The sequence below is a fragment of the Amycolatopsis speibonae genome (assembly GCF_042647925.1).
Taxonomy (GTDB): domain Bacteria; phylum Actinomycetota; class Actinomycetes; order Mycobacteriales; family Pseudonocardiaceae; genus Amycolatopsis; species Amycolatopsis speibonae.
Map to the genome: position 1 here is coordinate 56,826 of NZ_JBHRWK010000007.1, position 100,384 is coordinate 157,209.

Here is a 100,384-nt window from a genome sequence, read left to right on the forward strand (position 1 = left end):
CCGCACGGCATCGGTTACCTGGGCGTCGAAGGCTTCACCTCGCCGGACGGCCACGTGCGCGCGTTCGACGCCGACGCCAACGGCACGGTCTGGAGCAGCGGCGCCGGGGTCGTGCTGGTGAAGCGGCTGTCGCAGGCGATCGAGGACGGCGACCACATCCGGGGCGTGGTGCTGGGCAACGCGATCAACAACGACGGCGCCACCAAGGTCGGTTTCTCCGCGCCCAGCGTGTCCGGGCAGACGGAGGCTGTCGCGCAGGCCGTCGGCATGGCCGGTGTCGAGCCGCGCACCATCGGCTACGTCGAGGCGCACGGCACCGGCACCGCGCTCGGCGACCCGATGGAGATCACCGCACTGTCCACTGTGTACGGGAACGGGGTCGCGGACACCGGCTGGTGCGCGATCGGCTCGGTGAAGTCCAACATCGGCCACCTGTCGCAGGCGGCGGGCGTGGTCTCGTTGATCAAGGCCGTGCTCGTCATGGAGCACGGGCTGATCCCGCCGACCATCAACTACGAAGAACCCAACCCGGGTATCGACTTCCCGGCGAGCCCGTTCTACCCGGCGCGCGGGGTGACGAAATGGGAGGCGGGCCCGGTGCCGCGGCGGGCGGGCGTCAGCTCGTTCGGCGTCGGAGGCACCAACGCGCACGTCGTGCTGGAAGAGGCACCGACCCCGCAGCGGTTCCGGGCGCCGCACCCGGCGCACCTGCTGCGGGTGTCGGCCAACACCGCGGAAGCGCTCTCTACCGCGGTCGACAAGCTGGCCGAGCGGCTGGCGGAGGACGTCGACCTCGATCTCGCGGACGTGGCCCACACCCTGGCCGCCGGGCGCACCGAGTACCCGCACCGCGCGGTCGTCGTCGCCCGTGACCCGGAGGACGCTGTCGACGGGCTGCGGGACCCCCGGCGCCTCGTGTCCGCGCAGGCCGGGGAGACGAACGTGGCGTTCCTCTTCCCAGGGCAGGGTTCCCAATACGCCGGGATGGGCGCCGAGCTGTACGAGGCCGAGCCGGTGTTCGCCGCGACCGTCGATGAGTGCCTGCGGCTGCTCGAAGCCGAGCTGCCGGAGCTGCGCGACCTGATCTTCTCCTCCAATGGCGAGAAGGCGCTGCGGGAAACCCGCGTGACCCAGCCCGCGCTGTTCGTCGTCGAGTACGCACTGGCGAAGCTGTGGCAGAGCTGGGGCGTGCGGCCCGCGGCGATGATCGGTCACTCGGTCGGCGAGTACGTCGCCGCCACCGTCGCCGGGGTCTTCACCCTGCCGGACGCGCTGAAGCTGGTCGCCACACGCGGCCGCCTGATGCAGTCGATGCCCGCCGGGGCGATGCTGGCCGTTCAGCTCGACGAGGGGAGCGTCGCCACGCGGCTGCCGGGCACCCTCGCTGTCGCCGGGGTGAACGGGCCCGGCACGTGCGTCGTGGCCGGGCCGCCGGACGCGGTCGCGGACTTCGCGGCGACGCTCAAGGCCAGCGGCGTGCAGTGCCGCGAACTGGTGACCTCGCACGCGTTCCACTCGCCGATGATGGACCCGGTCCTCGCCGAGTTCACCGAGGCCGTCGCCGCCGTCGAGGCCGTCGCGCCCGAGTTGCCGTTCCTGTCGAACGTCACCGGCGACTGGATCACCGACGCTCAAGCGATCGACCCCGCCTACTGGGCTTCCCACCTGCGCCAGGCCGTCCGGTTCGGCGACTGCGTCAAGACCCTGTTCGAGCGCGGCGGCCGCTGGGCACTCGTCGAATGCGGCCCGGGTCATCAGCTGTCCGGGCTGGCCCGAGGCCAGGTCCCCAAGGGAATGCCCGCGCCGCAGCCGAGCCTGCCGGGCCGTACCGAGCGCATCGGTGACGTCGAAACACTGTATGGCGCCGCCGGTCTCTTGTGGACGAATGGGGTTTCCCTCCGGACAAGGATGTTCGGCGCGCCCGGCCACCGGGTACCGCTGCCCGGCTATCCGTACGCGCGCAAGCGGTACTGGGTCGATCCGGACCCGGTCACGGCCACCCAGCCCGCGCGGTCGAGCGGTCCGCTGCCGCTGGCCGAGTGGTTCGCGGTCCCGGCGTGGCGACAGGCGGAACCGGACCTGAGACGCGAGCCCTTCGCGAACGCGCTCGTCTTCGCCGCCGACGCCGTCCTGCCCGGACTGCTGCGGGACGCGGGTGTGACCGTCACCGAGGTGCGTCCCGGCGACGGGTTTACCGCGTCGGAGACCGGATTCACCGTCCGGCCCGGCGTGCGCGAGGACTATGACGCGCTCGTGTCCGCGCTGCCCACCCGGCCCGAACGAGTCGTGCACGCCTGGACGCTGGCCGGGGACGAACGCGGCATGGCCGCCCAAGACCGCGGGTTCTTCAGCGTGCTCAACCTCGTCCAGGCCTGGGGCGAGCCGGTGCGGATCGACGTGGTGAGCACCGGCACAGCCGACGTCACCGGCACCGACCTGACCCGCCCCGAGCACGCGACCCTCGCCGGCATCGCCCGGGTGGTGCCGCTGGAGGTCGCCGGAACGGTGGTGCGCCGGATCGATGTCGATCGCTTGCAAGACACCATCGCCGAGCTGTTCCGCCCGGCCGACGCGGCGGCCGAGGTCGCGCTGCGGGCCGGGCGTCGCTGGGTGCTGGACTACACCCAGCTCGAACTGCCCGCGACCGCCGAGCCGGTGCTGCGAGAGGGTGGCCGGTACCTGATCACGGGCGGGACCGGCGGGATCGGCATCACGCTCGCCGAGGACCTCGCCCGCCGGGTGCGGGCGAAGCTCGTGCTGCTCGCCCGCGCCGGGCTGCCGCCGCGGGCGGAGTGGGACGCGCACCTCGCCGCGCACGGCGGGACCGACCGCGCCGGGCGCACGATGCTCGCCGTGCGGCGGATGGAGGCCGCGGGCGCGGTGGTGCACGTCGTCGCCGCCGACGTCACCGACGCGGCGCGCCTGCGCGAGGTGCGTGAGCTGGCCGAGCGCGAGTTCGGCGGCCTCGACGGGATCGTGCACGCCGCCGGGATGCCCGGCGGCGGGGTCGCCGAGGTGAAGGAGCGGGCCGCGGCCGAGGCCGTGCTGGCCCCGAAGATCGCCGGGACGCTGGCTCTGGCCGAGGCGTTCGCCGACCTGCCGATGGACTTCGTCGCACTGTGCTCGTCGATCACCGCGGTGGTCGGCGGCATCGGGCAGGTCGACTACTGCGCCGCCAACAACTTCCTCGACGCTTACGCGCGGGGCGGTCACGGCTGGCAGGCGCGGCTGGTCTCGCATGCCTGGGGTGGCTGGGACGAAGTCGGTATGGCCGCGGAGGTGGCCGCGCCTGCCACGATCCGCACCGCCCGATCGCGGGCGCTCGGCCCGGTCGAGCACCCCGTGCTCACCACGCGCATCGAGGACGGCGCGCACGGGCTCGTCTCGGCGGCCACACACTGGCTGCTCGACGAGCACCGGATCGCCGGGGTGCCGGTGGTGCCGGGCACGGGACATCTGGAGACCGTCCGCGCGGCGGTGGCCGCGGCGCTGCCGAAGCCCGGTGACGGACACGTCGTCGAGCTGCGGGACGTCGCGTTCCTGGAGCCGTTCGGCGTCCCGGACGGCGCCACCGCGGAGTACCGCGTGGAGTTCGACGGCGACGACTTCACCGTGACCAGCCACGTCGCCGGCGCGAGCCGGACCCACGTGCGCGGATCCGCCGGGTGGGTCGCGGCGCGTCCGACGTCCACTGTGGACATCGAGGCGGTGGCAGGACGGACCGAGCCGATCGACGACGGGCACGGCTTCGGCACCGGCCGCACCAGCATGGTCACCTTCGGCCCGCGCTGGGCGGCGCTGCGCGAACACCGCATCGGCGCACAGGAGGAACTGGCCACGATCACGGCTCCCGAGGCGGCGGCGGGTGACGTCGGCGCGTGGGGACTGCACCCGGCACTGCTGGACGTCGCGACCGCGTTCGGCCGCGGCCGGGGGAGCGGCACCTACCTGCCGATGAGCTACGGCCGGATCGTCGTGCACGACGCGCTCCCGGCGAGTTTCCGCAGTCATCTGCGCTACCGCGATTCCGGTGGCGACCAGGTGGTGGCGGCCGACCTCTCGCTGTGCGACGAGACCGGCCGCGTGCTCGTCACGATCGAGGACTTCGTGCTGCGCCAGGTCGATCAGGACGCCGTGGGCGGCAGCCTTTCGGCACCCGCAGTGTCGACGGTGTCCACTGTGGACAAGGCGTCGACCGGGATCCGGCCGGTGGACGGCGCAGAGGCGTTCGTCCGGGCACTGGCCCCCGGCCTCGGCGGACAAGTGGTGATCAGCACCCTGCCGGTGCGGGAGCTGATCGAGCACCGGGTCAGCGCCGAAGAACTGGACGAACCCGGCGATGCGCCAGTCGCGGTGTCGGAGGACGACTACGTCGCCCCGCGCACCGAGCTGGAGACCGAGATCGCCCGGCAGTGGACCGAGCTGCTCGGCGTGGAGAAGATCGGCGTGCACGACGACTTCTTCGCCCTCGGCGGCAACTCGCTGGTCGCCATCCAGCTCATCGCCCAGGTGCGCAAGGCCACGGGCACGCGGCTGGCGATGAAGACGCTGTTCGAAGCGTCCACAGTGGCCACTCTGGTCGAGCGGATCGAGGAGCTGCGCGCCGGCAAGACCGAGGCGCCCGCCGAACCCGCCCGGACCACCATCCCGAAGCTCGAGCGCTGAGTCGTGCGGTGGGTCGTGACTCCACAGGCAGGATCTTCTGACACGAGCCGAGGGCCGGCCCGTTGGTCCGGCGTGCCCGCGACTGTCCACAAGGGACTCAAATCTTGCCATTGTGAACTTTTTGGGCGCTTTGCTCGGGGTCGTGAGTGGCAATGGTCGTTCTAACCCTCTTTGCCACTCACGACCCCTTGTGGAGCCGGGCAAAGTTCTTGAACCGGGCACTCCGGCGCCGCGAAGCGTCCCTTGTGGACACTCCCGCTGGCTCATCGACCGGTTCAGAACGCGCCAGAGGTTCGATCACGCCACCTTTGACCGGGTTCACCACCAGACACTGAACAGGAAATCATGAGCGACACGAAGGAATGGACGTTCCCGGCCTCGTTCGGGCAGGAGCGGATCTGGCTGTCCGGCCAGCTCGACCCGGCGTCCCCGGTGTACAACCTGCACTGCCAGGCCCGCCAGGACCGCCCGCTGACCGCGGCGCAGTGGCGCACCGCGCTCGGCGTCATCGTCGGGCGGCACGAGGCTCTGCGCACGTCGTTCCGCATGGACGGCGGGGCGCTCGTACAGGTGGTGCACGCCGAGGTGCCGATCGAGCCCGAGGTGCACGACCTGCGGGATCTGCCCGCCGACATCCGCGGTGACCGGCTCGCCGAACTCGTCGGCGCCGTCTCCCACGGGGCCATTCCGCTCGACTCGCCGCCGCCGTGGCGGGCCCAGGTGTGCCGCATGGCCGACGACGAGTGGGTGCTCACGTTCGTCGTGCACCACACCGTGTTCGACGCCGCCTCGGTGCTGGTGCTGGGGGCCGAGCTGGGCGAGGCGTGCGACGCCGTGTTCGAGGGCCGCGAGCCGAAGCTGCCCGAGCTGACCATCCAGTACCCGGACTACTCGGCCTGGCAACGCGGGCAGCTCGAAACGTCCGGCGGACAGCTGGACTACTGGCGGACGCAGCTCGCCGGGCTGCCGCCGGTGCACGGCCTGCCCACCGACCGGCCGCGCCCGGCGGAGCTGACGTTCACCGGTGACCAGGTGGACTTCGCCCTCCCCGACGGACTGATCGACCGGGTCGGCGAGCTGAGCCGGGAGCTCTCGGCGTCGCCGTTCATGGTGCTGCTGGCCGGCTACGCGGCACTGCTGTCTCGACTGTCCCGTGTGGACGACATCGTCGTCGGCGTCCCGGTCGCCGGTCGAGACCTGCCCGAACTGGCCGACCTGATCGGCATGTTCGTCAACCAGATGGCCGTGCGGGTCGACTGCTCGGGCGCACCCGCGTTCACCGAGCTGGTCGGCCGGGTCCGGACCACGCTGCTGGAGGCGATCGACCACAGCCAGGTGCCGTTCCAGGCGGTCGCCGAGGCGGCCGTCGCCGAGCGCGACCCCGGCGTGCAGGCGCTGTATCAGCTGGGGTTCAACTTCCTGCCCGACTCGGGGCTGGAGCCGGTCCGCTCGGCCACCGCGAAGGACGACATCGCGATCGACCTGACCGCCGTGGACGGCAGGCTCGTCTACCGCACCGACCTGTTCGACCGCGAGACCGCCGAAGCCGTGGCCGAGCGGTACCTGCGGCTGCTGACCGCGGCGCTGGCGGATCCGGCGCGGTCGGTCGCGGACCTCCCGCTGCTGTCGGACGCCGAGCGCGAGCTGGTCCTGACCGGGTGGAACCCGGCAGAAGTGTCCACCTCGGACGCGACGACCGTGCACGCCCGGTTCGAGGACCAGGTCCGGCGGACCCCGGACTCTCCCGCCGTCGACTTCGGCGGAGTTCGCCTGACGTACGCCGAACTGAACGCGCGTGCCAACCGTGTCGCACACCGGCTGCGTGAGCTGGGCGCCGGTCCCGGCACCGTCGTCGGCGTGTGCGTGCCGAATTCGGCGGACCTGCTGACCGGCGTGCTCGGGGTGCTGAAGAGCGGCGCGGCCTACGTCCCGCTCGACCCGGCCAACCCGGCTTCCCGGCAGGCGCTGATCCTCGCCGACGCGGGCGCCCCGTTCGTGCTGGTCACCGGAGAGTCCACAGTGGACACCAAAACGCTGGCCCTGGACGACCCGGCCGAGTGGTCCACCGCGGCCACCGAAGACCCGGAACCGGCGGCAGGGCCGGGCGACGTCGCCTACGTGATCTACACGTCGGGCTCGACAGGGCGGCCCAAGGGCGTCGAGGTCGAGCATCGGGCCGTCGACACGTACCTGGCGTGGGCGCGTGAGGCCTACCCCGGTCTGGCCGGGCGGGCGTTGCTGCACACGTCGCCGTCGTTCGACCTCACCGTGACGACGCTGCTCGGCACCCTCACCGCCGGGGGCGCGGTGGTCGACGGCGGCCGCCCGACGTTCGTCAAGGCGACCCCGACGCACCTCGCCGTCCTCGCCGAGGAGTTGTTCCCGACGGGGGAGCTGGTGCTCGGTGGCGAAGCGCTGACGGCCGAAGCCGTTCAGTCGTGGCGGAAGCGGCACCCCGGCACACTCGTCGTCAACGAGTACGGCCCGACCGAGGCCACGGTGGGCTGCGTCGTGCACCGGATCGAACCCGGGGACGCACTGCCGTCCGGCCCCGTTCTGATCGGCCATCCGGTGCCCGGCACCCGTGTGTACGTCCTCGACGAGCGGCGGCAGCCGGTGCCGCCGGGCGTCCCGGGCGAGCTGTACGTCGCCGGGCCGCAGCTCGCCCGCGGCTACCTCGGGCTGCCGGACCTGACCGCCGAGAAATTCGTCGAGGGTCCGTCCGGCCGGATGTACGCGACCGGTGACCTCGCCCGCTGGCGCCGCGACGGCACGCTCGACTACCTCGGCCGCGTCGACGAGCAGGTGAAGCTGCGCGGCTACCGCATCGAGCCCGGCGAAGTCGAAGCGGCGCTGCGCGAGCTGCCGGAAGTGCGGGACGCGGCTGTGGCGGTCCGCGGCGACGCGCTCGTCGGCTATGTCGTCGGCAGCACCGAGGGCGCGGCCGAGGCCCTGCGGAAGACGTTGCCGGAGTACCTGGTGCCGACCCGGTTCGTGACGCTCGACGCGCTGCCGATGGCGGCCAGCGGCAAGCTCGACCGGGCCGCGCTTCCGGATCCCGAACCCGATAAGGCGACGGCGTACGTCGCACCCCGGACCGCGGCCGAAGAACTCGTCGCCGAGGTGCTCGGCGAGCTGCTCGGCGTCGACGATCTCGGTGCGCACGACGATTTCTTCGCCCGTGGCGGCAACTCGCTGCTGGCGATCCGCGCGATGGCCCGGCTCCGCAAACAGATCGAGGTCGACATCCCGGTGCGGGGGCTTTTCACCCTCACCACCGTCGCCGGGCTCGCCGCCGAGATCGAGCGGCGGCTCGCCGAGGACCTCGACCAGCTCAGTGACGAAGAGGTCCAGCGCCAGCTGGCCGAAGGCGAGCTCTCATGACCACGATCGACGAAACCAGCGCGGCCGCGCGCCGCGCTTTGCTCGAACGGCGGCTGCGACGGCGCGCGGAGCCGGCCGCGACCATCACGCCGCGTCCCGGCGACGCCGTCGTCCCGCTGTCGTATCAGCAGGAACGCGTCTGGTTCATGGAGCAGTTCGCGCCGGGCACCGGGTCGTACCACGTCCCGGTGCCGATCCGGCTGACCGGACGGCTCGACGTCGCCGCGCTTCAGTCCGCTTTGGACACCCTGCCGGTGCGGCACGAGGCGCTGCGGATGCGTTTCCCGGCCGGGGAAGACGGGCAGCCGAACGTCCACATCGAATCCTCGGCCACAGTCCATATGTCCATTGTGGAAGCCGGAAGCGAGGAAGCGGCTCGCGCGGCCGTCGACGCCGCGGCGGCCGAGACGTTCGACCTGGCCACGGGCCCGCTGCTGCGCGCGACCCTGGCCCGGGTGTCCGACGAGGAGCACCTGCTGGTCCTGTGCACGCACCACATCGTGGGCGACGGCTGGTCGGTCGACCTGCTGCTGCGTGACCTCGCCGCGCAGTACCACGCCCTGAGCACCGGCGGCACGGCCGAGCTGCCCGCGCTGAGCATCGGGTATGGCGACTTCGCGCACTGGCAGCGCCGGACGCTCACCGGTGGCGAGCTCGACCGGCAGCTGGAGCACTGGCGGGCGCAGCTCACCGGGGTCGAGCCCCTGGAGCTGCCCACCGACCGGCCCCGGCCCGCCAAGCAGAGCTTCGACGGCGCGATCCACGAGTTCTTCGTCGAGCGCGATCTCGCCCGTGCCCTCGGCGAGCTGAGCCGCGGGCACGGCGTCACGCTCTTCATGACCCTGCTGGCCGCCTACCAGGTGCTGCTGGCGCGGTACTCGGGCCAGGAGGACTTCGCGATCGGCTCGTCGTCGGCCGGGCGCGGCCTGCCCGAGCTGGAGGGCGTGGCGGGCATGTTCATCAACATGCTGCCCCTGCGTGCCCAGCTCGCGGGCGATCCGACGTTCGCCGAGCTGCTCGAACGCACCCGGCGGCACGTGCTGGACGCTTTCGAGCACGCCGACGTCCCGTTCGAGCGGCTGGTGAACGCGCTCGGCGTGCCCCGCGACGTCAGCCGCTCGCCGGTGTTCCAGGCGATGTTCGTGCTGCAGAACTACGAGATGGGCCGGATGGGCGCGGCCGGGGAGTCCGATGTGGACTTCCGCTGGCTGCCGATGGACCTGCCCGCGACCCGATTCGACTTCGAGTTCCACGCGATCGAGGTCGAAAGCGGGCTGATCGCCAAGTTCGTGCACAACACCGCGCTGTTCACCGCGGACACGGTCGCCGGGATGGCCGGACGGCTGGTCACGCTGCTGAGCTCGATCGTCGCCGACCCGGAGAGGCGACTGTCCGAATTGGACATCCTCGACGCCGGGCAGCGCGAACTCGTCCTGGAGGGCTGGAACGCCACGACGGCCGAGTTCCCGCAGACCACCCTGCACGCGCTCGTCGAGGAGCAGGCCGCCCGGACGCCGGACGCGCCCGCGGTGACCTTCCGAGGCGAGTCTCTGACCTACCGCGAGCTGGACGAGCGAGCGAACCGGCTCGCGCACCGGTTGCGTGGCCTCGACGTCGGACCGGGCGTGCTCACCGGGGTGTTCGCGGAGCGGTCGTTCGAGCTGGTCGTCGCGCTCCTCGGCGTGCTGAAAGCCGGTGGCGCCTACGTCCCGCTCGACCCGGAGTACCCGGCCGATCGGCTGGCGTTCATGCTGCGGGACGCGGCCGCGCCCGTCGTGCTGACGCAGGCGGCGTTGCGCGAAACGCTGGGTTTCCAGTGCGACGCGACCGTCATGGTTCTAGACGACCCTGCCGAGACGGCCGGGCAGCCAGGTACACCGCCCGAGCCGCTCGCCGGACCGGACGACCCGGCGTACGTCATCTACACCTCGGGTTCGACCGGCCAGCCGAAAGGCGTGCCCAACGGTCACCGCGGCATCGTCAACCGGCTCGACTGGATGCAGCGCGCGTACCGCCTCGACGGCACCGATTCGGTGCTGCAGAAGACCCCGGCCGGCTTCGACGTGTCGGTCTGGGAGTTCTTCTGGCCCTTGATGACCGGCGCGCGGCTCGTGCTCGCCGAACCCGGCGGCCACAAGGACGCCGCGTACCTGCGCGAGCTGCTCGCGTCCGAAGGCATCACCACCGCGCACTTCGTGCCGTCGATGCTCACACTGTTCCTCGCGGAACAAGGCGTCGAGACCTGCACAGCGCTGCGGCGGGTCGTGTGCAGCGGCGAGGAACTGCCGCTCGACGCCGCCCGCGAGTTCACCCGGCGGCTGCCGGACTGCGAGCTGCACAACCTCTACGGCCCGACCGAAGCCGCCATCGACGTCACCGCCTGGCATTGCACACCGGCCGCGCTCGCGGAGGTCGCGTCGGTGCCGATCGGGGCGCCGATCCAGAACATCCGGATCTACGTTCTCGACCGGGCCGGGCGGCCGTGCCCGGTCGGCGTTCCCGGCGAACTGCACATCGCCGGAGTCGGCCTCGCCCTGGGCTACCACAACCGCCCGGAACTGACGGCCGAGCGGTTCGTGCCCGATCCGTTCCACAGTGGACGGATGTACCGGACCGGCGACCTCGCGCACTGGCGCCCGGACGGGACGATCGCGTTCCTCGGCCGGATCGACCACCAGGTCAAGCTGCGCGGCCTCCGCATCGAGCTGGGGGAGATCGAGACGACTTTGCGCGCCCAGCCGGGGGTGCGCGACGCCGCCGTGATCGTCCGCGAGGACACGCCGGGGGACAAGCGGCTGGTCGGGTACGTCGTCGGCGACGCCGAGCCCGGCGCGCTGCGGACGGCGCTCAAGCAGAGCCTTCCGGACTACATGGTCCCGCCGTCGATCGTCGGGCTCGACGAGCTGCCGCTCACCCCGAACGGCAAGCTCGACCGCAAGGCGCTGCCCGCACCGGTCGCGTCCCGGGACGCGACCAAGGAGCTGGTCGCGCCGTCGACCCCGGTCGAGATCCTGCTGGCCGGAATCTGGCGGGACGTGCTCAAAGTGGACGAACTGGGTGTCGACGACGACTTCTTCGACCTCGGCGGCCACTCGATGCTGGCCACCCAGGTGGTGGCGCGGATCGGCAAGGCGGGTGCCGGGCAGGTCGGCGTCATGGATCTGTTCCAGCACCGCACGATCCGCGAGCTGGCGTCCTTCATGGACGGTGACCCCACCGACCGGCCGCGCCATCTGCTGTACGAGCTGACCAAGCCGACGACACAGCGGACGCTGACCTACGTCTGCTTCCCGTACGGCGGCGGCAGCGCGATCGTCTACCAGCCGCTGGCCGACGCGCTCCCGGAGGGCTACTCGCTCTACTCGGTCGCCATCCCCGGCCACGACGTCGGACTGTCCGAAGAGGCCCTGCCCTTCGACGACCTGGTCGAGCGGCTGGCCGACGAGATCCTCGACCGCGTCGACGGCCCGCTGGCCATCTACGGTCACTGCGGTGTCGGCAACGCACTCGCCGTCGCCGTCTCCCGGCTGCTCGAAGAGCGCGGCCGCGAGCTGGAGGTCGTCTACATCGGCGCGATCTTCCCGTTCGCCCGCATGAAGGGTGCGATGGGCACGCTGCGCACCCGGCTGGAGAAGCTGCGCAGCAACCGGTACTACTCGAACTGGCTCAAGGGCATGGGCGTCGACACCGACGACCTCGACCCGGCGCAGGCCGATCGGATCATCACGAACATGCGCGCCGACAGCCGCGCCGCCGAGGAGTACTTCAGCGGCCTGCTCGACGCCCGCGTGGCCAAACTGCGCGCGCCGATCGTGTCGGTGGTCGGCTCCGAGGACCCGGTCACCGACTACTACGCCGAGCGGTACCGGGAATGGGAGTTCCTCACCGACACCACCGCGCTCGTGGTGCTCGACCGGGCCGGGCACTTCTTCCTTCGCTACCGGGCCGAAGAACTCGCGGAGATCGTCACGCAAGTGCACCCGGCGCTGGACGATCCCGGCGAGCTCGACGTCCGCGCCCGCGGCGGCGACGCGGCCTGGGCGGTGCACGAGACCCATCGGGCGGAGGTGGACGACAAACCCTCGGTGAAGCCGAGCATGGCCCGGTTCCTCACGATCACGGCAGGGCAACTGGTGTCCTCGACCGGCTCGGCGCTGACGTCGTTCGCGGTGCCGATCTGGCTCTACACCCGCACGGGCTCGGTCGCCGACCTCGGCCTGCTGTGGGCGCTCGCGCTGCTGTTCGGCGTGCTCGTCCTGCCGGTGGCCGGTGCCCTGGTCGACCGTGGCGACCGGCGGCGGATCATGATCGCGGCCAGTGGCGTCGCGGGCGGGATCCAGCTGGTCCTGGCGTTGCTGCTGATCACCGGGCACGTCCAGCTGTGGCTGTTCTACGTGCTGATCCCGCTCGGGTCGGTGGCCGCGTCGTTCCAGCGCATCGCCTACCAGTCGTCGGTGGCGCAGCTGGTGCCGAAGCAGTACCTCGGTCACGCGATGGGCCTCGCGCAGCTGTCCACCGGTTTCGCCCAGCTGCTGATGCCGGTGCTCGCGGCCGGACTGCTGGCGGCGATCCAGCTGTCCGGCATCCTGATCCTGGACATGGTGAGCTACGCGTTCGCGATCGTGGGCCTGCTGTTGGTGCGGTTCCCGGACATGATGGGCTGGCGCCCGCGCGAGCCGCTGCTGACGGCGATCGCGGGCGGGCTGCGGTACTCGTGGAACCACCGCGGCTTCCGCACGATGCTGCTGTATTTCGCGCTGGCGAACGTTTTCCTCGCACCCGCGCTGGTACTGGTCTCGCCGCTCGTGCTGTCGTTCGGCTCGGTCACCGACGTCGCACAGGTGGCGCTGGCCGAGGCCCTCGGCGCGGTGGCGGGCGGGATCGGGATGGCGCTGTGGGGCGGCCCGCGGCACCGGCGGATGGTCGGCGTGCTCGCCGGCAACGTCGGGATCGCGCTCGGCAGCCTGGTGATGGGCCTGCGGCCGTCGCTGATCGTCGTCGCGGCCGGGGTGTTCCTCCTGGCCGCCGCGATGTCCGTGTCGCAGGGCATCTACGCGACGCTGGTGCAGGTCAAGGTGCCGCAGCGATTCCACGGCCGGGTGTTCGCGATCAACCAGACGATCACGTGGTCGACACTGCCGATCGGGTTCGCCGTGCTGGCGCCGCTGGCCGTCGGCTGGTTCTCGCCGCTGCTGGCGCCGGGCGGCGCACTGACCGGATCGGTCGGCGCCGTGCTCGGCACCGGCGAGACCCGGGCCATCGGCCTCGCCTACGTCGTCTTCGCGCTGATCCTGCTGCTGATCAACGTGGGCGGGTTCTCGCTGCGGCTGCTGCGCCGGTTCGACACCGAGGTGCCCGATTCACTGCCCGACGACCTGGTCGGGGCGCAGGAACGGGAGCGCAAGCTCGCCGGGAAGGAGGCCGCGTGAGTACGGCGGTGCTGGTCAGGGAGGCCCGCGGGCATTGGGTCGGCGAGGTCGCGCCGTCGATGCGGGCGGCCGGGCACCGGGTAGTGCTGCTCGCCCCGCCGATGGACGCGGCCGAGCGGGCCGCGCTGGCAGATGTGGTCGACGACGTCGTCGCGCTCGACGACGTCCACGACCCGGAAGCCGTCGAGGCGAAGGTCCGGGAGATCGACGGCGGCGCGCTGGCCGGCATCTTCACCGGCTCGGACGGCGCCATCGCGAGCACCGCCCGCGCCGCGGAGCTGCTCGGGGTGGCGCGCTGCCCGGCGTCGGTGTTCGCCTTGTGCGCGAACAAGTTCGCCGTCCGGGAGGCCCTCGCCGCAGCTGGGCTGCCCGGGCCCGCGTACGCCCTGATCTCGTCGGCCGCCGAGGCGGCGTCGGTGGCTTCGGCGGTCGGGCTTCCTGCGATCGTCAAGCCGGTCAACGGCGCGGGCAGCAACCTCGTCCGCGCCGTGTCCACTGTGGACGAACTGGCATCCGCGTACGAGCTGCTGGCCGCGCGGCTGCCCGAGTCCGCGGATCCGCGTTACCACCGTCCACTGGGGACACTGGATCCTTCGACGACCTTCCTCGTCGAAGGATTCCTGCGCGGCCCGGAGTACGCGGTGGACGTGCTGATCCGCGACGGCGTGGCCGAGCCTGTCGAGATCCTCGACAAGCCGCTGATCGACGAGCGGAAGTTCGAGCTGGCGCTGTCGTGCCCGCCCGCCGGGCTCACCGGCGACCGGGCCGAGCTGGTCACCACGGCGGCGGTCGCCGCGGTCCGCGCGCTGGGTCTCGACAACACCTGCGCCCACGTCGAGCTGATCGACGACGTCGACCGCGGTCCGACGATCGTCGAGGTCAACGCGGGCAGGCCCGCCGGGTCGATCATGCCGCTGCTGGCGAAGCTGCGCACCGGCATCGACGTGTTCGCCGAGCTGGCGGCGCTCGCGGTGGGCGCACCGCCACCAGTGCGGGAACCTGCGAAACTGCCGATCCCGCTGGGCATGCTGATCCTCTACGCGGCCGGTTCGGGCCGGTTGACGAAGATCGGCGGGCTCGACGAGATCGCCGAACTGCCCGAGGTGATCGACGTCGTCACCACCGTCTCGCCGGGGCAGGTGCTCACCGACGAACAGGAGACTTACGCGGTCAACCTCGTCGTGGCGGGGTTCGCCGATCACGACGACCTCGCCGCCCTGCACGCGGAGGCGAGCAAGCTCGTCCGGCTCGACCTGGAGGAAGTGTGAACACCGCGTTCGTGGTCCGGGAGACCGCAGGGCAGTGGATCGCCGACGTCGTGGCCGCCGTGCGCGCGACAGGCCTGCGGGCCGAGCTGGTCACCCAACCCCTGGAACCGGCCGAGCAGGCACAGCTGACGGAACTGGTGGACGGCTTCGTCGTCGTCGACGACGTCCGTGACGCCGAAGCCGTCGCCGAGGCGATCCGGGCGCGGACCGGCAGCCCGGCCGGGGTGGTGACAGCCGCCGAGGGGATCATCGCGAGCGTCGCCCGTGCGGCCGAGCTGCTCGACGTCGCGCGCTGCCCGGCGTCGGTGTTCACCTTGACGCACAACAAGTTCGCGGTCCGGGAGGCGCTGGCCGCGGCCGGGTTGCCAAGCCCGCGTTGCGCGCTGATCGCCGCCGAGTCCGATGCGGCGTCGGTGGCTTCGGCGGTCGGGCTCCCGGCGATCGTCAAGCCGGTGAACGGCGCGGCGAGCAACCTCGTGCGCACGGTGTCCACTGTGGATGAACTGGCGGCGGCGTACCGGCTGCTGGCCGGGCGGTTGCCGCTGTCGGAGGACGCCCGGTACCACCGGCTCATCGGTGGAGGACCGTCGCCGATCGACCCGGCGAAGGTGTTCCTCGTGGAAGGCCTGCTGCGCGGTCCCGAATACGCGATCGATGTCTTGGTGCGCGACGGCGTCGCGGAGCCGGTGGCCGTGGTGGAGAAGCCGCTGATCGACGAGCGCAAGTTCGAGCTCGGCATGGTCTGCCCGCCGCTCGAACTGTCCGAAAAGGACACCGAACGGCTGTTCGCGGCGGTGACGGCCGCCGCGCTCGCGCTGGGCCTGGACAACACCTGCGCGCACGTGGAGCTGATCGACGACGCCGAACTGGGCCCCACGATCGTCGAGGTGAACGCTGGCCGCCCGGCCGGCGGCGCCCAGCCGGTGCTGCTGAAGCTCGCGACCGGCATCGACGTCGTCGCCGAAGCCGTGTCGCTGGCACTGGGAACGCCGCCGCCCGCGCGAGGTGCGGGCTTACCGGTGCCGGTGGGCTACCTGATCTTCTACGCCGAGGGCACCGGACGGCTGGTCCGCGTCGACGGCACCGACGAGGTCGCCGACCTGCCGGAGGTCCTGGAGGTCGTCACGATCGTGCGCCCCGGGCAACTGCTCACCGACGACCAGGAGATCTACGCGGTGAACGTCCTCGCCGCCGGGTTCGCCGACACCGAAGACCTCGCCGCGCTGCACGCCGAGGCCGCCAAACTGATCCGATTCGAACTGGAGGAGTCATGACCGCCGAACTCACGGCGAACCTCGGCCACAGCGCCCACTACGTCGAGGGCAACGAACACACGAAAATCACCGTGTACGCGGCCACGGGCCTGGACTGGGTGCGCGCACACCGCGAAGCACTGCAGGACCGGCTGCGCGAGCACGGCGCGATCCTGCTGCGCGGGATGCCCGCCGACCTGACGGTGTTCAACCAGGTCACCGAGGAGATCGGTGGCTCGCTGCTGACGTACACGGAACGGTCGACGCCGCGGTCGGTGGTCGCGGGCAACATCTACACCTCGACGGAATACCCGCCTGCCGAGTCGATCCCGATGCACAACGAGAACTCGTACTCGGCGCACTGGCCGGCCCGTCTGTTCTTCCTGTGCGACACGGCGGCCGAAACCGGCGGCGCGACGCCGATCGCCGACAGCCGCGCGATGTACCGCCTGCTGCCGGCGGACCTGCGCGAGCGGTTCGCGGGCGGCGTCACCTACACCCGGGCGTTCCGCGAAGGCCTCGGACTGACCTGGCAGGAGGCGTTCCAGACCGACGACCGCCAGGCGGTGGCGGACTACTGCGCCGATAACGGGCAGACGTACGAGTGGACCGACGAAGGCCTGCGCACGCGGCACGTACGCCCGTCCTTCGTGGTGGAACCGCACACGGGCGCGACGGTGTGGTTCAACCAGGCCAACCTGTTCCACGTCTCGAGCCTGGGGGAGGAGGTCAGCGAGGCGCTGCTGGAGCTGTACCCCGAGGAGGACCTGCCCCGCAACGCGGCCTTCGCCGACGGCTCGCCGATCCCGCAGGCGGACCTGGCCACGATCAAGGCGACGTACGACGAGGTCAGCTACGCGTTCCCGTGGCAGCCGGGCGACGTCATGGTGATCAACAACATGCTGATGGCCCACGGACGCGAGCCGTTCACGGGCAAGCGGCGGACCCTGGTCGCGATGACGTGATCAGGCTCAGGGCTTCGAGGGCGGCGGCCGAGGACGAGCTCTTCGAGGCGCAGATGATCTGGACGAGGAGCCCGACACGCAGTTGAGCTCTCGGTCGGTACCTCGCGGCCGGCCGACGCCTCGCACTGAGCACCGACGCGACCCGGCCGGATCGGACGAGGTGGCGGATCCACTCTGGGAAGCCGAGGTTTCTTGCCTTTGCCGCGTACGAAGACGATGCCGACGAGTAGCCGTGTTTCCCCCATCTGGCTGGCTTCCGGCAAGAAGAAGCCGAGGACACCCAGAACGAGGTGTACCAGCGCGATTCGCCTCTCATCCGCCGCGCGAAACCCCTCCTCGCGGAGACGAGAGGAGGGGCCTGCGCGTCGTTCGTCAGTCCTTGGACTTGCGGGTGGCCTTGTGTTTCGCCGCCTTGGCCTTACCCTTGACCGTTCCCACGGCGTCCTGGATCGGTGCGTAGGTGCCGAAGAGCGCCGGATCCGGTTTGGGAGCCGTGCCCGGCCCGCCAAGGGGCTCGGGATCTTGCAGGTACTCGATCCCCTCGTCGCCGAAGCTCCAGCCTCCCTTGGCTCCGTCCGTGCCGTCGGAAAGGCGCCAGATGGTGTTGTTGTGTTCCTGGTCCTCTTCGTCGAACAAGGCCGTCGGGGCGATATCGCTCTCCAGCCCGTCGGCCTTCAACTCCTCGATCGCGGCCAGCCACTGCTTCTGGTGCACGGTGTCGCGGGCGAGGTTGAACTGGAGCATCGCCTTCACACCGGGATCGTCGGTCATGTTGTAGAGGCGCGCGGTCTGCAACCGTCCCTGCGCCTCCGCGGCCACGTTCGCCCGGAAGTCAGCCAGCAGGTTGCCCGACGCCACGATGTACCGGCCGTTCCACGGCACGCCGTTGGAATCCGACGGCAGTGCTCCACCGCCACCGACGATCGCCTGCTGGATGTCCATCCCGCCCAGCACCGCCGCCATCGCCGGATCCTTCACCGCCTCCGCCGTGGCAGTGGCGGGAGCGCCTTCCAGCAGCCTGGCGACCATGGTGGCGAGCATCTCGACATGCCCGATCTCCTCGGTGGCCGTGTCCATGATCAGATCCTTGTACTTGCCTTCCATCCGGCAATTCCAGCCCTGGAACAGGTACTGCATCGTCACCGACATCTCCCCGAACGCGCCGCCGATGAGCTCCTGCAACTTGCGCGCGTAGACGGCATCGGGTTTCTCCGGCTTGGCTTCGAACTGGAGCAGTTTGGTATGACGGAACACGGCTGACCTCCCAAGGACTCCCTGCACCAGGGAAAGCCCTCGACCGGAGTGATGGATCCCGGACGGTCTTTTCCAGCCAGGACCCGTAGACACCTGCCTGGTTACCCGCCGATTCCTTTTCCACACCTCGTCCTCGAACAGGTGTGAAGCGGGCGGATACGGGAACCCGACGGCAACCGGGCTCTGAGCAGGAGAATCCATGCCCGACAGGAAAAGCGAAGACGTCATCGCACTGCTGCACCGTCAGCGGTAGGGCGACCGGTCCGCAAACGTGGTGTGAGAGGGAAGCGGAGGGGGTAGTCCGCAGCAGTTACCCCGAGTGTGAAGGAGGCCCCCTGATGCCCAGTCGATTGACGGTGCGGCGATGTGCGTGCCCGCTGTGGACAGGCGGACGAATCGAATGTCGGTGAGAGGAGCAGATCGTGGTGGATGGCCTTGAGCCCAATCCGGAGAAGGCCCCGGAGGAATGGGTTACCGGTGACGAGCCGATGACCGGGCCGCAGCGTTCGTATCTGGGGACGTTGGCACAGGAGGCGGGTGAGGACGTGCCGGGGAATCTGACCAAGGCCGAGGCGTCGGAGAAGATCGACGATCTCCAGCGGAAGACCGGCCGCGGTACGGAGTGATCCTCGCCGGGCGTTCGGCGGATCCTGGCGCGCTTGTCGGAGACAGGACGGTCGAGATGCTCCCCTCCTGAGCTAGGCTCGGCCGGTGAACCCGGCGGAACTGGTGGGCCTCTGGTCGAGTGAGCCGTACGAGTACGGCTCGATGGAGCTGACCGAGCTGGCGTTGCTCGCCGACGGCCGCGGCTGGTCGCTGTTCGAGAACTCGGGTGGCGCGTACGAGATCGAACGGTTGACCTGGAACGCTCCCGAGCCGGGCCGCTTGGAACTGCACACGCACCTTTACGTTTCAGCCGAGTTCGGCGAGAAGCAGGTGGAGGTCGAACAGCAGTCGCCGCTGGACGGGCGGCAGAACGTCGCTTACACCCTGACCGAAGACACCACCGTGCTGGAGCCTGTCGGCTTCGTCGCGCTTCACCTGAGCGAGCGCGTGGTGGTCCGGTCCCGCTTCGGTCTGACACGGCGTGAGGTCACGGTTGCGGACGACCGGACCCACGCCGTCCTTCCGTACGACTGGAAGTGCGTCATCAGCGGGCCTCTTGCGGAGCCAGCAGATCGTTGAGCCAGGGCAGGACCGCGGAGCGCGGATCGACCGAGCGGGGCAGAAGTCCGTGGGCTGCCGCAGGTCCGCCGCGGTGGTTTTCGGCGAAGTCGCGGCGGGTGAAGCACAGTTGCTGTCTTCACCGGTTCCCGATCAAGAAATACTTTTGTTCGTGGTCGTTGGGCAACTGGCCGAAGCCCGCGCTGTCAGGCGTCGCGAACCGAACGGCGCGGATCTTGTCCGGTGGCTGCCGGACGAGGCCGGCAGCCACCGGACAAGGGGTACTCAGGCGCGCGGGATCCGGGGCAGGAGCAGGTACGGCCGCTGCTCCTCGTTGCTGTGCAGGTGTCGGCGAACGGCGTCGGCAGGAAGATCCCGGCCGCGTGCACGAGCACGTCGATGCCTCCGAAGTGCGCGAGCGTGCGGTCGACGACTTTTCCGGGACCGGTGCCGGTCGTGAGGTCGGCGGCGATCGGCTCGGCCTCCGCGCCCGCCGCCCTCAGCTCCGCGGCGACCGTCCCGAGGCGCTGCGCGTCCCGTCCGACCGGGGCGACCCGTGCAGCGGGAGTATGTGTCAGCGGAACAGCTAATGCAAGGTTTCCTGCGATAGGGATCAGGTCGTGCGCAGCGCCTGGTCCACCAGGGCGTCCAGGTCCTGGTCAGGGGACTCGTAGCCGAAGACCGCGCGCAGGTAGATAGGTGCGAGCACGACATCGAAGATGTGGGCGGCGGTCGGCGGCTTGCCACCCGCCGCCTCGACCCGGTCCAGCGCCCGCTGCATCTGGGTGGTCCGCTGTCGCAGATACCGGGCGGCGTCGGCACCGGTCGGAGCGGGCTTGCCACCGGCGAGCGGGGAGGTGGCCGCGGCGAGCGCGTGGAACAGCGCGAACCCCTCACGCGTCTTCACCTGTCCGGCGACCGAATGCGCCCAGTCGAGCAGATCACGGCGCAGGTCACCGCTGTCGGGGAACGGCGACTCGTCGTTGAGCTGCGTGACCGCGACGTCGAGCACCAGTGACTCGATCCGCCCCCAACGCCGGTAGATCGTCACCTCGTGTACACCCGACCGTTCGGACACTTCCCGCACCGACGGCTGGTCATGCCCCTCGGCGAACAACTCGCGCACCGCGGTGCGCGTACGGGCCGTACGGCCTCCAGGGCGAGTGCCTGCCATAGAGTCAGGCTAACGTCCGGATCGAGTGCAACGGTCGACAGCAGGCTCCCGGACGTGCGTCTCACCCTGCCGTGCCCTCGAGGTGTGCCTTGATCAGTTCCAGGCCGGGCTGGATGCGGGCCGGGTCCTCGACCGGGTGCGGGCCGGGCGGCTCGGTGTCCGGGACCAGTCGTTCGAACAGGCGGCAGAACAGGGTCGTTCCAACACCGAGGTCGAACGTGGTGAAGGTGGCGATCGCGTGCATCGCCGGGGCCAGGGAGCCGTCGTCGAGCACGTCCCGGCCGACCACCGTCCACAGCTTCCCGGGGACCCGCGCCACCACGGTGTAGAGCTTCGGCTTCTCGTTCAGCTCCGGCCGGATGGTCTCGAGCAGTACGTCGCCCATCTCGGCGGGGACCCCTTCGGTGCCGCGCCGCACCTCGGTGCCGAGGGCCATCGGCAGCCATTTCGGCAGGTTCGACCAGGTGGTCACCCAGTCGTACACGGCCTGTACCGGGCGGTCGATGACGATGCGGTTCTCGACGAACCGGATGTTCAGGTCGTCCGGGATCTGGGGGACATACAGTTCCACTGGCATGACTTTCTCCTTTGCTGATCAGGGTGCGTGTTGTCCGGTCATGAGCGCGGCGAGGTCGTCCGGTTCCAGGAACGACGGTGGCGGGGGCGGGCCCCAGCTGAACAGGCCTTGGGCGCCGTCGAAGACTTCCGGGGTCCAGATCTCGTCCTCGGGGATGCAGTCCATGTCGGCGTAGTACTCGCTGAAGTTCCCCGCCGGATCCTTGAGGTACCAGAAGAAGTTGGATCCCGCGTAGTGCCTGCCGAGGCCCCAGACATGGCGCTCGGGGTCGCCTGCCAGCATCGCCGCCGCGCCCCGCCCTACGTCGTCGATGTCGTCGACCTGCCAGGACGTGTGATGCAGGAAATTCACCGGTGCCGCGAGCGCCAGCACGTTGTGGTGATCGACCGAGCAGCGCATGAAGGCGCCCTTGTTCCCGATGTAGTCACTGACCTTGAAACCGAGTCCCTCGGTGAAGAACCCCATGGTGGCTTCGAGATCGGTCGTGCCCACCACGCAGTGGCCGAGCTTCTTGGGCCGGATCGGGTCCTCACGCAGCACTCCGGGCGCGCGGCCGAACCGCTCGATGCGACCGGGCCCGTTGTAGGGGGTGGCAGGGACGGGCCGCTGCACGATTCTCGGCGCGATTTCGACGCGGACGGTGAAGCCGGAAACCGGCTCGATCGCGGTGACCGCGGTACCGTCCGTGCCGCCCGCCACGCCGAGGTGATCAAGCCGTGACGCGGCCCGCGCGACGTCGTCGACATCGTCGACCCCCACCCCGAGTTCGAGCACCCGCCGGGATACGGCGTGCCGGACCCGCAGCTGCTCGCCGCCTTCGCGCGTGCTGAAGGCCCCGTCGCCGAGGTGGGTGAGCCCGAACTCGGAGTAGTAGGCGATGGTTTCCGCGACGTTCGGGACACCCATGGTGACCCGGGTGAGGCGGTGCATGCCCATGTCAGTCCTCCTGTGCGGTAACGAATGTCTGGCGCATCTCACCGATGCCTTCGATCCAGCTCACGAGGTGTTCGCCTGCCCGCAGGAACCGCTTCGGCGTGCGGCCCATGCCCACGCCCGCCGGGGTCCCGGTGAAGACGAGATCGCCCGGAAACAGGGTGATGGTCCGCGGCAGTGCGGATACCAGCCTGGCGACCGGGTAGATCAGTTCGCGGGTGCGGCCGTCCTGCACGGTCTCGCCGTCGACCGCGCAGCCGAGCGCCAGGTCGTCCCGGTTCGCCAGCTCGTCCGGCGTGACAAGCCACGGCCCGACCGGCGCGAAGTTCGGAAAGGATTTGCCCAGGCTGAACTGCGGCGCGGGGCCGGCCAGTTGCGCGACGCGCTCGGAGAGGTCCTGTCCGATCGTCACCCCGGCGACGTGGTCCCACGCGTCGGATTCCGCGACGCGGGTGGCGGTCCGGCCGATGACGGCGACGAGTTCCACCTCCCAGTCCACGTCACCACCGGCCGGCAGCACGACCTCCGCGTCGGGTCCGGTCAGTGAGGAGACGAACTTGGTGAATGTCGGAGGAAGTCCTTCCGGTGCTTCGAAACCGGACTCGGCGGCGTGGGCGTCGTAGTTCAAGCCGATCGCGATGATCTGCCGCGGGGCCGGTGAGGGAGAGCCCAGCTGCGCGCGGGTGAAGACGACACCGGGTTCGGTGGGCGGGTGTTGCGCCCAGGCCCGGAACTCGTCCCAGTTCCGGTAAACGGACCCGAGACCGGGGCCGAACTTGCCGCCCGACGCGGTTTCGACGTCGATTCCGGTGTCGTCGGCGGTCAGCAGCACCGCACGTCCGTCCACATTGGCCAGTTTCATGACTTCACCTCTCCGGGATTCGGCCTGGATCGGCCGGCTCGTCGGTGCCCGCGGGAACGACGCTGAATTAAATTCGAAACTAGACACAAACTTTCGAAAGTTCAACCCAGATTCGTAAAGTGCTAGGCTGGAGGCATGACCAAGAGCGGCGGAGCGACCCGCACCGACGGCATCCACCAGGCGTTGCGCGCCGACATCCTCGCCGGTCGGCTGGTACCGGGCGACCGGCTCAAGTTCCCGGACCTGGCCGATCGCTACCAAGTGAGCGTCGGTGCCACTCGCGAGGCGCTGACGAGACTGGTCGCCGAAGGATTGGTGGTGGCCAGGCCGCGTCAGGGGTATCTGGTCCGCCCGCTGTCCCATCAGGATCTGGCCGAACTGACACAGGCGCGGGCGGAGATCGAGTCCCTGGTACTGGGGCTGTCAGTACGGGAAGGAGACACTCGCTGGGAAGCTGATGCCGTTGCCGCGCACCACTTTCTGGAACGCGCGCCGTATCGCGACCCGGCAGATCCGGACCACCTGTCCGACGAATGGGTGCAGGCACACGCGGCCTTCCACCACGCGCTGCTGGCCGGCTGCCGCAACCAGCGGCTGCTCGACGCGGCACGGTCGTTGCGACAGGAGGCCGAACTGTATCGGCAGTGGTCGGTATCCCTCGGCAACGAACCCGGCCGCGACGTCGCCGCCGAGCATCGAGCACTACTCGACGCCGTTCTCGCGCGCGACGCCGATCACGCGCAGGAACTGCTGCGTGACCACATCGCGCACACCGCCCGGCTGTTGATCAGCTGCGCATCCGATCAGCCCAACCAGACCGGGGAAGAAGCGGCCTCGCGGTCCTCAGTGACGAACACGTCGTGAAGCACCTCTGGCTCGGCCGCTTTCCCTGGCACCTGACCGTATTTCCCCGGCGACGCCCCCGCCGGGCAGTCTGGGCGGACGGCCGATGTGACCATCCGCCCACCCGTGAAGCTCATGCGTGGTTCCGTGCTTCTCGTCAGTTCACGCTTGCTGTTGGGCGCGAACGGTTTCACCGTCCGGGATGGCCGTCGTGGCCACCGCCGGTGCGGTGCGGGGCCAGGTCCAGGCGTACCGCAGGATGAGGACGAGAAGGATCACTTCCAGGGCGACGCCAAGTCCGTAGAAGTACGGCCAGGACCCGCCCGCCATGTTGAAGGCCGCGTAGGGGATCTGTACCGAGGCCACGATGAGGTTCGTGACGCGGTTCGCCCTGGCGGGCAGCGTCATCGACAGCACGACCATGAAGATCGGGATCGCCATGAGCGTGAGGAAGAGGACGTACAACGGCTGGCTGATTTCGAACTTGAAGACGACGCCTGCCAGGATGTCCGTGACGACGCCAGGCTTGAAGAAGGCGAGAATGTCCACGTAGGCGTACAGGAACATGACGCCTGTCCACGCCGCGGCGAGCTTGGCCTTCACCGGGATCCGCGGGTCTTCTAGTGTGGTGGTGGGTTGACGTGTTCTCAACGTGGGCTCCGTAATGTGGTGAGGATCGGTAGGCCCACGATCGCTGAGCCCGGTGGCGGGTACATCGGCATCGAGGCCGGACCCGCGCCACCCGTCAGGAGGACCGGCGTCTCGTTCTTTCGGTCGGTCCCAGACGCCTCGGCGGTCCCTAGGCTGGGCGGGTGACCACCAACGCCCTGAGCTCGCTGTGGACCGAGCCCCGCGCCACGGACGCGCCCGAACGGGTGCCGCGAGACTGGGTGCTGGTCGGGGTGGTGATGGTGGCGGCGCTGCTCGAGGGCGTCCTCCGGGACGACGTCGCCTGGCGGTCGTTCGCGACGATCGTGGCGGTCGGACTCGCGCCGGTGCTGCTGTGGCGGCGTACGCACCCGTTGGCCTGTGTCGTGATGGCCTTCGGCACCGCGATGGCGTTGGGACTGGCGAGCCTGCTGGGCGGGATTCCGAGCGTGGGCCTCGACACGATGATCTACGTCCTGGTGCTCGTCTACGCGCTGGTTCGCTGGGGCTCAGGGCGCGAGATCGTGGCCGGGCTGACGGTGGTCGCGGTCGCCGCGGGTATCGGCATGGTCCCCGACCACATCGGGACGGCCGAGGTCGTCGGCGGGTTCGGCATCCTGGCCGCGGCGGCGGCGGGCGGAGCGGCGTTCCGCTACCGCGCCGAGAGCCGGCGCCGGGCGCTGGACCAGAGCCGCAGCCAGGAGCGGGTCGGCCTCGCGCGTGAGCTGCACGACATCGTCGCCCACCACGTCTCGGCGATCGCGGTGCAGGCGCAGGCGGGCCGGGCGATGGCCGGGCAGCGACCTGAAGCGGCGCTCGAGGCACTGGTGGTCATCGAAGGGGAAGCGTCGCGGACGCTCGCGGAGATGCGGGCGATGGTCCGGGTGCTGCGCGACGGAGCGCCTGCGGAGTACGCACCCAAGCCCGGCGTCGCCGACCTGGTGTCCCTCGCCCGACGCACCCCGGTCCCGGTCGTCGACGTAGAGTTGCCTGCTGACCTGGACGAACTTCCGCCCCAGGTCGACGCGGCGGTCTACCGGCTGGCGCAAGAGGCGCTGACCAACGCCCTGCGGCACGCCCGCAACGCCTCGCGGGTGGAGATCCGGGTCGTGGCGGGCGCGGGAAGGCTGCGACTACGGGTGACCGACGACGGACAGGTCGACCCGGCACGCTCGGCGAACCACGGCTTCGGGCTGCTGGGGATGACCGAGCGCGTGCAGCTGCTCGGCGGCACGCTGGGTGCCGGGCCGGAGCCCGAGGGCGGGTGGACGGTCGACGCCGAACTGCCGACGAAGGTACGCCGATGACGGTGCGGGTGCTGGTGGCCGACGACCAAGATCTGGTGCGCACCGGTCTGTCGATGATCCTTGACGCGCAGCCCGACATCGAGGTCGTCGGCCAGGCCGCCGACGGCCACGCCGCCGTCGAGCTGGCGCACCGGCTCCGCCCCGACGTGTGCCTGGTCGACATCCAGATGCCCGGACTCGACGGCATCGAGGTGACCAAGCTCCTCGCGGGGCGGGGCGTCCCGGACCCGATCGCGGTAGTGGTGATCACGACCTTCGACCTCGACGAGTACATCCAGGGTGCGCTCCGGTCCGGCGCCCGAGGCTTCCTGCTCAAGGACGCCGGGCAGGCGCTGCTCGTCCAGGCCGTCCATGCCGCCGCCGTCGGCGATGCCCTGATCGCGCCGAACATCACCCGGCGACTGCTGGCCACCCTCGCGGCCAGGGAACCGTCGAGCCGGCGGATCCAACCGATCGAGCCGCTCACCGAACGCGAGGAGGAGGTGCTGATGCTGGTCGCCCGCGGCCGCACGAACGCCGAGATCGCCGGCGAGCTGTTCATCGGCTTGACGACCGCCAAGACCCACGTCGCCAGCCTGCTGACCAAGATCGGCGTCCGAAACAGGGTCGAGATCGCGATGTGGGCGTACGACACCGGCCGGGTGGGGGGCTGAACCGAACCTGACGTGCGTGCACGGTCAGTGCTCCGAGCGGGACAGGTCCGCCAGAATCTGTTCCGCGGCCCGTTCGCCCGATGAGGCGGCGTCGGCGAGTGAGGGCATGTCGAGCTGGTAGTCGCCGGCCAGGTGGAGGGGACCGAGGTGGTGGCGCAGCGTCGGCAGCGAGGCGCGTCCGCCGGGTGCCCAGAACGGCACGACCCGGCGATGACGTCGGACGATCCCGGCGTCGAGCTTTCCTTCGAGTTCGGGGTAGAGCGAGAGGAGGTCCGCGGTGAATCGGTTGACGATCTCCTCGTCGGTGAGCTCGAAGAGCTTGTCGGCCACTGCACCGCCCGCGAAGCAGGCCAGCGCGCCGCCTGACTTCCGTGGGCCAGGACCGCGCAGGGCCGCGGCGTGGTTGAACATCGCTTGGAACGACAGCTGGGGGGTCGACACGGCGATGTGGTCGTCCCACCGTTGCGGGCCCTCCTCGTGGGTGAAGTAGCCCACCACCACGTACCGGCCGTAGTGGATGTCGTCGAACGCCTTCCGGTACGCGGACGGGAGATCGGGCATGATCTTCACGGCCACGTCACCGGGAACGGCGACGATCGCGCGGCGGGCGCGTATCCGCGCGGGTCCGTTCTCGTCTTCGTAGCCGACGACGACGCCGTCGTCAGTGCGTTCCACCGACTTCACCGGCGAATTCAGCCGCAGCCGGTCGCCGAGGTCGGCGGCCAGGATGTCGGTGAGGGTCTGGTTTCCTCCTTCCGGCAGGGAGAAGTTGGGCACCTTCGCCGGGTCGGTCAGGAGAATGCCCATCGAGAAGACGAATTGGGTCGCGGCGGTCTCTTCGGGCTCACAGCCCATCCATTGGCCGGACCAGGACCGGACCATGTCCCGCGCGACCTCGGAGCCGATCCCGCGGAGCACGTATGACGCCGAGAGGGTGTCGAGCTTCGCCCGGACCCGCTTGGCGAGGGGATTGTCCGGGTTCATCTGCAGGAACGGTGCCGCCGCCAGGATGCGGGCGCCGACGATCGCCAGCCCGACCCGGTCCTTGATGGTCATCCGGGAGCGGAACATCAGGCCGAACGGATTCGAGGTGTCGACCTGTTTTCCGTGGAGTGCGAGGGCGACTTTCTTGCCCGCCAGCGTTCCCATCGGGACCCGGTGGCGTTCGAGGGCTTCGATCAGTGTCCCGGTGCCTTCGGTGAACTGGGTTCCGAGGTTGATCCAGTAGTCGCCGCGGCGAACGGACTCGACACGTCCTCCGGCGCGGCCGGTGGCCTCGAGCACGACGACGTCCCGGTCGGACAGGGTGGTCGCCGCCATCAACCCGGCGATACCGGCACCGATCACGACGACGTCCGCCGTGTGCTCGTGGGTGGGTTCGGTCATGACGCGCTCCGTTCCGGTGTCGACGCCAGTGCCTCGGAAACGGCCCGCACCAGCCGTCGCGTGGCTGTCCTGCTGCTCGGGCTGATCGCGGTGAAGGCGATGTATCCGTGCACGAGCCCGCGTTCGTGGATCACGTCGGCGGGAACGCCCTGTGCGGCCAGCGCGGCCGCGTAAGCGAGGCCGTCGTCGCGGAGCGGGTCGAATCCGGCGACTGTCACGATGGCGCGGGGGAGACCTGTCAGGTCATCGGCCCGCAACGGGGAAACCCGGAGGTCGCGATGGTCTGTTCCGTCGGGGAGGTAGTGCCCCATGAACCAGGCGATCTGCTTGGCCGACAACGCGGGCGACCCGGTGAACTCGTTCTGGGAAGGACGCCGCCGCGAGATGTCGGTGACCGGCTGGACGAGCACCTGCATCATCGGCTGTACGCGATGCCCACGAAGTCGCTGGCAGAGCACAGCGGCGATGTTGCCTCCGGCGCTTTCCCCGGCGACGACGATCCGGTGTGGGGCGAGGCCCCAACCGGGCGCATGCTCGACGGCGTACTGCCATGCGGCGTGCGCGTCGTCGTGCGCCGCCGGGAACGAGTGCTCAGGTGCGAGCCGGTACTCGACGGACAGGACGTCCGCGCCCGTTCCTTGGGCGAGCATCCGCGCCGGCGCGGCGTAACTGGCGCGGCTCCCCAGGACGAAACCGCCGCCGTGGAAGAAAAGGATCAACCCTCGCGACGGCGTGCCGGAGCTGTAGCGGGTCGCCCGCAACCCATCGCCGAGATCCAGTTCCTGTTCGATCGCGCACGGGGCGATCCGGTCGGCGAACAACGCCGCGTCGCGCTCGGTCACCTCGCGGGCGGTGGTCACCGGCAGGTCGCTGTAGTCGCCACCGGCTTCGGTGAGCTTCAGCAGGAGGGCGATGTCGGCGGCCATCCGATCGCCGGCGCTGTTGACCGGCGGGCGCAGCAGCGACCTGAGGAGCGGGGCCGGGGTGCGGCTCAAGGCGATGACAAGGGCCCGCTGGAGACGCTGGCTCAGCGTGAGAGATGCCGCGGTCATGAGTCCACCGCCGCGCCCGTGAGATCGGTGGACGCGGGCGCCCGAACGGAGAAACGGATGTTCTGGTCGACCAGCCGTCCCTTGAAGAGCCGGTTGTCCTTGACGAACGTCGTGTGCATCCGCCACGGCAACTCGGTGCCCTGGCGGGGGAGTTCGGGTTTCGCCCGCTGCATGTAGCCCGCGGTGAGATCGAGGAGATCCGTGGTGGCGAGCCCGTCCGGTACGACCGGGACTGCGATGTCGTACCCGTTCGCGTCCATGCGGCGGAGCACGTCGCCGACCAGGCGGCATACGTTGCTCAAGCGGAGGGTCCACGACGCTTTCGTGTAGCCGAGCATCATGGCCCAGTTCGGGATCCCGGAGATGAGGGCGCCGCGGTAGAGGAGGGTGTCGGACATCTTCACCGGGCGACCGTCCACTGTGGGCTGGATGCCGCCGAGCAGTTGCATGACGAGGCCGGTCGCGGTGACGACGAGGTCGGCTTCCAGTGTCTTGCCCGACTTCAACAGGATGCCGTTCTCGCTGAAGCGGTCGATCTGGTCGGTGACCACGTCGGCGTTGCCGTCGCGGAGTGCTGTGAAGAACTCCCCGTCCGGGGTGACGCAGAGACGTTCGTCCCACGGGGCGTAGGGCGGGTTGAAATGCGTGTCCACGTCGACGTTCGCCGGAAGCTCCTTGAGCGTCCACTTGCGCAGCGCTTTCCGTCCGAAATCGGGGAACTTGCGCAGGGTGCTGACGAGCAGGAAGTCGATCCAGATGTTCTTCAGGCGCGTGGCCGCGTAGCCGCGCTTGGCCCCGAGCAGCTTGGTGAGCTTGACGGCGATGGTGTCGATCCGCGGCTGGGAGGCGATGTAGCTGGGGGTGCGCTGGAGCATGGTCACGTGTGCCGCGGCGCCGTCACCCGTCAGCATGGCCGGGAGCATCGTCACCGCCGTCGCGCCACTCCCGATGATCACGACACGCTTGCCGCGGTGGTCGTAGTTTTCGGGCCAGTGCTGGGGATGCAGGATGTCGCCTCGGAAGTCGTCACGCCCTTCGAAGTGGGGCGTGTGCCCCTTGTCGTAGCGGTAGTAGCCGGTCGCGCTGAAGACGAAGCGGGTCTTGATGATCTTCGTGCGTTCGTTGCCGGTGTCGTCGGTCGTGCTCACCCGAAGCGTCCACTGTGCTTCGTCGCTCGACCAGTCGGCGGAGGTCACCTTGTGCCCGAGCCGGAGGACGTCGTCCAAACCGAACTCGCTCACCGTCTCGTCGAGGTATTCACGGATCAACGGCGCTTCCGCGATCGCGCTGCGATGCCGCCACGGCTTGAATTCGTAGGCGTAGGTGTGCAGGTCGGAGTCGGACCGGACACCCGGGTAGCGGAACAGGTCCCAGGTGCCGCCGATCGAGTCGCGCGACTCCAGCAGGATGACCTTCTTGTCGGGGAAGTCGGCCATCAGGTGCCGGGCCGCGCCGATACCGGAGATCCCGGCGCCGATGACGACGATGTCGGCGGCCTCCGTCGCGTCTGCGTCCTTCATGCTGCACTTCCTTCTTCGTTCCGGTTCTGGGGGATGACACCGGTCCCGCGGGCGCGAGTGGCGACGAGGGGTTCGGCGAGGACTTCCGCTCCGCCCGTGCGATCGACAGCGCGAGCGATGACGCGTAGCTCGAAGTCGATCGTCCGGCTCCGTGTGCCTTTCGCCGCGAGCCGCGCTTCGACCTCGATGACGTCGCCGCCGCGCACCGGCGACAGGAATTCCACGGACGAGTAGCCCGCGAAGAGACCCTCATGACCGTCCGTGACGATCGCGAGATGAGTGCCGGCGTCGCCGAACAGCGCCAGGCCGAACGCTCCGTCGACGAGGTTGCCGGCGTAGTGAGCCTCGGCGTGGGCGACATAGCGCTGATGGATGACGTGCATGGGAGCTCCTGTTCGGAGACTTACTAGGTCATCTGATTAAGTCAGATGGCCGAGTGTGTGGCATCTTCCCTCGCCCGTCAAGTGGCGGTGTGGGCGCTCGCTCGAACGGGTCTGTTGACAAGGCGCTGAACGGCGCTCATCATCTTCGTCAATTGATCGAGTCATTTGACTAACTACGGCGTGAATCCTCGCCAAGATCGAAAGGGCCGACGGATGGCCGAGATCATGACGTTCCCCGAAGCGCCCGTGAAAGAGGGTTCGGCTTCCCTGATCGCGATCGAGGACGACGCGAGTCCGGTCGTCCGGCTGATCGGCCGCACCTTGCGTGACTCCTCGCGGATCGGTCACGCACCGGATGTCTTGGGCCGGTCCACCGGCACCGTGGCGGTCCGCTCCCACGACACACCGCAGGCCGCGACGATCTCCTTCGGTGGCAAGACGATCGCGGTGACCAGCGGAGTCGTGATCGAACCCGACGCGACGGTCGTCGTCGACCTGCAGGCGCGCTTCGTGTCCACACTGGAGTCCGCCGGTGACGTCGTCCTGGCCTCCGGAATCTTGCGCGCGTTGGCGCCGCCGCTACCGCACTGGCGCGCCGCTGCCCGGCATTTCTGGGCGGTGACAAGGGAAATCCCGGGTGTTCCGGAGGTTCTGGTCGTGGACGCCGATGGACCCGACGGGCCGGAGCGGGCCCGGTTCGGCGACGGGGTGACCGAGTATCTGATGGCGGCTCCGCCCGACCTTCTCGCCGGTGTTTTCAGCGGGGCGGACGACTTCGCTGCCTCCCTGGCAGCCGGTTTGCGGGTCAGAGGCACGTTGTCACAGCTGTCGGTCATGACGGCCGCTTCCTGGAGGGTTCGGTTCGATGTCTGACCTCACGAAGTCCGCCGTGCGCCTCGAAGCGACGAACCACGACGGAAGCCTTCTGGGCAAGAACGTGTCGATCACGAAGTTCGCCTCGGGCAAGAAAACCGGCTTCGCCTTCGCCGACATCCTGTTCGCCATCGACCTCGGCAACGAGATCGTCCTCGGCGACGCTTTTCCAGACTGGCGTGGCAATCTCTACGACATCCAGATGATCCCCGACCTGTCGACGCTCGTCGAGTGGAAGCCGGGCCTGGATTCGGTCATCGGGGACTACTGGCTCAAGGACGGCACACCGGTGCCGATCTGTCCGCGGAATCTCGTACGGAAGCTGATCGCCAGGCTGGCGGTTCTCGGATACACCGCGACGATCGCCGTGGAGATCGAGGCGACGCTGTTCGAAGAATCCGTTCAGGAGGCGCGAAAACGCGGGTACCGGGACCTGACCCCGTTGGGCGGTGGCACCGGGGCCACGTACCACTTGGCCAGGTCCAAGGACTGGGTCGACTACATGGAGGCGGTCGTCGACCGCCTTGATCGTGTCGGCATCGCGTGGGAGGCATGGACCGACGAAGCCGCCGCCGGGCAGACGGAGCTGAACCTGGCGCCGACGGATCCGATCACCCTGGCCGATTCTTGGGCGCGGACCCGGCAGGTCATGCGAGAAGTCGCGTTCGAGCAAGACCACACCGTCACCTTCATGGCCAAGCCGACAGCGGGCTATGGACAAGGCGCCCACATCAACCTGTCGCTCCAGAGCGACGGAGTGAACAGGTTCTTCGCCGAAGACGGCCCGTCCCCGCTGATGCGGCACGCGGTCGGGGGACTGCTGGCCACGATGGCGGGCAACACCTCGCTCGCGTTGCCGCAGATCACGTCCTACCGGCGGCTGGTGGACTTCACCGGACCACCCACCGTCGTGAGCTGGGGCGTCAACAACAAGACGGCCGCGGTCCGGGCCATCACCGGTCACCCCAAGTACTCGCGGCTCGAGTACCGGCTTCCCGGTGCCGACGTCAATCCCTACCTCGCGCTGGCAGGCGTACTGGCCGGGGTGCTGGCGGGCATCGAGAGGGCGATCGAGCCACCGGAGCAGATCACGGACATGGCGTGGTGTCTTCCCGAAGGCTCCGGAGTGACCCGGATTCCCGACACGATGTCGAAGGCGGGTGCGGCCCTGGACGCCGATCCTCTGCTGCGCGAGTACCTCGGTGACGAATTCGTGGACTTCTGGGTCGCGTCACGGCGATGGGAGTGGATGGAGTTCCACACCAAAGGCGGCGACCCGTTCGCCGAGCTCTCCCAGTGGGAGTCCACCCGCTACTTCGAGTTCCCGTGAACGCGCGTCCGCTGATCGGCATCACCGGCAGGCGGTTCCGGCTGGAGCTGATCAAGGGAGCCGACGAGCGGTACGGCGACCGTTGTCTCGACAGCTACATGTCGGACTTCGCGGGCCGGATCGCGCAGGCAAGTGGTCTTCCGGTGCATCTCTCCTACGACACCGACGCGACCGCGATCTGTCACCAGCTCTCCGGCGTGGTGATCACCGGCGGGCAAGACGTCCACCCGGCGTTCTGGGGTGGCGACCCGGGAGTGGTCCGTGGCATCGATCCGCGAACCGACCCGATGGTCCACGACGCGGCCCGGGACGAGTACGAGATCGCGCTCGTCCGTGCCGCTCTGGAGCAAGGGATTCCGGTGCTCGGTGTGTGCCGGGGGATGCAGGTGCTCAACGTCGCGCTCGGCGGCACCCTCGTCGCCGACCTACCTGCCGGGCCGGTGAGCCATCTGTCGGCGGAGGCCGCGCCGACAGACGGCACCGCCGATCATCTTGTCTCCTTCGTAAAAGGCTCGATCGCCGCTGGACTGTTCGGCGAGCACGCGATGACCAACTCCTGGCACCACCAGGCCGTCGACCGCTGCGGTGCCGGTCTGGTCGTGACCGGGAGGGCGAGTGACGGCGTGATCGAGTCGGTCGAGCTGCCGGGTGCCCCGGTGCTCGGAGTCCAGTGGCATCCGGAGTGGATGAAGAGCGAGGACCCGGCGATGGCATGGATCGTGCAGGCCGCGGCGACGAGACGAAGGAGCCTGCCATGACCGCGAAAGTGACAGCCGGACAGGCGGCCGACGACCCCGCCGTCCCGACGCTGACCGGGTTGCTGGTGCAACGGGTGCGGGACACCCCGGAACGAGAGTTCCTGCGTTTCGGGGAGCGGTCCTGGAGCTTCGCCGAGATCGACGACTGGACTTCCCGGCTGGCGCACCGGCTGATCGAGGCTGACGGAGTCCGGCCGGGCGACCGGGTCGCGATCATGCTCCCGAACGTCGTGCACTGGCCCGTGGCGTGGCTCGCCGCGCTGAAGGCGGGCGCGGTCGCCGTCCCGATCAATAGCTCCTATCAGCGGGCCGACCTCGCCTTCGTCCTGCGGGACTCGGGGGCACGCGTCGTGTTCACCGACGCCCTTCGCCGGGACATGATCGTCGAGGTCGTCGCCGGTGAGGACGAGGTCGCCGACGTCCGCGTCGTCGATGTCGCCGACGACGGGGCGGAGCCGTTCCCGGCGACGCCGCCGGCGGTGCCGGTGGACGGCGGTGTGCTGGCGAACCTGCAATACACGTCGGGCACGACCGGCTTCCCCAAGGCGTGCATGCTCACCCACGACTACTGGGTCCGGCTGGGCTGGATCTGCGCGTCGGCGACCGGGCTCGGACCTGAAGACGTTCTCCTTACAGCGCAGCCGTTTTCCTACATGGATCCACAGTGGAACACCGCGCTGGCCCTCACGGTCGGCGCCCCGCTGGTCGTACTGCCCCGCTTCTCCGCGTCGACCTTCATGACGGACGTCCGCAGACACCGCGCGACCTTCTTCTACGTCCTCGGGTCCATGCCCACGCTGCTGTTCAAACAGCCGCCTTCCCCCGAAGACCGCGACAACGATCTCCGGCTCGTGTTCTGCTCGGGAATCCCGGCCGGTCTGCACGTCCGTCTGGAGGAGCGCTGGGGCGCACCGTGGCGCGAGGTCTACGGGATGACCGAGTCCGGGATCGACCTGTTCAGCCCCTTCGGCGACATCGACGGGGTGGGGAGCGGGAGCCTGGGACAGCCGGTACCGACGAAACAGGTCCGCGTCGTCGATCTCGACGGGAACGAGGTGCCCGACGGTGAAGCCGGTGAACTGACCATCGCGGGCACACCGATGATGACCGGCTACTGGAACCGCCCGGAGGACACCGCGCGGGTGTTGCGGGACGGCTGGCTCCACACCGGCGATGTCGTTGTCCGCCACCCGGACACCGGCATCCGGCTGGTCGGGCGGATCAAGGACATGGTGCGGCGCGGTGGCGAGAACGTCGCGAGCGTCGAAGTCGAAGCCGCCCTGGAGCGGGACGATCTCGTGGTCTCGGCCGCCGTCGTCGCCGAACCCGACGAGACCCTCGGCGAAGAGGTCAAGGCGTTCGTCCAGCTGGCGGTAGGCGTGCCCGCCGGCCGTGCGACGGCCGAGCGGATCGTCGAGCGGGCGAGCAAGGAACTCGCGCGCTTCAAGGTGCCGCGCTACGTCGAGTTCGTGACCGATTTCCCCCGCACCCCGTCCGAACGCGTTTCCAAACCGGCGCTGAAGACCCGCGCCGCGGACGATCCCGGCGTGACCTACGACCTCGGCCCACGGCGTGCGCGTGGGGGATTCCTCGACATCGGCATCGTCCGGGGCGTGGCGGTGCTGACGCTCCGTCGGCCGGAGAAGCTCAACGCCCTGGACGTCGCCACCCGGCTGCGGCTGGCGGCCGCCATCCGCAAATTCGGCACCGGGGAGCGCGTGCGCGGCATCGTGCTCACCGGCGAGGGACGAGCCTTCTCCGCGGGCGAGGACCTCCGAAGCGCGCCGGCCACGGACGACGAGATGCGTGAGGCGTTCGCGAGTTTCCACGACATCACCAGGGCGATTCTGGAGACGCGGGTGCCCGTGCTCGCGGCCGTGAACGGACTCGCGGTCGGGGGAGCGTCTGAGATAACCCTGTGCTGCGACGCGCGCATCGGAACCCCGGCGGCGGAGTACTTCCAACCGGAGAACTGCCGGGGCATCACGATCTCGAACGCGTCCAGTGTGCTGTTGCGGCGCCTCATCGGAAACCACGCGACGCGCCTGGTTCTCGGCTCCCCGCGTATCCGGGCCGACGAAGCGCTGCGGATCGGTCTTCTCGACGAGATCGTCGAGCCCGGCGTCCTGATCGATCGCGCCATCGACACCGTCATCGAGTGGACCCCCGAAGGCAACATGACGGCTCTGCACCTCGCGCTCCTGCGCCCCCTGACAGAGGACGTCGAAGCGGCGTTCGCCCGGGAAGACCTCGCCGCCGTTCAGGCGTGGGAAAGCGGGCTCCTGACCGCGGGTATCGAGGGTTTTTTGTCCACTGACAGAGGATCCAAAGAGGAGACTTCGACATGATCGACACCCAAGCCGCGGTGCTGACCGCGGTCGGCGCGCCGCTCGAACTGACCGTCATCCGGGTGGACGACCCGGAGCCGCACGAGGTGCGGGTCGCGGTCACGAACGTCGGCCTGTGCCACAGCGATCTGCACTACATGACCGGAACGGTGCCGACCGCACTACCGGTCGTGGTCGGCCACGAGGTGGCCGGTGTGGTCGAGGCGGTCGGCTCGCAGGTGTCCGGGCTGCGCCCCGGGGACCGCGTGGTCGGCGCGCTGACACCGTCCTGCGGTCGCTGTACGAACTGCGAAGCCGGGCGGTCGACTCAATGCCGCCGCCTGGCGGAGATCCGACGGCGTCCTCGGCCCGCGTTCCAGACCACGGACGGCGAGCCGATCGAGCGGCTCGGTGACGTCGGGGCCTTTTCCCGGCATGTCCTCATGCGCGAGAACTCGCTGGTAAAGCTCCCCGATGGCGTTCCCTTGCACGTCGGATGCCTCCTGGCCTGCTGCGTGATCACCGGTGTCGGCGCCGTCTTCCGCGGCGCCCGAGTGCGACCGGGCAGCACGGTGGCGGTCATCGGCTGCGGCGGCGTCGGATCGGCCATCATCCAGGGCGCCCGGCTCGCGGGAGCCTCGGCCATCGTCGCGATCGACCTGGACGACGCACGCCTCAAGGCCGCGCGCGGCTACGGCGCCACCCACGTCATCAACGGTGGCGACGGAGACCCGGTCGCGGACCTCCACCGCCAGTTGGGTGGCGGCGTGGACTACGCCTTCGAAGCGGTCGGTTCGGCTCGCACCGCGGCGACGGCCTTGGCCCTCGTGCGGCCGACGGGTACGGCCTGCCTGGTCGGGATCGCGCCAGGAGGCACCGAACTCAGTGTCCCGGCGTCGGATTTCTTCTTCGAAGAGAAGCGGCTCATCGGCTCGTATATGGGCTCGGGTCACGCGCGGGAGGACATCCTGCAGTTCGCGCGCCTGTATCAGCAGGGACGCCTGCTGCTCGACGAGATGGTGACGCGCGTCATCCCCTTCGGCGAGATCAACGAGGGCTTCGAGGAGATGAAGTCCGGTGATGTGACCCGCGTCGTCGTCGATCTCCAGTCCTGACGGGTGAAGGAAACGTGAAGATGAGCAACGAGATTCCGCTGCCGGTGAACTACATCGCCGACGCCTGGAGCGAATGCGAGACGGTCCACGACGCGTGGAACGTCGACCCCAATACACGCGAACCCGTCCACCGCTCGGTCACGACGGCACCCGACGACGTCGAACGCGCACTGCGGCACGCGGAGCGCGTGTACGACGTCGGACGCTGGGACGAGGACGCGCGCCGGGAGCGCGCCGGCCTGCTTGAGCGCGTCGCCGACATCATCGAGACCCGCGTCGAGGACATCGCGCGCACGGATTCGCTGACCAGCGGCACGCCGATCAGCGTCACGCGCAAGGTCGCGGCCTTCCTGCCCCTGAGGATCCGGGCGTCGGCGGCGGACCTGGTGACCATCCCGCGGGTCACCGCGCTGGAGGCCGGCGGCCGGGAAGTCCGCCTCTACAAGGTGCCGTGGGGGCCCGCCGCGATCCTCACGCCGTGGAACGGCCCGAGTTTCATCCCGGCGGCCAAGGTCGCCAGTGCGGTCGCCGCGGGTTGCCCGGTCATCCTCAAACCTTCGGAACACGCGCCCGGCAGTGCGCGGATCATCGCCGAGTGCTTCGTCGAGGCCGGCCTGCCGAGCGGCGCGCTGCAACTGGTACACGGTGGCGGCGACGTCGGCGCCAGGCTGACCGCGGACCCCCGCGTCAAGATCGTCTCGTTCACCGGTGGACCCGGCGCCGGGCGGGCCATCGCGCGGGCGGCCACGGAAGACTTCAAGGTCCTGCAGTTGGAGCTCGGCGGGAACAACCCGGTGCTCGTGCTGGACGACGCCGATCTCGACGTCACCGCGGACGGCATCCTCGACGGCATGACCAAGCTCAACGGTCAATGGTGCGAGGGTCCGGGCAAGATCCTCGCTCACCGAAGCCTGATCGCCCCTCTCCTCGAAGCGTTGACCGAGCGGATCTCCAAGCTCGTCGTCGGCCACTCGCTCGACGAGAACGTCCAGGTCGGCCCGATCTCCAACGCCCCGCACTTCGAGACCCTGCGGAGCAGGATCGAAGGGCTGCACGACCTCGGGGCGAACCTGCACAGGCCTGCTCGGCTACCCGAACTCGACGGCTACTTCCTGTCTCCGACCATCGCCGTCGGCGCCGATCCCTCCCAGGCCACCGCCGAGCTGTTCGGGCCGGTCGTCTCGCTGCACGCCGTGGACTCCGAGGAACAGGCGCTGCGCGTCGCCAACGCCCATCCCTCGGGGCTCGACGCGTACGTGTTCGGCGCCGACACCGACCGCGCGATCGACGTCGGCTCCCGCATCCTGGCAGGCGAAATCCGCGTCAACGGCGCCAAAGTCGCCGACCTCGCCGACGACTCGGCGCAGAGCTTCTGGGGCCCGGCTGGTATCGGCGGACACGGGCCCGCGGAGTCGGTGCGCGTCTTCTGCGGCGACCGGGTGGTCGGCGTCGATTCACCCGGGCTGCCCTTGTGACGCCATCATCCGTTCAGGACGCCACGGGCGTGGACCCGAGCCGGGCCGCGAGCCAGCTGTCGAGTACCGACATCGCGATCTCGATCTGTCCCAACGCCGCGGCCCGGTCCCCGTAGGTCAGCCAGCTCGCGGCGAAACCATCGGCCAAGGCGGCGATGACGAACGCGATCTCATCGACGACCTCCGGTCCGATCGGCTGATCCGAGTCGGCGTCGCGCAGTGCGGCACGCACCCTCTCGAGGGCCTTGTCGTACACCGCGATACCGCGGTCCTCGTGCTGACGTCGTGCCCAGCTGATGAGTTCCACCGTCGCCGCGGTGAAACTGGTCGATTCCAGATAGCACTCCATGACTCCGCGCAGCAGCGCTCGCGCCGTCTCCGTCAAGTCACCCTGGGAGTCGTTGGCCTTGATCACATCGAGGTACCGGCCCGCCACGAACTCGTAGACGTCGGCGAAGAGATCTTCTTTGGAGTCATAGCAGTAGTGCAGCATCGCCAGGTTCGCCTGAGCCTGCTCGGCGATCCGCCGGGTCGTTGCGCCTTCGATGCCGTAGGTCGCGATGACCTCGACGGCGGCCTTGATGAAGTGGCTACGCCGTTGGGCTGCGGGGATCCGCGGCACGAAATCCTCCCGGTGCACGTAGTTGGACGTTTGATTAAGTCAACGCAAGCCTAGCAGCGGAGAGCGGACAGACGGCCAGGTCGCCTGGTCATCCCCTGTCTTGGTCAAGCGACTTGATCGGATGGCCAACTTCGACGTAGCCTATGAGCCGGATCACGAGCCGGCTCGCTCTCCGCCCGCTCCGCCTTCAGCGCAGAGGTGAAGGCACGACTCAAAGGAATCAAGGACATGCAGGACCTGCTCTTCATGCTGGCCGATCTCTGGATGATCTTCGCCGGCTTTTGCTTCGGGGTGAAGTTCATCCGGCACTACAAAAACTATCTACTCGGGCTCGAATGGATGATCGTCGCCACATCGGGCTCGAACTTTCTCCTGTGGGCCTTGCTGGGCGGAGATCAAAGCAGCCCGCTGTACAGCATCGCGTATTTCTTCGACGCTTTCTCGCGCTCTGTCGGCATCACCCTCATTCTCGTCCTGGGCCTGATGCGGGTAACGCACCGGTACAAGCCCTCTGTCGCGGTCGATATCGGCGTGTTCGTGCTCGCCGCCGCAGCCGGGCTGTACCTCCAGCAGTTCCGCGCCGACAAGCTGCACATCGGTCCGGCGACGTTCTTCATCGTGGTCAACGTGCTCACGACGGTCTTCCTCGCCTACTTCGTCTGGCGGCTCTGGCGCATCGGCGCCACGAAGCAGGCCGTCGGCGCGGCACTGGTCACCATCGCGGGATCCGTCATCGCGATCACGTACGACTTCTTCCCGATCCCGGGCGACGACGCGCACCGGACGCTTTTCTACAGCGCTGCGCTGGCCACCTGGGGGTTCCAGATGTTCGCGTACTACTTCGCCTATCGCGCCCTGCACAACCGCAACGTGACGACAGGCGCCGAACCGGCCTCGGACCGGGGGCCTTCCGCGGTCGGCGCTCAGCCGTGACGAATTCCGTCCCGAAGGACTTGAGGAGAGGAATGACCATGCGTTCGACGGTTTCCGACGGCGTGACCTATTCGACGTTCACCGGATGGAGTGATCGGCCCACGGATTTCACGCCGGCGCTTGAAGGCCGGATTCACTGCGATGTCGCTGTTGTCGGAGGTGGCCTCGTCGGTATGGCTTCGGCGCTCCGGCTGGCCGAGCGTGGAGCCGACGTCGTCGTGCTCGAAGCCGGGTACTGCGGCTGGGGCGGCGCCTCGCGCAACGCTGGGTACCTGTCGAACGAGCTGGCCGGCGACCCGCAGATGCTGCGCTTCCTCTACCGGCGCCGGTTGCGGAACCTCATCCGCTACGCGGAGTCCTCGGCGCAGTTCGCCGAGAACCTGATCGATCAGCTCGGCATCGACTGTGAATACGACCGCACCGGCAGCGTCAACGCCGCGGTCTCCGCCGGACAGCTCCGGCGTTTGAAGAAAGGCGTGCGGATCCTCCGCGACGCAGGCGCCGACGTCGAATTCGTCGAGGGCCCCGAATTCGGCTTGCCCGACACTTTCCTGGGCGGAACCCATTTGCGCGGCGGGGGACTGCTGAACCCGGGAAAACTCGCGTCCGGATTGCGTGACGCGGTGCTGGCGTCGGGCGCGAGGGTGTTCGAACGCACGACTGTGCGAGCTGTCGAGCCAGATGGCGCGAAGGTCGTGCTCACCGTTCCCGGCGGCCGCGTCCACGCGGACCGCGTCGTGCTCGCCACCAACGCCCACACCCGCGACCTGGCGATCGCCCCGCGCGGTGTTGTGCCCGTGTGGACCAGCGTCGTCGAGACCGAACCTGTCGACCCCGGCCGGCTGGAAGCGATCGGCTGGACGTCCCGGGCCGGCATTGTCACCCCGCACACGATTCTCGAGAACTACCGGCGCACCGCACGCGGCACCCTCCTGTTCGGCACCCGCCGGCTCGAAGCAGCGCCGAGAGCGCTAGGCGCCCGAGAGCCCGGCCGCGCAGTGGTAGCGGACCTCGTCCGCGGCTTCCACGAACGGTTCCCGTCCCTGCGCTACGTCGCCCCGCGACGGACATGGGGCGGGTGGGTCGCGATCACGTCGTTCCTCCCGGTCGCCGGAGAAGTGGTCAAGAACGTCTTCTATGCCGTCAGCTGCAACGGCCACGGTCTCGCTCAGTCGCCCTATCTCGGCACGCTGCTGGCCGACCGCCTGGCCGGTGACGATCCGCACGACGATTTGCGCGCTGTGTGGCAGCCGCGGCCGCCGCGGCTGCCCTCGATCGCACTCAGCGCGCCATCCTTGCGGGCCGCGTGGGCTCTCGACCGGATCTCGGACCGCTTCAGCCACCGGCGCTGAATCCTCAAACCGGTTCCCGTGCGTTCGCCGTCGGTGTCATGCTGGGAGACGATGACGGCGTGACCCGGAAGCTGATGTTGCTGCTCGAACTGGTCCTCGCCGTCCTCGGTGTGGCCTGGCTGGTCTTGTTCCTGCGGGACCGGGAGTCGCTCGTCCCGTTGCCGGCGTGTGGCGTCTGTGCCAGTGGGACCAGGCCCGGTTTCGGCCAAGGTCCAGCCGTTCTTCCCCGCCAACGGCGCCAACAGGCCACGTACGTACGCACGAGCCCGGCGTCGCGGCTCGACCGGGGTGAAACGACCCGCGACCCGCGCGAACAGGTCATCCAGCCCGGCGATCCAGACAGCAAGATCCTCATCAGTCAACACAAGCTTGACAGACCACCCGCCCATAATCACAAAGTGCTGCTGGAGTATTTGCTCTAAGCGGTTCAGTGAGTCGAAAACTGAAGGCGCACCCTGGTGGGCGCAGCGCCCGGCGCCAGGAATCGGTGCACGAAGCCGTACGCGACCTGATGGCGGAAGCCGGTCGGGATGCCCTGACCGTGCTTTCGGTCGCGGCCAGGGCCGGAGTTGCACCGTCGACGAACTACCGGCGACAGGAACTACTGTCGGACGTGGCCGTCGAACGGTTGCGACCCGAGGCATTCCCGGAAGGCCACGGCTGCCTGACCGCTGACCTGACAGCCTGGGTACGTGACCAGGCGCGAACTCCGGTCGTCTTCGCTCTCGACGGCGACGAGGTCGCGGGAGTCGCGTAAGGTCACTTCGCCAAGGGCGGCTTCAGCCCCGGTCTGGCCGGTAAGCGATCAGGAGGATTCGAGCCGGGTTCGAGCGAGATCGTTCGCGGCCTGGTTCGTCGTGACTTTGTTGGTTTCCGCGTGCGCGAGCAGTGCGGAGATCGTCGTGCCGACTCCCTGAACCTGGTCTCGTGCCGTTTCCTCACTATGGCCCCGAAGCTGGGCCTGAAGGAAGATCACGCCGCCCGAGTTCACACAGAAATCCGGTGCGTAGATGATGTGCCGTTTCCGCAGTTCGTCCGCGAGTTCCGGGACGGCCAGGACGTTGTTGGCGCCGCCGGCGATGATCCGGCAACGAAGCGCGGGCACCACGTCCGGTGTGACCACTCCGCCCAGTGCGCAAGGCGCGAAAACGTCCAGCTCGCTCGTGGGCAAGGTGTCGGGGTCGACCACCGTCGCACCGGTCTCGGCGGCGAGCGAGACGGCGCGTTCCTCCTCCACGTCGCTCACTGTGACATCCGCGCCTTCCCGGACGAGCAGTCGTACCAGCGCGCTGCCCACATGCCCGGCACCTTGCACTCCGATTCGTGCGCCTTTCAGGTCGGTGCGGCCGGAAAACTCGGCGCAGGCCTTGATGCCGGCCGCGACGCCCAGCGCGGTCCAGGGTGACGGATCGTCCTGCGCGCATACCGGCGAAGTCACCTTGCCGATCTCTCGCAGGTCGGCTTGGTCGGTGCCCACGTCGTTCACCGGGATGAACCGGCCGTCGAACGTGGCGATCGCCCGTCCGTGGGCCAGCAGCCGTTCCGGTGTCTTGTCGGAAGTGTCCGCGGGAATGATGCTCCAGCCGCCACCGAGGTCCAGTCCGGCCGCGGCGGCTTTCACCGTCATCGCCTGTGCGAGCGCGAGGCATTCCGAGACGGCATCGCTCTCGTTCGGGTACGGGCGCATCCGTACGCCGCCGAGTGCAGGACCGAGGCGGGTGTCGTGCACCGCGATGATCGAGCGTGCTTCGCCGGCTGGGTCCCGGTCGATGACGACCCGTTCGAAGCCGTCGACAGAAACCTCTTCCACGGTCACTTTTCTCCCACCTTTTCTCGGGGTGTGCGCCGGGACACCGCCACGCCGATCAGGCACAGCGCGCCACCGGCGAACGACAAAGCCGCGGGGATCTCGTCGAGCACGACCCAGCTCATGAGGACTACCAGTACCGGGACCAGGTAGGTCGTGGCGCCCAGTTTCCCGGCCGTTGTCCGGGAGAGCGCGTAGGCCCAGGTGGAGAAGGCCAGGGCGGTCGGGAACACGCCCAGATAAACGATCTCCAGAAGAGCGCTCGGGGGAGCCGCCGCCACTTCCTGGATCAGCGATCCGGCGAAAGGCAGGCACACCAGTGCGCCGATCGCGTTGCCGAAGAGCGTCACCTGCAAGGCCGTCGCGGACCGCAGTGCCGGTTTCTGAGCGATCACGCCGACGGCGCTGCCCACCGCGGCGAGACCGCACAGCAGTACACCGATCAGACTCGCGCTTCCGCCGCCGGAGGAGGCGAAGCCGACCAGGACCGCGCCGGCGAAACCCAAGGCCAGGCCGACCATCAGCTGTGGCGGGAAACCCTCCTTGAGCAGCCAGCCTCCCAGCGCCGCCATCAGGATGGGGCCCAGGTTGATCACGAGTGAGGCGGTACCCGCGTCGATGCGTTGTTCACCGGCGTTCAGCGCGACCATGTACACGCCGAACCACGCCACCCCCGAGACCAGGATTCCCGGCCATGCCGCTCTGGGCGGGATGCCTTGCTTGCGTACCACCAGGAACGCGCCCAGCACCAGCGCTCCGGTCGCGAGCCTGCCCAAGGCGAGCGCTCCCGCGGAGATGTGTTCTCCGGCGTCTCGGATCACCACGAACGCCGACGCCCACAGAACGATCGTGATGCCTGCCGCGGCGAGCGCTCGGTAGTCGGTTTCCTGGCGTGTGATGGCCATGTCCGGCTTCGGTCCCCTCGCGCCCTTCCGGGGCCGTCGTTTCTCGTCGCGCTCCGACATCCTGGCTCCGGCCGCGCTCGCGGCCCGGTTTTCGATCATAACGGCGAGACGGGGAGTCGGCAGCCCAGCGCGGCCAGCCGCGAGGCGGCTTCGTCCCGCCGATCCGGGAGCAGGCCGAGGGTGCAGGCCAGTTCGAAACGGGCACCGATCGCCTGCCAGCCGTTGATGGCCTCCTCCAGCGCCGCGCGGTCGTCGTGCATTCTGCCGCGGGCGCGGGCGAGGCACGCCGCCGCCCAGAGGTTCTCCGCCGCGGCGGGTTCCGCGGCTGCCAGCAAATCCCCGGCCCGGGGATCGCCCGCGACGACCGCGCTTTCCGCGGCGACGGCCCAGGCATAGGCGTCGTAGAACTGGTGGGCGCTGTCGTACCAGCCGCTCTTCGGTGTCAGCGATGTGGACACCGCGATTTCGGCGTCGCCCTGATGCAAAGCGACCCGGGGGAGGACGAAGGCCTCGAAACTTTCCCTGAGTCCGCTGTGCACACCGGGTTCCGACAACATCAGCGCCCGCGCGGCCCAAGCGTCGTACTCGGGGACGTTTCCGCGAAGGGCGTGCGCCATACCCGCCGCCAGGGCGGCGGGGGCCATCCAGCGCGCGGGTGGCCTGTCGAGGCGCTGCCAGGAGTCCCAGGAGATCTCCGCGTATTCCAGAGCTTTGTCGAGGTGACCGGTGAGGAGCAGCGGGACGACGAACTTGCCTGCCCGCATGTAGAGACCTCGAAAGGGATCCTTCCAGGACGCCTCGGCCGCGAGTACCGCCTCCGGAAGTCTCCCGGCCGCGAGCGCGACCAGCGGTACCACGTGCAGCGTGTCGACGATCTCGACACCGATGTTCGGCTCGTGCCTGGGAAGCTTTTCCAGAAGTGACAGCCGTTCCCCGCATGAACGGTGCGCGCGCGCGAAGCGGCCGGCGGCGCCGTCGGCACTGGCCACCGCGTCCAGCGCGGCCGAGATCAGCACCGGCTGATCGGTGACACGTGCGGCGTCCAGCGCGATCGAGGTCAGGTCCAGGTCGGGTGTGGTCTTCTCGCCGGTGGCGTTCCAGGCACGCGCGGCCGCGAGATAGGCCTCGGCGACAGGGTCATGCTCCGGCGCGAATCGTTCGGCCTCGATCATCAGCTCGACGAGTCGTTCATGCGGGACCAGGTCGGTGAACGTGGCGGGAAACCGGTTCCCGACGCAGACCGCGTACGCGAGAGCGATCGCCGCCCCCGCCTCGTCCCCGCCCCGCCCCGCGCGTTCCGCGGCCTGCTGGAGCAGCGCGAACGCCGGCTCGCCCCGGTGCTCGGCCATGGCGACGTCGGCGGCCGAGCGCAGGTCACGGGCCGCGGCGCGGTCGTCGGGTGCCAGCGTCGCCGCCAGTTCGAAGGTGATGCGCGCTTCGGCGAGCAGTTGCCGCGCGTAGAGAAGTCCGGCCAGTGTGCGGGCGATGTCGTGCTGACGGACGTCCGAGTCCGGTCCGGTCCGGTCGCGCACCGTGGCCCGGAGATCGTCGGCGACGAAGTCGAAGCGATCACGCCAGGCGCCGCCGGTTTCGACGAGGGTGCGGAGCTCGGCGACTTCCCGGGAAGCCCAGCGGATGCGCCGCTCCAGGGCGTCGCTCTCCGGTCGGGGGAGGAGTTCCACGACATCCGGCGGGAGACGCCAGCCGTCCTCGTCCCGCTGGATCAGGCCTTCCCTCGCGAGCCTGGTCAGGATGGTTTCGGCGCCTTCCGGGGTGATCCCGGCCAGCGCCGCGGCCATCCGGGTGTCGAAAGTACGGCGGTGGAGTGAGAACCTCGCCACCCGCGCGACTTTCTCCGCGTCGAAAGGAGCGGGTGCCGAGGGCAGGGCGACGACCTGTTCGCCGGGCACACCGAGCGGCGCCGGCGCCTCGGCGAGCACGGTCAAGGCAGGGCAATGACGGAGCAGGTCGGCGATCGTCCCGGCGATGTCCGTGTTCCCGTGCCGGCCCCCTCGGACGACGAGCAAGGGGTTGCCCTGCCGCAGCCGCGCGCGCAGCGCGTCGGACAGGGGGTCGGCGGGTCGTTCCACGACGTTCAGCGCCGCGGCGGCAGCCTGCGGAAACGTGTCCGGGAGATGGCCTGCCGTGACCACCGTGATGTCGGAGATGACGCTTTCCGCGGCTCGGATCGCTTGGCCGAGCGCGTCCGCCCGGTCGGACGGTGATAGTCCCGTGATTGTCGTCATCCGGTTTTCTGTCAGGCTATCGATGATCTCCTCCGCTTTCCTCACCGGTCCAGCTTGTCAGGTTGTGAGGAACTGACAACCCGGGAAAGTATCTTCACACGTTCGGCGCAAGACGAATGCCGGGGGGCGTTTTGCTTTTTCGTCCATAAAGGACGGACTGTGGTCGGAATGGGCGCGGCAATCGTCGGCCATGTGGCGGCGTGGCGGGCGGCGGACGGTGCAGTAAGCGGGCGTTTCCGCAGGTTTTCCGTTGCGCAATAACGGAAAATCACCGCTTGGCGTGCGGTGTCGGTGAATCGCGTGCTAGCGTCATTGGGGACACCGGAGAAGGCGTCGAAATGGATGTGCGCGCCTGGTGCCGATGGTGTTCGGTCCTGGTTCTCGATGGATTAATCGCGGTGGTGGGGCCTGGGGAACGTCGCTCAAATGAGCGCATTCAGCTGGATTTCGGGGAAAGGGCGAATTCGGCGTGTCCTCGAGTTGAAGTCCTGATTAATCGCACCGGCGGGCATCGATCGTCCGTCGGGTGATTCGTCCTGGGGCGAGCATGGCCGTGACAGGTGGCGGAGGTACGGGAAGGGATCCCGATGTGCGAGAAGAACGAGCCGACCGCAAGGCGGCAGCCGGCTTTGGCCTACGAGGGGAGAGGCGAGTGGTGACCGCTCCGTTGCCGCGTCAGCGACGGCACGAGACCGCCCACTACGGGTGTCTCGGAGTCGGTGTAGGGCCCGCCAATCTCAGCTTGGCGTCCCTGCTGCACGACCGGAACGAGGTCGCGAACCTCTTCCTTGACAGGGAGGAACGGTTCGGCTGGCACGACGGGCAGCAGATTCCGGGGGCGACACTGCAGGTGTCGTTGTTGAAAGACCTGGTCACGATGTCCGAGCCGACCAACCGGTTCTCGTTCCTGTCCTATCTGCACGATCAGGGCAGGATCTACCACTTCATCAACGCCCAGTTCGACGCTGTGCCACGACAGGAGTTCCGCAACTACCTCGAATGGGCGAGTCAGGGCAACACGAATGTCCGCTTCGGTGAAGAAGTCCGTGAGGTCGATTTCGACGGGACGTCTTTCGTCGTGCGCACCAGTAGGCGGACGGCCACAGCGGACAACGTCGTGGTGGGGATCGGCACCCGGCCATGGGTGCCCGAACCGGCTCGCGGAAAACTGGGCGGAACGCAGTTCCACGTGAGCGATTTCGTCTCGCGTGATCGGGACTTCGCGGGCAAACGGGTCGCGGTGGTCGGTGGCGGGCAGTCCGGCGCCGAAGTCTTCCTCGACCTGATTTCCCGCCCGATCGAACGACTTCCCCGCCGCGTCATCTGGATTTCGCGGCGGCACAACTATTTCCCGATCGACGACACGCCTTTCACGAACGAGTACTTCGTCCCCAGCTATTCCGACTACTTCTTCGACCTCGACCGGCCTGCCCGGGTGGCGCTCAACGCGCAGAACGTGCTGACCAGCGACGGGATTTCCGAATCCACCCTGCGGGAGATCTACCAGCGTTGCTACGCGCGCCGATTCGTCGACGGCGCCGACGACCTCTTCGCCCTCTTGCCCAACCGGACCGTCACCGGCGTGACTGCCGATCACGACGCGTGGGACCTGACGGTCGAGGGAAACGACGACCCCGGCCTGATCGAGCACGTCGAGTCCGACTTCGTCGTCTGGGCCACCGGCTATCGCCCGGCGACGGCGGACTTCCTGTCGCCGTTGGAGGACAAGCTCGCCCGCGAAGGCGAGGAATACAACGTGGACAAGGACTTCGCGATCCGCTGGGACGGCCCCCGCGACCGCTCCGTGTTCCTGCAGAACGGGGTCCGCGACCAACGCGGCCTGGCCGATCCGAACCTGAGCCTGGTCGCCTGGCGAAGTCAGCGGATCAGGGACCGGCTGCTCGGGGTGCACTCCAACGAACAACGGGAACCGTTCATCGACTGGGCGGGCAAACACACCACCGACCTGCTGGACCAGGCGTGAGCGCGGTGGCAGCGCCAGGGATCTCCGGCGTCTCGCCGCGGAGTGCCCCGGCCAGGACGGACATCGCCGTGCTCGGCGGGGGCATCATCGGCTGCCTCACCGCTCGCGAGATCGCGCGCCGGGCACCGGACGCCTCGGTCGTGCTGATCGACCGCGATCTGGTCGGCGGCGGCGCCTCGCTGCGGTCGGCGGGGTTGCACACCCCCCGTGGCGCCACCCCGGCGGTGCGCGAGATGGCTCGCTTCAGCCAGCGGTACTACACCGAGTTGCTCCGGAGCCACCCCGGACTGCCGATCCACCCCGTGGCCATGCGCGTGGTGGGCACCGCCGCCGACGAGCCGCGTCTGCGCTCGGACTACCTGCCCGAAGCCGCCCTCACCGCCGCCGATGACCTGCCGGACGGGGTACGCCCTCCGGCGGGGTCGGCCACCTGGTCCGTCCAGGGCGCCCAGTACGCCGACGTGGGCGCCGTGACCCGCGCCGTGACCGCCGTTCTGCGCACCGAGATCGAGGTCCGCGAGGCAGTCCGGGTCGAGGCGGTGTCCGAGGACGTGGACGGAGTAGGGCTGCGGCTGGGCACCGGTGAGGAACTGACCGCGGGCCGGGTCGTGCTCGCGCCCGGCCCGTGGCTGGGAGCTCCCGCGTGGCGATCCCTGGTCGCTCCCTTGGCTGCCAGGGTGAAGAAGATCGTCGCGCTGCACGTCGGCGGGCGGCCGGGCCCGGCCGACGCGGCGGTGATCTTCGAACGAGAGGACGCCTTCCTGTTGCCGTTGCCCGGCCGCGGGCACTGGCTGTTCAGCTACACCTGTCCGGAATGGGACGTCGACCCGGACACGCCGTCGGCCGGGCTGACCGGGCGGCACCTGGACGACGCGCGGCAGATCCTGCGGCGTCACATCCCGGGGATGGCGGTGGACCGCCTCTCCGGCCGGGTCTTCTGCGACGCCTACAGCGGCACCGGGGAACCCTTGGTACGCGCACTCGGCAACGGGCGGATCGTGTTCGCCGGCGCGGCGAACGGCTCCGGCTACCGGCTCGCGCCCGCCATCGCCGCACGTGTCGCCGACCTGCTCGAATCGGGAGGAAGTTGATCGTGGACATCAGTACGTTCACCGGCGAAGGGCTGAGCCGCGCGTTCGGCATCGACGTCGCCGCACTGGATCCGGGCGCCACCGGTGACCTGGGCGTGGGCGCGTCCTGGGGCCGGGTGGCCCCGGGCGTGCGGTCGCTGACCCATCAACACGACGAGACCGAGGTATGGGTGCTGGTCGCCGGCGGAGGTGACCTCGTCGTCGATGGTGCCGAACACCGGATCGAGGCCGGAGCCGTCGTGCGCTTCGACCCGTTCGAAACCCACTACGTCACCAACACCGGCGAAACCGATCTCGTGCTGGCGTCGTTCTTCTGGCGCGACACCGTCCGTGCGAGCGCCGCCGCCGGGCGTTCGGTGCGCCGCCGTTTCGGGGAGCGCCCGGTCTTCGTGTTCTCGTCCGCGCCCACCCCCAACGGCGACCTGCATCTGGGGCATCTGGCCGGGCCGTTCTTCGCCGCCGACGCCTACACCCGGTTCCAGCGGATGAACGGGGTGCGGGCCTGGCACCTCTGCGGCAGCGACGATTACCAGAACTACGTCGAGGCGGCCGGGGCCAAGGAAGGCCGCTCCGCTCTGGACACCGCGGCGCACTACAGCGGGCGGATCCGCGAAACCCTCGCGGCCATGGACATCGAGGTCCACCAGTTCACCGCGACCAGCGCCGAAGACACCTACCCGGGTGGCCTGCGCGGCTTCTTCGGCAAGCTGATCACGTCCGATCCCGTCCGGCTGGCCGAGGCCGACGCGCTGTTCGACCCGGAATCCGGCAGGTATCTCTTCGAATCCGGAGTCAGCGGCAGCTGCCCGTCTTGCGGGGAGACCACCGGCGGCAACATCTGCGAGGGCTGCAAGGAACCCAACTCGGTCGCCGACCTGGGAGACCCGGTCTCGGCGGAGTCCGGTACCGCACCCCGGCGCGGCACCGTGCGCCGTTATCAGCTGTCCCTGCACGAACTCGCCGATCACATCCGCGACCACCACCGCACGGGACGGGTGCCGTCGTCGGTGAAGGAACTGGCCGCACGGGTCCTGTCGCGCGGCCCGGTCGAAGTCCCGCTGACCCATCCCGCCGACTGGGGCCTGACCCCCGCCGAGTCCGAAGTGGATGGACAGGTGATCTGGTCGTGGATCGACTACGCCTACAGCATCTTGCACGGTGTCGGCGCGCTCGGAGCGCGCACCGGCGAGGAATGGCGCGCCGACGAGCCGGACGCCGACTGGAAGATCGTGCACTTCCTCGGCGCCGACGGGAGCTTCTTCCACCCGATCGTCGTGCCGGCGCTCTATCGGGCGGCGCATCCGGACTGGGCGCCCGACATCGACTACCACATCAACGAGTTCTATCTGCTTCAGGAAAGCAAGTTCTCCACCAGCCGCCGCCACGCGGTCTGGGGTCGTGACGTGCTCGGCCCGGAGACCGCTGACGCGTACCGGCTCTACCTGGCGCTGACCCGCCCGGAGGGCAGGCGCACCAACTTCGACCCCGACACGTTCGACGCGTTCGTCCGTGACACGCTCGAAGCCCGATGGCAGGGCTGGCTCGCGGACCTGGGAGAGCGACTCGCCCGCGTTCACGGCGGCGAGGTTCCCGACGCCGGTGTCTGGACCCCGGAGCACACCGCGTTCCTGGCCCGGCTCACCGAGCGGCTGGCCGCGCTGACCCGGTCGCTGGGCGCCGACGGGTTCTCCCTGAACTCCGCCGCCGCCGAACTGCTGGGCCTGGTCGAGGACACCCGCGCGTTCGCGGCCACGGAGTCGGCCGCCGCGCACGTCGAGGACTGGGCCGACGAGGCACGCACCGCCCTCGCGCTGGAGCTGGCCGCAGCCCGGTTACTGGCCACGTGCGGCACGCCGGTCATGCCGCGGTTCGCGAGCATCCTGGCGGACGCACTGGGGCTGCCCGCGGAACGCACCTGGCCGCACACCGTGGAACTGGTGCCGGCGGGAACCGCCGTCACCCTCGCCGGGCGTGTCTTCTTCGGCGCGAAACGGGAAAGCGCCGCCGGATCACCGCTGCTTCCCTGGCTGTCCGGCGTGGTCCGCGAGGTGCTCAGGCTGCCCGCCGACGAGCCGGTGGCGCATCTTTCCCTGACCGAGCTGGGCATGCAGTCCATGCAGGCCGTCGCGCTGCAGTACCAGTTGACCGACCGGCTGGACGCCGACGTCCCCTTGGAGACGCTGCTCAACGGCGGCGACGTCGCCGGGCTCGCCGACACACTGGCGAAAGACCTGCCCGAAGACGTGGTGCGCGAGCACGCGGAGGTGGGCCGATGACGACGACCGAACAGGAAACCCCAGCCCAGGTGGTGCGGGAACTGCGCTCGCGGGGGCTCACCGTGAGCCTCTCGGGGACCGACCTGAAACTGCAGGGCCCGCGTGAGCGGATGGACGCCGATCTGATCGCGAAGATCAAGGCGCACAAGGCCGGACTCGTCGGGTATCTGGACACCCCGCCCGGCGCGCCGCTGACGGCGTTGCAACGCGGCTACCTGATCGGCCGCGACCAGCAGGTGGAAATCGGCTCCGCCAGTCACGTCTACCACGAGATCTGCGGCTGCTGGGACATCGACGGGCTGGAACGCGCGTTGAACACGGTGGTGGCGCGACACGGCATCCTGCGCACCCGGTTCACCGAAGACGGGACCCAGATCGAGCAGCGTTCCGTGCCCGTCCGGATCCTCCGGTACGACCTGCGCGGCAAACCCGCCGAGGAGCAGGACGAGCATCGGGAAGCGGTGCGTGCCGAGCGGGCTCACCGCAGCCTGCCCGCCGACGAGGCGCCGTTGCTGGCCGTCGCGGTCACCCGGCTCTCCGACGAGGAGATGCTGCTGCATGTCGACCACGACGGCCTGATCCTCGACGCGATCAGCATCTTCCTGTTCTTCCGGCAGTGGCACGCCGAGTACCTGGGCGAGCCCGCGGAGGCGGGGGAGGAAGCGGCGTTCGCCGACTTCGTCTCCGCCCAGGAACGAGCCCGCCACCGCGCACCGGCGAAGCGGTCACGTGAGTACTGGCTGGCGCGCCTGGACGACCTCGCACCACATCCGGATCTGCCGCTGCGCACCAGTCCGTCTTCGATCACCGAACCCCGGTTCACCACGCGATTCGCCCGCCTTGATCGTCCACAATGGACTTCGCTGAAGGAGCTGGCCGCCGGATACGGGCTGACACCGTCCGGCTTGCTGGTGGCCGTCTACAGTGAAGTGCTGGCCTGCTGGGGCGCGGGGGATCGGTTCACGCTGAACACCACCGTGGCCAACCGGCCACCGATCCACCCGCGGATCCACACCGCGCTGGGGAACTTCGGCGAGACCATGCTGGTGCTGGTGGAACCGGACGCCGGCGCGGCGTTCGCCGACCGGGCCCGCGCGATTCAGGCGTCGCTGCGCGAATCGCTGGACAACCGGCACTTCTCCGGCATCGACGTCCTGCGCGAACTGGCCAGGAGGGGCGGCACGGACGCCCGGATGCCCTACACCTTCAACAGCGCCATCGGCTACGACGGCGCCGACGGTTCGGCGATGGAGTTGTTCGGCCCGGAGGTGTACACCGAGAGCCAGACCCCGCAGGTGTGGCTGGACGTGTCACCCTACGAGCAGCACGGCGGGCTCGTGGTGCAGTTCGACAGTGTCGACGAACTGTTCCCCGAAGGACTGGTCGACTCCGTCGTCGACGGGTGCCGGCGGCTGCTCGGTGAACTGCTCGGACCTGACGCCTGGTCACGGCGGATCTTCGACCTGCGCCCGGACGACCAGCGCGCCCGCCGCGCGGAAGCCAACGAGACCGTGACCGAGATCCCCGATCCTGTTCTACCGCAACGCTTCCTGGCGCAGGCCGAGTCCACTCCGGACGCCCCCGCGGTGATCACCGGAACGGCCGGGATCAGCTATCGCGAGCTGCTCGCCCATGTCCAGCGGGCGGCGCGCTGGCTGCGGGACCGGGGGGTACGTCGGGACGAGCCGGTCGGACTGGTGATGACCCGCGGGCCCGAGCATGTCGCCGGGATCCTCGCCGTCGTGCTCGCCGGCGGTGCGTACCTGCCGGTCGACGCCGGGCTGCCCCGGGAACGACGTGCGCTCATGCTCGCCGACGGCGGCACCAGGTTCGTCCTCACCAACGCCGGCCACACCGATGACGAGCGCGCCGTGCTGGAGCTGGACCTCACCCGTCCCGCCGAATCCGTGCGGCCCGTGGAGCCGCTGGCCGACGCCCATCCGGACGACCTGGCCTACGTGCTCTACACCTCCGGCACCACCGGCGGGCCCAAGGGCGTCATGGCCACCCACGGCGCGGTCGCCAACGTCGTCGCCGACTGCAACGGCCGGTTCGACGTCGGACCCGGTGACCGGTTCTTCGGCATCAGCATGTTCTCGTTCGATTTGTCGGTCTACGACGTGTTCGGCGCGCTGTCGGCAGGGGCGGCCATCGTGCTGCCGGACGCCGATCAGGCGGCCGATCCGGGGCACTGGCTGCGGTTGTGCGGCCGGACGGGCGTGACCGTGTGGAATTCGGTCCCCGCCATCGTGGGGCTGCTGCTCGAACAAGCCGAGGCCGACGGCGCCGAGGCGCTGAAGACGCTGCGGCTGGTCATGATGAGCGGCGACCGGCTGCCCCCGGCACTCCCGGCCGCGCTGCGGGCAGCGCTTCCCGGACTGGACGTGATCTCGCTCGGCGGGCCGACCGAGACGACCATCTGGAACATCTCGCATCCGGTCGGCACCGACGAGGACGGCTCGGAGTCGATCCCCTACGGCAGGCCCAACGCCAACAACCGGGCCTACGTGCTCGACGCGGCGGGCCGTGACCTGCCGGACTGGGTCACCGGCGAGATCTGCGCGGCGGGTACCGGCCTGGCGCGCGGCTACTGGAACGACGAGGAGCGGACCGCCGAGCGGTTCGCCGACGACCCCGTCCGCGGCGAACGGATCTACCGCACCGGTGACCTGGGCCGCTGGCTGCCCACCGGTGAGATCGAGATCCTCGGCCGTACGGACTTCCAGATCAAGGTCAACGGCTACCGCATCGAGGCGGGCGAGGTCGAGACCCGGCTGGTCGCACTGGACGAGGTCCGCCGGGCAGTGGTGGCCCGCGAGTCCACCGGGCGGGGAGACCGCCTCGTCGCGCATCTCGTGCCCACCGGGGACGAGCGGCCCACCGCCCACGACCTCGGTGCGCGGCTGCGCGAGGTGCTGCCGCGGTACATGGTGCCCTCCGGGGTCTATTGGCATGACGCGTTTCCCCTGACCCGCAACGGAAAGGTCGACCGCGCGAAGCTACAGGAACACAAGCCCGGCCAGGCGGCCGCCGCTGAGGCGCCACCGGACACCGAACTGGAGCACGAGGTCGCGCTCCTGTGGGCGGAAGTGCTCAAGGCCGGCGTACCCGCCGCCACCACGACCCTGTTCGATCTCGGCGGCGACTCGCTGGTCGCGGCCCGGATCCTCGCCGGTGTCCGGAAACGGTTCGGCGTCGGCTTCACCTTGGACCGGTTGCCCGAACTGGACACCGTGCGCCGCATGGCCGCGATGATCGCCGCCGCGCCGAGGAGGAAGGGAGTCCGCTGATGACCACCCTCGAAACCAGGATCCCGGACGGGCTGCTCAACGCCATCATCGCGGCCCCGCCCGAACCCGGTCACCGATTGCGGGTCGCGAGGCTCGACAAGACCGAGGAGTTCGAGCTGCGCGAGGTGTACGAGATGGCGGGCCGGGTCGCCCGCGCCCTCACCGACCTCGGTGTCCGGCGCGGCGACCGCGTCGGCGTGCTCGCGCCCAACTGCCTGGAGTGGGTACTGCTGGACCTCGCCGCCCTGCGCGTCGGAGCGGTGACCGTGGGGTTCGACCCGGCGAAGTTCGACGCCGATCCGGCGCTGGCCGTCCGGTACGGCCTGGCGGTGCTCTTCGCCGACGGGGACGGCGACCGGGTCCATCCGCTGACGGACGTCCGGGCCCTGGCCGCGGACCGGGACGCCGTCGCGCCCAAGCCGGTGCGCTATGAGCCGAAGGACGTCACGACCCTGAAGCTCACGTCCGGCAGCACCGGCGAGCCCAAGGGCATGACCGCGTCGGTCGGCAGCATCGACGCCGGGATCGCCGCCGTGCAGGAGATCTTCCGGCACGGCACCGACGACGACCTGTTCGTCTTCCTGCCGCTTGCGGTCCTGCAACAGCGGTACTGGGTCTACTCGGCGTTCCGCCACGGACACGACGTCACTCTGAGTACCTATGAGGCCGCCTTCCCCACGCTGCGGCGGGTCGCGCCCACCGTGGTGATGGGAGTGCCGGGGTTCTTCGCCACCGCCAAGGCCTTCATCGAGCGCCAGGTCGCCAGGACGGGCCCGGAGACCCCGCCGTCGGAGGCGCTGGCCCAAGGCGCCCGCCGGGTGTTCGGTGACCGCGTCCGCTACCTGTGGACCGGCTCCGCGCCGGCGGCCGAAGACGTCCTGCGGTTCTTCACCGACGCGGGACTGCCCATCTACGAAGGCTATGGGCTCAACGAGACCTGCGTCGTGACCAAGAACCACCCCGGCGCGCATCGCCAGGGGAGTGTCGGAAAGGTGCTCCCGCACAAAGAAGTCCTGATCGGCGACGACGGCGTCGTGAGCGTCCGCAGCCGGTTCCCGGTGTGCGACCGCTACGAGTTCGCGCCGCCCGGCGCGTCCGAACGGGTGTTTCCCGAGCCTGACCTGGTTCGCACCGGCGATCTGGGGGAAGTGGACGACGACGGCTTCCTCTACATCAAGGGGCGGGCCGACGACGTGATCGTGCTCGAAAACGGCCGGAAGGTGGTGGTGCGCCCGGTCGAAGACCATATGCGCACCAGTCCCGCCATCGCCGAATGCGTGCTGTTCTGCCCTGCCCAGAGCTATCTGGTGGCGGTGGTGTCCCCGGCTTCGCGGCCCGCCGACGAAGCGGCCATCACCGAACAGCTCACCCGCACCAACGCGGCGTTCGGCGCCGACGAGCAGATCCGCAAGGTGGTCGTCGCCGACGAACCGTTCAGCTCCGCCAACGGACTGCTCACCTCGCAGTTCAAACCCCTGCGGTCGCGTATCGCCGATCGCTATCACGACGAGATCCACGACGACCAAGGGAGCGTGCATGTCTGCTGACCTGTCCACCATCGACGACGCGGTGCGGGACAACCTGTCCCGCGTGCTGAGCAAACCGGTCGACCCCGCCGACTTCGACCCGGACCGTGATCTCGCCGACGGCTACGGGCTGACCTCGATGCAGAAGGTGATGTTCCTGATGTCCGCCTGTGACGACACCGGGGTCGCGCTGGAGACGTTCACCGAGCCGGACGTGGCCGCCATGAAGACCCTCCGCGACGTCACCGACGCGCTCGCCGGGGCGGTGGCCGGATGACCGGGCCGCGCTGGGCGGACGCCGCCCGCGTCGAACTGTCCGACGAGCACGTGCTGCTGCGGCCGATCGCCGAGACCGATCGCGAACCGCTGCGCACGCAGGCACTGGATCCGGCGATCTGGCGCTATTTCGTCCAGCTCATCGAGACCGACGACCAGTTCGACGCCTTCTTCGACGCCGCCGTCGCCGACCAGGCCAACGGCGAGCGGGTCGTGTACGTGATCACCGAGCGGACGTCCGGGTTGATCGCGGGCAGCATGAGCTTCTGCAGCATCAACCAGGACGCGGGGCGGCTCGAGATCGGCTGGTCCTGGCTGGGGACGAAGTTCCACGGCAAGGGTGTCAACCACTGGGCCAAATACCTCATGCTGCGCGAAGCCTTCGAACGGCTGGGCGCCGAGCGGGTCGAGTTCAAGACCGACGCGCTGAACGAACAGGCCCGCCAGGGACTGCGCAACATCGGCGCTGTCGAGGAGGGCATTCTGCGCAGCTTCAACCCCATGCCGGGCAATCGGCGCCGCGACGCGGTCTACTACAGCGTTCTGCGCGGCGAATGGCCCGAGGTGGCGGCCACCCTGCTGGCGGGCAAGAAGGGCAAGGAGCGTGGCTCGTGACCGTCCCTTTGGTCCGTGCCCACGGTGACCCTCACACCCGCGGCCGCGCCCACGGCGAGGCACTGAGGAAGGAACTACAGGCCTTCCTCGGCGACCGGTTCGCCCGGCTCAACGCGCTCTCACCCGACCCTCTGAACCTCGATGCTTTACGCCCGGACCTCATCGAGTACGCCCGCGCGATCGACGCTCAGCTCCCGGACCTGGGAGAGGAGATCCGCGGCCTGGCGGAAGGCGCCGGCATCTCCCACGACGAAGCGGTGCTGCTGCAGATGCGCCGTGAGGTGCTCGGCTACCGGAAGCTGCCGACGATGGGCGACTGCACGACGTACGCCCGGACAGGAGCCGAACCGGTGCTCGCGCAGACGGTCGACCTCAACGGCGATCTCGACGACCACATCGCGGTGCTCGACGTCCGGGCGGGACCGCGGCGATCGCTGGTGCTCAGTTTCGGCGGTCTGCTCGGCTATCTCGGGGTCAACAGCGCCGGGCTCGCTGTCGGGCTGAATCTGGTGCTGGCGGGGAAATGGCGGCACGGGCCGTCGCCCTACCTCGCGATCCGGCATCTACTGGACACCTGCGACAGTGTCACGGAGGCCCTTGACGCCGTGCGTGACCTGCGGCTCGCCAGTTCACGGTCGCTGACCCTGTGCGACAAGGAAACAGCCGCGTGGGTGGAGATCGCCGACGACGACGTTCGGGTGGGCGCGGGAGCGGAAGTGGCGCACACCAACCATTTCCTGCATCCGGACCTCGCCCCGCGGGACGAGCTGACCGTCTTCGCGCGCAACTTCTCCGTCCGACGGCTCGACGCCTGCGTCGAGCGGCTGGCCGCACTGCCGACGCGAGCGTCCACAGAGGACCATTTCGCGTTGCTGTCCCGCGATCCTGTGCGCGTCGCGGGCGACGGCGACATCCGTCGTGACCGGACTGTCGCCGCGGTGGTGCTCCGCCCGGATCGCGGGGAACTGCACGTGCGCCCCGGCGACCCGGCCGCCTCGTCCACCGAATCCTTCGCGCTGTGACTCGAGAGGAGACACCCGGTGCCCGACTGGTTCCTCACCCGCGGCGGTGATCGCCCCGCCAGGGTCTTCTGTTTCCCCTACGCCGGGGGAGACCCGCGTACCTACCTCGACTGGCAGCCGCTGCTCGACGGCCACGCCGACGTCGTCGCGGTCTGTCCTCCGGGCAAGGCGCACCGTGCGCACGAACCGCTCCTCGTGTTCGACGAACTCGCCGATCGGATCGCCGAGGCGATCGCCCGTGAAATCGAGCGGGATCCGCGACCGGCGCAGCTGTTCGGCCACAGTTTCGGCGGGTTGCTGGCCTTCGAAGTCGCCCGCAGGCTGCGGGAAGTTCCCGCCGTCGGTCATCTGACCGCGTCCGGCATCTCCGCCCCCTCGCTGCTGCCTTCGGAGCGGGTGTGCGGCATCGCCGGGCTGGACGGCGCCGAATTCGCCGAGGCGCTGGTGTTCTTCGGCCAGTTCCCACCCGACGCCGTCGCGGACGAGGACGTCCTGGCTCTGCTGCTTCCCGGCCTCAAAGCCGATTTCGACCTGGCCGTGGGCTATCGCTACCGGACGGCGCCACCGCTGGAGATCGGTGTCTCGATCATCGTCGGCACCGAGGATCCGCATGTCGGCTCCGCGCAGATCGTGCCGTGGGGCATCGAATGCGCCGATCCGCCGGAGCACGTCCGCGTCCCCGGTGGTCATTTCTACTTCGATCCCGACCCGGGCCCGGTCGTGTCGGTGCTGAGCGCGCACGCCGAATCCGTGACACACGTGGAGGTGATCTGATGCCGGTCTTCCTCGGCGAACCTCGCTACGTACTCGGCGAGCAGGAGATCGACCACGCGGATCTGCCCGGCCTGGAGACCAAAGCGGAGCAGTACGGGCTTGCCCTCGAACCCGCTTTGTGGGGTTGGGGGAGCGTGTTCCGCACCGAACGCGGACTCGACGATCTCGCCGTCGACGCGGGCACGGAAGCACTGCGCGCCGGTGGAACCGACCCGGGAACGGTCGAGGCCCTGGTGCTCTGCTCGACCTACCTGCCGGGACCGCCGGAAGGACACGGCACCTTCATCCGGGGCGTGCTGACCCGGCTCGGCCTCGGTGACATCCCCGTCTACGGCACGAGCATGGGCCGGTGCGTCAACCTGCTGTCCGGTCTGGACGTCGCCACCGCTCTGGTCGCCGCCGGGCGGTTCCGGCGCGTCCTCGTCGTCACGGCGGACCGGGTGTTCGACGAAGACACGCGGATCACGGGTTACGCGCTGTTCAGCGACGGCGGCGCCGCCTGCCTCGTCGACGCCGACAGCGGCGCCTACGAAGTCCTCGGATGCTCGTCCGCCCAGGAGACGGCGTCGCTGGACTGGTCGTCCGAGATCAGCTCCGACCTCGCCAAACGGGTCAACCAGCGACTGCTCGGTGCGCGGGGGATCGACGTCGGGGAGCTGGACGCCCTGCTGCACAGCAACATCTACCTGCCGCTGCTGGTGATGAAGGAGCGTCAAGCCGGGTTCCGTCCCGGCCAGCTCGACACGACGAACATCAGCCGCGTCGGACACTGCTTCGCCGCCGACCCGCTGATCAATCTCGCCGACCGCGTAGCGGCGGGCCGCGTCCGCCCCGGCGGGCACTACCTGCTGGCCTCCAGCGTGCCCGGCTCCCGGATCGGGGTCCTGGTGCGCACACCGGAAGGAGAGATCGATGGCCGTTGAGCCGACTCTCGTCCCCGACGACACCACGACTTCCCTGCCGTACCGGCCGTTCCGCTTCACGCCCGGGACCGACAGCGCCGTCGACGCGATCATCGCCGCCGGCCCGCGCGAGATGTTCCGCACGCTTCTGCAGGAACGCGAATCCGAAGCGACTCTGCTCCTCGCCCGCCGTCTCCTGCATGCTTTTCTCGACCACGCTCGCGAACCGGTCGACGACCTGCCCGGCACGGTCCGCGGGCTGATCGACCAAGCCCGCGCCGAGCTGGCCCCCGCGCTGGAATCCCTCTCCTTCGCCGAACCGGGGATCCGTGCCGGCCTCCTCCGCCAGCGCGGGGTGATCGCTCTGCTCGACGGCTGCTGGCTCGACGCCGTCTCCCAGCCCGCCACGCAGCCCGCCGTCGTGGTGAACCGTTTGTTCGCCCATCACTTCGCTCTGGCAGGGGGCGGCGAACCGCTCGAATCCGCGCAGCATCGCCGGGCGCGGGCGCTGGAAGACGCGGGGGCGGCGCTACCGGACGTCGCCGCCGCCGACTTTCTCGGCCGTGCGGATGCCCGCCCCGCGACGATCCTGCTCGCCTGTCTCCCGCTGTCGCTCGCGGTGCTGCCAGGCAACTTCCTGCCCGAGGTCGTCGGCCTGCACCACGCCTTCCATCGCCTCGGTGTCGACGACCTGCTGCTGGGCATCCGGCCGCCGATCCCGGCGGCTGATCTCGACGACCTGCTCGCCGAGTACGCCGCCCAGGCGAGCCCGGACGACCGCGAGCGGGTGCTGGCCGCCGTCGCGCTGACACTGTCGTGTGAACGCGAGCACGTGCGGTTGCTCACCGAACTCGCCGAGTTCCGTCGTACTCAGACGCTGGAGTCACGGGTCGCCGAGGTGATCTGCCGGCACGCGCCGCTGGCCGGACGGCAGCACGGCCGGGTCTCGCTGGGCGATCGGCACCTGGTGGACGTGTTCGCCGGATTCGGCCGCGCCGCCGGCGGCGCGGACCCCGACCTGCTCGCCGCGTTCCTCACCGAGTTCCGGGAGTCGCCGTATCTGGCGGAGCGCGAGGACGGCGACTGCTGGTTCCTCGCCGCGATCCGGTTCGGCGGGCCGATGTTCGGCATCTTCGACGAAGCCGAAGCCGCGGTGCTGGCCGAATGGGCCGCCACCGTGCACAAGGGTGACCGGCCGCCGATCACCGTGCGCCTCAACACGGTCGGCGACGAACTCGCCGCCCGCTGGTCGGGCGCGTTCGCCGCGGCCGCTCCCGGCGACGTGGTGTTCGACGACTCGCCGCCCGCCGACGAACGCGACCTTTTCCATCGGCTGGTCACTATCGAGAACCACGCCAACACGCTGCCGGTGGCCATCGAGCGCGCGGAGCGCTGTTTCGCCGAGTCGCAGGTGCTGTTCGAACACGGCGCGGGCGGCCGCTACACCGACGCGAGCTTCTTCGAGTACGACGCCGACGCGCTCTACGCGCGGGCGGAGAAGATCTACTGGGAGAAGCTGGTGGACCCGTACGAGCCGCTGCGCGAGGTCCCGGACGTGGACGAAGTGCTGTTCCGGCAGAGCACCTACCAGCTGACCTACCTGATCGACGGCGCCTGGCTGCACCGCGTCGGCAGGCTGGGCCGCCGGGAACGCGAAAGCGACGGCATGTTGTTCCGCATCCACGCCGACGAGATGGGCAACGGGGACCTGCGCAAGAACCACCTCACCCTGACCCGCCGCGCGATGGTCAGCCAGGGCCGGAACCTGCCGCACATCCGCACCGAGGAGTTCACGGACCAGGACGAGCTGCCCGACGACATGTACGGCTTCGCGTTGCAGCAGCTGTCGATGTGCCTGTTCCCCGACCGGTTCTACAACGAGATCCTCGGCTACAACCTGGCGATCGAGATGTTCGGCTCCGGCGAGATGCGGCTGCACGAGATCCAGAAGCTGCGTCACCACGGTTTCGACGACTGCTACGAGCAGGCGCACCTGACCATCGACAACTTCTCCGCGGGGCATGCCAAACAGGCCGCCGATATCATCGTCGCCTACCTGGACCGGGTGCGGCGCACCAGCGGCGAAGCGGCCGTGGCGGGGGAGTGGCACCGGATCTGGCGTGGATACGCCTCCTTCGCCTACTTCCTCGAACAGCCGTTGCTTCGTGACGTCGCGGTGGCCGCGTCCACCGAAGACGACAGTGCGGAGCTGGTGCTATGACCGAGTTGACGTTGCTGATGCGCGACGAGTCCCGCCCGACCGAACGGCGCGCGCCGCTGTCCCCGGAAACGGCGGGGAAGCTGATCAGCGAGGGCGTCACCATCAGCGTGGAGCGCTCATCGCGGCGGGTGTTCGGCGACGAGGAGTACGCGGCCGCGGGCTGCGCGCTGGTCCCGCCGGGCAGCTGGCCGGACGCCCCGGAAGACGTGCACGTGGTGGGCCTGAAGGAATTGCCCGACCGGCCCGACCTTTTGCGGCACCGGCACATCTTCTTCGGGCACGCCTACAAGAACCAGCCGGGAGCGGCGAATCAGCTGCGCAGATTCGCCGAGGGCGGCGGAACGCTGCTGGATCTGGAAAGCCTCGTCGACGAGCGAGGTCGCCGGGTCGCCGCTTTCGGATACTGGGCAGGCTACGTCGGCGCCGCGCTCGCCGTCCTGCGTCACCGCGGTGGCCTCGTCGAACCCTTGACGCCGACCACCCGCGGAGACCTCGACAAGACTCTGGCCGCGGAGGGGGAACCCTTGCGGGCCTTGGTCATCGGAGCCCTCGGCCGATGCGGGAGCGGGGCCGGGGACGCGCTCGTCGCGGCGGGCGCGGAAGTGACCCGATGGGATCTCGCGGAGACCGGAAACCTCGACGTCGCGGCCTTGCTCGACCACGACATCCTCGTCAACGCGGTCCTCGCCACGGAGCCCATCTCCCCGTTCTTGACCGCCGAGACACTCCGGCGCCCCCGGCGGCTGTCCGTGGTCGCCGACGTCACCTGCGACGTCGGATCGCCGTGCCACGCCCTGCCGATCTACGACCGGACCACCACCTGGCAGGACCCGGTGCTCCGGCTGGACGGACTCGACGTGATCGCGATCGACAACCTGCCGTCGCTGCTTCCCCGTGAAGCGACCGTGGACTTCGCCGCGGACCTGGCGCCGCATCTGGCCGCCCTCGGCGACTCCGGCGTCTGGCGCCGCGCCGAAGCCGCGTTCACCGCGGCCTGCACTTCCCATGACCTCCATCGGAAGGAAGACCATGCCTGACACCCCGACCGTGCACTGGGTCGGCACCGGCCTGTCCACCGGGCCCGGTCTCACCGCCCTCGCCGAGCGAACCCGCGTTTTGCTCTGGGGCCGCACTGAAGTCAAAGCGGCCGCCTGCCTCGCTCGTCTCGGAGCGGCAGGCGAACCCCGGCGCCTCACCCCGGAAGCACTGGCCGCGGCGGTCACCGAAGGAGACGTCGTCGTCTCGATGCTGCCGGGCACCGAACATCCGCGGCTGCTGCGTCTCTGCTTGGACAACGGGGCGCACTTCGCCTGCAGCAGCTACGCCTCCGACGAGATCCGGAACGGTGCCGGGGAGGCGGCCGCGGCCGGGCTCACGGTGCTCACCGAAATCGGGCTGGATCCGGGAATCGACCACCTCTTCGCCGACGTCCTGGTCGAGCGGGCGGCACGGGCACTGGGACCGGGCACGAGAGCCACCGCCGCGTTCACCTCCTACTGCGGCGGCGTGCCCGCCGAGCCCAACGACTTCCGGTACCGGTTCAGCTGGGCACCCCGCGGTGTGCTGACCGCCCTGCTCACACCGGCGCACTACGTCGAGGCGGGCGACAAGCATGTCGCGGACCATCCGTGGGAGGTAGCGCGGCCGCTCGATCTCGACGGGGAACGATTCGAGGTGTACCCGAATCGGGACAGCCTGCCTTACATCCGCCAGTACGGGGTGCCGGAGAGCTGGCAGCTGGACACGTTCGTGCGTGGAACCCTCCGCCTGAACGGCTGGCTCGACGCCTGGGAGAAGGTGTTCACCGAGCTGCGTGAGGGCGACCCCGACCGGATAACCGAGCTCGCGGGGGAACTCGCCACCCGCTACCCGACAGGTGCCCAAGACCGGGACCGGGTGGTGCTCGCGGTCGAACTGTCCGTCCGCGGCGAGGACGGCCGAACCTGGTCGGGCCGGTATTCGCTGGACCTCATCGGTGAGCCCGGTGCCAGTGCCATGGCCCGGTGCGTTTCCGTTCCGCTCGCCCTCGGCATCGGCGAACTGCTCGACGGTGCTCTGCCGGCGGGGCTCGTCCAGGGCGCCCCCGACCCGGCCACCGCCGGGCGGTGGATCGAGAAACTCGCCTCCTGGGGCCTTCCGATCCGCATCGCCGGCACCGACAGCTGAGACCGACCAGAGGAGGCAGCATGACCCAGCGGACCGGTAAGCCCGGCGCCGTCATCCTCACCGGCTCGTTCCCGGTGATCCGGCGCAACCCGCTCTATCTCGACGAGGTGACCCGGCGCGACCTGCGGGTCCTGGTGATCACCGCCGAGTCCTACCGCGACCAGGCGACCGCCGCGATCGGCGACCCGGGCAACCCTGCCTCGAAGATCACCGAGATCGGCTACGTTTCGGGTGATTTCACCGTGCAGGGTGCCTTTCTCGCCGGTGCGATCGCACAGGCCACCGCGTGGCGGGCCACGTACGACATCGTGGGCGCCTACGCCGTCGGGGACTACCTGGCCGAGCCGACCGGACTGCTCTGTGACGCGCTCGGCGTCCCGTCACCCGGCCTGCGCGCCAGCCGCGCCTGCCGGAGCAAGTTCCTGCAACGCTGGTACGCCCCCGAGCTCAGCCCGCCGTCACTGACCATCCCCGCAGGAGACCGGGAAACCGTGGATCTGTCCGGGGTCACCTACCCGGCGGTGGTCAAACCAGCGGGTCGCGCGTCGAGTTCCGGAGTCGAGACCGTGCACGGGGAAGAAGAGCTGCGCCGCCGCCTGGTCGAGTACCCCGGCCATGAAGTCGTTTTGGTCGAAGACAAGGTCGACGGCCCCGAGTACTCGGTGGAAAGCCTCGTACAGGGTGGAGAAGTGATCTTCGCGTCGGTCACCGGCAAGGAAACCACCGACTCGCACGCCCGGACGTTCGTCGAACTCGCGCACAGCGTTCCCGCCGCCGACGACGGTGTCCGCGATACCGTCCTCGACGCGAACCGGGCACTGCTCGGCACCCTGGCGTTCGCCGACGGCATAGCGCACTCCGAATGGCGCGTCGGGCAGGACGGGGTGCCCCGGCTGATGGAAATCGCCGGCCGCACTCCCGGTGACGGTCTTCTGGTGCTTTATCACCTGGCCACCGGCGCCCCGCTGGAACCGGAGATCATCCGCATCGCCCTCGGCGAGCGTGCCTCGTACCCGCGGCCGACCCGCTACGCCCGGCAGGTCTACCTCGAACATGTGCCCGGGAAGCTGGCCGACGTCACCGTCGAGTGGCCGGACGTCGAACCTGTGTGGATCGGCGCCAGCGGCGTGTGGCCGGACATCCTGCCCGGCGACCCGGACGACACCCCGACCCTGCGCGCGGTCCTGGTACACCAGCCACGGGGAACGAAACTGGTGCCACTGGCCAGTTCCGATGATCGGTCCGTCAGCTTCTTCATCGACGCGCCTGCGCCTGGCGACCTGGACGAACTGGAGAAGCGAGCGCGCGCCGCGATCTCGATCGACGTCATACCCGATTGACGCCCCGTCGATACCGGGCCCCGCTGCTGCGGGATCGGAGGGGGCAGGCCCCACGGCCGCGGTAGTTCGCGCGGAAGCCGTTGCCCTCCCTCGAAGGGGGAACCCACTGTTCCGCCCTCCAGGTAACGAGATGGAGGACAGTGGGCTTCGGTGTACCCACGGCTGCGATCGAAACTGCGAGGCGACCGGACGGCGGTCGCGACCAGCTGACTTTCGTCCGGACCCCGCACATTCCCGACAGCGGCTTCATCATCGTCAGATCCGGCCGAGGTGCCGGCCGCCACGAGGTATCCGCGGCGGTCGTAGGGGGATTGCCACGGCATCGCGTTCTGGCGGAGCTGGACGTGATCGAGCTCCGCCAGGCCGGGCGCGGGCCGGTTTCACCGGGGGGCCGGCCCGCGCCGCCGGAGGAACGCGCAGCAACCTCGGCACTCTGACCGCGCGATCCGCTTCCCGATGGCGAGCGCGTGCGGCGGTGATCGGCCACAGTGGACTGTCCGCGGTCCGGCGAGTCGCGAGCAAGGTCGAAGAAGTCGGGCCGCTGAACGCGGTCCTACGGTGACCGGAGTGATCGCACCGGCTGGGGAAGGGGCGCCATGACGACCAGCCAACCGGATCTGCCGGCCATGATCGCGGGATTGCCCGCGCTGCCCGAGTTCGACCTCACCGCGGCGGCCGAGCGCTTCGCGCCCCTGGCAGGTGCTGCGTACCCGATGGTCCAGGATCGCTGGGAACGACTGGTGAGCCAGGTGAGCATTCCCGAGCCCGCGCCCCGGGTGTGGGAGGCGCTGACCGATCCCGGGCGGGTGCGCGAGTGGCTCGCCGTCTGCCACGGAGACTGGGCGGTGCGCGGTCGCGAGTCGACGCTCGACTTCGAGGACGGCGAGTTCTTCTACTGCTCGACCAGCCGTTCGGTGCCGCCGACCGCGCACCGGTCCGGCGTGCTGGAGTACCTCTGGCGATGGGTGGGGCTCGGCCCGGCCAGCCGGGTGACCTGGACGGTCGCGGGCGGGCCGGACGGAACGACGGTCACCGTCACCGAGGAGGCGACCAACCCGCCATCGGACTGGCGCTCGTGGAACGGTATGGGCTGGCCCGGCATCCTCGACCAGTTCGCCCGCCATCTGCGCACCGGGACCAACACCCGCTGGCCGTGGCGGCGGATGGGGCCCTATCTGCAGATTCCGTTGCCCACCATGCCTTTCCAGGCGTGGGAGGCGCTGACCAGCCCGGGGGCGGTGAAGCACTGGTTGCAGCGCAAGTCCGGCTCCCTCGCGGTCGACGACCCGATGACCGTGGTCATGGGCGACGCGAGTGGCACCATCCGGCTGCGGGTCACCAAGTCGATCGACACCGGCCAGGAATTCCCCTCCTACCTGCCCCGCATCGAGTTCGAGCTGAGCCGCCCTTATTGGACGGAGGCGCTCGGCGGGGTACTGTGGATCGAGCCCGCCGGGCTCGGCGCGAGTCTGCTGCAGGTCTTCCACTACGACTGGGAACGGCTGGGCATCCCGGATCCGGTGACCGAGCGGAAGCTGCTCTGCGAGTTCTGGATCAACGCCGCGGCGCGAGGCCAACAGCTGTTCGCCCCGCAAGGCCCGCCCGCCGGGCCGCACGGCTGGTCGATGAGTGCCACCGCCAACGGGAGCCAGGCGCAGGCCGCGCCCGAAATCGACTTCCCTGCCGCGGTGAAGTTCGCCGACAAGGTGATGACCGACCTGAGCGGCGCCATGGCGGGCGCACTCGGCGCGCTCGGCGTCCGGCTCGGCTTGTTCCGGGCTCTTGCCCCGGCGCCCGCCCGCGACGACGAGCTGGCCAAGCGCACCGGACTGGCCGAACGGTATGTGCGGGAATGGTTGTGGGGCATGACGAGCGCCCGTTACCTGCGGTACGACCGCGCGACGCGGCGATTCACGCTGCCGCCCGAGCACGCGGCCGCGCTGGTTTCCGAGGAGTCGCCGATGAACCTGGCCCCGGCATTCGGCCTGGTGCCGCCGCTGGTCGGGATGCTCGACGAGGTGGCGGACGCCTTCCGCGACGGGCAGGGGCTGCCTCCCGAGAAGTACCCGGAATCGCTGTACACCGCGATGGAGCGGATGAGTGCGAGCTGGCTGGACGCCCTGCTGCTCGGGCACTGGCTGCCTTCGGTCGACGGCCTGGTGGACCGGCTCGAACGGGGCGGGAAGGTGGCCGAGGTCGGTTCCGGTGGTGGCAGGGCGTTGCTCGCCATCGCCGGACGTTTTCCCGCGAGCGAATGCATCGGCTACGACATGTACGAGCCGAACGTCCTGCGGGCCAGGGAGGCCGCCGCGGAAGCGGAAGTGGCGGGGCGCGTCGATTTCCAGTGTACGGACGCCACCGAAAAGCTTTCCGCGCCGCTGGACCTGGTTCTGTTCTTCGACGTGTTGCACGACGCTCCCGATCCGGAAGCGCTGCTGACCGCGGCACGTCGCTCGCTTTCCGAAGACGGCGCCGTGCTGGTCCTGGAAAGCAACTGCGCGGACGATCCGGAGGAGAACGCCGGGCCGCAGGGGACGATCCTTTACGCGACCAGCGTCCTGTATTGCGTGCCGTCCGCGCTGGCCGAAGGCGGCCCGGCGCTCGGTACGCTGGGGCTCCCGGCGGGTGCGCTCGCCGCGCTGGCAGGCAAAGCCGGGTTCGGTGCCGTCCAGCCGATCCCCACCGGCAGCCCGCTCAATGCCCTGTACCTGCTTCGCCCTTAGGAGCTGTCCGGTAAGTCGTGCTCGGACTCCCGTCGGGCGTGTTGTCCGTTCCCACCCGGCCTAGTGACGGGTAAGGCAGACATGGCGCGGCGGGTTCGGCAGGGAGTCCCGGCGCTCCTTGAGTATCCACAAAAGGACACTTTCCGACGCGAATGCCCGACTTGGTTTATTTGCGTGATTTCTTGAGAGGGTCGCGAGTGGCGATTCGGGTTATTGAGGGGTAAGGAAACTGTCTCGTATTCGGGAGTGATGGTCGATCTCGCGTGATCACCTGAGTTCCGCCTCCAAGCACATGATTGCGGTGCCTGAGACAGCCCAAAGGGCGAGTGTTCGAAGAGGACACTCGCCCTTTGGGTGCGGCAATCAGAAGGTGGCGATCTCCTCTTCGGTGATGTAGCCGCCCATGTTGAACCGAAGGCTGGTCACGTACGCCACCGGCTGCTCTTCGAAGTGCTCGATGTCGTGCAGTGGCAGCATCCGGTAGATCTGCCCCTTGCCCGGTGCGCCGGCGGGCGGGATCTGGCGGACGTCGTCGATGGTCAGAATGATCGGCTCCTTGTTCGCCAGCTTGAGCCCGAGCTTCGGCATGTCGAACATGGCGCCGACGGCCATCCGGCACGCCTTGGCCGATGGGCCTTCGCCCGCGTACGGGTCGAACGGGGTCCTGATCTGCCCCGTCGACAGGCACTGCGGGTTCAGCGTCACCGTGATCCGGCCGAGTTCCTCGCATTCCCCGACCATCTTCATCTCGATGAGGTTGGTGTAGACCTCCGCCTGGTGCCAGTCACGTGACGTCGGCTCGGAGCGGACGACCCGAACGTAGCCGTCGAACGGCACGGTGTACTCGCCGACGCCGGGCACGGCGAAGGTGTCGACCGAATTGATGCCCAGGTTGTCGATGCCGGGGTCCGGCGCGGTCCAGGGCACCACCGTGGCACCCCGGTAGATGTTGGGCACGCCGTCAGTCGAGACCGGGCGACCGTAGACGACCGACGGCTTGATCGGTGTAGCCATTGTTGCCTCTCATATTCTCGAATCGGTCAGGGGAGGAGGGTCGTGTGGTCGCAGCAGGTCCGGCCGGGCTCGTCGGCGACCCCATCCTGGTTCGAGTCGATCTCGCCATCCACAGTGGAGTAAACGTCGCGGGAGTTGAGGTCGATGACGCCGTCGCCGTCCCAGTCATTGAGCTTGCCCTTGAACGTGCCGAGGATGAAGGCGTTCGTCATCGGCCCGACCTCGTCATCGTGCAAAGTGGACAGCACGCCGTTGCCGGGGGTGAGGATCTCCTCGAGCGGCCTGCCCGCGATGCGGGCGAGGTTCACGTAACCCCAGCCCTGGAACCGGCCGCGGACGTAGCGGATCGCGGCCTCCTGCCGCACCTGGAACTTCGGCTCCAGATGCCAGGTGCCGTAGCGGGCGAAGCCGATGCGGGCCTGGCGGGTGCCCTGGCTCGGGTCGTCCGCGCGGCCGGACTTGAAGAACGTCCTCGGCACCAGCGACTCGAAGAAGAAGTTGCCGCGATCCCGGCGTGCGCGGTCGGTGAAGCCGCGGAACAGGTAGTTGTCGCAGTGCGGCGAGCGATCGGTGTGCAGGCCGGAAATCGTCTTCGCGATCACGAGCTGCTTTTCGCGGGTCGCCACGTTCGGGCAGGCGTGCGCCTGGCCATAGATGCGCGCGAGTCCTTGCGGGGAAAGGGAGATCTTGCCCCAGTGGGTGTTGGACTCGTCCAGCCGGACGTACAGGTCACAGTGGATCAGCAGGTAGATCGTCTCGTCGAAGGTGCGGCCAGGCGTGTAGAGCCCTGCCCTGCCGTCGAAGGCGGGGTCACCGGTCTGCAGTTCGCTGATGAACAGCTTCGCCCATTCGGCGATTTCCGGGTCGTCGTCATCGAGGAACTTCTGCAGTGTAGTCACGGCCAGTGGCCCGCCGAGCTTTTCCATGGCCCACAAGGCATCCCAGCGCAGCTCACGGTTGTCGTCGGCGCGGACGGCCTGCTCCAGCAGTTCGATCGCGTCCGCGTGGTCGCGGTCGGCGTACTCGAACAGTGCCTGCTCCCGCATCACCGGGTCGGGGTGCCGCAACGCCTGTTCGCGTAGTTCGTCGTTGCTGCGGTTGTCCAACCGGATCGCCACCCGGTCGAGCGCGTAGCCGAAGTCGCTCGCCCATGCGGCGGGGTCACCCGCGACGAACCGGGGGTCCACATTGCTCAGTGTGGTCCGGTAGGCGAAGTTGAGGGCGTCGCGCTGTTCGCTGCCGAGGTCTTCCAGCAGGGCGGGCTCCCGCGGGACCGCCTGCTCCCACTGACCGGGCCCGCGTTCGGCGAAGGAGTCGGGTGATTTGTTGCAGAGATCAATAGCCATACCGGCTTTCCTCCCGGTTTCCACTGAATTCGGTTCAGGCTCTGCTACGAAAAATAGGCCTCGGTTCCACCGGTCACCTTCTCAGAGCTTGCCTTGCGGTCCGGCGCGGAAAACGCCTGCTCACTCGGATGGCGGTCGTTGCCCGTGGCCGGTGTGGCAGCATGGAAACACCCGCGGCAGGAGGGATTCGTCGATGAACTCACCGGTGCCGGTGGAAAACGTCCGGGTTAGCGGTGGCCGGATGCTGCGCCGCGGCGCCGTGTGGGGCGCCACCGGACTGCGGCACGGCGCGGCCGGAGCAGCGGACTGGTTGTGGCGCCTTGTTTCCGGACGGAATGAACGAGCGCCGGGCAGCAGGCTGACCGAACTTCTGGTGGCGCTCGGCCCTACTTTCATCAAAGGCGGGCAGTTGCTGAGCACCCGGCACGACCTCGTGCGGCCGAGTGTGTGCGAAACGCTCGGGCGGTTGCACGACCGGGTCGCGCCGATGGAGAGGCGGGATGCGGAATCCGTGCTCACTGAGGCGTATGGCACGCGATGGCCGTTCGCGGAGTTCGACTGGACGGCATCGGCGACCACCCGGCACCTCGTCGACGCGGACTTGGCACGCGGTCTCCGGTTCGCCTTCGCCGAGCGCGATCCGGAAAGCCAGCTCGTCCGCGTTCTCCGCGTTCCATGACTCGATCCGGAACCGGCGGGGCCCCTCGTCGTCGACCACGAAGAACCAGCGCGGCGCGAACCCGTCGGTGGCCATCGGCAGCCAGCGGGTGAGCATCTCGTGCTCTAGTGGGTCGAACGTACCGGGGAGGTCGACCGAGCCGTCGATGTCACCGCGCCAGTCGTACCGGGTGGGTTCGCCGGTGGCGAGGTAGCCGCCGAGCCGTTCGAAGAAGTCGGTCCAGCCCGCCATGAGCTGCGCCGCCTCGCTCGCGGTGCGCTGCGGGTCCCTGTCCTCGACGGTGATCTCGCTCCCGCCGGGCAGCGGCCGGGTAGCCCAGGTGATCCGGGCGACGGAGCCGACGCCCAGGAAGCTCCAGGTGAATTCGATCCGCTTGTCCTCGACCACCTCGATCGTCGTGAAGTCGAAGAAGTCGCCGTCACCGAAGTCGATCCGGCCGGACCTGCCCGCCAGCCAGGGGCGGTCGAGTTCGCCGAACCATCGGACGATCTCGACCGGGTCCCGCAATGCCCGCCAGGACCGCTCGACCGGTGCCTCATCGCGAATACGGACAACGACCGTGCCGCGCTCGTCGGCGGAGGCTGTCAGTTTGTCGTCCACGCCGCGCTCTCCCCTGAGTGTGCTGGCGGATACTGAGTGCGATAGTTGTGAAGATACTCTTCACGGCATCTGCTGTCACCTGGGGTGAAAGACGTTGCGGTGCAAAGAAAAGCAAGCTCAAAGAAGCGGGAAAACGGAAGCCGGCCGTAGAAAGTCTGGACAATAGTGAGGGATAGGACAACGCCGCGTCTGCTCGCGGGGGTCGTGAGTGATTTGGGTCGCTCTAACGAAATACCACTCAGCTCAAGTTGATCATGATGCTCTGCTTCCCGTCGTCGTCGCGGCCAGGGCGGCGCTCCCGGCGGTGGCGGATGGGGCGCTGGTCAAGTGGGTCGTGAGTGGTAGTTCATGTTCTGACCCGAATTACTACTCACGACCCATTTGACCCACCACGCCCTGTCCCTCAAGGGTTCCGGCCTGAATTAGGACGATTGCACGGAGGACGTGGTGGCCAAGATCCAGCGGGTGGCGGTGGTAGGCGCCGGCCCCGCAGGCCTCGCCATCGCGATCCTGTTGCGGGAAGCGGGTTTCGACGTCCGCGTGTACGAGCGTGCCGAGCCGGGCGGGTCCGGTGGCAGCGGATTGACCTTGTGGCCCAACGCCATCAGGGCGCTCGAAGCCATGGGCGCCGCCGAGGAAGTGCTGGCGGCCAGCGGCACCGGCGACGGCCTGCGAATGCGCCGCGCGGACGGAGTCGTGCTCCAGGCGTTGACGGCGAAGGAAATGGAAGACCGATGTGGCGGCCTCGGCCGCGCTATGCGGCGCGCCGACCTGATCCGGGTTCTGATCGACCGTCTGGGGGAGCGGCATGTCGAATTCGGCGCGCCGTGTGTGCGGGCGGGGGAGGGGAAGCACGGCGCCTGGCTCCGGTTCGCTGACGGTCGCGAGGCGGAGGCCGACCTCGTGATCGGCGCGGACGGCGTGCGCTCGGTCGTGCGTTCGGCCCTGTGCGGCGAGGATCCGTTGAACTACCTCGGTTACGCGGTCGTGCGCGGGGTCGCCCGGCTGCCTGGGCCACGCCTGCCGGCCACCATGTCACTCGGCCGGGGGAAACAGGCTGGTCTCTTCGCGATGCGCGGTGACCGCGTGTACTGGTTCACCGCGTTCGCCACCCCACCTGACGGCGGAACGGATCCCCGGCCGCACCTGGAAGCGTTTTCCGAGTGGCACCAGCCCATTCCGGACGTCATCGACGCCACCGACCCGGGCGACCTCGTGTTCACCCGCATCCACGACCGGGTGCCGCTGCGGCGCTGGGGCACCGGACGTCTGGTGCTGGCGGGCGACGCCGCGCATCCGAGCGCGCCCACCCTCGGCCAGGGCACCTGTCAGGCCTTCGAGGACGCCATCGCGCTGCGCGACGCGTTCGGCGCGGCTAACGACCTCGGCGAGGTGTTCCGGCGCTACGAAGCCGAACGCGTCCGCCGCGCCGGAGCGCTCACACTGCGGGCACGGCGGATGGGCACATTGGGCCAGTGGCGCAACCCGGTGCTCTGCGCGGTCCGCGACCGGGCGATCAGGTGGACGCCGCGGTGGGCCCAGGTGCGCCAGTTGCGGGAGATGTTCGGGACAGCGTGAGGCAAACTGCGAGAAGTTGCCTGTCGTGCCGCGAACCTATGGTGAAGGCTCACGGCGATAGGGAGCTTCGATGTCGGCATCGGTTGACCTGGCAGGGAAAGCGGCCGAGGACAAGGAGTTGTTCCTGCGGTTCGTCGACTCCATGAACCGTGGCGACTGGACCGGGGTGCTCGCCGTCTGGTCGCCCGATATGGTCCACCATGGCCGGTTCGCCAGTTACCGGCGCGAAGACGTGGCCGCGCTGATGGGCGCGTTCCGAGCCGCTTTCGCCGACCTGACTTTCGAGGTCCAGGAAATGGCGGCCGACGGGAACTGGGTGTTCGTCCGGATGATCGCCACCTGCACCCACGTTGCCGACTTCCGGGGGCTCGCGGCGACCGGGAAGCGGATCCGCGTGCAGGTGATGGGTCAGGTGCGGATTGAGGCTGGCCGCATCGTCGAGCACCGCAACGTCATGGACGAACTGCATTTCCTCGCACAGGTGGGTGTCGTGGACGAGGAGCTGCTCAAGGCGATCCTCGCCTGAGCCCGACCGACTGGAAGTCCACGTCGCCGGTGAAGCCGCGTACGGTGCCCGCCAGCACCAGCAGGGCCATCAGAGGGAAGACGAAGTCCGCTGTCGCGTAGAGACCGAATTGTCGCTGCAACCCAAAAATCTCTTCACCGAACGCGGCCATGTCGAAAGTGTTGCCAGGGCCTGCCCGCCGACCGACCGATTCCGCCACGCTCTCGACGAACCCCTTCTCGTCGACGTCCGTTAAGCATCCGGCGGCGCTCTCCAGGATGATCTCTCCGCACCGGCGGCCCTCTCCTGCCGCCAACCGGGCGAAGAATTCCCCGATCAGGTCACGGACCCGGTCGGGAAGCCGCACACAGTAACCGGCGTCGAGGATCACCACCCGGCCAGTGGTGAGGTAGACGTTGCCGGGGTGCAGATCGCAGTGCACGAACCCGGCCACGAACATCATCCGATGCGCTGCCGCGAGCACCGCGGCCCCCAGTTCGGCGCGGGTCTCCGGCGGTAGCGAGTCCGGTGTCCGCGCGTCGAGCCCTGGCAGGTACTCGAGAACCAGGCAGTCCTCGGAAGACCGTTCCCGGTGGACTTCGGGGACCCGGACCTCGGGCAGTCCGGCCAGGTGCGCACGCAGCTCGTGGATGTTCTCCGCCTCACGCGCGAAGTCCAGCTGCCCGGCGATCGCCTCGGTCACGTAGTCCACCAGATCGGCCATCGGCATGCCGCGCACCGACGGCAGCCGCGCGCTGACACGGGCCAGTACCCGGATCAGCCGCAGGTCGAGCCACATCCGCCGGTCGATGCCGGGACGTTTCACCTTGAGCGCCACGGGAGTCCCGTCCTCGAGTTCCCCGCGGTGGACGCACGCGATGCTGCCACTGCCGAGCGGGACGGGATCGATCACCCGGATTCCCTGCCTCGACTGGAGCATTCCCCGTGCCGCCCGCTTCGACGGCGGGCGCACGGCGTCGTGCAGCACCCGGAACTCGCACAGCGCTTCCGGCGGAAGCAGATCCACGCGCGTGCCGGCGATCTGGCCGAATTTCACGAACGCGGGACCCAGGTCCTGAATCGCGCCGACCACGCACCGCCAGAGCCCGCGCCGCGCGGCGGCCGGGCCGGAAACGACGCGGGCGAACAGCACGACGGGCAGTGCGCGCGCGAGATGCCAGGCGGCGACGGCGAGGATCTCCGCCAGTCTCGCCGCGATCCGGAGTCGTGAGGATTGCACCACCGCAGCACAACACGCGCGCTGCCGGACTCCTACTCGCAGCTTGACTTTCGCGAAAACGTTTCACGGACCGTGGAAAACGCGGCCGCGGCCGCGCTTGTAAACTGTCACCGGCCGGGCGCGCTCATCTGACGAGAGGAAATCATGGTCGGATCCGCGGACGTGACAATCCCGGCGGCGCGGCACTCCTTGCCGGAATGGCTTGTCGTGCGCGGCGCCAAGGAACACAATCTCGCCGACGTGACGGTACGGATTCCGCATCGCGCGCTCGTGGTGATGACCGGTCTTTCCGGTTCCGGCAAATCCACGCTCGCCTTCGACACGATCTACGCCGAATGTCAGCGATTGCAGGTGCAGTCGATGTCCGCTTTTGCACGACAGTTCCTCGGCGAGCCGGACCGCCCGGAAGTCGGTTCCTTCGAAGGGCTCTGCTCGGCGATAGCGCTCGACCAGCGGACCGCGTCGACCAACCCGCGCTCGACCGTCGCGACCGCGACCGACGTGTACGACCTGCTGCGGGTGCTCTACGCGAGGACCGGCACCCCGCATTGCACCGAATGCGGGGAGGCGCTGCGGCACGGGCGCGAAGGCTGGCGCTGCGGCGAAGGCCATGCCGGGCCGGTGGCCGAACTGACCCCGCGCGCGTTCTCGTTCAACCTGCCCCACGGCGCGTGCCCGCGCTGCCAGGGCATCGGGTCGCGGCTGGTTGCCGACGCCGATCTGGTGGTGCCGGACCCCGGCCTGTCGCTGGCCGGGCACGCGCTCGCGCCGTGGCGGCCGCCTTCGGCCAAGGAGGAGTTCGCGCTCGCGCTCGCGATGGCGGACCGGCTCGGCGTCGATCCCGGAACGCCTTGGCGCGCGTTGCCGTCGCGGGTGCGCGAGGCGTTCCTCAACGGCCCCAAGGAACCGGTGGCCCCGCTCGCCGGGAACGCGAGCGGCCCGAAGACCCGCAAGCAGCTGTTCCACGGTGTGTTCCCCTGGCTGGAGCGTCAGCACCAGGCCGGCCCGGCAGGCGGCAGGAAGAGCAGGGCGGCGGCCTACCTGCGGCGGCGGCCGTGCCCGGACTGCGACGGCACCCGGCTCAACCCCGCGCAGCGCGGGGTGCGGATCGGTGGCAGGCACGGCACCGGCATCGGCGACCTGTGCCTGCGGTCCGTCCACGACTGCCTGGAGTTCTTCCGCGGCCTGGAACTCGCCGGGGCACACCGCGCGGTCGCCGCTCAGCCGGTCGAGGAGATCGTCACCCGGCTGGAGCACCTGGTCGAGGTGGGGCTCGAGCACCTGACCCTGGATCGCGCCGCGCCGACTCTCTCCGGTGGCGAGGCACAGCGCCTGCGGCTGGCCCAGCAGCTGGGCACAGGGCTGTTCGGCCTGCTGTACGTGCTCGACGAGCCGACGGCCGGGCTGCACCCGGCGGATGTCGATCGCCTGCTCGGCAGCCTCGTCAAGCTGCGCGACCAGGGCAACAGCCTGCTCGTGGTGGAGCACAACGACCAGGTGACACGTGCCGCGGACTGGGTGGTCGACCTCGGGCCCGGCGCCGGCCGCCACGGCGGGCAGGTCCTTTACAGCGGGCCGCTGGACGGGCTGCTCGCCGACGAGGAGTCCGTGACCGGCGCTCATCTGTCCGGTCGCCGATCCGCGGTCGTGCCGGGCGCGGACGCCGCCGCGCCGGACGGTCCACGGCTGGTCGTGCGCGGTGCGACCGAGCACAATCTCGACGGCGTCGACGCCGTGTTCCCGGCCGGGCGGGTGAGCGCGATCGCCGGTGTCTCCGGTTCGGGCAAGTCCACGCTGGCCGACCAGGTGCTCTACCGCGCGGTGGCGCGGGCGGTGCAGGACGAGCCGGTGGTCCCCGGCGCGCACCGGGCGATCGACGGGCTGGAACACGTCGACAGGGCTGTCCGGGTGGACCAGGCGCCGATCGGCCGGACTCCGCGCTCGAATCCGGCCACATACACCGGGGCCTTCGACGGGATCCGCACGCTTTTCTCGGCGACGGACGAAGCGAAGGCACGGGGTTTCGGGGCGGGCCGCTTCTCGTTCAACACCACGGGCGGCCGCTGTGAAATCTGCGGCGGCGACGGGACGATGCAGATCGACATGCGTTTCCTGCCCGACGTGTTCGTCCCGTGCGACGAATGCCACGGCACCCGGTACAACGCCGAGACCCTCGAAGTCCGCTATCACGGCCTGACCATCGCCGAAGTGCTCGAACTGCCGGTTTCCGCCGCCCTGGAATTCTTCGAGGGAACTGAAGTGGTCACCCGCCCGCTGCGGGCGCTCGAAGACGTCGGCCTCGGATATGTGACCTTGGGCCAGCCGGCGCCCACCTTGTCGGGTGGTGAGGCGCAGCGGGTGAAACTCGCGACCGAATTGTCGGGCCGGGGCAAGGGGAAGACGCTCTACGTCCTGGACGAACCGACCACCGGGCTGCACCCCGAGGACATCCGGCGCCTGCTCGGGGTGATCAGGGGGCTGGCCACGCGGGGCGACACGGTGGTGGTCGTTGAGCACGACCTCGCCGTCATCGCGAGTGCCGACTGGGTGCTGGAACTGGGCCCGGGCGGCGGCGAAGCCGGTGGGCGGCTCGTCGTCGCGGGCTCCCCGGCCGAGGTGGCGGCGCACGAGGACAGCGTCACCGGGCCGTACCTGCGGGATGTCCTTGGCCGGGTGGCCAGCTGAAACCGACTGGAAGGACGGGGATTCACGTGACGGACGAGGGCGATCGCCGGGTGCTCGGCTGGCAGCCGATGATGGAGAAGGCCGCGCGGCTGCTGGCCGAACGCACCGGGGAAGACAAGGCAGCCTGGAACGGCAAGGTCACCCGGTCGGGTGCCGCCACCGAGGGCGAGTTGCGATCGTGGCTGTCGAAGAACGGTGTCACCGGGTACGCGCAGGATCTGCTCGTCTACGAGCGATACGGCTACCCCGACTTCATGCTCACCGATCCGCTCGAGCTGATCGACGCCCAGTACGCGGACCGCCCGGACCTGCGTCCGGTGTGCGACGCTGTGATCGACGAGGCGCTCGCGACAGGCGAGGTGATCGTGCAGGCGCGTAAGACCTTCGTTTCGCTCGTCGCGCCGCGGCGTACGTTCGGCATCATCAAACCCACCACCAAGACCCGAGTGGATCTCGGCCTGAAGCTGCCGGGGGAGAAGCCCGGCGGCAGGCTGCTTTCCGCGAAGAGCCTGTCGCAGGGGAACGTACGGGTGGCACTGCACTCCGTCGACGACGTGGACGACGAACTCCGCACGTTGCTGGAACGCGGCTACGAAGCGAACTCCTGACGCGTCGACAGCAAGGCGCGAGAAGTTCGCTTTCCGGGCCCCGGCTTACGGTGACCATGACCTGGTGCCGACGGACGGGGCGCGGACATGGCGAACGAGTACAACCCGTACGATCCGGCCGTCCTGCAGGATCCTTATCCTTGTTACGAGCGGATGCGCGCGCGGTCGCCGATGTTCCGGAGCTCCTTCGGCTCCGGGTATTGGGGTTACACCCTGCCCGGCGAAGAGGAGAAGCCGATCTATGTCGCGATCGGCTACGACGAGCTATCCGCCGTGCTGGAGGATTCGGAGCGGTTCACGTCCGCGTTCAAGACCGGGCCCGATCCCTCGCCGGTGATCCATGAGGAGATCGCGGCGGCCGGTGGCCATCCGGTCATGCCGACGCTCTACAGCATGGACCCACCCGAGCACACCAGGCGCAGGCGGCTGCTCCAGCGGGCGATGTCCGCCGAACGCGTCGCCGCGCGCGAGCACGAAATCCGGGCGGTGGCGGGAGAACTCGTCGAGGGGTTCGCCGCCGGAGGACACGCCGAGCTCATCGACCGGTTCTGCACGCCGTTCGTGAAGGCGTCGCTGTTCGAGCACATCGGCGTGCCGAGGCAGGACCACGAGAAGATCGCGCAAGGGAACGAGGCCTTCAAGGAGGTCTGCATCCCGGGTAGCAGCGACCTCGAACTGCGGCACGCCTGCCGTGAGCTCGTCGACTACCAGCGGTACTTCGAGGGGGCGATCGCCGAACGGCAGCGCGAGCCGCGCAATGACCTGCTCGGCCTGCTCGCCGAGGCCAGAAAGGACCCGGACTGCCCGATCAGCACGGCTGAGATGGGCTGGGGCCTGATGGACATGATCGGCGCCGGGTACGGCAACACCATCGAGGCGTTGGCCAACCTGCTGTACCTGCTGCTGTCCGAACCGGACCGGTGGGCCGAACTCGTCGCAGACCGCGCGCTGGTGGCATCGGCGGTCGAAGAAGGACTTCGGTTCGACGGGCCGGTGCACTGGCTTTCCCGCAACACCACCGAAGAAGTCGAATTGGGCGGTGAAACCCTGCCCAAGGACGTGACGGTGGTGTGCGCGTTCGCCGCCGCCAACCGCGATCCCGAGGCGTTCCCGGAACCGGAGAAGTTCGACCTGCGCCGCGGTGGCGCGGGCAAACACGGCAGGCACCTGGCGACCGGACGGGGTGTGCACTACTGCTTCGGCGCGTTGTGGGCCAGGGCCGCCCTGCGCGTCGGTGTCGAAGTGCTGCTCGACCGGTTGCCGGGTCTGCGGCTGTCGGACGGGTTCGAGGTGAGCTACCTGGCGTCGGCTCCGATGTTCCGGGTGGTCTCGGAAATGCCCGTGCGCTGGTGACGAGAGGGAACCGAAGATGTCGACCGAAGCGTTCGCCGATTTCAGTCCCTACGACACCGCGGTGCTGGCGAACCCTTACCCGTACTACGCCTGGATGCGGGAACGGGCGCTCGTCTACCGCAGCCCGCTCGGCTCGGCGGCCTGGATGTTCACCCAGCCGGGCGACCCCGAAGGACCGGTCTACGTGGTCACGGGCTACCAGCAGATCGTGGAGGTGCTCGAGAATCCGACGGTGTTCACCTCGGAGGCGAAGACCGGCCCGCCTCCGCCGCCCGCGGTGCGGAAGGAACTCGAATCCGGCTACCCGCTGACGCCGACGTCGTTCAACACCGACCCGCCGGAGCATGCGAAGAAACGGCGGCTGATCCAGCGCGCGATGTCGGCGGAACGGGTGGTTTCGCGGGAGCCGAGGCTCCGCGCCATCGCCGATGACCTGATCGACGGTTTCGCCGCCGACGGCGAAACCGACCTCTTCCGCGAATTCTGCTTGCCCTACAACAAGACAGCGATGTTCGACCTGCTGGGCGCGCCCACCGAAGACCACGACAGGATCGCCGCATGGAACGAGAACTACCTCCGCTTGGCGATTCCCGGCAACCCGCCGGAGGAGGAGGGCACGGCGGCGAAGGAACTCGTTGCCTACCAACGTTATCTCGAGGCGGCGATCGACCTGCGGCGGACCGCGCCGCGTGACGACGTGTTCAGTGTGCTGGCCACCGCGGCCCCGGAACACCAGCGGGACATGGCGGAAACGGTGTGGGGCCTGGTGGTGCTCATCGGCGCCGGGCAGGGCACCGCGGCCGAGGCGCTGGGCAACGTGCTCCACCTGCTGCTGAGCGATCCCGACCGCTGGGACGCGCTGCGTGAGCACCGTGAGTCGATTCCCGCAGCCGTCGAGGAGGGCCTGCGGCTGGAAGGGCCGGTGCTGTGGATGCCGCGGCGGACCTCCCGGGACGTCGAACTCGGTGGCGTCATGCTGGAGGCCGGCACGTACATCGTCGTCGGGTACAGCGCGGCGAACCGCGACCCGAGCGCGTTCCCCGAACCCGACCACTACGACCTGCGCCGAGGGGGAGAGGGCCCGTGCGGCCGCCACGTCGCCATCGGCCGCGGGGTGCACACCTGCGTGGGCGCGCACTTCGCCAGGGGCACGCTGCGAGTCGGTGTCAACGCGCTGCTCGACCGCTTGCCAGGCCTGCGGCTGCGGCCGGGCTGGGAGGCGAAGTTCTTCCCACCGACCCCGATGTTCCGTTGTGTCGCCGAACTGCCGGTCACCTGGTCCGGCGGCGGAGAAACCTAGGAGGGATGGCGGATGACTTCTGTCGACATCAGCGCCGAAAAGGAGCGCTACACCAATCACGTCGCCGAATTCCGCAGGCGGGTGTTCGTGCCCGGTTCGCTGGACGACGTTCGTGAGTTCGTGCACGACGACGTCGTCGACCACTTCGCTCCCGATGACGATCCGGGCGGAGTGGCGGGATTCGCGAAGCGGTTCAGTTCGGCGAAGGCCGCGCTCAAGGCGCACGAGATCGAGGTGGTGGCCTCGTCCTACGACGGCGACGTGCTGTTCCAGGCGATCCTGCTGAAGTTCGAGCACACCGGCGAGTTCATGGGTATGAAGGCGACCGGCAAACGGTTCGCGATCGGCGGGATGGACGCGTTCCGGTTCCGGGACGGCAAGATCGCCGAGCACTGGGGCGTCTACGACGTGTCGAAGATCCCCGACCTGCTGGTGGGTACCGGCGAGTCGCCAGGAGGCTGGTCGACGATGTGGCCGAAGCCCGAATGAACACCGGCAACGGATTCAACCCGTTCGATCCGGTCTTCCTCGCGGATCCGCACGCCTTCTTCGCGCAGGCGCGGGAGAAGGAACCGGTGTGTCACAACGATTTCATGAAATTCTGGATCGTGACGCGGTACGAGGACGTGATGCGCGTGCTCGGTGACCACGAGACGTTCTCGTCCGAGCACAAGATCGGCCCGATGGCCCACTGGCCGGAGGAGGCCCTCGCTCTGCTGGAGCGGGAGGGCTATCCGCCGGCGGCTCAGCTCTTCAGCACGGATCCACCGGTGCACACGAGGATCCGCAGCCGGTTCGCCGAGGGCTTCACCGCGGAGCGCATCGCGGCGACCGAGGCGCAAGTCCGCCTCGCCGCGGAGTCGCTTGTGGACCTGGTCGAGCCGGAAGGCCTCGCCGACCTCCGTGCCGCGTACACGCATCCGTTGCCGCGCACGGTGATTCTCGACCTGATCGGGGTGCCGCGCGCGGATCACGCCCAGCTGGAGAAATGGTTCGCGGCGTGGGGCGGTCTTTACACGCCGGGTGTTCCGGACGAGGCGTTGATCGAGTGCGTCCGGCAAGTGGTGGACTACCAGCGCTACTACGCGGAACTGATCGCCGCGCGCCGGGCGTCCCCGTGCGAGGATCTGGTGAGCGCGCTGGCCGCCCCCGGCGAGGAGGCACTCGCCGATGACGAGCTGATCTGGCAGCTGATGGGGCTCCTCGCGGCCGGGCACGAAACCACCACCAACACGCTGACCGGGGTGCTGCGTGTGGTGCTCGGCGACCGAGCTGAATGGGAGCGGATGCTCGAAGACCGGGCCCGGATACAAGCCGTCGTCGAGGAGGGGGCGCGCTTCGCGAATCCGGTGCTGGGCCTGCCGAGGACGACGACGAAGGAGACCGAGATCGGCGGCGCCGTCCTGCCGGCCGGTGCCCAGGTCATGGTTTCCTTCGCTTCGGCCAACCGGGATCTGCCGGACGTGGACGGGGCGGACGAGTTCGATCCCGGCCGTTCCGTGGTCGGCAGACATCTCGGGTTCGGCTGGGGACCGCATTTCTGCATCGGTGCCAGGCTGGCGCGGATGCAACTCCGGGTCGCGATCGAAGTACTGCTCGCCCGGCTGCCCACTTTGCGGCTGTGCGAGGATTTCGAGCCGGAGTACGCGCCGCATCCGTTCCTGTGGGGACTCGCACGCTTGCCCGTCGAATGGTGAACGAAGGGGATTTTCGCGCGGCCGGTGTGACTGTGGTGGCGTGTGCGTCCACCGGTCTCGGGCCGTGAAGGCCTCCTTCCCTGCCGTGAGGTCAATGCCAGGAACTTGTTGAGGGGTAAGTCAAATGTGTCGTATTCGGGTGTGATGGTCGATCTCGCGTGATCAGACGCCGAACTCGCGTGTTCGCCGCCTGATCACATGAGTTCGCCGTCCAATCACGTGAGTTCCGCCTTCAATCACGTGAGTGCGGTGCTTGAGCACGCGAGTCACGCCTTCGCCCTAGCTACGAACCCGGGTGACCGGCTGGGTCACCGAGGCGGTCGCCTTGGCCCCAGCGCCACGACACGACGCCCCTGAAGTCACTTAAGTACCTTCTGGCCTCATTCTTGCGCGAGTGAAGGCCCCCCTTTCCTACGTTCAGGGCAGGGGGCCCGGCAAAGTCGAGATCTTTAGGTCTGGTGGCAATTCGTCGCTGTGTGAGCGCTGTCCTTTTTGGATAGCTAGCGATGCAAGAGTGGTGCAAGGCCGGGAAGGAGGTCTTCACGGCGACGTCCACACTCCACTGGCGACCCAAGAGACACTCCGTCGATCGAACTCAGTTGGCCGGGGCGTCCTCGACTTCCCCTGGCGGCGGCCCGCCCATGGGCGCCACCTGCAAGTCGGTCTTTCCGATCCCGACGAACGAACCGACCGCGATCACCACGAGCACGATGGCGCCGACCAGGAACGCGGTCCCCAGCCCGGAAGCCTCCGAAACCGGATCCGGTCGCCCGGCCTTCCCCGCGGTGGAGGCGCTCAACGTGACGAACATGGCGAGCCCGATGGCGATACCGACCTCCTGCGCGGCGTCGACCACGCCGGAGGCGAGCCCCGCTTCGTCACCGGCGTCTCCCATCGCCGCCGTGGTGATCGCGGTGAACGACAGTGGCCCGCCCGCGGCCATGATCGCCAGGCTGGGCAGCACGGCTGTCCAATACGAACTGTCGGTGGAGATGTCGGACAGCAGGAAGAATCCGACCGCCATGATCGCCAGCCCGGCAGGCAGCGCGATCCGCAGCCCGAGCCAGTTGATCAACGGGCCGGCCAGCGGGAAGAACAGGAACGAGATAACGGCCTGCGGTGCCAGCGCGAGCCCGGTGGTCAGCGGTGAGAACCCGAGGACCTGTTGCAGGTAGAGGGAGAGCCCGAAGAACTGGGCCATGATCGCGCCGGACATCAGCAGCATGGTCACGAACGCGGTGGTCCGCACTCGGTGGCGCATGAAACCCTTGGGTACCAAAGGGTTCCGGCCTTTTAGCTGGATGGCGACGAAGGTGCCGAGCAGGATCGCCGAGACGGCGAAACTCGGCAAGAGCAGCTTGTTCGCGCCCGGATCGCTCAGCTGGAGCAACCCGTAGATCAACAGCGCGATTCCCGCCGTCCCGGCGATGGAGCCGGGCAGGTCGGGCCTGTTCGCTTTCTCGTCGCGCGATTCGGCGACCAGGTACGGCGTGAACACCGCGACGATCAGCGCGAACGGGACGTTGATCAGGAACACCAGCCGCCAGGACACCAGATCGGTGAGCACGCCGCCGAGGATGACGCCGAGCAGCCCGCCGACGCCGGCGGTGATGCCCCAGAAGGCGAACGCCTTTCCGCGTTCCTTGCCGTCGGTGAACGCCATGGTGATCAGGGCCAGCGCGGCGGGTGAGATCAGCGCGGCGCCGACCCCCTGCACCGCGCGGGCGGCGATCAGCTGCCACGCTTCCTGCGACAGGCCGCAGGCGAGCGACGCGAGCCCGAACAGGATCACTCCGCCGTGGAAGACGCGGCGGCGGCCGTAGAGGTCGCCCAGCCTGCCGCCTACCAGCAGGAGCCCGCCGAACACGAGCACGTAGCTGCTGTTCACCCAGGCGAGGCCCGCCTGGCTGAAGCCGAGATCGCGTTGTACCGACGGCACCGCGACGTTGACGAGGCCGTCGTCGATCACCAGCACCAGCTGGACGATCGAGAGGACGACGAGCGCCTGCCAACGTTTCTTGACGAAATCCGTGGCCATGGCTTCCCTTCCGGTGCCGGACAACTGTTCCGTGAGCACAGCGTCGTCGGCGGCTCCGGCCGTTTGCTCGCCGGAGCCGCCGACGTCTCAGATGCCGCTCGCCCGCGAGGCTCTCTGGGGGTAGAGCCACGCGCGGCGGAAACGGGTCAGTCGGCCTTGAAGGCGGCTTCCTTGGTGACCTTGGCAGGCTGGCTCATCCCGGCGTGCTCGGACTTGTACTCCTTCGCCCGCTCGTGCAGCTGGTCCGGCGAGAGGTCTTCGAGCTGTGTCGCGAGAACCCACCGGTGCCCGGCGGGGTCCTGCACCTGGCTGTACCGCTCGCCCCAGAACGCGTCCATCGGCTCCATCACCGAGGTGGCACCCGCCTCGATGGCCTTGGCGTAGGACGCGTCCGCGTTCGGGACGTACATGTGCAGCTGGACCGAGACGCCGCCCAGTTTCACCGGCGCCTGCAGGCCCATGTCCGGGAACTCTTCGTGCAGCAGCACCCTGGTCCGGTTGATCAGGAGCTCGCAGATCCAGATCCGGCCGTCCGGACCGGTCTCGCGGCGAAGTTCGTTGGCGTCGAACGCCTTGCGGTAGAACTCGATGGCTTCGTCGGCGCTGGGTACGACCAGATGTGCCGTGATGGGGCTGAATTCCTGTGGTACTGCTTTGTTCATCACGCCCCCTTCCTTTCGTGAGTGGTGTCGTCGTCGAGGAATCCGTGTCTGCGGGCCGCTTCGACGAGCTGGGATAGCCGCCGCGCCTCCGTCGAGGCCGCCTTGTGGCCCGCTTCGGTGAGCCGGTAGCTCCGGCGGCGGTCGGCTCGTCCATCGTCGGAGATGTCCGGCTCCTCGTCGAGTTGCTCGACGAGCCCCTCGACCTGCATGCGCTGCAACGAGCGGTACAGCGTGCCCGCGCCGATGCGCATACCGTCCTCGGTCATCTCGGAGACGTCCTGTGCCAGGCCGTATCCGTGCCGCGGGCCGTCGGACAGGGCGAGCAGCAGGACGAAGATCGCCGGGGTCATCGCGGGAAAGGACGACTCCATGTCTCACTCCTCCCCGGGTGAAAGATGAATCCGCTGTGGATGCATCTATCGTGGAGTGTATACCGGTCGCGCTCCGGGCGACAAGGGCGATTCCGCCAATGGGTGGACGCGGAAACGACGCGGCGCCTGTGTCCGCGCTGGAGAGCGGGCACAGGCGCCGGGCAACGGGAGGTGGCTATTCGTCCTCGGGCTGGAACACGAAGAACTCGTTGCCGTCCTGGTCGGCGAAGGAGGCGAACCACTGGCCGTAGGACTCGAGGGTCGGCTCGCAGGTGAAGTGGACACCGCGTTCGGTGTAGGTGGTGAAGAGGTCGTGGATGCTTTCGGTGCGGAACGAAACGCCGGTGTACTTGCCGATGCGATCGGCGTCGAAGACGCCGTAGCCTTCGGTGACCAGTACCAGTGTCGATTCCGCGTTCGGCGGCGCGATCTCGTACCACTTGAAATTCGGCGTGTCGACCTTCTTGCGTACTTCGAAACCGAGTTTCCCGGTGTAGAAGTCGAGAGCGGCGTCCGGGTCGCGGACGTTGATTCCGACGGTTGAGATGTGGGAGATCATCATTTCTCCATTGTGAGGTGGTGCTTTCGCAAGCCGGACGCGAACCGACGATACACCGGTACGGAAACAGGTCACATCCGGTACGCGGCCCGGCCGGCGGGTTGCGCAGATGGGGTGATCCCGGTTCGTCCTGCCATTTTTTCGTTAGCGGCGCGATAACATGGGGCAGGTCGGAATGGGGTGCGCGCATGACGGAAATCGAAGGCGGAACCCGGCGGGCCGACTTGTTCGACCACGAGAACAGTGCCGAGCGCGACCGGCTCGGACTGGTCGAAACCGAACAGGATCCGCATACGAAAGCGCGAATAGAGTCGTTCGAACCGTCGGATGACTGGAACTGCCTCGAGATCGGTGCCGGTGCCGGGTCGATCGCCTACTGGCTGGCTGGGCGCTGTCCGGATGGCCATGTGGTGGCCACCGACCTCGACGTCAGCCTGCTCGACGGCGTCGGGTACCCCAACCTCGAGATCCGCCGCCACGACGCGGAGGAGGAGACCTTCGCCGAAGGCACCTTCGACCTCGTGCACGCTCGCGCGGTGCTGAGTCACATCTGTGACCGGCACGGGCAACTGGTGAAGATGGCGGGCTGGCTCCGTCCCGGCGGATGGCTGTTGCTGGAGGACCCCTCCGGGTTCACTTTGGACAGTTCGCCGGATCCCCTGCTGCGCAAGGCGTCCGCTGCCTCGTCGGTGATGATGCGCCGGATCGGGTTCGACCCGGACTGGTCCCGTGGCTTCCCGGTCCCGTTGCAGCGGGCAGGGCTGCTCGACGTTGGTATGGAGTGCCGGCTGCGGATGATGCGCGGTGGCGACGTCGAGGCAGAGTTGCTGCGCCTGACGTTCGGCCAGATCTTCGATCTACTGGTGGACACCGGGGAGATCACGGCCGTCGAACTCGACGCCGTGCAGGCGAAGCTCGCCGACCCGTCGTTCATCGACTTCCCACCGGCCTTCATCAGGGCGTGGGGGCGTCGCGGCTGAACCGGCTCAGGACACACGGCGGGCGGAGAGGATTCCGCGGCCTGCCGTGGTCGGCAGGTACTCGAACCCGGCGAAGCCCGCCGCGACGAGCAGGTCGGTGATTTCCCGCTTCGAGTAGCAGTGGCCTTCGGTGAACATCAGCAGCAGCACCGAATATTCGGCCACGGACAGCGGCCCGGCCTTGTCGTCGTCGAGGAATGCTTCGTGCACATGGAGGGTGCCGCCGGGCGGCAAGGCGCGGTGACAAGCGGCGAAGATGTCCACGATCTTCGCCGGTGGCCAGTCGTGGACGACGTTGGAAAGCAGATGCGCGTCGTAGCCGAGCGGCAGCGGGCCGCCGAACATGTCGCCGGTGTGCACGGTGACCCGGTCGCCAAGGCCCCGCGCGGCCACCGAGCGCTTCGCGATTCCGGCGACCGGCTCCTGTTCGAGGACGGTCGCGGTGAGATCGGGGATCCGTTCGGCGAGCGCGCAACTGAACAACCCCGAGCCGCCGGCGACGTCCAGAAGCCGGATCTTGGCGCCCGGTCGCAGGCGGTCGGCGAAAAGCCGGGCGAGCCCGGCGCTGCGGCTGTCGGTCGCCTGGAGGAACACGTGGGCGAAGTCTTCTTCGCCCATACTGGTGAACCAGTCGGGCCGGTCACCTTCGTCGCCGGGCGGCCCGCCGGCCGGCCGCCCGGTGCGCAGCACGGCGAGCAGGTCGCGGCACGGCGGGCGTTCCTTGAGCGCGGCGTAACAGGGCACCATGCTCCACGGTGACGCCGTGGTCAGGAACTCGGTCGCCGTCTCCGACGGGCGGAGCAGGCCATCCGTGCCGATATCGAGTAGTCCCAACGCCTGGCACAATGTGACGAGCACGTCGGCGGGGCGGTCCGCGATGCCGAGTTCCAGCCCCAGCGCGTCCGGGGCGAGTGGTTCGGCGGACAGCCGGTCGAACAGCTCTAACCAGCCCACCGCGGCGATCACCATCTCCACCGCGTGCATTCCTTCGACCAGCCGCAGCAACGGTGCGGGGTCGGACCGCAGTCTGGCCTCGCTCATCGGGCGCCTCCCTGGGTGCTGCCGTTGAAAGTAGGCGCCGTCGATCACCGGCGCCTTCTCGCAGTTTGCGTTTTTCCTTGCCCGGCTTGGGCAAGCTCGGAGAAAACCCCGCTACCGCAACACGGTTACGGTGGGTGACTGTCCGTAGTAGGTAGCGGTGGAAGGAGAGACGGTCGAATGAGGTTTTGCGGGACCAGAGGCTTCGCGACCGCGGCGGCCTCCCTTGCTGTGGCAGGGCTTCTGGTCACTCCGGCGGACGGCGTCCCGCGTGTGGCCGCGCCGGGCGTCAAAGCGATCGCGAACATTTCGATCCCGGTGTCGAATCAGGACGCCGGCAAGGATTTCTATGTGGGCAAGCTGGGTTTCCAGGTGATCGCGGACCAGCCGAACCCGCCAGGGCGGCCTGGTCGATGGCTGCAGCTTTCCCCGCCGGGCGGAGGGACCACTGTCGTGCTGGCGACCTGGTGGGACACCATGCCCGCCGGATCTTCGCGAGGTCTGGGCATCACCACCGATGACTGCGCTGGCACGGTCGCCGCCCTCCGCGCGGCGGGGGTCAAGGTCACCGACTGCGTGCAGTCGCCACCGGGCCCGATCGCGTATTTCAGTGACCCCGACGGCAATCAGTGGGAGATGGTGCAGCCGGTCACTCCGTGACGAATACTTTTCGGAAATGGGTTATCGAAATACTCTGTCCACTGTGTACGCAATGGTGTGCCCGGCGGTGTGTGAGGCCGCCGGGCGTCCTCACGTGTTCTCTCGAAAGCCGTTACACGGCAACGTGATTCGTGGCTTCGCTGAGTAGGACTCTTGACGCGGGTCGGCGGTCGCTGTTAGAAATAGTTGACAGATAATGGGGTCGGATCACTTTTGCCTATCGCATTGTTTCTGCTGACAGGGGGCCGCTGTCGTGCGCATTTATTCGGAGAGGGCCACCCGGATCGTCCGGCTGCCGATGGGGCTGGCGGACTTCGGCAAGCGAGGCTTCCGAACCGATCGGCGGGACGCCCGCCACGCGCTCGAAACGCATGCCCGGTCCTTTCTGAACGGATTCAACCTGGCGGTGGGGCACTGGCGTGCCCCGCACGCCGAGCTCGCCCGGATCCCTGACGAGGAAAGGGGCTTCGCCTACGAGGGCGCCGCGATGCACGCCGCAGTATGCGATTCGGTCACCCTGGGACGGGCGGGTGCGCTGCGTGCGCTGCTCGACGGCGAGGGTGACGGCTACGTCCACCTGATCCACGTCGGGTACGGCTGGGGACGCGCGCTGCTGCGGTTGCCGCCATCGGTTCCCGCCACCCCGCTGCTTCGCTGGCTCGCGCTCGACGGCGCGGGGTTCGCGGAGACCTTCTTCGGCGGCAAGGCCGCATCGCGGCGCCGCTGCGGCAAGCGGCCGTCGGAGCACTGGGCGGCGCGCGTGGCAGGAAGCGGCCGCGCACTGTGGTTCGCCGAATCGGCGGACGTCGGCGGTGTCGTCCGGACCATCGAGACGATGCCCGCGCCCGCCCGCCCGCAGCTGTGGGCGGGCATCGGGCTGGCCGCGTGCTACGCCGGGTGCTCGGACGAGCCGGGGCTCACCCGGCTGGCCGAAGCGAGCGGAGCAGACCGGAGTCACTTCGAGCAGGGCGCGCTGTTCGCCATCGCCGCCCGATTCCGGGCCAGGATCGTGCCCGAACAAACGGAACTGGCGTGCAAGCACCTGTTCGCGGTCGATCCGGGCACCGCGGCGGCGTGGACGGACGAGGCCGCCGCCGGGCTGACCGAGAACCCGGAACTGGCCGCCTATACCGAGTGGAAGGCGAGGTTGCGCGGCATCGCGGTGACCCGGCGCCGAAGCTGACACGGCAAATCGAAATCGATCGAAGGGGGCGATGCACCGATGTCGGACTTCGCGCGCAAGGCGGTCCCCGTCATGGTGGCACTCGCGCTATGCGCCGCCGCGGGACTGTTCACCATCCGGCCCACCGTCGGCGCGGCCGAGGCCGCGACGCTGGCACACGGTTTCGGCTTCGAGAAGGTCACCCTGAACTCGGCGCCACCGCACGCCAAACGCGAGCGGCCAGTGCTGCCGGAGCTGACCCACATCCGGTCCTGGATCTCCGCGGTGGGCGCCGCGGTCGCGCTCACCGATCTGCGCGGGCTCGGCCGCCCCGGCGACGCCTGCCTCGTCGACCCGCGTGACGACTCGGTGGCCGTCTTCCCGGTGCCCGGCTCCGGCGGCCCGTCGTATTCGCGGTTCACGCTGACCCCCGATGGGCTGCGTTACGACGCGACGATGGCGCCGATGGGCTGCGTGCCCGCGGACCTCGACGAGGACGGTGCCATGGACTTCCTCGTCTACTACTGGGGTCGGTCGCCCGTCCTCTTCCTGAACCAGGCCGGGCGGGGTCAGCAGCCGGTGTTCCGCGCGAGCGAACTGGTCTCGCCCATGCAGGTGTGGAACTCGACCGCGCTCAACGTCGGCGACGTGGACGGCGACGGTCACCTGGACGTCCTGGTCGGCAACTACTTCCCGGACGGGACCAAGGTGCTCGACCCGTCCGGCGGCGACCGCATGCAGATGCAGGACTCCATGGGCAAGGCGCGCAACGGCGGCGTCAACCGGCTGTTCCTGTCACAACCGACCGGTGCCCGCGGTGCCCCACCGCGGTTCACCGACGAAAGCAGCGCGTGGCCGGAAGACTCCGCGACCTCTTGGACGCTGGCCATCGGCATGCAGGACCTCACCGGCTCCGGCCGTCCGGATCTGTACGTGGCCAACGACTTCGGCCCGGACCAGCTGCTGGTCAACACCTCCCAGCCGGGCAGGGTCCGGCTGAGGGAGGTCACCGGCACCCGGGATCCGATCACCCCGCGCTCGGAAGTGCTCGGCCACGACTCCTTCAAGGGCATGGGGGTCACCTTCACCTACCCGTCCGGTGAAGGCCTGCCCATGATCGCGGTCAGCAACATCACCACGCCGTACGCGCTGCACGAAAGCAACTTCGCGTTCGTCCCGACCGGCACCGGCGCGGATCTGCTCAAGGGCAAGGTGCCCTACGACGAACGCAGTGAGCGACTCGGCTTCGCGCGGACAGGCTGGGCGTGGGACATCAAGGCCGGTGACTTCGACAACTCGGGCACCGATCAGCTGATGCAGGCGACCGGTTTCGTCAAGGGCGACCGGGACCGCTGGCCCGAACTGCAGGAACTCGCGATGGGCAACGACCAGCTGCTCCGGTACACACAGGCGTGGCCGGACTTCGTCCCCGGGGACGACTTGTCGGGGCACCAGCACAACCCCTTCCTGGTGCGTACGCCAGAGGGGCGCTATGCCGACCTGGCCCCGGATCTCGGCATCGGCGACCCGTGGATCTCACGGGGACTCGCGTTCGGGGACGTCGACGGCGACGGGAAGCTCGACGCGCTGGTCGCGAACCAGTGGGAGGATTCGGTGCTCCTGCGGAACGTTTCGAAGAGCACCGGCAAGGCCGCGGACCTGAATCTGGTGCGCCGCGGCGCCGGGGCCGGTGAGATCGCCGCGATCGGCGCGCAGGTCGAACTGCGCTCGTCACAGCGTGCCGAGAAGGCCCAGCTGTACCCGGCCAACGGGCACGCCGGCGTTTCCGCGAGCGAAGTGCATCTCGCGCTCCCCGGTGACGGCTCGGCGGTCGCGACGATCACTTGGCATGACGGCGCGGGCACGCATCACGCGGAGGTGCGGCCGCGGCCAGGCCATCAGACGGTTGAACTCCGCGAAGATGGAACGGCGGTCGTGCGATGACCAGAACCGCGAACAGGGCCGGAACGCTTCCCGAGGTCCAGGAAGTGGTGAAACCGCGACAGAAGGCCGCGGACACCAGGGTGACGGCGCTGCGCCGGTTCGCCGCCTCGATCACGGTGCTGACCGTCGCCGGGCACTGGGTGCTCGGCTTCGAGCAGTCCCCGATCACCCCGGTGCTCGCCGTGCTGACCAGTTACGCCATCGCGCTGCTGCTGGAACGTCTCGACAGCTGGGCGCACCGGCGGCGGCCGGAGTACGCGGGCGGCGCCGGAGCCGTCGTGACCTTCCTGCTGCCGCCGCACATCACCGCGCTGGCCTGCGCGATGTTGTTGTACGGCAACGCTTCCGCCTGGCCGTACCTCTTCGCGGTAGTGGTCGCGAACTCCACGAAGTACCTGTTCCGGCTGCGGCTGCGCGGCCGGAAGCGGCACTACCTCAACCCGTCGAACGCCGGCATCGTGCTGACCTTGCTGCTGTTCCCGTGGGTCGGGATCGCTCCGCCGTACCATTTCACGAACAACCTCACCGGGGCCCTCGACTGGCTGATCCCGGCTGGCATCCTGATGCTCGGCACGATGCTGAACGCCGGGCTGACGCACAAGATCCCGCTCATCCTCGGCTGGGCCGGCGGGTTCGTCGCACAGGCGGTCCTGCGCTGGCTGCTGTTCGACCACGCGCTGGTGGGCGCGTTGCTGCCGATCACCGGGGTGGCGTTCGTGCTCTACACCAACTACATGATCACCGACCCGGCCACCAGCCCGGTGAAACCGCTCAACCAGGTCGTTTTCGGGCTGGCCAACGCACTGGTCTACGGCGTGCTGGTGCTCTCCGGCGTGGTGTTCGGCCTGTTCTTCGCGCTGGTGATCACCTGTCTCCTGCGCGCGCTGGTGCTGCTCGCCTGCCGGATGCGGGCGCGCGGCGTGGCATTGCCCGTGCAGGGGAGTGCGCGGTGAGGGCTGAGCCGATCGCCATCGTCGGGCTGGCCTGCCGGTACCCGGACGCGACGTCGCCGGCACAGCTCTGGCAGAACGTGCTCGGCCGGCGGCGCGCGTTCCGGCGGATCCCGGAGATCAGGCTGGGCCAGGCGTACCGCGGCGGGCCCGCCGATCCGGACCTCGCCTGCGCGACCCGTGCCGGCGTATTGCGCGACTGGGAGTTCGACCGTGAGCGGTTCAGCATCCCGGGACCACTGCACCGGGCCGCCGACCACGCCCACTGGCTGGCGCTGGAGACCGCCGCCGAAGCGCTGGTGGACGCCGGTTTCCCGCTCGGTGATGGCCTCGACCGCGACAAAGTCGGCGTGGTACTGGGGAATTCGCTCACCGGAGAGTTCAGCAGAGCCGCGACGCTGCGGCTGCGCTGGCCGTTCGTCGCCGAGGCCGCCGCGGCCGCGATGCGCGCGTCGGGTGCGTCGGCCGAATGGGCGGGCGGTGTATTGGAGCGGATGGAACGGCTGGTCAAGGACCCGTTCGAGGTCCCGGGCGACGAAACCCTCACCGGCGCGCTGGCGAACACCATAGCCGGGCGGATCTGCAATCAGTTCGATCTCCACGGCACGGGGTACACAGTGGACGGTGCGTGCGCGTCCAGCCTGCTTGCGGTGATGACCGCCTGCCGGGCACTGGCCTGCGGCGAGCACGACTTCATGCTCGCCGGCGGGGTGGACATGTCGCTCGACCCGATGGAGCTGGTGGGTTTCTCCAGGCTGGGCGCGCTGGCCACCGACGAGATGCGGGTCTACGACGCGCGGCCGACGGGGTTCCTCCCCGGCGAGGGCTGCGGCGTGGTCGCGCTGATGCGCGCGGACGACGCCGAACGCGCGGGCCTGCGCGACTACGCGCGCATCGTAGGCTGGGCGTCCTCTTCGGACGGAGCTGGCGGGCTGAGCCGCCCGGCGCGCGCGGGTCAGGTACTGGCGCTCGCCCGCGCCTACCACACGGCCGGGCTGGATCCTTCGGCCGCCGGCATGGTGGAAGGTCACGGCACGGGCGCGGCGGTCGGTGACCGCACCGAACTCGAGGCACTGGCCGAGGTGCGGGGGAACGGCGCGAGCCCGGCGGCGCTCGGCACCATCAAGGCCAACATCGGGCACACCAAGGCGGCGGCAGGAGTGGCCGGACTGCTGAAGGCGGCGCTGGCCGTCCACCATCGCGTCATACCGCCGGTCACCGGCTGCCGCGAACCGCACGAGCTGCTGCGCCGGGACGGCGTCCCGCTGCGCCTGCTCGACGAACCGGAGCCGTGGCCGGACCGAGTCCCGAGGGCGGGGATCTCCTCGATGGGATTCGGCGGGATCAACGCGCACCTGGTGATCGAGGGCGCTGGCGAAGCACCCGCCCCCGCGGTCCCCGCCGCTTTCCGACGCTGGTCGGCGCGCGCCTGGCCGGTCGATATCGTCTTCCTCTCCGCGCGCACGGCGCCGTCGCTCGCCGCGCGGTTGCGCGGGCTCGGGGAGACCGCGAGCGACCTGAGCGACGCCGAACTGGGCGACCTCGCGGGCACGGCGTGGCGGGAAGCGGACGGCGCGGTGCCGTTCCGCGCCGCGCTGGTCGCCGCCGATCCGGCGGAACTCGCGTCCGCCGCGGCCCGCGCCGCCACCGCTTGCGACGGCTGGGACGGCGGACTGCTACTCGACCGGCAGCGTGGCTACGTGCTTGGGTCCGGCCGTCCGGCGCGGGTCGGTCTGCTGTTCCCCGGCCAGGCCGCGCCGGTGCGCCCCGAACTGCCCGGCTGGGCCGCGCGGCTCGGCGTGCCAGTACTCGGCGACGTGCAAGGCGAGGCGGAGGGCACCGCACTGGCCCAGCCCGCGATCATGCGGCAGTCACTGGCTGGGCTGGCCTGGCTGGGCGAACTGGGCACGGTGGCGGTCGCGGCCACCGGTCACAGCCTCGGCGAGATCACCGCGCTGCATTGGGGCGGCGCGCTGAGCGCGCGGGCGGCGCAGGCGCTCGCCACCGAACGAGGCCGGGTGATGGCCGAGTACGGCGAACCCGGGACGGGCATGGTCAGCTTGGCCGTGTCCCTGGATCGGTTACCCGCGCTCCTCGACGGAACCGATGCGGTGTCTGCCGGCCACAACGCTCCCGAGCAGGTCGTGGTCTCGGGACGCCACGCCGACCTCGAACTCATGCTTGAACGGGCGCTCGGCGCGGGCATCGCCGCACGGAGACTGCCGGTGTCGCACGGCTTCCACAGTCCCGCGATGGCACCCGTCGTCGAACCGTTGCGCCGGGCGCTGGAGCGGTTCGAGATCACCACTGTCCAAACGGGCCACACGGTGCTCTCCACGGTCACCGGCGAACCGCTGGCCGGTGACGACCCGCGTGACCTGCTGACCGGCCAGCTCACCAGGCCGGTGCTGTTCGGCACCGCGGTCCGGGCACTCGCCGCGCGGTGCGATCTGCTGGTCGAAACCGGGCCGGGGGCGCTGCTCACCGGTCTCGCAGCGGCCAATTGCCCGTCGACGCCTGCGGTCGCCATGGACTGCGGGGGAGATCCCCGGCAGCACGCGTTCGCCACGGCCGTGCTGGCCGCCGCCGCGGCGGCCGACATCCATCCGTGGTTCGCCGGGCGTGCCTTCCGCACACTGCCCCTCGACGCCGAGGCGCGATTCGTCGCCAACCCCTGCGAACTCGGTAGTGGCTCGTCGGACGTGCCCGCCCCTCGTGCGCAGGCGCCGACAGACGCGCCCGCCACGCCGGAGGACGGGCCGCGGGCGGCGCTGGTCACGCATCTGGCACACACGCTGGAACTGCCTCCGAGTTCGATCACCGCGTCGAGCACCCTGCTCGGCGATCTGCACCTGAACTCACTGCAGGTGATCCAGGTGGTCAGCGCGGTCGCGGGCGGCCTCGGCAAACGGCCGCCCGCCATCCCGCCCATGCTCGCCGAAGCCACTGTGGACGACGTGGCCGAAATACTCGCGGGCCTGCCGGACACCGGGGGAAGCGAGCCCTCGGCCCCAGTCACCCCGGTGCGTGCCTGGGTGCGCGCGTACACGCACCATTGGGTGCCGTGTGTCCCGGCGACCGGCCCAGCGGCCACCGTGGTCACGTTGGCCGGGCACGACGGACCCGGCGAACTGGCCGCGGTCCTGCGCCGCGCCGCCGCCGAACGTCCGGACCGGCTCGTCATCGTCCACAACGGACATCCGGCGGCGGCGGCGATCGGCCGGAGCGTGGTCGCCGAGCTGGAATCGGGCACGGTGGTTGTCGCGGACCTGCGCCCCGGTTCCTCCACAGTGGACTCAGCGACGCTTGCCTGTCCGGCCGGGCGGCGGTATCTGGAGCTTCGCCAGTTGCCCGGCGGCGGATTCGAGCGGCCCGAAACGGCGCTGCTCGACCTCGGCGACGGCGACGGCCCGCCACTGGGCGAGGACGACGTGTGCCTGGTGACCGGCGGGGTGCGCGGGATCACCGCGGTCGCCGCCGCCGCGCTGGCCGAGCGGACCGGTTGCACGCTGGTGTTCGCCGGGCGTTCGGCAGGGGACTCGGTGGCGGACGAGCTGCGCGAGTTGCCGGTGAAGGCGCATTATCGCGAATGCGACGTCGCGGACGAGACGGCGGTGCGTGCGCTCGTGGCCGAGTTCGGGCAGATCCGCGGCCTCTTGCACGGCGCGGGGGTGAACGAGCCGAGTCTGCTCGGCGAGGTCACCGCGGACGCCCTCGGCAAGGCGCTGAGGCCCAAAGTGGACGGTCTGCGGACGCTGCTGGACGCTGTGGGGGACAAGGTGCGGCTGGTGCTCGGCTTCGGCTCGGTGATCGGCAGGCAGGGCCTCGCCGGTGAGTCGGCGTACTGCGTCGCGAACGACTGGCTGCGGGTCGAGCTGGAGCGCTGGGCGTCGACGCACCCCGGCGCGCGCACCCACGCGCTGGAATGGTCGGTGTGGTCCGGTACGGGGATGGGCGTCCGCATGGACGCGCTTCCCGGCCTGCGGGCGCGAGGTGTCGAGCCCATCGAGCCGGAGCTCGGCGTCGCCGCGCTGATGGACCTGCTCGCCGACGCCGGCGCCCCGGTCACCGTCCTGCTCACTTCGCGGTTCCCGGACAGCCCCGCGCTTCCGATGGACAACGCGGGCACGTCCTCCCTCCGGTTCGCAGAGCGCACGGCAGTGCGGATCGACGGTGTGGAAGCGGTGATCGAGGCGAAGCTCGCACTGGGCTCCGACCCGTACCTCGACGAGCACCGCGTCGAACGAACGGCGGTGCTGCCCGCCGTGATCGGCCTGGAGGCGATGGCGCAGGCGGTATCGCTGACAGGCGGGCCTTCGCTGCCGCTCGCACTGTCCAATGTGGAGTTCGCCGCCCCGGTCACGGTGGACGAGCGCGCCGGGCGGACCGTCCAGGTGGCCGCGCTGGCCTGCCGCGACCGGGTGGAGGTCGTGCTCCGCGACGACTCGGACGGCTTCGGCGCGGACCGGTTCACCGCGGTGGCCCGCCGTGCGCCGGAACCACCTCGGCCGTGGAGTCCTGCGAGACCGCCGAGCGAGACATCGGCGCATCCGTGGTACGGCAGCCTTTTCTTCCACAGTGGACGGTTCCGCAGGGTTGCCGGATATGAGTTGCTGACCGCGTTCCGCGTGGACGCCTGGCTCCGTACTCGCGAGCCGGGACCCTGGTTCTCCCAGTTCCACAGTGGACAGTTGCTGCTCGGCGACCCCGCCGCGCACGACGCGTGCCTGCACGTGCTACTGGCCTGCGTGCCGCACCGGCGTGCACTGCCGGTCGGCGTGGACAGGGTGACGATCTGGAGCGCGCCGCCGGACGGCCCGCTGCGCGTGGTCGCCACCGAGCGCGCCCACGACGGCGACGGTTTCACGTTCGACGTGAACCTGCTCGGGCCGGACGGCACGCCGGTGTCCCGATGGGAAGGACTGCGGCTGCGTGCGCTCGGCCCGGTCGACTGGCCGGAGGGCATACCCGCGCGCCTGATCGGCCCGTGGCTGTCCAGGCGGCTGATCGAAAGCGGCTTCGCCGACCGCGCCGAACTGGAAACGGGACCATCGCTGACCGGTGACGGCTGGGCCGCGTTGCCACTCGAAGCGCACACCGGCCCGCTGGAGGCCGAGGACGAGGCCGCCGCCGGGACGCTCGCCGACAAGACGGGCGAGCCGATCAGCACGACCAGGGCAATGGTGCGTGCCGCCCGCGAGGCGGCCACCGGGCCGGGGCCGCTGCGGGTGGACCAGGTGGCCGAGGACGGCGCGGCCGTCGCGCACGTGGGGGAGGAACCGGTGCTGGTGACCAGGATCCAGGTGCTCGAATCCGGTGTGTTCGCGGTGGCGGTGACCGGCCGATGACCAGCCCGGGCCGCGGCTACCGGCACCGGCATGTCGTCACGCTCGACGAGACCAACCTCGTCGGCAACGTCTATTTCGCGCATTACCTGCACTGGCAGGGACACTGCCGGGAACACTTCCTCGCCGAACGTGCGCCCGGCGTGCTCGCCGCTCTCAAAGGCGGCGACGTCGCGCTGGTCACCGTGTCATGCCGGATGGACTTCTACGCGGAGTGTTTCGCGCTGGACGAAGTCGACATCGTCATGAGCCTGCACGCGACATCGGGGAACCGGATCGTGATGGACTTCGTGTTCCGGCGTGGCCCGGTGCTGGCCGCGCAGGGCAGCCAGACCGTCGCCTGCATGCGGCGTACCGAAAGCGGCGTTCGGCCCGCCCCGATACCGGAGGAACTCGCCACCGCGCTGGCTCCCTTCGGGTAGCGGCCTGGTGGTCGTACGGTTCCCGCCAGTGGCTGTCGATGATTCGGCGTGTCCCACCGGGCGAAGGGCTGTCCTGGGTGATCCAGATGCAGCCGGTGTACACCGGCTTCCAGAAGCCGCCCCAGCCGGTGTTCGCGTACAACCAGTGCGACTGGCTGTCAAGCCCCGGGTTTAGTGGACTGTAACGCGAACGGTGTTTCCGGGCCCGGCCGGCGGTCACTGAAGGTGATCGAGAAAGCGTTCAGTGCGGGTTTCCCGCGCATCGTCCACCGGGCTTGCCCGGTGCCGGTCGGGTCCAGACTCCGGGTGACCAGATAGAGACACTTTAACGCGAGCAGGTCGAACTTCACCAATCCGGCGGCGGCACAGTTGTCCTTGTCCCACTGCAGCACGCTGCGGCCGGGCATGCGGGCCCACTCGACCGGCACCACCTCCGACACCGGCTCCTGCGAGATCACCATCCCGCCCGAGTGGATCCCCAGATGCCGAGGGAAGTCCTCGATCGCGTCGGCGAGCTCGAGAATCTCCGCGGGGATCTCCCCCGCGGCCTCGTCGCTGGTCGTTTTCACGTCGGCCCAGCGGTTGACGATCTTGCCGTAGGCGTCCTGCTGCCCCTGGCTGTAGCCCAAGGCTTTGGCGGCGTCCCGGATCGCCGACGGCGCTGCAAGCACGAGCACGCCTGTATCCGCTGTCCAAGCCTGCGCCTCGACCCGCGGGCATGGCCCCGGCTGCTGGTGATCATCGCCAATCTACGCGACCGCATCGAGGAGGCCCGGATGAATGACTGGATGGGAGAAGTCCAAGGACTTCAGGTCAGCCTCGACGAGGCTAGCCGCAAACTCGTGGTTTTGGACCGCACCCGCGACCGCCGGGTGCCTAATACGGCAGCAGCAGTGTGTGATGTGGCGGCGTGTCGTGGGTATGAGGACGGCCACCGCGTGATCGACTTCAAGGTGTGTTGGATCTCGAAGAGGACGCG

At 69.2% G+C, this 100,384-nt stretch carries 75 protein-coding genes and 2 pseudogenes (1 of these 77 running past the window's edge); 51 read left to right on the forward strand and 26 right to left on the reverse strand.

Features of this window, described 5'->3' with window-relative positions:
• From ACFOSH_RS03660 to ACFOSH_RS03685, 6 genes are all read left to right on the forward strand, one after another.
• On the forward strand, positions 1-4,665 hold the 3' portion of the coding sequence (locus ACFOSH_RS03660; protein WP_378237190.1) for a type I polyketide synthase. The gene continues 657 nt to the left of window position 1, outside the view; 4,665 of the gene's 5,322 nt are visible here — the last part of the coding sequence; the start codon falls outside the window, past its left edge; the stop codon is at positions 4,663-4,665.
• 345 nt (positions 4,666-5,010) lie between these two features.
• Entirely contained in the window at positions 5,011-8,049 is a 3,039-nt protein-coding gene (locus ACFOSH_RS03665; protein WP_378237191.1) for a non-ribosomal peptide synthetase, read from the forward strand.
• A complete protein-coding gene (locus tag ACFOSH_RS03670) occupies positions 8,046-13,478 on the forward strand; it encodes an amino acid adenylation domain-containing protein (protein WP_378237192.1) in 5,433 nt (1,810 codons plus the stop codon). The genes ACFOSH_RS03665 and ACFOSH_RS03670 overlap by 4 nt, the downstream gene beginning before the upstream one ends.
• Positions 13,475-14,746: an ATP-grasp domain-containing protein gene (locus ACFOSH_RS03675; RefSeq protein ID WP_378237193.1), complete on the forward strand. Its 1,272-nt coding sequence runs from the start codon at positions 13,475-13,477 to the stop codon at positions 14,744-14,746. The genes ACFOSH_RS03670 and ACFOSH_RS03675 overlap by 4 nt, the downstream gene beginning before the upstream one ends.
• On the forward strand, positions 14,743-16,020 hold the full coding sequence (locus ACFOSH_RS03680) for an ATP-grasp domain-containing protein (protein WP_378237194.1): 1,278 nt from the start codon (positions 14,743-14,745) through the stop codon (positions 16,018-16,020). The genes ACFOSH_RS03675 and ACFOSH_RS03680 overlap by 4 nt, the downstream gene beginning before the upstream one ends.
• Positions 16,017-16,964 (forward strand): TauD/TfdA family dioxygenase, encoded by a 948-nt coding sequence (locus ACFOSH_RS03685; protein ID WP_378237195.1) that lies wholly within the window; start codon positions 16,017-16,019, stop codon positions 16,962-16,964. Before ACFOSH_RS03680 ends, ACFOSH_RS03685 begins: the two co-directional genes overlap by 4 nt.
• 372 nt (positions 16,965-17,336) lie before the next feature.
• Here ACFOSH_RS03685 and ACFOSH_RS03690 read toward each other — a convergent pair whose 3' ends face one another.
• The gene (locus ACFOSH_RS03690; protein WP_378237196.1) at positions 17,337-18,218 is read right to left on the reverse strand and encodes a manganese catalase family protein; all 882 of its coding nucleotides are present in this window, start codon (positions 18,216-18,218) and stop codon (positions 17,337-17,339) included.
• Positions 18,219-18,640: 422 nt separating this feature from the next.
• Between ACFOSH_RS03690 and ACFOSH_RS03695 the strand changes: the two genes are divergently transcribed.
• Together ACFOSH_RS03695 and ACFOSH_RS03700 are read left to right on the forward strand one after the other, a co-directional pair.
• Positions 18,641-18,844, forward strand: coding sequence for a DUF3072 domain-containing protein (locus tag ACFOSH_RS03695; RefSeq protein ID WP_378237197.1), 204 nt, complete (start codon positions 18,641-18,643; stop codon positions 18,842-18,844).
• An 85-nt stretch (positions 18,845-18,929) separates the two neighbouring features.
• Positions 18,930-19,403 carry a hypothetical protein gene (locus ACFOSH_RS03700; RefSeq protein ID WP_378237198.1) on the forward strand — a complete coding sequence of 158 codons (474 nt, stop codon included), beginning with the start codon at positions 18,930-18,932 and terminating at the stop codon, positions 19,401-19,403.
• A 185-nt stretch (positions 19,404-19,588) separates the two neighbouring features.
• Here ACFOSH_RS03700 and ACFOSH_RS03705 read toward each other — a convergent pair whose 3' ends face one another.
• From ACFOSH_RS03705 to ACFOSH_RS03725, 5 genes are all read right to left on the reverse strand, one after another.
• Positions 19,589-19,999, reverse strand: a complete 411-nt coding sequence (locus tag ACFOSH_RS03705) for an SDR family NAD(P)-dependent oxidoreductase (RefSeq protein WP_378237276.1) — start codon at positions 19,997-19,999, stop codon at positions 19,589-19,591.
• Positions 19,996-20,556: a TetR-like C-terminal domain-containing protein gene (locus ACFOSH_RS03710; protein WP_378237199.1), complete on the reverse strand. Its 561-nt coding sequence runs from the start codon at positions 20,554-20,556 to the stop codon at positions 19,996-19,998. The genes ACFOSH_RS03705 and ACFOSH_RS03710 overlap by 4 nt, the downstream gene beginning before the upstream one ends.
• A 61-nt stretch (positions 20,557-20,617) precedes the next feature.
• On the reverse strand, positions 20,618-21,133 hold the full coding sequence (locus tag ACFOSH_RS03715) for an SRPBCC family protein (protein WP_378237200.1): 516 nt from the start codon (positions 21,131-21,133) through the stop codon (positions 20,618-20,620).
• Between the two features lie 18 nt (positions 21,134-21,151).
• Positions 21,152-22,069: a VOC family protein gene (locus ACFOSH_RS03720; protein ID WP_378237202.1), complete on the reverse strand. Its 918-nt coding sequence runs from the start codon at positions 22,067-22,069 to the stop codon at positions 21,152-21,154.
• Between the two features lies 1 nt (position 22,070).
• Positions 22,071-22,928: a fumarylacetoacetate hydrolase family protein gene (locus tag ACFOSH_RS03725; protein WP_378237203.1), complete on the reverse strand. Its 858-nt coding sequence runs from the start codon at positions 22,926-22,928 to the stop codon at positions 22,071-22,073.
• Between the two features lie 135 nt (positions 22,929-23,063).
• On the opposite strand from ACFOSH_RS03725, the gene ACFOSH_RS03730 reads away from it, so the two are divergent.
• A complete protein-coding gene (locus tag ACFOSH_RS03730; RefSeq protein WP_378237204.1) occupies positions 23,064-23,792 on the forward strand; it encodes a GntR family transcriptional regulator in 729 nt (242 codons plus the stop codon).
• A 141-nt stretch (positions 23,793-23,933) separates the two neighbouring features.
• Here the strand turns inward: ACFOSH_RS03730 and ACFOSH_RS03735 are convergent, their stop codons facing one another.
• Positions 23,934-24,422 (reverse strand): DUF6326 family protein, encoded by a 489-nt coding sequence (locus tag ACFOSH_RS03735; RefSeq protein WP_378237205.1) that lies wholly within the window; start codon positions 24,420-24,422, stop codon positions 23,934-23,936.
• Between the two features lie 161 nt (positions 24,423-24,583).
• Here ACFOSH_RS03735 and ACFOSH_RS03740 point away from each other — a divergent pair, with 161 nt between their 5' ends.
• Together ACFOSH_RS03740 and ACFOSH_RS03745 are read left to right on the forward strand one after the other, a co-directional pair.
• The gene (locus ACFOSH_RS03740; RefSeq protein ID WP_378237206.1) at positions 24,584-25,726 is read left to right on the forward strand and encodes a sensor histidine kinase; all 1,143 of its coding nucleotides are present in this window, start codon (positions 24,584-24,586) and stop codon (positions 25,724-25,726) included.
• Positions 25,723-26,379: a response regulator gene (locus ACFOSH_RS03745; RefSeq protein ID WP_378237207.1), complete on the forward strand. Its 657-nt coding sequence runs from the start codon at positions 25,723-25,725 to the stop codon at positions 26,377-26,379. Before ACFOSH_RS03740 ends, ACFOSH_RS03745 begins: the two co-directional genes overlap by 4 nt.
• 24 nt (positions 26,380-26,403) lie before the next feature.
• Here ACFOSH_RS03745 and ACFOSH_RS03750 read toward each other — a convergent pair whose 3' ends face one another.
• The 4 genes from ACFOSH_RS03750 to ACFOSH_RS03765 are packed head-to-tail and all read right to left on the reverse strand — an operon-like array spanning position 26,404 to position 30,720.
• Positions 26,404-27,765 (reverse strand): flavin monoamine oxidase family protein, encoded by a 1,362-nt coding sequence (locus ACFOSH_RS03750; protein WP_378237208.1) that lies wholly within the window; start codon positions 27,763-27,765, stop codon positions 26,404-26,406.
• A complete protein-coding gene (locus tag ACFOSH_RS03755) occupies positions 27,762-28,817 on the reverse strand; it encodes an alpha/beta hydrolase (RefSeq protein ID WP_378237209.1) in 1,056 nt (351 codons plus the stop codon). Before ACFOSH_RS03755 ends, ACFOSH_RS03750 begins: the two co-directional genes overlap by 4 nt.
• Positions 28,814-30,337 (reverse strand): flavin-containing monooxygenase, encoded by a 1,524-nt coding sequence (locus tag ACFOSH_RS03760; RefSeq protein ID WP_378237210.1) that lies wholly within the window; start codon positions 30,335-30,337, stop codon positions 28,814-28,816. Before ACFOSH_RS03760 ends, ACFOSH_RS03755 begins: the two co-directional genes overlap by 4 nt.
• Positions 30,334-30,720 (reverse strand): hotdog fold domain-containing protein, encoded by a 387-nt coding sequence (locus ACFOSH_RS03765; RefSeq protein ID WP_378237211.1) that lies wholly within the window; start codon positions 30,718-30,720, stop codon positions 30,334-30,336. The genes ACFOSH_RS03760 and ACFOSH_RS03765 overlap by 4 nt, the downstream gene beginning before the upstream one ends.
• Positions 30,721-30,933: 213 nt before the next feature.
• Between ACFOSH_RS03765 and ACFOSH_RS03770 the strand changes: the two genes are divergently transcribed.
• From ACFOSH_RS03770 to ACFOSH_RS03795, 6 genes are read left to right on the forward strand one after another with little or no spacing between them, the layout of a single operon-like run.
• Positions 30,934-31,593, forward strand: a complete 660-nt coding sequence (locus ACFOSH_RS03770) for a hypothetical protein (RefSeq protein ID WP_378237212.1) — start codon at positions 30,934-30,936, stop codon at positions 31,591-31,593.
• On the forward strand, positions 31,586-32,923 hold the full coding sequence (locus ACFOSH_RS03775; RefSeq protein ID WP_378237213.1) for a glutamine synthetase family protein: 1,338 nt from the start codon (positions 31,586-31,588) through the stop codon (positions 32,921-32,923). The genes ACFOSH_RS03770 and ACFOSH_RS03775 overlap by 8 nt, the downstream gene beginning before the upstream one ends.
• The gene (locus tag ACFOSH_RS03780; protein WP_378237214.1) at positions 32,920-33,681 is read left to right on the forward strand and encodes a gamma-glutamyl-gamma-aminobutyrate hydrolase family protein; all 762 of its coding nucleotides are present in this window, start codon (positions 32,920-32,922) and stop codon (positions 33,679-33,681) included. Before ACFOSH_RS03775 ends, ACFOSH_RS03780 begins: the two co-directional genes overlap by 4 nt.
• Entirely contained in the window at positions 33,678-36,029 is a 2,352-nt protein-coding gene (locus ACFOSH_RS03785; RefSeq protein WP_378237215.1) for an AMP-binding protein, read from the forward strand. The genes ACFOSH_RS03780 and ACFOSH_RS03785 overlap by 4 nt, the downstream gene beginning before the upstream one ends.
• Positions 36,026-37,123: a Zn-dependent alcohol dehydrogenase gene (locus tag ACFOSH_RS03790; RefSeq protein WP_378237216.1), complete on the forward strand. Its 1,098-nt coding sequence runs from the start codon at positions 36,026-36,028 to the stop codon at positions 37,121-37,123. The genes ACFOSH_RS03785 and ACFOSH_RS03790 overlap by 4 nt, the downstream gene beginning before the upstream one ends.
• A 20-nt stretch (positions 37,124-37,143) precedes the next feature.
• Positions 37,144-38,598 carry an aldehyde dehydrogenase family protein gene (locus ACFOSH_RS03795; protein ID WP_378237217.1) on the forward strand — a complete coding sequence of 485 codons (1,455 nt, stop codon included), beginning with the start codon at positions 37,144-37,146 and terminating at the stop codon, positions 38,596-38,598.
• Positions 38,599-38,611: 13 nt separating this feature from the next.
• Here ACFOSH_RS03795 and ACFOSH_RS03800 read toward each other — a convergent pair whose 3' ends face one another.
• A complete protein-coding gene (locus ACFOSH_RS03800; protein ID WP_378237218.1) occupies positions 38,612-39,220 on the reverse strand; it encodes a TetR/AcrR family transcriptional regulator in 609 nt (202 codons plus the stop codon).
• Between the two features lie 228 nt (positions 39,221-39,448).
• Between ACFOSH_RS03800 and ACFOSH_RS03805 the strand changes: the two genes are divergently transcribed.
• Both ACFOSH_RS03805 and ACFOSH_RS03810 read left to right on the forward strand, forming a co-directional pair.
• Entirely contained in the window at positions 39,449-40,153 is a 705-nt protein-coding gene (locus tag ACFOSH_RS03805) for a transporter (RefSeq protein WP_378237219.1), read from the forward strand.
• Positions 40,154-40,191: 38 nt separating this feature from the next.
• The gene (locus ACFOSH_RS03810; protein ID WP_378237221.1) at positions 40,192-41,505 is read left to right on the forward strand and encodes an NAD(P)/FAD-dependent oxidoreductase; all 1,314 of its coding nucleotides are present in this window, start codon (positions 40,192-40,194) and stop codon (positions 41,503-41,505) included.
• Between the two features lie 182 nt (positions 41,506-41,687).
• On the opposite strand, the pseudogene ACFOSH_RS45095 reads toward ACFOSH_RS03810, so the two are convergent.
• Positions 41,688-41,870, reverse strand: a pseudogene (locus tag ACFOSH_RS45095) (IS701 family transposase); the annotation flags it as partial.
• 122 nt (positions 41,871-41,992) lie between these two features.
• On the opposite strand from ACFOSH_RS45095, the gene ACFOSH_RS03820 reads away from it, so the two are divergent.
• Complete coding sequence (locus ACFOSH_RS03820; protein WP_378237223.1) at positions 41,993-42,262, forward strand: hypothetical protein; 270 nt, start codon at positions 41,993-41,995, stop codon at positions 42,260-42,262.
• A gap of 48 nt (positions 42,263-42,310) precedes the next feature.
• Here ACFOSH_RS03820 and ACFOSH_RS03825 read toward each other — a convergent pair whose 3' ends face one another.
• From ACFOSH_RS03825 to ACFOSH_RS03835, 3 genes are all read right to left on the reverse strand, one after another.
• Complete coding sequence (locus ACFOSH_RS03825) at positions 42,311-43,321, reverse strand: Glu/Leu/Phe/Val dehydrogenase family protein (RefSeq protein ID WP_378237224.1); 1,011 nt, start codon at positions 43,319-43,321, stop codon at positions 42,311-42,313.
• Positions 43,318-44,217, reverse strand: coding sequence for a DMT family transporter (locus ACFOSH_RS03830; RefSeq protein ID WP_378237225.1), 900 nt, complete (start codon positions 44,215-44,217; stop codon positions 43,318-43,320). The genes ACFOSH_RS03825 and ACFOSH_RS03830 overlap by 4 nt, the downstream gene beginning before the upstream one ends.
• 95 nt (positions 44,218-44,312) lie before the next feature.
• Complete coding sequence (locus tag ACFOSH_RS03835) at positions 44,313-46,463, reverse strand: hypothetical protein (RefSeq protein ID WP_378237226.1); 2,151 nt, start codon at positions 46,461-46,463, stop codon at positions 44,313-44,315.
• 655 nt (positions 46,464-47,118) lie between these two features.
• On the opposite strand from ACFOSH_RS03835, the gene ACFOSH_RS03840 reads away from it, so the two are divergent.
• The 15 genes from ACFOSH_RS03840 to ACFOSH_RS03910 all read left to right on the forward strand — a co-directional run bounded on the left by ACFOSH_RS03840 (position 47,119) and on the right by ACFOSH_RS03910 (position 68,669).
• Positions 47,119-48,447, forward strand: a complete 1,329-nt coding sequence (locus tag ACFOSH_RS03840) for a lysine N(6)-hydroxylase/L-ornithine N(5)-oxygenase family protein (protein WP_378237227.1) — start codon at positions 47,119-47,121, stop codon at positions 48,445-48,447.
• Positions 48,444-49,538: an NAD(P)/FAD-dependent oxidoreductase gene (locus ACFOSH_RS03845; RefSeq protein ID WP_378237228.1), complete on the forward strand. Its 1,095-nt coding sequence runs from the start codon at positions 48,444-48,446 to the stop codon at positions 49,536-49,538. Before ACFOSH_RS03840 ends, ACFOSH_RS03845 begins: the two co-directional genes overlap by 4 nt.
• Positions 49,539-49,540: 2 nt before the next feature.
• The gene (locus ACFOSH_RS03850; protein ID WP_378237229.1) at positions 49,541-51,814 is read left to right on the forward strand and encodes a class I tRNA ligase family protein; all 2,274 of its coding nucleotides are present in this window, start codon (positions 49,541-49,543) and stop codon (positions 51,812-51,814) included.
• Positions 51,811-55,104, forward strand: a complete 3,294-nt coding sequence (locus ACFOSH_RS03855; RefSeq protein WP_378237230.1) for a non-ribosomal peptide synthetase — start codon at positions 51,811-51,813, stop codon at positions 55,102-55,104. The genes ACFOSH_RS03850 and ACFOSH_RS03855 overlap by 4 nt, the downstream gene beginning before the upstream one ends.
• Complete coding sequence (locus ACFOSH_RS03860) at positions 55,104-56,651, forward strand: AMP-binding protein (RefSeq protein WP_378237231.1); 1,548 nt, start codon at positions 55,104-55,106, stop codon at positions 56,649-56,651. Before ACFOSH_RS03855 ends, ACFOSH_RS03860 begins: the two co-directional genes overlap by 1 nt.
• Complete coding sequence (locus ACFOSH_RS03865) at positions 56,641-56,907, forward strand: acyl carrier protein (RefSeq protein ID WP_378237232.1); 267 nt, start codon at positions 56,641-56,643, stop codon at positions 56,905-56,907. The genes ACFOSH_RS03860 and ACFOSH_RS03865 overlap by 11 nt, the downstream gene beginning before the upstream one ends.
• Positions 56,904-57,521 carry a GNAT family N-acetyltransferase gene (locus ACFOSH_RS03870; RefSeq protein WP_378237233.1) on the forward strand — a complete coding sequence of 206 codons (618 nt, stop codon included), beginning with the start codon at positions 56,904-56,906 and terminating at the stop codon, positions 57,519-57,521. The genes ACFOSH_RS03865 and ACFOSH_RS03870 overlap by 4 nt, the downstream gene beginning before the upstream one ends.
• Positions 57,518-58,543: a C45 family autoproteolytic acyltransferase/hydolase gene (locus tag ACFOSH_RS03875; RefSeq protein WP_378237234.1), complete on the forward strand. Its 1,026-nt coding sequence runs from the start codon at positions 57,518-57,520 to the stop codon at positions 58,541-58,543. The genes ACFOSH_RS03870 and ACFOSH_RS03875 overlap by 4 nt, the downstream gene beginning before the upstream one ends.
• Before the next feature lie 18 nt (positions 58,544-58,561).
• A complete protein-coding gene (locus ACFOSH_RS03880) occupies positions 58,562-59,317 on the forward strand; it encodes a thioesterase II family protein (RefSeq protein WP_378237235.1) in 756 nt (251 codons plus the stop codon).
• The gene (locus ACFOSH_RS03885; protein WP_378237236.1) at positions 59,317-60,240 is read left to right on the forward strand and encodes a hypothetical protein; all 924 of its coding nucleotides are present in this window, start codon (positions 59,317-59,319) and stop codon (positions 60,238-60,240) included. The genes ACFOSH_RS03880 and ACFOSH_RS03885 overlap by 1 nt, the downstream gene beginning before the upstream one ends.
• Positions 60,230-62,440, forward strand: a complete 2,211-nt coding sequence (locus ACFOSH_RS03890) for an iron-containing redox enzyme family protein (protein WP_378237238.1) — start codon at positions 60,230-60,232, stop codon at positions 62,438-62,440. Before ACFOSH_RS03885 ends, ACFOSH_RS03890 begins: the two co-directional genes overlap by 11 nt.
• Positions 62,437-63,477 (forward strand): saccharopine dehydrogenase, encoded by a 1,041-nt coding sequence (locus tag ACFOSH_RS03895; protein ID WP_378237239.1) that lies wholly within the window; start codon positions 62,437-62,439, stop codon positions 63,475-63,477. Before ACFOSH_RS03890 ends, ACFOSH_RS03895 begins: the two co-directional genes overlap by 4 nt.
• Complete coding sequence (locus ACFOSH_RS03900; RefSeq protein WP_378237240.1) at positions 63,470-64,606, forward strand: saccharopine dehydrogenase family protein; 1,137 nt, start codon at positions 63,470-63,472, stop codon at positions 64,604-64,606. Before ACFOSH_RS03895 ends, ACFOSH_RS03900 begins: the two co-directional genes overlap by 8 nt.
• 20 nt (positions 64,607-64,626) lie before the next feature.
• Entirely contained in the window at positions 64,627-65,946 is a 1,320-nt protein-coding gene (locus ACFOSH_RS03905) for an ATP-grasp domain-containing protein (protein WP_378237241.1), read from the forward strand.
• A gap of 596 nt (positions 65,947-66,542) precedes the next feature.
• Entirely contained in the window at positions 66,543-68,669 is a 2,127-nt protein-coding gene (locus ACFOSH_RS03910; RefSeq protein ID WP_378237242.1) for an SRPBCC domain-containing protein, read from the forward strand.
• A gap of 363 nt (positions 68,670-69,032) precedes the next feature.
• On the opposite strand, the gene ACFOSH_RS03915 is transcribed toward ACFOSH_RS03910, so the two are convergent.
• From ACFOSH_RS03915 to ACFOSH_RS03925, 3 genes are all read right to left on the reverse strand, one after another.
• Complete coding sequence (locus ACFOSH_RS03915) at positions 69,033-69,683, reverse strand: DUF6073 family protein (RefSeq protein WP_378237243.1); 651 nt, start codon at positions 69,681-69,683, stop codon at positions 69,033-69,035.
• 26 nt (positions 69,684-69,709) lie between these two features.
• Positions 69,710-71,029: a HEAT repeat domain-containing protein gene (locus ACFOSH_RS03920; protein WP_378237244.1), complete on the reverse strand. Its 1,320-nt coding sequence runs from the start codon at positions 71,027-71,029 to the stop codon at positions 69,710-69,712.
• Between the two features lie 199 nt (positions 71,030-71,228).
• Positions 71,229-72,308 carry an SRPBCC family protein gene (locus tag ACFOSH_RS03925; RefSeq protein WP_378237245.1) on the reverse strand — a complete coding sequence of 360 codons (1,080 nt, stop codon included), beginning with the start codon at positions 72,306-72,308 and terminating at the stop codon, positions 71,229-71,231.
• A gap of 447 nt (positions 72,309-72,755) precedes the next feature.
• Between ACFOSH_RS03925 and ACFOSH_RS03930 the strand changes: the two genes are divergently transcribed.
• Both ACFOSH_RS03930 and ACFOSH_RS03935 read left to right on the forward strand, forming a co-directional pair.
• The gene (locus ACFOSH_RS03930) at positions 72,756-73,886 is read left to right on the forward strand and encodes an FAD-dependent monooxygenase (protein WP_378237247.1); all 1,131 of its coding nucleotides are present in this window, start codon (positions 72,756-72,758) and stop codon (positions 73,884-73,886) included.
• Positions 73,887-73,956: 70 nt separating this feature from the next.
• Complete coding sequence (locus ACFOSH_RS03935) at positions 73,957-74,412, forward strand: ester cyclase (RefSeq protein WP_378237248.1); 456 nt, start codon at positions 73,957-73,959, stop codon at positions 74,410-74,412.
• Here the strand turns inward: ACFOSH_RS03935 and ACFOSH_RS03940 are convergent.
• On the reverse strand, positions 74,393-75,631 hold the full coding sequence (locus tag ACFOSH_RS03940; protein WP_378237249.1) for an ABC1 kinase family protein: 1,239 nt from the start codon (positions 75,629-75,631) through the stop codon (positions 74,393-74,395). The genes ACFOSH_RS03935 and ACFOSH_RS03940 overlap by 20 nt on opposite strands.
• A 144-nt stretch (positions 75,632-75,775) precedes the next feature.
• Here ACFOSH_RS03940 and uvrA point away from each other — a divergent pair, with 144 nt between their 5' ends.
• From uvrA to ACFOSH_RS03970, 6 genes are all read left to right on the forward strand, one after another.
• Entirely contained in the window at positions 75,776-78,316 is a 2,541-nt protein-coding gene (gene uvrA, locus ACFOSH_RS03945) for an excinuclease ABC subunit UvrA (RefSeq protein ID WP_378237250.1), read from the forward strand.
• A 26-nt stretch (positions 78,317-78,342) separates the two neighbouring features.
• Complete coding sequence (locus ACFOSH_RS03950; RefSeq protein WP_378237251.1) at positions 78,343-78,924, forward strand: DUF5655 domain-containing protein; 582 nt, start codon at positions 78,343-78,345, stop codon at positions 78,922-78,924.
• A gap of 87 nt (positions 78,925-79,011) precedes the next feature.
• Positions 79,012-80,277: a cytochrome P450 gene (locus ACFOSH_RS03955; RefSeq protein WP_378237252.1), complete on the forward strand. Its 1,266-nt coding sequence runs from the start codon at positions 79,012-79,014 to the stop codon at positions 80,275-80,277.
• 16 nt (positions 80,278-80,293) lie between these two features.
• The gene (locus ACFOSH_RS03960) at positions 80,294-81,577 is read left to right on the forward strand and encodes a cytochrome P450 (protein ID WP_378237253.1); all 1,284 of its coding nucleotides are present in this window, start codon (positions 80,294-80,296) and stop codon (positions 81,575-81,577) included.
• Positions 81,578-81,589: 12 nt separating this feature from the next.
• Positions 81,590-82,066, forward strand: coding sequence for an ester cyclase (locus tag ACFOSH_RS03965; RefSeq protein WP_378237254.1), 477 nt, complete (start codon positions 81,590-81,592; stop codon positions 82,064-82,066).
• Positions 82,048-83,274 carry a cytochrome P450 gene (locus tag ACFOSH_RS03970; protein ID WP_378237255.1) on the forward strand — a complete coding sequence of 409 codons (1,227 nt, stop codon included), beginning with the start codon at positions 82,048-82,050 and terminating at the stop codon, positions 83,272-83,274. Before ACFOSH_RS03965 ends, ACFOSH_RS03970 begins: the two co-directional genes overlap by 19 nt.
• Positions 83,275-83,869: 595 nt before the next feature.
• Here the strand turns inward: ACFOSH_RS03970 and ACFOSH_RS03975 are convergent.
• The 4 genes from ACFOSH_RS03975 to ACFOSH_RS03990 all read right to left on the reverse strand — a co-directional run bounded on the left by ACFOSH_RS03975 (position 83,870) and on the right by ACFOSH_RS03990 (position 86,907).
• Positions 83,870-85,312 carry an MFS transporter gene (locus ACFOSH_RS03975; protein ID WP_378237256.1) on the reverse strand — a complete coding sequence of 481 codons (1,443 nt, stop codon included), beginning with the start codon at positions 85,310-85,312 and terminating at the stop codon, positions 83,870-83,872.
• 146 nt (positions 85,313-85,458) lie between these two features.
• The gene (locus tag ACFOSH_RS03980; RefSeq protein ID WP_378237257.1) at positions 85,459-85,974 is read right to left on the reverse strand and encodes a VOC family protein; all 516 of its coding nucleotides are present in this window, start codon (positions 85,972-85,974) and stop codon (positions 85,459-85,461) included.
• Positions 85,974-86,345 (reverse strand): PadR family transcriptional regulator, encoded by a 372-nt coding sequence (locus tag ACFOSH_RS03985; protein WP_378237258.1) that lies wholly within the window; start codon positions 86,343-86,345, stop codon positions 85,974-85,976. The genes ACFOSH_RS03980 and ACFOSH_RS03985 overlap by 1 nt, the downstream gene beginning before the upstream one ends.
• Before the next feature lie 175 nt (positions 86,346-86,520).
• A complete protein-coding gene (locus tag ACFOSH_RS03990; protein WP_378237259.1) occupies positions 86,521-86,907 on the reverse strand; it encodes a VOC family protein in 387 nt (128 codons plus the stop codon).
• Between the two features lie 185 nt (positions 86,908-87,092).
• Here ACFOSH_RS03990 and ACFOSH_RS03995 point away from each other — a divergent pair, with 185 nt between their 5' ends.
• Complete coding sequence (locus ACFOSH_RS03995; protein ID WP_378237261.1) at positions 87,093-87,884, forward strand: class I SAM-dependent methyltransferase; 792 nt, start codon at positions 87,093-87,095, stop codon at positions 87,882-87,884.
• Positions 87,885-87,890: 6 nt separating this feature from the next.
• Here the strand turns inward: ACFOSH_RS03995 and ACFOSH_RS04000 are convergent, their stop codons facing one another.
• Positions 87,891-88,925, reverse strand: a complete 1,035-nt coding sequence (locus ACFOSH_RS04000; protein WP_378237262.1) for a methyltransferase — start codon at positions 88,923-88,925, stop codon at positions 87,891-87,893.
• Between the two features lie 228 nt (positions 88,926-89,153).
• On the opposite strand from ACFOSH_RS04000, the gene ACFOSH_RS04005 reads away from it, so the two are divergent.
• From ACFOSH_RS04005 to ACFOSH_RS04030, 6 genes are all read left to right on the forward strand, one after another.
• Complete coding sequence (locus ACFOSH_RS04005) at positions 89,154-89,582, forward strand: VOC family protein (protein ID WP_378237263.1); 429 nt, start codon at positions 89,154-89,156, stop codon at positions 89,580-89,582.
• Between the two features lie 253 nt (positions 89,583-89,835).
• Entirely contained in the window at positions 89,836-90,765 is a 930-nt protein-coding gene (locus tag ACFOSH_RS04010; protein WP_378237264.1) for a DUF1702 family protein, read from the forward strand.
• Between the two features lie 39 nt (positions 90,766-90,804).
• A complete protein-coding gene (locus tag ACFOSH_RS04015) occupies positions 90,805-92,688 on the forward strand; it encodes a CRTAC1 family protein (RefSeq protein WP_378237265.1) in 1,884 nt (627 codons plus the stop codon).
• A complete protein-coding gene (locus ACFOSH_RS04020; protein ID WP_378237266.1) occupies positions 92,685-93,641 on the forward strand; it encodes an enediyne biosynthesis protein UnbU in 957 nt (318 codons plus the stop codon). The genes ACFOSH_RS04015 and ACFOSH_RS04020 overlap by 4 nt, the downstream gene beginning before the upstream one ends.
• Positions 93,638-98,986 carry a polyketide synthase family protein gene (locus ACFOSH_RS04025; RefSeq protein WP_378237267.1) on the forward strand — a complete coding sequence of 1,783 codons (5,349 nt, stop codon included), beginning with the start codon at positions 93,638-93,640 and terminating at the stop codon, positions 98,984-98,986. The genes ACFOSH_RS04020 and ACFOSH_RS04025 overlap by 4 nt, the downstream gene beginning before the upstream one ends.
• Complete coding sequence (locus ACFOSH_RS04030; RefSeq protein ID WP_378237268.1) at positions 98,983-99,405, forward strand: acyl-CoA thioesterase; 423 nt, start codon at positions 98,983-98,985, stop codon at positions 99,403-99,405. Before ACFOSH_RS04025 ends, ACFOSH_RS04030 begins: the two co-directional genes overlap by 4 nt.
• Positions 99,406-99,746: 341 nt before the next feature.
• Here ACFOSH_RS04030 and ACFOSH_RS04035 read toward each other — a convergent pair.
• A pseudogene (locus tag ACFOSH_RS04035) lies at positions 99,747-100,082 on the reverse strand (error-prone DNA polymerase); the annotation flags it as partial.
• Positions 100,083-100,139: 57 nt separating this feature from the next.
• Between ACFOSH_RS04035 and ACFOSH_RS04040 the strand changes: the two are divergent.
• The coding region (locus tag ACFOSH_RS04040; protein WP_378237269.1) for a hypothetical protein at positions 100,140-100,384 on the forward strand (245 nt) is incomplete at its 3' end.

What these genes read in the sequence shown, in the direction of transcription:
- ACFOSH_RS03665 (WP_378237191.1), top strand. Translation starts at nt 5,011, where the DNA reads ATGAGCGACACGAAGGAATGGACGTTCCCGGCCTCGTTCGGGCAGGAG.
- ACFOSH_RS03670 (WP_378237192.1), top strand. Translation starts at nt 8,046, where the DNA reads ATGACCACGATCGACGAAACCAGCGCGGCCGCGCGCCGCGCTTTGCTC.
- ACFOSH_RS03685 (WP_378237195.1), top strand. Translation starts at nt 16,017, where the DNA reads ATGACCGCCGAACTCACGGCGAACCTCGGCCACAGCGCCCACTACGTC.
- ACFOSH_RS03710 (WP_378237199.1), bottom strand. Translation starts at nt 20,556, where the DNA reads ATGGCAGGCACTCGCCCTGGAGGCCGTACGGCCCGTACGCGCACCGCG.
- ACFOSH_RS03715 (WP_378237200.1), bottom strand. Translation starts at nt 21,133, where the DNA reads ATGCCAGTGGAACTGTATGTCCCCCAGATCCCGGACGACCTGAACATC.
- ACFOSH_RS03720 (WP_378237202.1), bottom strand. Translation starts at nt 22,069, where the DNA reads ATGGGCATGCACCGCCTCACCCGGGTCACCATGGGTGTCCCGAACGTC.
- ACFOSH_RS03725 (WP_378237203.1), bottom strand. Translation starts at nt 22,928, where the DNA reads ATGAAACTGGCCAATGTGGACGGACGTGCGGTGCTGCTGACCGCCGAC.
- ACFOSH_RS03730 (WP_378237204.1), top strand. Translation starts at nt 23,064, where the DNA reads ATGACCAAGAGCGGCGGAGCGACCCGCACCGACGGCATCCACCAGGCG.
- ACFOSH_RS03745 (WP_378237207.1), top strand. Translation starts at nt 25,723, where the DNA reads ATGACGGTGCGGGTGCTGGTGGCCGACGACCAAGATCTGGTGCGCACC.
- ACFOSH_RS03750 (WP_378237208.1), bottom strand. Translation starts at nt 27,765, where the DNA reads ATGACCGAACCCACCCACGAGCACACGGCGGACGTCGTCGTGATCGGT.
- ACFOSH_RS03755 (WP_378237209.1), bottom strand. Translation starts at nt 28,817, where the DNA reads ATGACCGCGGCATCTCTCACGCTGAGCCAGCGTCTCCAGCGGGCCCTT.
- ACFOSH_RS03760 (WP_378237210.1), bottom strand. Translation starts at nt 30,337, where the DNA reads ATGAAGGACGCAGACGCGACGGAGGCCGCCGACATCGTCGTCATCGGC.
- ACFOSH_RS03765 (WP_378237211.1), bottom strand. Translation starts at nt 30,720, where the DNA reads ATGCACGTCATCCATCAGCGCTATGTCGCCCACGCCGAGGCTCACTAC.
- ACFOSH_RS03770 (WP_378237212.1), top strand. Translation starts at nt 30,934, where the DNA reads ATGGCCGAGATCATGACGTTCCCCGAAGCGCCCGTGAAAGAGGGTTCG.
- ACFOSH_RS03775 (WP_378237213.1), top strand. Translation starts at nt 31,586, where the DNA reads ATGTCTGACCTCACGAAGTCCGCCGTGCGCCTCGAAGCGACGAACCAC.
- ACFOSH_RS03785 (WP_378237215.1), top strand. Translation starts at nt 33,678, where the DNA reads ATGACCGCGAAAGTGACAGCCGGACAGGCGGCCGACGACCCCGCCGTC.
- ACFOSH_RS03790 (WP_378237216.1), top strand. Translation starts at nt 36,026, where the DNA reads ATGATCGACACCCAAGCCGCGGTGCTGACCGCGGTCGGCGCGCCGCTC.
- ACFOSH_RS03795 (WP_378237217.1), top strand. Translation starts at nt 37,144, where the DNA reads ATGAGCAACGAGATTCCGCTGCCGGTGAACTACATCGCCGACGCCTGG.
- ACFOSH_RS03805 (WP_378237219.1), top strand. Translation starts at nt 39,449, where the DNA reads ATGCAGGACCTGCTCTTCATGCTGGCCGATCTCTGGATGATCTTCGCC.
- ACFOSH_RS03810 (WP_378237221.1), top strand. Translation starts at nt 40,192, where the DNA reads ATGCGTTCGACGGTTTCCGACGGCGTGACCTATTCGACGTTCACCGGA.
- ACFOSH_RS03830 (WP_378237225.1), bottom strand. Translation starts at nt 44,217, where the DNA reads ATGGCCATCACACGCCAGGAAACCGACTACCGAGCGCTCGCCGCGGCA.
- ACFOSH_RS03835 (WP_378237226.1), bottom strand. Translation starts at nt 46,463, where the DNA reads ATGACGACAATCACGGGACTATCACCGTCCGACCGGGCGGACGCGCTC.
- ACFOSH_RS03855 (WP_378237230.1), top strand. Translation starts at nt 51,811, where the DNA reads ATGACGACGACCGAACAGGAAACCCCAGCCCAGGTGGTGCGGGAACTG.
- ACFOSH_RS03860 (WP_378237231.1), top strand. Translation starts at nt 55,104, where the DNA reads ATGACCACCCTCGAAACCAGGATCCCGGACGGGCTGCTCAACGCCATC.
- ACFOSH_RS03865 (WP_378237232.1), top strand. Translation starts at nt 56,641, where the DNA reads ATGTCTGCTGACCTGTCCACCATCGACGACGCGGTGCGGGACAACCTG.
- ACFOSH_RS03870 (WP_378237233.1), top strand. Translation starts at nt 56,904, where the DNA reads ATGACCGGGCCGCGCTGGGCGGACGCCGCCCGCGTCGAACTGTCCGAC.
- ACFOSH_RS03885 (WP_378237236.1), top strand. Translation starts at nt 59,317, where the DNA reads ATGCCGGTCTTCCTCGGCGAACCTCGCTACGTACTCGGCGAGCAGGAG.
- ACFOSH_RS03890 (WP_378237238.1), top strand. Translation starts at nt 60,230, where the DNA reads ATGGCCGTTGAGCCGACTCTCGTCCCCGACGACACCACGACTTCCCTG.
- ACFOSH_RS03895 (WP_378237239.1), top strand. Translation starts at nt 62,437, where the DNA reads ATGACCGAGTTGACGTTGCTGATGCGCGACGAGTCCCGCCCGACCGAA.
- ACFOSH_RS03900 (WP_378237240.1), top strand. Translation starts at nt 63,470, where the DNA reads ATGCCTGACACCCCGACCGTGCACTGGGTCGGCACCGGCCTGTCCACC.
- ACFOSH_RS03905 (WP_378237241.1), top strand. Translation starts at nt 64,627, where the DNA reads ATGACCCAGCGGACCGGTAAGCCCGGCGCCGTCATCCTCACCGGCTCG.
- ACFOSH_RS03910 (WP_378237242.1), top strand. Translation starts at nt 66,543, where the DNA reads ATGACGACCAGCCAACCGGATCTGCCGGCCATGATCGCGGGATTGCCC.
- ACFOSH_RS03915 (WP_378237243.1), bottom strand. Translation starts at nt 69,683, where the DNA reads ATGGCTACACCGATCAAGCCGTCGGTCGTCTACGGTCGCCCGGTCTCG.
- ACFOSH_RS03920 (WP_378237244.1), bottom strand. Translation starts at nt 71,029, where the DNA reads ATGGCTATTGATCTCTGCAACAAATCACCCGACTCCTTCGCCGAACGC.
- ACFOSH_RS03935 (WP_378237248.1), top strand. Translation starts at nt 73,957, where the DNA reads ATGTCGGCATCGGTTGACCTGGCAGGGAAAGCGGCCGAGGACAAGGAG.
- uvrA (WP_378237250.1), top strand. Translation starts at nt 75,776, where the DNA reads ATGGTCGGATCCGCGGACGTGACAATCCCGGCGGCGCGGCACTCCTTG.
- ACFOSH_RS03955 (WP_378237252.1), top strand. Translation starts at nt 79,012, where the DNA reads ATGGCGAACGAGTACAACCCGTACGATCCGGCCGTCCTGCAGGATCCT.
- ACFOSH_RS03960 (WP_378237253.1), top strand. Translation starts at nt 80,294, where the DNA reads ATGTCGACCGAAGCGTTCGCCGATTTCAGTCCCTACGACACCGCGGTG.
- ACFOSH_RS03965 (WP_378237254.1), top strand. Translation starts at nt 81,590, where the DNA reads ATGACTTCTGTCGACATCAGCGCCGAAAAGGAGCGCTACACCAATCAC.
- ACFOSH_RS03975 (WP_378237256.1), bottom strand. Translation starts at nt 85,312, where the DNA reads ATGGCCACGGATTTCGTCAAGAAACGTTGGCAGGCGCTCGTCGTCCTC.
- ACFOSH_RS03980 (WP_378237257.1), bottom strand. Translation starts at nt 85,974, where the DNA reads ATGAACAAAGCAGTACCACAGGAATTCAGCCCCATCACGGCACATCTG.
- ACFOSH_RS03985 (WP_378237258.1), bottom strand. Translation starts at nt 86,345, where the DNA reads ATGGAGTCGTCCTTTCCCGCGATGACCCCGGCGATCTTCGTCCTGCTG.
- ACFOSH_RS03990 (WP_378237259.1), bottom strand. Translation starts at nt 86,907, where the DNA reads ATGATGATCTCCCACATCTCAACCGTCGGAATCAACGTCCGCGACCCG.
- ACFOSH_RS03995 (WP_378237261.1), top strand. Translation starts at nt 87,093, where the DNA reads ATGACGGAAATCGAAGGCGGAACCCGGCGGGCCGACTTGTTCGACCAC.
- ACFOSH_RS04000 (WP_378237262.1), bottom strand. Translation starts at nt 88,925, where the DNA reads ATGAGCGAGGCCAGACTGCGGTCCGACCCCGCACCGTTGCTGCGGCTG.
- ACFOSH_RS04015 (WP_378237265.1), top strand. Translation starts at nt 90,805, where the DNA reads ATGTCGGACTTCGCGCGCAAGGCGGTCCCCGTCATGGTGGCACTCGCG.
- ACFOSH_RS04020 (WP_378237266.1), top strand. Translation starts at nt 92,685, where the DNA reads ATGACCAGAACCGCGAACAGGGCCGGAACGCTTCCCGAGGTCCAGGAA.
- ACFOSH_RS04030 (WP_378237268.1), top strand. Translation starts at nt 98,983, where the DNA reads ATGACCAGCCCGGGCCGCGGCTACCGGCACCGGCATGTCGTCACGCTC.